At 60.6% G+C, this 113953-nt stretch carries 99 protein-coding genes and 5 tRNA genes (1 of these 104 running past the window's edge); 58 read left to right on the forward strand and 46 right to left on the reverse strand.

Features of this window, described 5'->3' with window-relative positions:
* Window positions 1-338 precede the first annotated feature (338 nt).
* From HX807_RS08890 to HX807_RS08900, 3 genes are read left to right on the forward strand one after another with little or no spacing between them, the layout of a single operon-like run.
* Window positions 339-1778 (forward strand): cytochrome ubiquinol oxidase subunit I, encoded by a 1440-nt coding sequence (locus HX807_RS08890; RefSeq protein WP_008432808.1) that lies wholly within the window; start codon window positions 339-341, stop codon window positions 1776-1778.
* A gap of 3 nt (window positions 1779-1781) precedes the next feature.
* Entirely contained in the window at window positions 1782-2789 is a 1008-nt protein-coding gene (gene cydB, locus HX807_RS08895; RefSeq protein ID WP_008432810.1) for a cytochrome d ubiquinol oxidase subunit II, read from the forward strand.
* A 12-nt stretch (window positions 2790-2801) separates the two neighbouring features.
* A complete protein-coding gene (locus HX807_RS08900) occupies window positions 2802-2969 on the forward strand; it encodes a DUF2474 domain-containing protein (protein WP_003215809.1) in 168 nt (55 codons plus the stop codon).
* 41 nt (window positions 2970-3010) lie between these two features.
* Here the strand turns inward: HX807_RS08900 and HX807_RS08905 are convergent, their stop codons facing one another.
* A complete protein-coding gene (locus HX807_RS08905; protein ID WP_003215811.1) occupies window positions 3011-4135 on the reverse strand; it encodes a methyltransferase in 1125 nt (374 codons plus the stop codon).
* Window positions 4136-4263: 128 nt separating this feature from the next.
* Window positions 4264-4974 (reverse strand): LuxR family transcriptional regulator, encoded by a 711-nt coding sequence (locus HX807_RS08910; RefSeq protein WP_003215813.1) that lies wholly within the window; start codon window positions 4972-4974, stop codon window positions 4264-4266.
* 404 nt (window positions 4975-5378) lie between these two features.
* Here HX807_RS08910 and HX807_RS08915 point away from each other — a divergent pair, with 404 nt between their 5' ends.
* The gene (locus HX807_RS08915; RefSeq protein ID WP_177049772.1) at window positions 5379-6155 is read left to right on the forward strand and encodes a ferredoxin--NADP reductase; all 777 of its coding nucleotides are present in this window, start codon (window positions 5379-5381) and stop codon (window positions 6153-6155) included.
* A gap of 40 nt (window positions 6156-6195) precedes the next feature.
* On the opposite strand, the gene mscL is transcribed toward HX807_RS08915, so the two are convergent.
* Window positions 6196-6612 (reverse strand): large-conductance mechanosensitive channel protein MscL, encoded by a 417-nt coding sequence (gene mscL, locus HX807_RS08920; RefSeq protein ID WP_003215816.1) that lies wholly within the window; start codon window positions 6610-6612, stop codon window positions 6196-6198.
* Window positions 6613-6898: 286 nt separating this feature from the next.
* Here mscL and katB point away from each other — a divergent pair, with 286 nt between their 5' ends.
* From katB to radA, 3 genes are all read left to right on the forward strand, one after another.
* Window positions 6899-8440, forward strand: coding sequence for a catalase KatB (katB, locus tag HX807_RS08925; protein WP_003215817.1), 1542 nt, complete (start codon window positions 6899-6901; stop codon window positions 8438-8440).
* Between the two features lie 105 nt (window positions 8441-8545).
* Window positions 8546-9085, forward strand: coding sequence for an ankyrin repeat domain-containing protein (locus tag HX807_RS08930; protein ID WP_177049774.1), 540 nt, complete (start codon window positions 8546-8548; stop codon window positions 9083-9085).
* Window positions 9086-9120: 35 nt separating this feature from the next.
* A complete protein-coding gene (gene radA / locus HX807_RS08935; RefSeq protein ID WP_003215821.1) occupies window positions 9121-10488 on the forward strand; it encodes a DNA repair protein RadA in 1368 nt (455 codons plus the stop codon).
* Window positions 10489-10603: 115 nt separating this feature from the next.
* Here the strand turns inward: radA and HX807_RS08940 are convergent, their stop codons facing one another.
* Window positions 10604-10972, reverse strand: coding sequence for a PilZ domain-containing protein (locus HX807_RS08940; RefSeq protein ID WP_008432822.1), 369 nt, complete (start codon window positions 10970-10972; stop codon window positions 10604-10606).
* Window positions 10973-11145: 173 nt separating this feature from the next.
* Between HX807_RS08940 and HX807_RS08945 the strand changes: the two genes are divergently transcribed.
* The 3 genes from HX807_RS08945 (at window position 11146) to yjiA (ending at window position 14532) form a co-directional block, all read left to right on the forward strand.
* Window positions 11146-13212 carry a carbon starvation CstA family protein gene (locus HX807_RS08945; RefSeq protein ID WP_003215826.1) on the forward strand — a complete coding sequence of 689 codons (2067 nt, stop codon included), beginning with the start codon at window positions 11146-11148 and terminating at the stop codon, window positions 13210-13212.
* Window positions 13213-13227: 15 nt separating this feature from the next.
* Window positions 13228-13425: a YbdD/YjiX family protein gene (locus tag HX807_RS08950; RefSeq protein ID WP_003176208.1), complete on the forward strand. Its 198-nt coding sequence runs from the start codon at window positions 13228-13230 to the stop codon at window positions 13423-13425.
* 147 nt (window positions 13426-13572) lie between these two features.
* Window positions 13573-14532 carry a GTPase gene (yjiA, locus tag HX807_RS08955; RefSeq protein ID WP_177049775.1) on the forward strand — a complete coding sequence of 320 codons (960 nt, stop codon included), beginning with the start codon at window positions 13573-13575 and terminating at the stop codon, window positions 14530-14532.
* 197 nt (window positions 14533-14729) lie between these two features.
* Here the strand turns inward: yjiA and glyA are convergent, their stop codons facing one another.
* Window positions 14730-15983 (reverse strand): serine hydroxymethyltransferase, encoded by a 1254-nt coding sequence (gene glyA, locus HX807_RS08960; RefSeq protein ID WP_008432824.1) that lies wholly within the window; start codon window positions 15981-15983, stop codon window positions 14730-14732.
* Window positions 15984-16224: 241 nt separating this feature from the next.
* Complete coding sequence (locus HX807_RS08965; RefSeq protein WP_023659180.1) at window positions 16225-20076, reverse strand: bifunctional diguanylate cyclase/phosphodiesterase; 3852 nt, start codon at window positions 20074-20076, stop codon at window positions 16225-16227.
* A 285-nt stretch (window positions 20077-20361) separates the two neighbouring features.
* Here HX807_RS08965 and ettA point away from each other — a divergent pair, with 285 nt between their 5' ends.
* Window positions 20362-22026, forward strand: a complete 1665-nt coding sequence (gene ettA, locus HX807_RS08970) for an energy-dependent translational throttle protein EttA (RefSeq protein ID WP_003215833.1) — start codon at window positions 20362-20364, stop codon at window positions 22024-22026.
* A gap of 349 nt (window positions 22027-22375) precedes the next feature.
* Entirely contained in the window at window positions 22376-23713 is a 1338-nt protein-coding gene (gene gdhA / locus HX807_RS08975; protein ID WP_177049776.1) for an NADP-specific glutamate dehydrogenase, read from the forward strand.
* Here gdhA and HX807_RS08980 read toward each other — a convergent pair.
* The 5 genes from HX807_RS08980 to HX807_RS09000 form a co-directional block, all read right to left on the reverse strand.
* Window positions 23710-24207, reverse strand: coding sequence for a GreA/GreB family elongation factor (locus HX807_RS08980; RefSeq protein ID WP_177049777.1), 498 nt, complete (start codon window positions 24205-24207; stop codon window positions 23710-23712). The genes gdhA and HX807_RS08980 overlap by 4 nt on opposite strands.
* A 70-nt stretch (window positions 24208-24277) precedes the next feature.
* The gene (locus HX807_RS08985; protein WP_102369931.1) at window positions 24278-24634 is read right to left on the reverse strand and encodes a hypothetical protein; all 357 of its coding nucleotides are present in this window, start codon (window positions 24632-24634) and stop codon (window positions 24278-24280) included.
* A 270-nt stretch (window positions 24635-24904) separates the two neighbouring features.
* Window positions 24905-25201: a chorismate mutase gene (locus tag HX807_RS08990; protein WP_003215840.1), complete on the reverse strand. Its 297-nt coding sequence runs from the start codon at window positions 25199-25201 to the stop codon at window positions 24905-24907.
* 149 nt (window positions 25202-25350) lie between these two features.
* A complete protein-coding gene (locus tag HX807_RS08995; RefSeq protein ID WP_177049778.1) occupies window positions 25351-27204 on the reverse strand; it encodes a DUF4105 domain-containing protein in 1854 nt (617 codons plus the stop codon).
* A gap of 94 nt (window positions 27205-27298) precedes the next feature.
* Window positions 27299-27787: a DUF3015 domain-containing protein gene (locus HX807_RS09000; protein WP_003215845.1), complete on the reverse strand. Its 489-nt coding sequence runs from the start codon at window positions 27785-27787 to the stop codon at window positions 27299-27301.
* A 267-nt stretch (window positions 27788-28054) separates the two neighbouring features.
* Between HX807_RS09000 and HX807_RS09005 the strand changes: the two genes are divergently transcribed.
* Both HX807_RS09005 and HX807_RS09010 read left to right on the forward strand, forming a co-directional pair.
* The gene (locus HX807_RS09005) at window positions 28055-30493 is read left to right on the forward strand and encodes a Lon protease family protein (RefSeq protein ID WP_003215847.1); all 2439 of its coding nucleotides are present in this window, start codon (window positions 28055-28057) and stop codon (window positions 30491-30493) included.
* Between the two features lie 200 nt (window positions 30494-30693).
* Entirely contained in the window at window positions 30694-31020 is a 327-nt protein-coding gene (locus HX807_RS09010) for a hypothetical protein (protein WP_003215849.1), read from the forward strand.
* Window positions 31021-31069: 49 nt separating this feature from the next.
* On the opposite strand, the gene HX807_RS09015 is transcribed toward HX807_RS09010, so the two are convergent.
* Window positions 31070-32902 carry a hypothetical protein gene (locus HX807_RS09015; protein WP_177049779.1) on the reverse strand — a complete coding sequence of 611 codons (1833 nt, stop codon included), beginning with the start codon at window positions 32900-32902 and terminating at the stop codon, window positions 31070-31072.
* A gap of 166 nt (window positions 32903-33068) precedes the next feature.
* Between HX807_RS09015 and HX807_RS09020 the strand changes: the two genes are divergently transcribed.
* Window positions 33069-33557, forward strand: a complete 489-nt coding sequence (locus HX807_RS09020; protein ID WP_003215853.1) for a TIGR00645 family protein — start codon at window positions 33069-33071, stop codon at window positions 33555-33557.
* A gap of 113 nt (window positions 33558-33670) precedes the next feature.
* Window positions 33671-34288: an FKBP-type peptidyl-prolyl cis-trans isomerase gene (locus tag HX807_RS09025; protein WP_034115957.1), complete on the forward strand. Its 618-nt coding sequence runs from the start codon at window positions 33671-33673 to the stop codon at window positions 34286-34288.
* A 54-nt stretch (window positions 34289-34342) separates the two neighbouring features.
* Here the strand turns inward: HX807_RS09025 and HX807_RS09030 are convergent, their stop codons facing one another.
* The 3 genes from HX807_RS09030 to HX807_RS09040 all read right to left on the reverse strand — a co-directional run bounded on the left by HX807_RS09030 (window position 34343) and on the right by HX807_RS09040 (window position 36296).
* A complete protein-coding gene (locus tag HX807_RS09030) occupies window positions 34343-34600 on the reverse strand; it encodes a hypothetical protein (protein ID WP_003215856.1) in 258 nt (85 codons plus the stop codon).
* A gap of 197 nt (window positions 34601-34797) precedes the next feature.
* Window positions 34798-35139 carry a zinc ribbon domain-containing protein YjdM gene (locus tag HX807_RS09035; protein WP_003215858.1) on the reverse strand — a complete coding sequence of 114 codons (342 nt, stop codon included), beginning with the start codon at window positions 35137-35139 and terminating at the stop codon, window positions 34798-34800.
* A 188-nt stretch (window positions 35140-35327) separates the two neighbouring features.
* Complete coding sequence (locus HX807_RS09040; protein ID WP_003215860.1) at window positions 35328-36296, reverse strand: polyprenyl synthetase family protein; 969 nt, start codon at window positions 36294-36296, stop codon at window positions 35328-35330.
* A gap of 239 nt (window positions 36297-36535) precedes the next feature.
* Between HX807_RS09040 and rplU the strand changes: the two genes are divergently transcribed.
* The 5 genes from rplU (at window position 36536) to HX807_RS09065 (ending at window position 40301) form a co-directional block, all read left to right on the forward strand.
* On the forward strand, window positions 36536-36850 hold the full coding sequence (gene rplU, locus HX807_RS09045) for a 50S ribosomal protein L21 (RefSeq protein ID WP_003176051.1): 315 nt from the start codon (window positions 36536-36538) through the stop codon (window positions 36848-36850).
* Between the two features lie 34 nt (window positions 36851-36884).
* Complete coding sequence (gene rpmA, locus HX807_RS09050; protein WP_003215862.1) at window positions 36885-37160, forward strand: 50S ribosomal protein L27; 276 nt, start codon at window positions 36885-36887, stop codon at window positions 37158-37160.
* 193 nt (window positions 37161-37353) lie between these two features.
* Window positions 37354-38577 carry an Obg family GTPase CgtA gene (gene cgtA / locus HX807_RS09055; RefSeq protein ID WP_003215864.1) on the forward strand — a complete coding sequence of 408 codons (1224 nt, stop codon included), beginning with the start codon at window positions 37354-37356 and terminating at the stop codon, window positions 38575-38577.
* 123 nt (window positions 38578-38700) lie between these two features.
* Window positions 38701-39819: a glutamate 5-kinase gene (gene proB / locus HX807_RS09060; RefSeq protein WP_003215866.1), complete on the forward strand. Its 1119-nt coding sequence runs from the start codon at window positions 38701-38703 to the stop codon at window positions 39817-39819.
* Between the two features lie 17 nt (window positions 39820-39836).
* Entirely contained in the window at window positions 39837-40301 is a 465-nt protein-coding gene (locus HX807_RS09065) for a CreA family protein (protein ID WP_008432835.1), read from the forward strand.
* Between the two features lie 100 nt (window positions 40302-40401).
* On the opposite strand, the gene rpsT is transcribed toward HX807_RS09065, so the two are convergent.
* Complete coding sequence (gene rpsT / locus HX807_RS09070; RefSeq protein ID WP_003215870.1) at window positions 40402-40680, reverse strand: 30S ribosomal protein S20; 279 nt, start codon at window positions 40678-40680, stop codon at window positions 40402-40404.
* A gap of 254 nt (window positions 40681-40934) precedes the next feature.
* Between rpsT and murJ the strand changes: the two genes are divergently transcribed.
* The 6 genes from murJ to ispH all read left to right on the forward strand — a co-directional run bounded on the left by murJ (window position 40935) and on the right by ispH (window position 48386).
* A complete protein-coding gene (murJ, locus tag HX807_RS09075) occupies window positions 40935-42473 on the forward strand; it encodes a murein biosynthesis integral membrane protein MurJ (protein ID WP_177049780.1) in 1539 nt (512 codons plus the stop codon).
* 118 nt (window positions 42474-42591) lie between these two features.
* Window positions 42592-43530 (forward strand): bifunctional riboflavin kinase/FAD synthetase, encoded by a 939-nt coding sequence (ribF, locus tag HX807_RS09080; RefSeq protein WP_003215874.1) that lies wholly within the window; start codon window positions 42592-42594, stop codon window positions 43528-43530.
* A 13-nt stretch (window positions 43531-43543) separates the two neighbouring features.
* On the forward strand, window positions 43544-46375 hold the full coding sequence (gene ileS / locus HX807_RS09085) for an isoleucine--tRNA ligase (protein WP_177049781.1): 2832 nt from the start codon (window positions 43544-43546) through the stop codon (window positions 46373-46375).
* A complete protein-coding gene (gene lspA, locus HX807_RS09090) occupies window positions 46368-46877 on the forward strand; it encodes a signal peptidase II (RefSeq protein ID WP_003215877.1) in 510 nt (169 codons plus the stop codon). The genes ileS and lspA overlap by 8 nt, the downstream gene beginning before the upstream one ends.
* A 7-nt stretch (window positions 46878-46884) precedes the next feature.
* Window positions 46885-47322 carry an FKBP-type peptidyl-prolyl cis-trans isomerase gene (fkpB, locus tag HX807_RS09095; protein WP_003215879.1) on the forward strand — a complete coding sequence of 146 codons (438 nt, stop codon included), beginning with the start codon at window positions 46885-46887 and terminating at the stop codon, window positions 47320-47322.
* A 116-nt stretch (window positions 47323-47438) separates the two neighbouring features.
* The gene (ispH, locus tag HX807_RS09100) at window positions 47439-48386 is read left to right on the forward strand and encodes a 4-hydroxy-3-methylbut-2-enyl diphosphate reductase (RefSeq protein ID WP_003215881.1); all 948 of its coding nucleotides are present in this window, start codon (window positions 47439-47441) and stop codon (window positions 48384-48386) included.
* Here the strand turns inward: ispH and HX807_RS09105 are convergent.
* Window positions 48340-48921, reverse strand: coding sequence for a GspH/FimT family pseudopilin (locus HX807_RS09105; RefSeq protein WP_177049782.1), 582 nt, complete (start codon window positions 48919-48921; stop codon window positions 48340-48342). The genes ispH and HX807_RS09105 overlap by 47 nt on opposite strands.
* 218 nt (window positions 48922-49139) lie before the next feature.
* Between HX807_RS09105 and pilV the strand changes: the two genes are divergently transcribed.
* The 5 genes from pilV (at window position 49140) to thiO (ending at window position 52441) form a co-directional block, all read left to right on the forward strand.
* The gene (pilV, locus tag HX807_RS09110) at window positions 49140-49616 is read left to right on the forward strand and encodes a type IV pilus modification protein PilV (protein ID WP_177027818.1); all 477 of its coding nucleotides are present in this window, start codon (window positions 49140-49142) and stop codon (window positions 49614-49616) included.
* The gene (locus tag HX807_RS09115) at window positions 49613-50320 is read left to right on the forward strand and encodes a PilW family protein (protein WP_177049784.1); all 708 of its coding nucleotides are present in this window, start codon (window positions 49613-49615) and stop codon (window positions 50318-50320) included. The genes pilV and HX807_RS09115 overlap by 4 nt, the downstream gene beginning before the upstream one ends.
* Window positions 50321-50327: 7 nt before the next feature.
* Window positions 50328-50855, forward strand: a complete 528-nt coding sequence (locus HX807_RS09120; RefSeq protein ID WP_177049786.1) for a PilX N-terminal domain-containing pilus assembly protein — start codon at window positions 50328-50330, stop codon at window positions 50853-50855.
* A 12-nt stretch (window positions 50856-50867) separates the two neighbouring features.
* Window positions 50868-51269, forward strand: a complete 402-nt coding sequence (locus tag HX807_RS09125; protein WP_177049788.1) for a type IV pilin protein — start codon at window positions 50868-50870, stop codon at window positions 51267-51269.
* A 62-nt stretch (window positions 51270-51331) separates the two neighbouring features.
* On the forward strand, window positions 51332-52441 hold the full coding sequence (thiO, locus tag HX807_RS09130; protein ID WP_003215894.1) for a glycine oxidase ThiO: 1110 nt from the start codon (window positions 51332-51334) through the stop codon (window positions 52439-52441).
* Here the strand turns inward: thiO and HX807_RS09135 are convergent.
* Complete coding sequence (locus HX807_RS09135) at window positions 52428-52661, reverse strand: PP0621 family protein (RefSeq protein WP_026078011.1); 234 nt, start codon at window positions 52659-52661, stop codon at window positions 52428-52430. The two genes, thiO and HX807_RS09135, sit on opposite strands and share 14 nt — an antisense overlap.
* A 126-nt stretch (window positions 52662-52787) precedes the next feature.
* Complete coding sequence (locus HX807_RS09140) at window positions 52788-53813, reverse strand: outer membrane protein assembly factor BamD (RefSeq protein ID WP_008432851.1); 1026 nt, start codon at window positions 53811-53813, stop codon at window positions 52788-52790.
* Between the two features lie 149 nt (window positions 53814-53962).
* Between HX807_RS09140 and rluD the strand changes: the two genes are divergently transcribed.
* The 7 genes from rluD to HX807_RS09175 all read left to right on the forward strand — a co-directional run bounded on the left by rluD (window position 53963) and on the right by HX807_RS09175 (window position 59078).
* Entirely contained in the window at window positions 53963-54925 is a 963-nt protein-coding gene (gene rluD, locus HX807_RS09145; protein ID WP_003215899.1) for a 23S rRNA pseudouridine(1911/1915/1917) synthase RluD, read from the forward strand.
* Window positions 54922-55647, forward strand: a complete 726-nt coding sequence (gene pgeF, locus HX807_RS09150; RefSeq protein ID WP_134327335.1) for a peptidoglycan editing factor PgeF — start codon at window positions 54922-54924, stop codon at window positions 55645-55647. Before rluD ends, pgeF begins: the two co-directional genes overlap by 4 nt.
* Window positions 55648-55798: 151 nt before the next feature.
* Window positions 55799-58363 (forward strand): ATP-dependent chaperone ClpB, encoded by a 2565-nt coding sequence (gene clpB / locus HX807_RS09155; protein WP_177027815.1) that lies wholly within the window; start codon window positions 55799-55801, stop codon window positions 58361-58363.
* 300 nt (window positions 58364-58663) lie between these two features.
* Window positions 58664-58739: transfer RNA gene (locus HX807_RS09160), tRNA-Asn, on the forward strand.
* A 10-nt stretch (window positions 58740-58749) separates the two neighbouring features.
* Window positions 58750-58826 (forward strand) — tRNA-Pro (locus tag HX807_RS09165).
* A gap of 5 nt (window positions 58827-58831) precedes the next feature.
* A tRNA-Lys gene (locus HX807_RS09170) sits at window positions 58832-58907 on the forward strand.
* Window positions 58908-59001: 94 nt separating this feature from the next.
* Window positions 59002-59078, forward strand: a tRNA-Pro gene (locus HX807_RS09175).
* Between the two features lie 192 nt (window positions 59079-59270).
* Here HX807_RS09175 and HX807_RS09180 read toward each other — a convergent pair.
* The 3 genes from HX807_RS09180 to HX807_RS09190 form a co-directional block, all read right to left on the reverse strand.
* Window positions 59271-60569 (reverse strand): NAD(P)/FAD-dependent oxidoreductase, encoded by a 1299-nt coding sequence (locus tag HX807_RS09180; RefSeq protein ID WP_134327334.1) that lies wholly within the window; start codon window positions 60567-60569, stop codon window positions 59271-59273.
* Between the two features lie 60 nt (window positions 60570-60629).
* Entirely contained in the window at window positions 60630-60803 is a 174-nt protein-coding gene (locus HX807_RS09185; RefSeq protein ID WP_010174986.1) for a DUF3094 family protein, read from the reverse strand.
* Window positions 60804-60892: 89 nt separating this feature from the next.
* Window positions 60893-61522 carry a DUF1780 domain-containing protein gene (locus HX807_RS09190; protein WP_008437312.1) on the reverse strand — a complete coding sequence of 210 codons (630 nt, stop codon included), beginning with the start codon at window positions 61520-61522 and terminating at the stop codon, window positions 60893-60895.
* Between the two features lie 102 nt (window positions 61523-61624).
* On the opposite strand from HX807_RS09190, the gene HX807_RS09195 reads away from it, so the two are divergent.
* From HX807_RS09195 to HX807_RS09205, 3 genes are all read left to right on the forward strand, one after another.
* The gene (locus HX807_RS09195; RefSeq protein WP_177049790.1) at window positions 61625-62092 is read left to right on the forward strand and encodes an FAD/FMN-containing dehydrogenase; all 468 of its coding nucleotides are present in this window, start codon (window positions 61625-61627) and stop codon (window positions 62090-62092) included.
* Window positions 62089-62778: an energy-coupling factor ABC transporter permease gene (locus HX807_RS09200; protein ID WP_003215915.1), complete on the forward strand. Its 690-nt coding sequence runs from the start codon at window positions 62089-62091 to the stop codon at window positions 62776-62778. Before HX807_RS09195 ends, HX807_RS09200 begins: the two co-directional genes overlap by 4 nt.
* Window positions 62779-62843: 65 nt before the next feature.
* A complete protein-coding gene (locus HX807_RS09205; protein WP_003215917.1) occupies window positions 62844-63059 on the forward strand; it encodes a hypothetical protein in 216 nt (71 codons plus the stop codon).
* On the opposite strand, the gene yacG is transcribed toward HX807_RS09205, so the two are convergent.
* The 4 genes from yacG to HX807_RS09225 are packed head-to-tail and all read right to left on the reverse strand — an operon-like array spanning window position 63056 to window position 65956.
* The gene (gene yacG / locus HX807_RS09210; protein WP_003215918.1) at window positions 63056-63256 is read right to left on the reverse strand and encodes a DNA gyrase inhibitor YacG; all 201 of its coding nucleotides are present in this window, start codon (window positions 63254-63256) and stop codon (window positions 63056-63058) included. The two genes, HX807_RS09205 and yacG, sit on opposite strands and share 4 nt — an antisense overlap.
* Window positions 63253-63876 carry a dephospho-CoA kinase gene (gene coaE / locus HX807_RS09215; protein WP_008437307.1) on the reverse strand — a complete coding sequence of 208 codons (624 nt, stop codon included), beginning with the start codon at window positions 63874-63876 and terminating at the stop codon, window positions 63253-63255. Before coaE ends, yacG begins: the two co-directional genes overlap by 4 nt.
* The gene (locus HX807_RS09220) at window positions 63873-64751 is read right to left on the reverse strand and encodes an A24 family peptidase (protein WP_371316463.1); all 879 of its coding nucleotides are present in this window, start codon (window positions 64749-64751) and stop codon (window positions 63873-63875) included. Before HX807_RS09220 ends, coaE begins: the two co-directional genes overlap by 4 nt.
* Complete coding sequence (locus tag HX807_RS09225) at window positions 64748-65956, reverse strand: type II secretion system F family protein (protein ID WP_218174056.1); 1209 nt, start codon at window positions 65954-65956, stop codon at window positions 64748-64750. Before HX807_RS09225 ends, HX807_RS09220 begins: the two co-directional genes overlap by 4 nt.
* Before the next feature lie 201 nt (window positions 65957-66157).
* Between HX807_RS09225 and HX807_RS09230 the strand changes: the two genes are divergently transcribed.
* From HX807_RS09230 to HX807_RS09245, 4 genes are all read left to right on the forward strand, one after another.
* Entirely contained in the window at window positions 66158-66571 is a 414-nt protein-coding gene (locus tag HX807_RS09230) for a pilin (protein WP_087694624.1), read from the forward strand.
* A gap of 86 nt (window positions 66572-66657) precedes the next feature.
* Window positions 66658-68067 carry an O-antigen ligase gene (locus HX807_RS09235; protein ID WP_177049792.1) on the forward strand — a complete coding sequence of 470 codons (1410 nt, stop codon included), beginning with the start codon at window positions 66658-66660 and terminating at the stop codon, window positions 68065-68067.
* A gap of 39 nt (window positions 68068-68106) precedes the next feature.
* Window positions 68107-68179, forward strand: a tRNA-Thr gene (locus HX807_RS09240).
* Between the two features lie 136 nt (window positions 68180-68315).
* On the forward strand, window positions 68316-68621 hold the full coding sequence (locus HX807_RS09245) for a DUF6388 family protein (RefSeq protein WP_008437299.1): 306 nt from the start codon (window positions 68316-68318) through the stop codon (window positions 68619-68621).
* A 134-nt stretch (window positions 68622-68755) separates the two neighbouring features.
* Here HX807_RS09245 and nadC read toward each other — a convergent pair whose 3' ends face one another.
* Window positions 68756-69604, reverse strand: a complete 849-nt coding sequence (gene nadC / locus HX807_RS09250; RefSeq protein ID WP_008437288.1) for a carboxylating nicotinate-nucleotide diphosphorylase — start codon at window positions 69602-69604, stop codon at window positions 68756-68758.
* A gap of 282 nt (window positions 69605-69886) precedes the next feature.
* On the opposite strand from nadC, the gene HX807_RS09255 reads away from it, so the two are divergent.
* From HX807_RS09255 to HX807_RS31935, 4 genes are all read left to right on the forward strand, one after another.
* Window positions 69887-72046, forward strand: a complete 2160-nt coding sequence (locus tag HX807_RS09255) for a DUF1631 domain-containing protein (RefSeq protein WP_177049794.1) — start codon at window positions 69887-69889, stop codon at window positions 72044-72046.
* A 61-nt stretch (window positions 72047-72107) separates the two neighbouring features.
* Window positions 72108-72671, forward strand: coding sequence for a 1,6-anhydro-N-acetylmuramyl-L-alanine amidase AmpD (gene ampD / locus HX807_RS09260; RefSeq protein ID WP_003215934.1), 564 nt, complete (start codon window positions 72108-72110; stop codon window positions 72669-72671).
* The gene (ampE, locus tag HX807_RS09265; protein ID WP_003215936.1) at window positions 72668-73504 is read left to right on the forward strand and encodes a regulatory signaling modulator protein AmpE; all 837 of its coding nucleotides are present in this window, start codon (window positions 72668-72670) and stop codon (window positions 73502-73504) included. Before ampD ends, ampE begins: the two co-directional genes overlap by 4 nt.
* Before the next feature lie 1485 nt (window positions 73505-74989).
* Window positions 74990-75694: a methyl-accepting chemotaxis protein gene (locus HX807_RS31935; protein ID WP_371316464.1), complete on the forward strand. Its 705-nt coding sequence runs from the start codon at window positions 74990-74992 to the stop codon at window positions 75692-75694.
* A 32-nt stretch (window positions 75695-75726) separates the two neighbouring features.
* Here HX807_RS31935 and HX807_RS09275 read toward each other — a convergent pair whose 3' ends face one another.
* Both HX807_RS09275 and cra read right to left on the reverse strand, forming a co-directional pair.
* On the reverse strand, window positions 75727-76503 hold the full coding sequence (locus tag HX807_RS09275) for a TatD family hydrolase (RefSeq protein ID WP_134327328.1): 777 nt from the start codon (window positions 76501-76503) through the stop codon (window positions 75727-75729).
* 5 nt (window positions 76504-76508) lie between these two features.
* Entirely contained in the window at window positions 76509-77504 is a 996-nt protein-coding gene (cra, locus tag HX807_RS09280) for a catabolite repressor/activator (RefSeq protein WP_003215943.1), read from the reverse strand.
* A 294-nt stretch (window positions 77505-77798) separates the two neighbouring features.
* Between cra and ptsP the strand changes: the two genes are divergently transcribed.
* From ptsP to HX807_RS09300, 4 genes are all read left to right on the forward strand, one after another.
* Window positions 77799-80657, forward strand: a complete 2859-nt coding sequence (gene ptsP / locus HX807_RS09285) for a phosphoenolpyruvate--protein phosphotransferase (protein WP_134327327.1) — start codon at window positions 77799-77801, stop codon at window positions 80655-80657.
* Window positions 80658-81578: a 1-phosphofructokinase gene (gene pfkB / locus HX807_RS09290; protein WP_003215949.1), complete on the forward strand. Its 921-nt coding sequence runs from the start codon at window positions 80658-80660 to the stop codon at window positions 81576-81578.
* Window positions 81579-81589: 11 nt separating this feature from the next.
* Window positions 81590-83302: a PTS fructose-like transporter subunit IIB gene (locus HX807_RS09295; protein ID WP_008437280.1), complete on the forward strand. Its 1713-nt coding sequence runs from the start codon at window positions 81590-81592 to the stop codon at window positions 83300-83302.
* A 186-nt stretch (window positions 83303-83488) separates the two neighbouring features.
* Window positions 83489-85030: an alkaline phosphatase gene (locus HX807_RS09300; protein WP_008437279.1), complete on the forward strand. Its 1542-nt coding sequence runs from the start codon at window positions 83489-83491 to the stop codon at window positions 85028-85030.
* A 149-nt stretch (window positions 85031-85179) separates the two neighbouring features.
* On the opposite strand, the gene HX807_RS09305 is transcribed toward HX807_RS09300, so the two are convergent.
* Together HX807_RS09305 and HX807_RS09310 are read right to left on the reverse strand one after the other, a co-directional pair.
* Entirely contained in the window at window positions 85180-87705 is a 2526-nt protein-coding gene (locus HX807_RS09305; RefSeq protein WP_177049805.1) for a sulfite reductase flavoprotein subunit alpha, read from the reverse strand.
* A 135-nt stretch (window positions 87706-87840) separates the two neighbouring features.
* Window positions 87841-90135 (reverse strand): TonB-dependent siderophore receptor, encoded by a 2295-nt coding sequence (locus tag HX807_RS09310; RefSeq protein WP_134327325.1) that lies wholly within the window; start codon window positions 90133-90135, stop codon window positions 87841-87843.
* A gap of 219 nt (window positions 90136-90354) precedes the next feature.
* Here HX807_RS09310 and HX807_RS09315 point away from each other — a divergent pair, with 219 nt between their 5' ends.
* Entirely contained in the window at window positions 90355-91035 is a 681-nt protein-coding gene (locus tag HX807_RS09315; RefSeq protein WP_003215964.1) for a Fe2+-dependent dioxygenase, read from the forward strand.
* Between the two features lie 2 nt (window positions 91036-91037).
* The gene (locus HX807_RS09320) at window positions 91038-91838 is read left to right on the forward strand and encodes a tetratricopeptide repeat protein (protein WP_134327324.1); all 801 of its coding nucleotides are present in this window, start codon (window positions 91038-91040) and stop codon (window positions 91836-91838) included.
* A gap of 66 nt (window positions 91839-91904) precedes the next feature.
* Here HX807_RS09320 and HX807_RS09325 read toward each other — a convergent pair whose 3' ends face one another.
* The 5 genes from HX807_RS09325 to HX807_RS09345 all read right to left on the reverse strand — a co-directional run bounded on the left by HX807_RS09325 (window position 91905) and on the right by HX807_RS09345 (window position 97010).
* Window positions 91905-93068 (reverse strand): type III PLP-dependent enzyme, encoded by a 1164-nt coding sequence (locus HX807_RS09325; protein WP_003215969.1) that lies wholly within the window; start codon window positions 93066-93068, stop codon window positions 91905-91907.
* Between the two features lie 474 nt (window positions 93069-93542).
* Window positions 93543-94700, reverse strand: a complete 1158-nt coding sequence (locus tag HX807_RS09330) for a betaine/proline/choline family ABC transporter ATP-binding protein (protein ID WP_008437274.1) — start codon at window positions 94698-94700, stop codon at window positions 93543-93545.
* Window positions 94697-95350 carry an ABC transporter permease gene (locus HX807_RS09335; RefSeq protein WP_003215973.1) on the reverse strand — a complete coding sequence of 218 codons (654 nt, stop codon included), beginning with the start codon at window positions 95348-95350 and terminating at the stop codon, window positions 94697-94699. The genes HX807_RS09330 and HX807_RS09335 overlap by 4 nt, the downstream gene beginning before the upstream one ends.
* Before the next feature lie 11 nt (window positions 95351-95361).
* Window positions 95362-96255 (reverse strand): glycine betaine ABC transporter substrate-binding protein, encoded by an 894-nt coding sequence (locus HX807_RS09340; RefSeq protein ID WP_003215975.1) that lies wholly within the window; start codon window positions 96253-96255, stop codon window positions 95362-95364.
* A 38-nt stretch (window positions 96256-96293) separates the two neighbouring features.
* Complete coding sequence (locus HX807_RS09345) at window positions 96294-97010, reverse strand: ABC transporter permease (RefSeq protein ID WP_003215977.1); 717 nt, start codon at window positions 97008-97010, stop codon at window positions 96294-96296.
* Window positions 97011-97341: 331 nt separating this feature from the next.
* On the opposite strand from HX807_RS09345, the gene HX807_RS09350 reads away from it, so the two are divergent.
* Together HX807_RS09350 and HX807_RS09355 are read left to right on the forward strand one after the other, a co-directional pair.
* Entirely contained in the window at window positions 97342-98925 is a 1584-nt protein-coding gene (locus HX807_RS09350; RefSeq protein WP_003215978.1) for a peptide chain release factor 3, read from the forward strand.
* 168 nt (window positions 98926-99093) lie between these two features.
* Window positions 99094-99369: a hypothetical protein gene (locus HX807_RS09355; RefSeq protein ID WP_003215984.1), complete on the forward strand. Its 276-nt coding sequence runs from the start codon at window positions 99094-99096 to the stop codon at window positions 99367-99369.
* Window positions 99370-99482: 113 nt separating this feature from the next.
* Here HX807_RS09355 and HX807_RS09360 read toward each other — a convergent pair whose 3' ends face one another.
* The 10 genes from HX807_RS09360 to HX807_RS09405 all read right to left on the reverse strand — a co-directional run.
* Window positions 99483-100454, reverse strand: coding sequence for a peptide ABC transporter ATP-binding protein (locus HX807_RS09360; RefSeq protein ID WP_003215987.1), 972 nt, complete (start codon window positions 100452-100454; stop codon window positions 99483-99485).
* Window positions 100454-101422, reverse strand: coding sequence for an ABC transporter ATP-binding protein (locus tag HX807_RS09365; RefSeq protein ID WP_003215989.1), 969 nt, complete (start codon window positions 101420-101422; stop codon window positions 100454-100456). Before HX807_RS09365 ends, HX807_RS09360 begins: the two co-directional genes overlap by 1 nt.
* A 10-nt stretch (window positions 101423-101432) precedes the next feature.
* Window positions 101433-102344, reverse strand: coding sequence for an ABC transporter permease subunit (locus HX807_RS09370; protein WP_003215991.1), 912 nt, complete (start codon window positions 102342-102344; stop codon window positions 101433-101435).
* A 10-nt stretch (window positions 102345-102354) separates the two neighbouring features.
* On the reverse strand, window positions 102355-103365 hold the full coding sequence (locus HX807_RS09375; protein WP_003215992.1) for an ABC transporter permease subunit: 1011 nt from the start codon (window positions 103363-103365) through the stop codon (window positions 102355-102357).
* A 74-nt stretch (window positions 103366-103439) separates the two neighbouring features.
* Window positions 103440-105038 carry an ABC transporter substrate-binding protein gene (locus HX807_RS09380; protein ID WP_003215993.1) on the reverse strand — a complete coding sequence of 533 codons (1599 nt, stop codon included), beginning with the start codon at window positions 105036-105038 and terminating at the stop codon, window positions 103440-103442.
* Between the two features lie 81 nt (window positions 105039-105119).
* Window positions 105120-106517, reverse strand: coding sequence for an OprD family porin (locus tag HX807_RS09385; RefSeq protein ID WP_003215995.1), 1398 nt, complete (start codon window positions 106515-106517; stop codon window positions 105120-105122).
* 171 nt (window positions 106518-106688) lie between these two features.
* The gene (locus HX807_RS09390) at window positions 106689-108233 is read right to left on the reverse strand and encodes an ABC transporter substrate-binding protein (RefSeq protein ID WP_371132335.1); all 1545 of its coding nucleotides are present in this window, start codon (window positions 108231-108233) and stop codon (window positions 106689-106691) included.
* 364 nt (window positions 108234-108597) lie between these two features.
* On the reverse strand, window positions 108598-110226 hold the full coding sequence (locus tag HX807_RS09395; protein WP_003216000.1) for an ABC transporter substrate-binding protein: 1629 nt from the start codon (window positions 110224-110226) through the stop codon (window positions 108598-108600).
* Window positions 110227-110484: 258 nt separating this feature from the next.
* Window positions 110485-112086: an ABC transporter substrate-binding protein gene (locus HX807_RS09400; RefSeq protein ID WP_177049798.1), complete on the reverse strand. Its 1602-nt coding sequence runs from the start codon at window positions 112084-112086 to the stop codon at window positions 110485-110487.
* 135 nt (window positions 112087-112221) lie between these two features.
* A protein-coding gene (locus HX807_RS09405) for a hypothetical protein (protein ID WP_218174058.1) crosses the window boundary here: on the reverse strand, window positions 112222-113953 show its 3' portion. 641 nt of this gene lie beyond the right edge of the window; 1732 of the gene's 2373 nt are visible here — the last part of the coding sequence; the start codon falls outside the window, past its right edge — the gene reads right to left on this strand; it ends in the stop codon at window positions 112222-112224.

Raw genomic sequence — 113953 nt, forward strand, 5'->3', positions numbered from 1 at the left:
CTGTAAGAGCGGAACCAATACCAGCCATCACCCAAATAACGGATATACACCCAAAACACGCCCAATCTCACCAAAGACAACACCCAGTGACCACTGAGGCAACCTGTCACGCGGCAAAAGACCACGCCTTGCTCTCGCGAAAATGGGACTACTCTTTCAGCAATGCTTGATCCAGATCAAAACCTTCGCCGGGATTGCTCTGGCGGTCGCAAGGCCAGAATCCCTGCGTGGTTGGTTATAAAAAGAAACGAATTTGAATTCGCCACACTCCATATCCGTGGGGGCAGTGGGTGCAGGCCTCCAGCCAGCATTCGGTATTACCTGACAGAGGAAGACTTATGTTCGGTTTGGAGGCGCTAGATCTCGCCCGAATTCAATTCGCGTTCACCATCTCATTCCATATCCTGTTCCCGGCCATCACCATCGGCCTGGCCAGTTACCTTGCGGTGCTGGAAGGCCTGTGGCTCAAGACCCACAACGACACCTACCGTGACCTCTACCATTTCTGGTCGAAGATCTTTGCCGTCAACTTCGGCATGGGCGTGGTCTCCGGCCTGGTCATGGCCTATCAGTTCGGCACCAACTGGAGCCGCTTCTCGGACTTCGCCGGTGCCGTCACCGGGCCGTTGCTGACTTATGAGGTGCTCACGGCGTTCTTCCTCGAAGCCGGCTTCCTTGGGGTCATGCTGTTCGGCTGGAACAAGGTCGGACGCAAGCTGCACTTCTTTGCCACGGTGATGGTGGCCGTCGGCACGCTGATCTCGACTTTCTGGATTCTTGCCTCCAACAGCTGGATGCAGACGCCACAGGGCTTTGAAATCATTGATGGCCGGGTGATTCCAACCGACTGGCTGGCCGTGATCTTCAACCCGTCGTTCCCCTACCGCCTGATGCACATGGCCACGGCCGCGTTCGTCGCTACCGCGTTCTTCGTCGGCTCCTCGGCGGCCTGGCACTTGCTGCGCGGCAAGGACAACCCGGCGATCCGCACCATGCTGTCGATGGCAATGTGGATGGCGCTGATCGTTGCACCGATCCAGGCGGTCATCGGTGACTTCCACGGCCTGAATACCCTCAAGCATCAGCCGGCGAAGATCGCCGCGATTGAAGGCCACTGGGAAAATATCGGCAACGAGCCCACGCCGCTGATCCTGTTCGGCTGGCCGGACATGAAGGCTGAAAAAACCAAGTTCGCAGTAGAAATTCCGTACCTGGGCAGCCTGATCCTGACCCACTCCCTGGACAAGCAGGTGCCGGCCCTCAAGGAGTTTCCGCCTGAGGACCGTCCCAACTCGACCATCGTGTTCTGGTCGTTCCGGGTCATGGTGGGCCTGGGCTTCCTGATGATCTTCACCGGCCTGTTCAGCCTCTGGCTGCGCCGTGGCGACAAAATGTACACATCCAAGCCGTTCCTGTACCTGGCGCTGTGGATGGGCCCGTCCGGCCTGATCGCGATTCTCGCCGGCTGGTTCACCACCGAAATCGGCCGGCAGCCGTGGGTGGTCTACGGGCTGATGCGCACGGCGGACGCTTCGTCCAATCACAGCTTTGCGCAGATGAGCATTACGTTGGTGTTGTTTGTGGTGGTGTACTTCGCGTTGTTCGGCGCGGGCCTGGGCTACATGATGCGCCTGGTGCGCAAAGGGCCTGTGACCCACGAAAGCACCGAGCCTACTCACGGTGGTCCTGGGCAGAAACGCACACCGGCCCGTCCGTTGTCGGCGGCTGATGACAGTGCCGATGCCGATCACGGCGACACCTTGAACAAGGGGAACTGAGCCATGGGTATTGATCTTCCGCTGATCTGGGCCGTGATCATCATCTTCGGCATCATGATGTACGTGGTCATGGATGGCTTCGACCTGGGGATCGGCATTCTCTTCCCGTTCATCCCGGGCAAGACCGACCGTGACGTGATGATGAACACCGTCGCCCCCGTGTGGGACGGCAACGAAACCTGGCTGGTACTCGGCGGCGCGGCGTTGTTTGGCGCGTTCCCGCTGGCCTATTCGGTGGTGCTCTCGGCGCTGTACCTGCCACTGATGCTGATGCTGATCGGGCTGATCTTTCGTGGCGTGGCGTTTGAATTCCGCTTCAAGGCCAAGGACGACAAGCGTCACTTGTGGGACAAGGCCTTCATCGGCGGCTCGCTGGCAGCGACGTTCTTCCAGGGCGTGGCGCTGGGGGCGTTCATTGATGGCATCCCGGTGGTCGACCGGCAGTTTGCCGGTGGCTCCCTGGACTGGCTGACGCCGTTCACGATGTTCTGCGGCGTGGCCTTGATCGTGGCGTATGCGCTGCTGGGCTGCACCTGGCTGATCATGAAGACCGAAGGCAGCTTGCAGGAGAAGATGCACAACCTGGCTCGGCCCCTGGCCTTCGTGGTGCTGGCGGTGATCGGTATCGTCAGCCTCTGGACGCCGCTGGCCCACCCGGAAATCGCCTCGCGCTGGTTCACCCTGCCGAACCTGTTCTGGTTCCTGCCGGTGCCGATCCTGGTGCTGGTGACCATGTACGGCCTGATTCGCGCCGTGGCCCGCAATGCGCACTACACGCCGTTCCTGCTGACACTGGTGCTGATCTTCCTTGGCTACAGTGGCTTGGGGATCAGCCTGTGGCCGAACATCATCCCGCCGTCAGTTTCGATCTGGGACGCCGCCGCACCGCCGCAAAGCCAGGGCTTCATGCTGGTGGGCACCTTGTTCATCATTCCGTTCATCCTGGGCTACACCTTCTGGAGCTACTACGTGTTCCGCGGCAAGGTCACCCACGAAGACGGTTATCACTAGGAGGATTGACTCATGTCCGGCAAACCTTCGTTGCACGACATCGAACAGGCCGAGAAAAAGCCGCTCTGGCAGCGCCTGGGCTGGCTGGCGATGATCTGGACCGGCAGCGTCCTGGCCCTGTTCGTGGTGGCCAGCCTGATGCGCATGTTCATGAATGCCGCGGGCCTGACCACCCACTGACATCCCGTTGTAACTATTGCCCTCCTTCATGGAGGGCTTTTTTATTTGCGCGCCTTGAGGACCACGAACTTCGGCGTGGTCGCCACTTGCTCGACGCCACGGAACAACCGCGCCAACTTGGTGTGATAACCCAAGTGACGGTTACCGACGATGTACAGGGCGCCGCCCACCACCAACGCTTCCCGCGCCTGCTGGAACATGCGCCAGGCGAGGAAGTCTCCCACCACTTGCTGCTGGTGGAACGGCGGGTTGCACAGCACCACATCCAGTGACTGCGCTTCCTGATCGGCCAGGCCGTCGCCGGGGCGAATCAGCACGTCACGTTCGCCCAGCGCCGCGCGCCAGTTCTCGGCCGCCGATTGCACCGCCATATAAGACTCGTCGACCAGCGTGTACTGCGCCTCGGGGTTTTGCAGCGCGCTGGCAATCGCCAGGACGCCATTACCGCAACCCAGGTCGGCTACGCGAGCGCCGCCCAGGTTTTGTGGCAGGTGCGGCAGGAAGGCCCGGGTGCCGATGTCCAGGCCTTCGCGGCAGAACACGTTGGCGTGGTTGAGCAGTTCGATGGCCGGGGTTTCCAGGCTGTAGCGCGTAGGGTAGGGCGATACGGCGTGTGGCCGATCGGCCAGGGTGGCGATCAGCAGTCGGGCCTTTTTTACCGCCAGTGAGGCGTGCATCGGGCCGATGTAGCGCTCCAGCAGTTCGCCGGCAGCCCGTGGCAGGTGCTTGACCATCGCCCCGGCAATCACTTCGGCGCCGGGTGCCAGTTGACCTTGCAGGCGAATCAATTGTTCTTCGAGCAGGGCCAGGGTTTTCGGCACGCGGATCAGTACGCGGTCGAACGGCCCGGCAGGTGTCTGGCTGGCGGGCAGGAACGTTACCGCGTCGAAAGCCTTGCCGTTGCGCGCCAGGTTTTTCTCCAGGCCCAGGGCGCCGAGGAACGAGTCACCACTGGAGGTGACCTGCACATGCCCTTCGAGGCTGGCCGCCAGCGCGCCGAAACTGTCGTTGAGCACGAGTACGCGGGTCGCCGTCGTCAGCTGTTGTTCCGCCAGGTAGCTGAGCAAATACTCATCGGCTGCATCAAACGCTTGCAGCGGGTCGTTGTGCTGTTCTGGCTGACGGATCAGGTCGAGTTGGGCGAAGGGGCTGTCGAGCAGGGGCATGGCGGGGGAGACTCTGGGTAAGCGAACCATCGGGGTGAGCGGCGACGCGAGGCGCATCAGGGGCTCGCGTCATCATCCGGAACTGGCCGCAAATGTTACGTTTTTTTCCCCTGGATTACATGCGGTGTTTAAAACAACCCGCATTTGACTGCCGTGATCACTGCGGCAATCTTGTTACTGACCCCCAGTTTCTTCATCGCACTGCTGATATGGAAGCCGACCGTGCGTTCGGACAGGCACAGGATGGTGGCGATGTCCGAGGCGGTCTTGCCCAAGGCCGACCATTGCAGGATTTCGGTTTCCCGCGGGGTCAATTTGCTGGGCGCTTGCGGGCTGGGATTGTCTGCGTATTTTTTGGCCACCACCGCGTGCATGGCGTGGCAAATCCAGAGCACTTGCCCGGCTTTTTCATAGAGTTCTTCAGGGCCCACTGGGCCGGTGGCACGCCCCAGGCTCAACATGCTGAAAACACCCTGGAAGTCATGAACCGATTGGGTCCATCCGAAATTCAGTCCGTTGGACTGGGCATGGGCCCATAAGTCCGGTACCGAAGAAAAGGTTTTCTCGTCCCATACGATCGGTAGAACCGAGCGTTTGCAATGCGCAACCACAGGGTCGAGATCAAAGTAGTGCTCTTGTCTGTACAGCGTATTCCATTCATTGGAATAGTTGTTGAGGTTGATAGTTTTCGTTTGGTTGTTGGGTAGATGGGAACTAAGGGTGAATGCGCAGTATTGGAAGCCAAGCTCGTAGGTAAGGTTGAGGGCAGCTTCGTACATACTGGTTATTTCGCTTTCCCCTTCGAGTTTGGGCAGGCGAGTGTTGTGCCAGTTGACCATCGGTAACTCTCCATGTGAACGGTTCTTACATGGGGTACTTCCAAGGCCCCCGTTTACAGCGTGAAAAATAGTGTAGGACAACGGCTACAGCTCGAAATGAAAATTTGGTTATGTTCAAGCGGGCGTTAGGCCAATAACATTTGTACAACCTGGCTACGGTGTACAGGTTTCAGGCGTTCGATAAGATTTTTTTCCATTAGTTTTAAGAACTTGCTCTAAATGCGCCTTGTTAGTATTTAGTTACACTCCCTCATCTAATGGCTTGTTGGAAGGCGACTAATAGCCAAATATTTAGTACCGCCCAGCGGTTGCCACAATGGGCAGCGGCAATGCCAGCACAAACCATCGGTGTTTCCAGGCGGCGCTTTGGGGGACACTAGGGGCCTCTGCAAATGGAGTTTCCCATGACGGCCAGTGCTGAAAAATACACCCGCCAGACCCTGCTCGACGTGAAATCGCTGACTCCCAGCCTGTTTACCCTGCGCACTACCCGAGACCCTGGTTTTCGCTTTCGCGCCGGGCAATTCGTGCGCCTGGGGGTAACCAAGGCCGATGGCAGCATTGTGTGGCGTGCTTATTCGGTGGTGTCCTCGCCCTTTGACGAGCACCTGGATTTCTTCTCTATCGTCGTGCCGGGTGGCGAGTTCACCAGTGAGCTGAGCCGCCTGCGCGAGGGCGATACCCTGCTGGTGGAACGTCAGGCCACGGGCTTTCTGACCCTGGACCGGTTTGTGGATGGTCGTGATCTGTGGCTGTTGGGCACCGGGACCGGTATTGCGCCGTTTCTCTCGATCCTGCAGGACTTCGAAGTGTGGGAGAAATTCGAGCGGATTATCCTCGTCTATAGTGCCCGCGAAGCAAGGGAGTTGGCTTACCAGTCGTTGATCCATGAACTGGGCGAACGTGAGTACCTGGCAGAATACGCCCACAAGCTCACCTACATTCCCATTGTCACCCGCGAGCAACATCCGGGCGCGCTGAACGGTCGGATTACCACCTTGATCGAGAACGGTGAATTGGAACGCGCCGCCGGTGTGGAGCTGACCCCCGAGCATTCCAGGGTGATGATTTGCGGTAACCCGCAGATGATCGACGACACGCGTCAGTTGCTGAAACAGCGCGACATGCAACTGAGCCTGACCCGCCGTCCGGGGCAGGTCGCGGTAGAAAACTACTGGTAAAACAAAGGCGCCCTGCAGGCGCCTTTACTTTTTGCCGAGCTTACTCGGGCTTGCTGTTCTGTGCCTTGAGCAGATCGCGGATCTCCCCCAGCAGCACTTCTTCCTTGGTCGGGACCGGCGGCAGGCTAGGTGCCACGGCCTCTTCACGCTTCAGGCGGTTGATGGCCTTCACGCCCATGAAGATCGCAAACGCAACGATCACAAAGTCGATCACGCTCTGGATGAACTTGCCGTACGCCAGTACGACCGCCGGCGCATCGCCCTGGGCGGCTTTAAGCGTTACGGCCAGGTCGCCGAAGTCGACACCCCCGATCAACAGGCCGATAGGTGGCATCACCACGTCGCCTACAAAGGATGAAACAATTTTGCCGAAGGCGGCGCCGATGATAATACCGACCGCCATGTCGACCACATTACCTTTGACCGCGAAGGCCTTGAACTCACTTAACACGCCCATAGGTTATTCCTTGTTACAGATGAGGAGGTAGAAGCCAGTGTAAGACAGTGTGGCGAGGCTTGCTCGACACAACTGCTAACAGTGTCCGTTTTTATCGACACATTAAATCGCAAATAGTTTGCAAAGTGCCACCAATCGCGCGCGGAATACCCGCTATTTCAGTGGGTTACCACACTATTTTCTTTATCTGGGTGGTACGGCTTTTCTATTTATCTTCTGACTCGCGGGTCACTAGCCTCTGGCAAGCACAACTCAATGTGCACTAAAAAAACCAGAGGATACCTCGATGAAAAACCCTATTAGCCGCGGGCCTATTTCTGCGCGACAGGTGCTGTTTGCAGTGAGCGCCAGTCTTCTTTCGCTGTCCGTACACGCCGCCAACCTCACGCGCGATAATGGCGCGGCGGTCGGTGACAATCAGAACTCTCAAACCGCCGGTGCGAATGGCCCGGTGCTGTTGCAAGACGTGCAACTGATCCAGAAGTTACAGCGCTTTGATCGCGAGCGTATTCCGGAGCGCGTTGTGCACGCCCGTGGCACCGGCGCTCACGGTACTTTCACCGTCACCGATAACCTCAGCGACCTGACCAAGGCCAAGGTGTTTGCCGCCGGCGAAGCCACGCCGGTATTTGTGCGCTTCTCTGCGGTCGTTCACGGCAACCATTCGCCGGAAACCCTGCGTGACCCGCGCGGCTTCGCCACCAAGTTCTACACCGCCGAAGGTAATTGGGACCTGGTCGGTAATAACTTCCCGACGTTTTTTATTCGCGATGCGATCAAGTTTCCGGACATGGTTCACGCCTTTAAACCAGATCCGCGCACTAACCTGGACGATGATTCCCGTCGCTTTGACTTCTTTTCCCATGTTCCGGAGTCCACTCGTACGTTGACCGAGTTGTACTCGGACTCCGGTACTCCAGCCAGTTACCGGGAAATGGACGGTAACGGTGTACATGCCTACAAGTTGATTAACGCCAAGGGCGAAGTGCACTACGTCAAGTTCCACTGGAAGAGCCTGCAAGGCATCAAGAACCTCGATCCTAAACAAGTGACTGAAGTACAGGGCCGTGACTACAGCCATATGACCAATGATTTGGTCACGCACATCAATAAGGGAGACTTCCCCAAGTGGGACCTGTATGTGCAAGTGCTGAAACCGGAAGACCTGGCCAAGTTTGATTTCGACCCGTTGGATGCCACCAAGATCTGGCCGGACGTGCCAGAGCGCAAAGTCGGGCAGATGGTGCTGAACCGCAACCCGGCCAACGTCTTCCAGGAAACCGAGCAAGTCGCCATGGCGCCGGCCAACCTGGTGCCGGGCATCGAGCCGTCGGAAGACCGCCTGCTGCAAGGCCGGGTGTTCTCCTATGCCGATACGCAAATGTACCGCCTGGGGCCAAACGCCCTGCAACTGCCGATCAACGCACCCCGGGTGACCGTCAACAACGGTAACCAGGACGGCGCGATGAATTTCGGCAAGACCACCACTGGCGTGAACTACCAGCCAAGCCGCCTGCTGCCACGGGAAGAGCCGCAAACCGCGCGGTACAGCCAGTCGGCCCTGTCGGGCAGTACCCAGCAGGCGAAGATCCAGCGTGAGCAGAACTTCAAGCAGGCCGGCGACCTGTACCGTTCGTTCAACAAGAAAGAGCGTCAGGACTTGATCGACAACTTCGGCGGCTCCCTGGCCACCACCGATGACGAGAGCAAGCACATCATCCTGTCGTTCCTCTACAAGGCGGATCCGGAGTACGGCACCGGCGTGACCAAAGTGGCCAAGGGCGACCTGGCCCGCGTCAAGGCACTGGCCGAAAAGCTGACCGACTAACCGCCCACGCTCCCTGTAGGAGCCGGCTTGCCGGCGATAGCGCCCACAAGTACGCCATCGCCGGCAAGCCGGCTCCTACAGGTGGCACATCACTGAGAATTTACCATGCGAATCTTTATAGGCGCTTTCCTTGCGTGTTTGTCGTTCAGCGTATTGGCCGAACAAGCTGACCCGGCCGCGCTTAAGGCACAACTGCAGGATTACTACTTCGACGCCGCCCGCCGTGGCGACGTGGAAATGCTCAACACCTTCATCGAATCCGGCTATTCGCTGAACACCCAGGATGAAAAAGGCTACACGGCGCTGATTCTCGCCGCCTATCACGGTGAAAGTGCCTACGTGGACCGATTGCTCGCCGCCGGCGCCGATGCCTGCGTGCAGGACAAACGCGGCAACACCGCGTTGATGGGCGCGATCTTCAAGGGTGAGCTGAAAATCGCCCAGCGCCTGCTCGCCACCGACTGCAACCCCGACCAGCGCAACGGCGCCGGACAAACGGCGGCCATGTATGCCGGGCTGTTCAAACGCGTGGAACTGCTGGATGAACTGAAAGCCAAGGGCGCCGATCTGAATGCCGAAGACCCGATCGGTAACAGCGCTTCACGTTTGGCCAGCGGTGAAATCCGTACCCCGGCGCCGCGCTGAGCTATCATCGCGGTTTTTCGGTTGGAGGTTCTCAAATGGCAAAGGCCAAGCGCATGTATGGCTGCACGGAGTGCGGCGCGACCTTTCCCAAGTGGGCCGGCCAGTGCACGGAATGCGGTGCGTGGAACACCCTGACCGAAACCATGATCGAAAGCGGCGGCGCCGTGGCCCCCAGCGGCCGTTCCGGCTGGACCGGGCAACAAACCCAGATCAAGACCCTGGCCGAAGTCAGCGTCGAAGAAATCCCGCGTTTCTCCACCGCTTCCGGTGAACTGGACCGGGTGCTGGGCGGCGGCCTGGTGGATGGTTCGGTGGTACTGATCGGCGGTGACCCGGGCATCGGTAAGTCCACGATCCTGCTGCAAACCCTGTGCAGCATCGCCAGCCGCATGCCGGCGCTGTATGTCACCGGCGAAGAATCCCAGCAGCAGGTGGCCATGCGTGCGCGCCGCCTGGGCTTGCCTCAGGACCAACTGCGGGTGATGACCGAAACCTGCATCGAAAGCATCATCGCCACCGCGCGCCTGGAAAAGCCCAAGGTGATGGTGATCGATTCGATCCAGACGATTTTCACCGAGCAACTGCAATCGGCACCGGGTGGCGTGTCCCAGGTGCGGGAAAGTGCCGCGCTGCTGGTGCGCTATGCGAAACAGAGCGGCACGGCGATTTTCCTGGTGGGCCACGTGACGAAAGAAGGCGCATTGGCCGGCCCACGGGTGCTGGAACACATGGTCGACACCGTGCTGTATTTCGAAGGCGAGTCCGATGGGCGGTTGCGTTTGTTGCGGGCGGTGAAGAACCGTTTTGGCGCAGTCAACGAGCTGGGTGTGTTCGCCATGACTGACCGGGGCTTGAAAGAGGTCTCCAACCCGTCAGCGATTTTTCTTACCCGTGCCCAGGAAGAAGTCCCGGGCAGCGTGGTGATGGCAACGTGGGAAGGCACCCGGCCGATGCTGGTGGAAGTCCAGGCGCTGGTGGACGACAGCCACTTGGCCAACCCGCGTCGTGTCACCCTGGGCCTGGACCAGAACCGGCTGGCGATGTTGCTGGCGGTATTGCACCGCCACGGCGGCATTCCCACCCATGACCAGGACGTGTTCCTCAACGTGGTGGGCGGGGTCAAGGTGCTGGAAACCGCGTCTGACCTGGCGTTGATGGCGGCGGTGATGTCCAGCCTGCGCAACCGGCCGTTGCCCCATGACTTGCTGGTGTTTGGCGAAGTGGGCCTGTCGGGTGAAGTGCGCCCGGTGCCCAGCGGCCAGGAGCGCCTGAAGGAAGCGGCCAAGCATGGCTTCAAGCGCGCCATCGTGCCCAAGGGCAATGCGCCGAAAGAAATGCCACCGGGGCTGCAAGTGATCGGGGTAACGCGCCTGGAGCAGGCGCTGGATGCCCTGTTCGAATAGTCGCCAGCCACACATCCCCCTTGTGGGAGCCGGGCTTGCCCGCGATGGCGGTGTATCAGCTGATTGATATGCAAACTGACACACCGCCATCACAGGCAAGCCAGCTCCCACATGCTCAGATCTCCAGCAAGGCGGCGAATTCCCGCTCCAGTTCTTCCTGATCGCCCAGGTTCAGCTCGATTATCCGCCGCAGGTGGCTTATGGAGTCGAGGTCGATGTGTTCGCACACAAAGCCGAGCTGCCCATGATCGTCGTGGGTCAGCCGCACCTGCATCTTCACGTCGGTCTCGGCGTCGAGATGAATGTCCACATCGAACGATTCGTAGCGATGGCCGTGCCATTCTTGCGGCCGTTGCACCAGCAAGCCCTTGAGCGACAAATCTACCAATTGCACCGGCCAGACACGGCCGTCTTGCGTGAGCTCGGTCCTGGCGTCGAAGGCAATGCGTCGGAAACGGCGTCGGTCTGAAGGCTGTTCGCTCATGGTGAAACCCTCTGTGGATAAAGGAATTGTAGCCGTGCGCCATCATGGGGCGGTTTTTTCTGCTTTTTTTGCCCCGGCAAGGCTCTAGACCAACGTAGGGGGGTGGCCTTTAAGGCCAGTAGCGCTAAACTCGGGATGGCTGTCTTTCTGTCCACCCTGGCTGGAATATAAAAATGAAAAATAATAATAGCCTGCTACGCCATCTACCCTGGCTGCTGCTGGCAATCGTAGGAGCGTGCGCCCTGGGCGTAGTAGCCTTGCGCCGCGGCGAGGCGATCAACGCCTTGTGGATCGTGGTCGCAGCAGTGGCCATTTATCTGGTTGCTTACCGTTACTACAGTCTGTTCATCGCTAACCATGTGATGCAGCTCGATCCACTGCGGGCTACCCCCGCTGTGCTGAACAACGACGGTCTGGACTATGTGCCGACCAACAAACACATCCTTTTTGGTCACCACTTCGCGGCAATCGCCGGCGCAGGGCCTTTGGTCGGCCCGGTACTGGCGGCGCAGATGGGCTACCTGCCCGGCACGTTGTGGCTGATCGCCGGCGTGGTGCTGGCCGGGGCGGTGCAGGACTTCATGGTCCTGTTCCTGTCCACTCGTCGCAACGGCCGTTCCCTGGGGGACATGGTCCGCGAAGAAATGGGCCGTGTGCCCGGGACCATCGCGCTGTTCGGCTGCTTCCTGATCATGATCATCATCCTCGCGGTGCTGGCGCTGATCGTGGTCAAGGCCCTGGCCGAAAGCCCGTGGGGCATCTTCACGGTGATGGCAACCATTCCGATCGCGATGTTCATGGGCATTTACATGCGCTACATCCGCCCGGGCCGCATCGGTGAAATCTCGATTGTCGGCGTGCTGTTGCTGCTGGGTTCGATCTGGCTGGGCGGGCAGATTGCCGCTGACCCGGTGTGGGCCAAGGCCTTCAGCTTCACCGGCATCCAGATCACCTGGATGCTGGTGGGTTATGGCTTCGTGGCTGCCGTGTTGCCGGTGTGGCTGATCCTCGCGCCACGGGACTACCTGTCTACGTTCCTGAAAATCGGCACCATCATCGCCCTGGCGATTGGCATCCTGGTGACCATGCCCGACCTGAAAATGCCGGCGCTGACCCAGTTCATCGATGGCACCGGCCCGGTGTGGAAGGGCGGCCTGTTCCCGTTCCTGTTCATCACCATCGCCTGTGGCGCGGTCTCGGGTTTCCACGCACTGATCTCCTCGGGCACCACGCCCAAGTTGCTGGCCAGTGAAGGGCACGCCCGTTACATCGGCTACGGCGGCATGTTGATGGAGTCGTTCGTGGCCATCATGGCGATGGTTGCCGCTTCGGTGATCGAGCCAGGGGTGTACTTCGCCATGAACAGCCCGGCCGCGATTGTCGGCGGTGACGTGGTGGCTGTGGCGCAAACCGTCAGCAGCTGGGGTTTTGCAATTACCCCGGAAGCGTTGCAGGCGGTGGCCCATGACATTGGTGAGTCCACCATCCTGGCCCGTGCCGGTGGTGCGCCGACCCTGGCGGTCGGTATCGCGCAGATCCTGCACAGCGTCCTGCCGGGTGAAAACACCATGGCGTTCTGGTACCACTTTGCGATCCTGTTCGAAGCGCTGTTCATCCTGACTGCGGTCGACGCCGGTACCCGTGCCGGTCGCTTCATGCTGCAGGATTTGCTCGGCTCCTTCGTGCCGGCGCTCAAGCGTACCGAGTCCTGGACGGCCAACCTGATCGCCACCGCAGGTTGCGTGGCGATGTGGGGTTACCTGCTGTACCAGGGCGTGATCGACCCACTGGGCGGCATCAACACCTTGTGGCCGCTGTTCGGTATCTCCAACCAGATGCTGGCCGGTATCGCGCTGATGCTCGCCACGGTTGTGCTGATCAAAATGAAACGCCAGCGCTACATCTGGGTGACCATGCTGCCAGCCGTATGGCTGCTGATCTGCACCGTGACCGCAGGCTTCATCAAGCTGTTCGACGCCAACCCGGCGATCGGCTTCCTGTCGCTGGCCAAGAAATACAGCGATGCCCTGGCCGGCGGCCAGATCCTCGCACCGGCCAAGAGCATCGACCAGATGCAACACGTGATCTGGAACGCCTACACCAACGCAACGCTGACGGCGCTGTTCCTGTTCGTGGTCTTCAGCATCCTGTTCTATGCGCTCAAGGTCGGCATTGCTGCCTGGGGCAAAAAGGAACGTACGGATAAAGAAGCGCCATACCAGGCCATCCCGGACGCTTGATAGAGGATTGCAATCATGTTCAATGACATCAGTCGCCTCGGTAAATACCTCGGTCAGGCCGCGCGCCTGATGGTCGGCATGCCCGACTACGACACCTACGTCGAGCATATGCAAACCAAACACCCGGACAAACCGATGATGGACTACAAGGCGTTCTTCCGGGAACGCCAGGAAGCCCGTTACGGCGGCAAGGGTGGGCCCAAGTGCTGCTAGCCCGGTAGTTCGGGCTGCGGTAATCCCTTGTGGGAGCGGGCTTGCTCGCGAAGGCGGTCTTTCAGTGATGCATGTGCTGACTGACACGCCGCCTTCGCGAGCAAGCCCGCTCCCACATTTGTTTTGTGTTTCTTCAAGGAGAATTCTTTGTCCTCTCCCATCCCCGTCACCGTCCTCAGCGGCTTCCTCGGCGCTGGCAAGACCACCTTGTTGCGTCACCTGCTCAAGGCCGAGCACGGCTTGAAAATCGCCGTGATCGAAAATGAATTCAGCGACGCCGGTATCGACACCCAACTGTTGGGCAGCGAGCCGGTGCAAGTCATGACCCTGTCCAATGGCTGCGTGTGCTGCACCATCCACACTGACCTGACCAAGGCCCTGTACCTGTTGCTGGAGCGCCTGGACAGCAGCGAGATCGCCTTCGACCGCCTGGTGATCGAGTGCACCGGCCTGGCCGACCCGGCCCCCGTGGCCCAGACCTTTTTCATCGATGAAGAACTGCGCGAGCGCTACATCCTCGACGGTATCATCACCCTGGTGGACGCGGCCCACGCGGAGCACCACCTGACCCAGACCATCGCCCAGGCGCAGATCGGGTTTGCCGACCGCCTGCTGGTGAGCAAGCGCGACCTGGTGGACGATGCCACCTTCGACGCCCTCAGCGAGCGCCTGACTCGTATCAACCGCCGGGCGCCGATTCGTGTGGTGGAACACGGCAAGATCGACCTCGCCGAACTGCTGGATGTGCGCGGCTTCAACCTCAACGCCGGCATGAGCCTGCGCCCGGTGAGCCAGGCGCCGTCCATCGACCGTATTTCCAGCCTGGTGCTGCGCACTGACCAGCCGCTGGATATCGACAAACTCAGCGAGTTCATGAACGAGCTGCTGGAAGACCACGGCAAGCAATTGCTGCGCTACAAAGGCGTGCTGAACATTGCCGGGGAAGACCGGCGCATGGTGTTCCAGGGCGTGCTGAAGCTCTACGGGTTCGATTGGGACACCGAATGGGCCGAAGGCGAAGCGCGGGAAAGTGTGATTGTGTTTATTGCTGACGAGTTGCCGGAAGAGAAGATTCGCGAAGGCTTTGCGCGGGTTTACCAATCCTGACTTGAAACGCAGTCAAAATGTGGGAGCGGGCTTGCTCGCGAAAGCGGTGTATCAGTCAGCCCATGCATCAACTGACACAGCGCTTTCGCGAGCAAGCCCGCTCCCACATTTGATGTCATTTCAAATTGAGAAAGCAGCGTTTTCAGGCATAAAAAAGCCCGGCTCAAGAGCCGGGCTTTTCATTCAAGCAACTGCAATCAAGCGCCGTATACCGGCAGCTTCTTGCAGATGGCCTTGACCTTCTCACGCACAGCGTCAATCACTGCTTCGTTGTTCAGGTCAGCCAGGATGTCGCAGATCCAGCCAGCCAGTTCCTTGCACTCTGCTTCCTTGAAGCCACGAGTGGTCACCGCCGGGGTGCCGAAGCGCAGGCCGGAGGTGACGAACGGCGAACGTGGGTCGTTCGGTACCGAGTTCTTGTTCACGGTGATGAAGGCTTTGCCCAGAGCGGCGTCAGCGTCTTTACCGGAGATGTCCTGCTTGATCAGCGACAGCAGGAACAGGTGGTTCTCAGTACCGCCGGACACCACGTCAAAACCACGCTCGATGAACACGCCGGCCATGGCCTTGGCGTTTTTCACCACTTGCTGCTGGTAGGTCTTGAACTCAGGCTGCAGCGCTTCCTTGAAGCAGATCGCTTTGGCGGCGATCACGTGCTCCAGCGGGCCACCCTGGCCGCCCGGGAATACGGCGGAGTTCAGCTTCTTCTCGATCTCGGCGTTGGCGCGAGCCAGGATCAGGCCGCCACGTGGACCGCGCAGGGTCTTGTGGGTGGTGGTGGTCACGACGTCAGCGAACGGAACCGGGTTCGGGTAGACGCCAGCGGCGACCAGACCGGCCACGTGGGCCATGTCGACGAACAGGTAGGCGCCGACCTTGTCAGCGATTTCGCGGAAGCGTGGGAAATCCAGGATCTGCGAGTAGGCAGAGAAACCGGCCACGATCATTTTTGGCTTGTGCTCAACGGCCAGGCGCTCGACTTCGTCGTAGTCGATCAGGCCGTTGCCGTCGATGCCGTACTGAACGGCGTTGTACAGCTTGCCGGAGGAGGAAACGCTGGCGCCGTGGGTCAGGTGACCGCCGTGGGCCAGGCTCATGCCCAGGATGGTGTCGCCCGCTTGCAGCAGGGCCAGGTACACGGCGCTGTTGGCTTGGGAGCCGGCGTGTGGCTGGACGTTGGCGTAATCGGCGCCGAACAGTTCCTTGGCGCGGTCGATGGCCAGTTGCTCAACGATGTCGACGAACTCGCAACCGCCGTAGTAGCGCTTGCCCGGGTAGCCTTCGGCGTACTTGTTGGTCAGAACCGAACCTTGAGCCTCCATCACGGCGGGGCTGGTGTAGTTTTCCGAAGCGATCAGCTCAATGTGCTCTTCCTGGCGCTGAGCTTCTTGCTCCATGGCGGCAAAGAGATCGGCGTCGTACTTGGCAATAGTCAAATCACGGCTGAACATGGCGGTCCTCAAGGATCGGGGGCAGAAAAGAAGCGCATTCTAACCCAATGGGTTTTAGATGGCATATGAAAGGACATCATGTCGCGGACAAGCGGGGCTCATCTGGGGATAGGTGGTGTTTGTTCGGGCCCCTTCGCGAGCAAGCCCGCTCCCACATTCAATCGGGTTCCTTCAGGTGGAATACGGTCGAATGTGGGAGCGGGCTTGCCCGCGAAGAGGCCATCAGCATCACCTGAGGATTTCAGTCGAACATGAACAGCGCATCATTGCTGAACTGCGCCTCAAACCGGTTCGCCGGCATCGGTCGCCCGAACAGGTAGCCCTGCACCTCATCGCAACCGTGCTCCCGCAGGAAGTCCAGCTGCTCATGGGTTTCCACACCCTCGGCGATCACCGCCAGGTTCAGGCTGTGGGCCATGGCGATAATCGCCCGGGCAATCTGCGCATCCTGCTCACCCGACGGCAGGCCGTCGACAAAGGTGCGGTCGATCTTCAGCACGTCGATGGGGAACTGCTTGAGGTAGTTCAGCGATGAATAACCGGTGCCGAAGTCATCTACCGCGATGCTCAGGCCGAGGTTTTTCAGGCTGGCGAGGATCTGCATCGCTTCGTTGACCTCGCGCATCAGGATACTTTCGGTCAGCTCCAGCTCCAGGCACGCCGGCGGCAGGCCGGTGTCCTTGAGGATGGTGGCGATGCGCTCGCCCAGTTGCCCGTCGGAGAACTGCCGGGCCGAAATGTTGACCGAGACCTTGGGTACCCGCACCTTGTTCTGGTGCCAGGTCTTGAGTTGGCGGCAGGCTTCGCTGATCACCCAGTCACCCACGTCCACCACCAGCCCCAACTCCTCCAACACCGGGATGAAGTCCCCCGGCGGCACCAGCCCGCGACGTGGATGGCGCCAGCGCAGCAGGGCTTCGGCGCCGGTCAAACGTTTGCCGTCGCCGCTGAACTGCGGCTGGTAATACAGCACGAATTCGTTCTGTTCCAGGGCGTGGCGCAGGTCGCTTTCCAGCTCCAGGCGTTCCAGGGCGCTGGCGTTCATGTCGGCCTGGTAGAACTGGAAGTTGTTCTTGCCCCGCTCCTTGGCGTGGTACATCGCCGTGTCGGCGTTTTTCATCAACTGGCTGAGTTCGTTGCCGTCCTGCGGGCTCAGGGCGATGCCGATACTGGCGGTGACGAAGAACTCGCGGCCCTCCAGCACAAACGGCTTCACCAGGCTGGCCAGAATCTGCTCGGCCACGTGAATCGCCCGGTTCAGCGCCATCTCACGGTTGACCCGCGGTTGCAGCAGCAAGGTGAACTCGTCGCCACCCATGCGCGCCACGGTGTCGTCTTCGGCGACGCAGCCCAGCAGGCGGGTGGCCATTTCCTTGAGCATGCGGTCGCCGGCGGCGTGGCCCAGGGAGTCGTTGATCGGCTTGAAGCGGTCTAGGTCGAGGAACATCAACACCACCCACGACTTCTGCCGTTCCGCCGATTGCAGCGCGGTGTGCAGGCGGTCCTGGAACAGCGTGCGGTTGGGCAGGTGGGTCAGGGCGTCGTAGTAGGCCAGGCGGTGGATGCGCTGCTCGCTGGCCTTGCGTTCGCTGATGTCGCTGAAGAAGCACACGTAGCTGGCCAGGTCGCCTTCGTCATCGAACACGGCAGTAATTCCGACCCAGGCCGGGTAGTGCTCGCCGTTGCGGCGCTTGAGCCACACTTCGCCTTCCCAGGTGCTGTGCTGGTGCAATTGCTTGAGCACGTACCGCAGGTGGGCTTCCTGCTGTTCGTCGACGGTGAGCATGTTCGGCAACTGGTCGAGCACGTCCGCCACCGCATAACCGCTGACCCGGCTGAACGCCTCGTTGGCCTGCACGATGTAGCCGGCCGGGTCGGTGATCAGGATCGCCGAGGTGGAGTGTTCGAATACCGTGGCCGCCATGCGCAGGTCTTTTTCCGCACGGCGCTGCTGGCTGATATCGCGACCCACGCCAAGGATGCCCTCGAACGCGCCATGTTCGTCCCACACCAGCACCAGGCGCAGTTCGATGGGGATCTTGCGCCCGTCGGCCCGCAGGCAGTCGAACAGGAACAGTTGGGTCTGCACGTCGTTGCGCAAGGCCGCGAGGGATTCGGGTTGGTCCAGGGCGCGGCTGACTTGCTCCACCAGGGAGTAGATACCGGTCAGTTGCTGCGGGTTGGCGATGGTCGATTGCCAGCCGTTTTCGAAGATCCAGTCGACGTCATAGCCCAGCACCGCGTTCACCGAAGGGCTGACGTAGTTGAGGGCCAGCTTGCTGTCGGTGGAGAAGATTACGTCGCTGATGCTTTCCGCCAGCATGCGGTAGCGCTGTTCGCTGTCACGCAGGGATTCACTGGCTTCGATCTGGTCGGTGATGTCCTTGGCGACGCCGATGATGCGCGTCACCTGGTCAGTCTTGTCACGGGCCAGGGCCTGTTCGCGGATGTCGAAGCGCCGCCATTGGTTGTTGCGGTGGCGAAAGCGCAACTGGCACTGCAACTGGCTCAGGTAGCCGGCCTGGCGCTGTTGCAGGCGCAGGTCGTGGTAGCGCTCGGCGTCTTCGGGGTGCAGCAGGATCTCCCAGAAGTACTCGCCCATCTGCTGCAGCTCGGGCTTGTTGTAGCCCAGGGTGTGGCCCAGGTGGTGGTTGCTGAAAATCATCCGCTGGCTGATCACGTCCTGCACATACAGGTGATCGGGCACGGTGCGCACCACGTCCGACCAGAAACTCTCGCGCTCCACCAGTGACAACTCGATCAGCTTGCGGCTGGTGATGTCGCTGATGCTCAGGATCACGGCCTTGAAGTCGTCCTGTTGTTCCGGCAGGCGCATCACCAGCCACAGGTATTGGTCGTTGCCTTCGATATCGCTGAGCTGGATTTCCAGTTCAAGCTGCTTCTGCTGGGTCAGCACCGCGTCGATCACCTGGTTGCCGATGGCGGTCGGGCTCGACGGGCAGGCGTCGATCAGGCGTTCCCAGGCCTGCTCGCAAGAGGCAACATTCAGCAAGCGCACCGCCACCTGGTTGACCTCGGTGATGCGCAGTTCCTTGAGCAGTTGCTGGCGCTGTTCCGGGTTGTCTTGCAGCAACTGTTGCAACTGCTCGCGGGTTTGCAGTCGGGCTCTATCGAAGAACGCACGCAGGCCCGACAGGTCGAGCACGCACAGCGCCACGCCGGTGCCTTCGAAAATATCCTGGTAGCGCCGGCGCCCCTCGTGCACCTGGCGCTGGCGGCGGCGCATGTTCAGCAGCACGATCACCGGGATCAGCGAGAAGGCCAGGCCCAACAGGCATTTGCCGATAAAGGCCGGCAGCAGTTGCTCCAGCACGGCGGCGCGGTCGAACAGGCCGCGCAGTTGCCAGTCGCTCTTGCTCAGGGGCGTGACCAGTACACTTTTGTTCAACTCGTCCGGGGTCAACGCGGTGGCCCATTGGGCCGGCATCCCGCTGTCACGGCTGACCACCCGGTGGTTGAGGCGGTTTTCGATGACCCACATCGGGCGCTGGCCCTGGCCATCCTGGCGGGTCAGGTTGGCCAGGTAATTGGGGGCCAGGCGCAAGGCCCAGTACATCTTGGTGCCGCCGCTGGGCTGGTGCAGCAGCAGGTAGATGACGGTGCCGTCGTTGTTGTTGCTCAGGTAATAGGACTGGGCGTGGCTGCGCTTGACCAGTTCTTCGAGCCAGGCGCTGTCCTGGCTGTCGCTGGCGCTGTCACTGATCATCGCGCCGCTGGGGGCGAGCAGGGCGACGCTGCGCAACTCCGGCAAGGAGCGTTGCAAGGTGCGCATCAGGATTTGTTGCTGTTCGGCGTCCCGCGGCGGTTCGACGATCGGCAGCAGGTTCAGCGCGATCTGCGCACTGAGGGCCATGTTCAGGCTGATCTGTTCGGCCAGGTCGGCGCTGTAGTCGATGGTGTATTGCTGCTGGTTTTTCTGGTTTTGCTGCAACTGGTCCAGCAGTTGCCAGAACAATAACGCGAGCAGCAACAGGACCAGCGTCGCCAATGCGCCCTTCAGGGTTCCGTGCAGGGGCGCTCCCGGCGCTATATGAGCGGCGCGCAGGGGAGTTGGCGGCGTTACGTTGGACAAACTGTGATCCTGCGGTTTGGCTGGACTGGCGCGCGACGTGCACTATAAGCCGGACGCCCGGAGGGCGGCTAGCATGCCTTGTGTTGTGGCAAAGTGCCAGCCCCGCCTGGCTGGACTGCCCACCCGCATTCAGGTAGCTTTGCCGGTTACGCGAGGGCGTTCCAGCCCCAGACAATCAGGCATCTACCGCACGCAGGCATTGATAGACATCAACGGCCCGCGCGGCGCATGGCCTGGCACGGGTTTCGCCCGCTTAATTCATCAGTCACTGACGCTAGGTTCACCATGGCTCAATACGTCTTCACCATGCATCGGCTGGGAAAAGTTGTTCCGCCGAAGCGGGAAATCCTGAAAAACATTTCTCTGTCCTTCTTCCCGGGCGCCAAGATCGGCGTGCTCGGCCTCAACGGTTCGGGTAAATCCACCCTGTTGAAAATCATGGCCGGCGTCGACACCGAGTTCGACGGCGAAGCCCGCCCGATGCCCGACCTGAACATCGGCTACCTGCCACAGGAACCTATCCTGGACCCGACCAAGACCGTGCGTGAAGTGGTCGAGGAAGCGGTCAGCGTGATCAAGAACGCCCAGGCCCGCCTGGACGAGGTCTACGCGGCCTACGCTGAAGAAGACGCCGACTTCGACAAACTGGCGGCAGAACAGGCCAAGCTCGAAGCCATCCTGCAAGCCGCCGACGGTCACAACCTGGACCGCCAGCTGGAAGTCGCCGCCGACGCGCTGCGCCTGCCGGCGTGGGACGCCAAGGTTGAACACCTGTCCGGTGGTGAAAAGCGTCGTGTGGCCCTGTGCCGCCTGCTGCTGTCGGCCCCCGACATGCTGCTGCTCGACGAACCGACCAACCACCTGGACGCCGATTCCGTCGCCTGGCTGGAGCATTTCCTGCACGACTTCCCGGGCACCGTGGTTGCGATCACGCACGACCGGTACTTCCTGGACAACGTTGCTGGCTGGATCCTCGAGCTCGACCGTGGCGCCGGTATCCCTTACGAGGGCAACTACTCCGGTTGGCTGGAAGCCAAGTCCGACCGTCTGGCCGCCGAATCCAAGCAGCAATCGGCCCATGAAAAGGCCATGAAAGACGAGCTGGAATGGGTGCGTAAAGGCGCCAAGGCGCGTCAGTCGAAATCCAAGGCCCGTCTGGCGCGTTTCGAAGAGATGCAGTCCCAGGAATTCCAGAAGCGTTCCGAGACCAACGAAATCTACATCCCGGCCGGTCCGCGCCTGGGTGACAAGGTCATCGAGTTCAAGAACGTCTGCAAGGGCTACGGCGACCGCGTGTTGATCGACAACCTGTCGTTCTCCATGCCAAAAGGCGCCATCGTTGGCGTGATCGGCGGTAACGGTGCGGGTAAATCCACACTGTTCCGCATGCTGATGGGCAAGGAACAACCGGACTCGGGCACCATCGAAGTCGGCGAAACCGTGCAGCTGGCTTGCGTTGACCAGAGCCGCGACGACCTCGACGGCAGCAAGACGGTGTTCCAGCAGATTTCCGACGGTTCCGACCAGATCCGTATCGGCAACTACGAAATCCCGTCGCGCACCTACGTGGGTCGCTTCAACTTCAAGGGCGGCGACCAGCAGAAGTTCGTCAAGGACCTGTCCGGTGGTGAGCGCGGTCGCTTGCACCTGGCCCTGACCCTGAAAGAAGGCGGCAACGTATTGCTGCTCGACGAACCGTCAAACGACCTCGACGTTGAAACCCTGCGTTCCCTGGAAGAAGCCCTGCTGGACTTCCCGGGCGCCGCCATTGTGATCTCTCACGATCGGTGGTTCCTTGACCGCGTGGCCACTCACATCCTGGCGTACGAAGACGACTCCCAGGCGGTGTTCTTCGAAGGCAACTACACCGAATACGAAGCCGATCGCAAGAAACGCCTCGGCGAAGCAGCTGCCCAGCCGCATCGTGTACGGCACAAGAAACTGGCCTGATTCGGGTTGGTGGTTTGAACAAGCGGGGCCTTCGGGTTCCGCTTTTTTTTGCGTGTTTTCATGTGCACCGCGTCGTCTGCATCGCAGGCAAGCCAGCTCCCACAGTTGACCGCATTGTCATGGATGTACTGGATCAAATGTAGGAGCTGGCTTGCCTGCGATAGCGGATTAACTCTTGGTGCAAGGCCTGGATTGAAATCCTCATTAAGGTGCAAAAAACGCCTGTATTTATATCTAATGCACCATTTAAATTCACAAAAGCGACATTTTGCCCTGTCGCGGTGCGACATGAATTGATAAAGTCCGGGACAAATCTCCTTTAACGACAATAAATTTGCCGAGACTTTTCATGATCGAATCCGTTGAATCCTTCCTTGCCCGCCTCAAGAAACGCGACCCCGACCAGCCGGAATTCCACCAGGCCGTGGAAGAAGTCCTGCGCAGTTTGTGGCCGTTTCTTGAAGCCAATCCCCACTACCTGAACTCGGGCATCCTGGAGCGCATCTGCGAGCCGGAGCGTGCGATTGTGTTCCGGGTGTCGTGGGAAGATGACCAAGGCAAAGTACGGGTCAACCGCGGGTTCCGGATCCAGATGAACAGCGCCATAGGCCCCTACAAAGGAGGCCTGCGCTTCCACCCGTCGGTGAACCTGGGCGTGCTGAAATTTCTCGCCTTCGAACAAACCTTCAAGAACTCCCTGACCTCGCTGCCCATGGGCGGCGGCAAGGGCGGCTCGGACTTCGATCCCAAAGGCAAGAGCGACGCCGAGGTGATGCGTTTCTGCCAGGCGTTCATGAGCGAGCTGTATCGCCATATCGGCTCGGACGTGGATGTGCCCGCCGGTGATATTGGCGTGGGCGCCCGGGAGATCGGCTTCCTGTTCGGCCAGTACAAGCGCCTGAGCAACCAGTTCACCTCGGTGCTGACCGGCAAGGGCATGAGCTACGGCGGCAGCCTGATTCGCCCGGAGGCCACCGGTTTTGGCTGCGTGTACTTCGCTGAAGAAATGCTCAAGCGCAACGGCGAGCGGGTCGAAGGCAAGCGCGTGGCCATCTCCGGCTCCGGCAACGTCGCCCAGTACGCGGCGCGCAAGGTCATGGACCTGGGCGGCAAGGTGATTTCCTTGTCCGACTCCGAAGGCACCCTGTACTGCGAAAGCGGTTTGACCGAAGAACAATGGTCGGCACTGCTTGAACTGAAAAACGTACAGCGCGGGCGCATCAGCGAGCTGGCATCGCGTTTTGGCCTGGAATTCCGCGCCGGCAAAGCACCATGGGAGCTGGCCTGCGACATCGCGTTGCCCTGCGCCACCCAGAATGAACTGGACGCCGAAGCGGCGCGCACCCTGTTGCGCAATGGCTGCGTCTGCGTGGCCGAAGGCGCCAACATGCCGACCACCCTGGAGGCGGTGGATATCTTTATCGAGGCCGGCATCCTGTTCGCGCCAGGCAAGGCGTCCAATGCCGGCGGGGTGGCGGTGAGCGGGCTGGAGATGTCGCAGAACGCCATGCGCCTGCTGTGGACCGCCGGTGAAGTGGACAGCAAGCTGCACAACATCATGCAGTCGATCCACCATGCGTGCGTGCACTACGGCGAAGAGAACGGCTGGGTCAACTACGTGAAGGGCGCCAACATTGCAGGCTTCGTGAAGGTTGCGGATGCAATGCTGGCCCAGGGCATCGTTTAACCCTCGGGTTCGATGCGCAGGATTTCGATCAACTGATCACCGACGGGGCGCCTCCACAGCACCTCGTCGCCCACCTGTGCACCCAGCAGAGCGCGGCCCAGTGGCGAACCCCAGTTGATCAGGCCCACCGTGGCGTCGGCCTGGTCTTCGCCCACTAACTGAATGCGCTGCTCTTCGTCCTGTTCGTTGGCAAAGGTCACCCAGCTGCCGATTTGCACCTTGTCGGTGGAGGTTGCCGGCGCCACCACCTGTGCGCTTTGCAGGCGCTGGTTGAAGTAACGCAAATCCCGCTCAAGGTCGGCCTGGCGCTGTTTATCGGCCTGCTCGCCCTTGGCGGATTCTTCGCTGTGTTCGTTTTGCAACTGCGCGACCCTGGCCTGCAATTGTGCAAGTCCGCGGGCAGTGAGGTGATTGGGTTGCGCGCTGACCTGGCGTTCCACCGGTTGGCTGGCCTGGGCAGCGGCGCTGTCTTCGTTGACGAAAGCTCGACTCATGACGTTCTCCTGCTATGGAGTTTGGGCCATGGTCGCAGGGGTTAAGTTTCGCTGGATGTCTGGAAGCGACCTATTGCGAGCGAAAGGCCCTGGCAGCGTCGCGGTCTTTTTCCTGTTGCCAGGCGCGTTCGCGGTCGTCCCAGTGGCGATTCTTGTAGTCGTTCAGGTCTTCGTTCTCGCGCATGGCCTTGCATTGGCGAAAGCCATCATCCCAGCCTTCGGCGTAGGTGCGGTCTTTCAGGTAGCGCGGGACGTTCTTGCGAAATTCCCCGGTGATCACCCCGGCAGCCTGGCGGCCGCTGCTACAACCGTCGTCATAGCCATCGGCGAAGGCGGGTGGATAACCCTTGGCCAGCAAATCCTCATGGGTTGATTGGCAACCCGACAGCAGGGCCAACAGGCCCAGCACTCCAGCGTACCGCCACATCGCTTGCTCCCTGGCCGTTGAACGGCTGATGGGGGAAGTGTAGGAGTGGATTCGTTCGGGGTATGTGAAACGGATGTGAGAAAACCGTGTGACGCTGCGGCTTCGGGCGATCACGCGCCCCCTGTGGCGAGGGAACTTGCTCCCGCTGGGGCGCGAAGCGGCCCCTGTTCAGGGTATTGAGATATTCCAGAGAGGGTGAGGTGTCTGGTTTTGGGGCTGCTGCGCAGCCCAGCGGGAGCAAGCTCCCTCGCCACAAGGTTATTGTGTGGTTCAGTCTGGTGTCAGCGCGGCGTGCTCTGCGAGTTCTTGCTGGATGAACGCTGCAATCATCGCCCGGTAGACGTGCTCTGTGACGTCCGGATTGGCGCCAGCGGTATCAGCGAGATCGCGAACCTTGGCAATTACCTGCTCAACCCGCTGCGGTGCCTTGACGCCATCGCTGTCTTTTTTGAACCGCGCAGCCTGGGAAACAAAGCCGCCCCGTTCGGCCAATAGTGCGACGATCTGGCGATCAAGACGGTCGATGTTTTCCCGGACTTGTTCAAGGCTGGTGCAATTAACGGCCATGTGGGTTGAAGCTCCTTTTAGTGATCGTTCCCACGCTCTGCGTGGGAATGCCGCTCTGGACGCTCTGCGTCCGCTTTTAAAGGTCGTGACGCAGAGCGTCACAGGATGCATTCCCACGCGGAGCGTGGGAACGATCTACGGCTCAGGGATTAATAGTGATACCACTTCACTTCCAGCATCACTTCGTTCACCGGTGTCGCGAGGTGGCTGTATTCCCGCTGCGCACTCAGTCTCAGCCCCAGGTTGCGCGACAATTCCCACTGTTGATTCAGGCTGATACTGCGCCGCACCTCGCCATTGGTGAAGAAGTCACCCTTGGCTTCCAGGCTCAGGTTGCCCAGCGGGTTGCGCCACAACACACCTGTATTGAACCCGGCAGCCGGGGAGATGGCTTCACCGAAGTCGCTGTTGTGCTCCACGCGCACGGTGCCGAGGGCGAAGCCAAGCATGTCGTCGCGCAGTTGCCAGGTGCCGCCCGCGCCACCGTTGACGTGGCTGACGAGTGTCTCGTCGTCATGCTTGCCCGGTACGCGCTCCAGGCCGCCGGTGACTTGCCACGACCACGGCTGCAGCAGCTCGTTGCGTGGGGTCAGTGAGCGGATGGTTGCCAGATCCAGTTGCTGCAATTGCCAGTGGTTGCCTTCGTACTGGCGCAGTTTCATTTGCAGGATTTCAATCTGCGCGCCCAAGGGGAAGCCTTCGGCGTTGTCGTTCAGGTCGTGGTAGGCCATGCGCAGGCCGTATTCGCCGAAAGCCTTGTCGCCCCGGGTGCCGATGCCGGCTTGCCAGGTGCGGGATTCGTGGCCGTCTTCGGGCAGGCCGGGGCGTTCGATCTTCAGGTCCGGCGCCGGGTTCTGGTTGATCGCCCGCAGCAGTTCGAAGCTGCGCTGGGAGCGTTCGGTGTCGCGCTCCAGGCCGTTGGCGCGGTAGCGGCCAAGGCGGTAGGCGGCGTCGATGATCAGGGCCTGGCGGTCTTTGGCGATGGCCTTGAACGCCGGGTCCTGCAGTTGTTTCTGGTCGTCGCTGATCTTCAGCACCCATTGCTGCTCGTCGCTGTCCAGCGGCTTGGCGCGTTCCAGCAGCTCCCGTTCACGGGAAGGGCGGTAATCGATTTTCTCCACCAGGCCGGCTTCTTTCACGGCTTTTACCGTGTCGGTAGGGATCGCGGTCAGCGGGAATTGTTCGGTTAACCGCAGGCTTGGGCGGGCCACTTGCAGCAGTTCCAGCAGGCGATAGGAGCAGTTTTCGTCGAAGAAGAAATAGTCGAATTGGATCTGCTTGAGTTCCCACACGTGCTCGACCATGCGCTCGGTCTCGACCTGGGTCAGGTTCAGGCGGTATTCCCACAGGTCGCGGTTCTCCAGGCTACGGTATTCCGAGAGTTTTTCCTGGTAGGGCACCAGCGCGAACAGGCCCGGGTAGCCGCCCATCAGGCCCTTCCAGGCGTAGAGGATGCTGTTGTCCGAGCCTTCGATATAGGCGCCAAAGTTGATCGCGTAGCTGAGCAGGGCGGTGTTGTTGCTCTGCACGTCAGCCTGGTCGATGCGCAGCAGGGTATGGCCGAACATTGATGACGGGCTGTTGAGGTAGGCCGCCGGGAAGATCATCACCGCGCTGTGGGGGGCGACGTCCTTGAACCATTGCTTGAACTCCTTGCAGTCCAGCGTCGGCAAGTCCGTCAGGCGCAACTGGTCCTTGAGCCAGCGTGTACGTGCCGGGTAAACACATTGGGCGTGCTTTTCGCCGAGGCTGGCCGGGGCATACAGCGCCTCGACAGTGGCCTTCAACTCCTGGTCCGGATGGTGGGCGCCATCGGGAGCGAGGAAGAATTTCTTGTCGCTGACATAGCTGCGCCAGCCTTTGAACTTGCCGGATTCGTAGTGCCCCAGCGAAAGCCAGAACGGGTCGTTGGCCAGTTGCTGCAAACGTTGATCATCAAGGTGCGGCGCCGCATACAGCGGGGCGCAGGCGAAGAGTGCCAGGTAGGCAAGGCGTTTGAGCATGTGGGCAACTTAAGTCGAGATAAAAAGACCCAAAGGGGAGGCAGGTCCAAAAATAATAAAAACCCGTGCCTCGAAAGGCACGGGCGGGTCGAGCTTAAGCCTGGGTAGCGTATTTCGCCAGACGGGTGTCGCTTTTCAGTACAGCCAGGGTGTTGTTGTGCACGTCATCAGCGGTTACGTCAGCCTTGCTGAAGATTTGCTGGAAGTGCTCGTGAGTCACAGCGGCAAAGTGCTCGCGGTCTTCAGGAGCAACGCCCAGTACTACAGCGTAGGTAGTCAGCGCTTCGCCGTTACCCTTGGCCATGTCTTCGGACAGCTCGTTCATCATGCCATTCATGGCAATCCACGATTTGCCACCGTAGGTCAGTGCGCTGTTGGTGCTGCAGCCGTTGGTGCCCGAGGTCATGCCGAACGTGGCGTTACCCGAGGTACCGTTGGTGGTGGAGGCCAGGAAGTGAGCCGGAGTGCCGCGTTGGCCTTCGAACAACATGTTGCCCCAACCGCAGTTCGGGCCACCTGGCGCTTCTGCCATTGCATTGAGGGAGACGACGGTGAAGAGAGTACCGAGAAGGATCCGTTTCATAGCTTTGTTCTCTTTGTGTGCAAACCAATGGACAAGGGTTCAGGTGCCTGACAGCACCCTAGGGGTCGGTTATTAGTCCAACCCGCAGCAGGTTGGAGTTTAGGCATGATCCAAGGGTTCCGTGACTTTTTATGAAACAAGCCGGAAACACTCGGTTTTTTTACAGCCCCGAACACGGGTCTATGCTTTCCCCAAGCCGTCCTTGCCAGCCGGCCCAACCCGGCGCCAGAATGCCGTCATCTGCCCCGCCTGATGTAAGGAAGCCCGATGCCTGATCCTGTTGCTGCCAGCTTGCGTCTAGCGCCCGAAGCGCTGACCCGTCCTTTTTCCGCTGAACAGTTCAGCTTCTCGACCACCAATGATTTGGAGCCCTTTCGCGGTGTGCTTGGCCAGGAACGTGCGGTCGAAGCCTTGCAGTTTGGTGTGGCCATGCCACGCCCCGGTTACAACGTATTTGTGATGGGCGAGCCCGGTACCGGGCGCTTTTCGTTCGTCAAACGCTACCTCAAGGCCGAAGGCAAGCGCCTGCAGACCCCGGCCGACTGGGTCTACGTCAATAATTTCGATGAGCCTCGCGAACCCCGCGCGCTGGAACTGCCTGCGGGCGGTGCTGCCGCGTTCATCTCCGATATCAACGGCCTGATCGACAACCTGGTCGCGACCTTCCCGGCGGTGTTTGAACACCCGACGTATCAACAGCGCAAAAGCGCCATCGACCGTGCCTTCAACCAGCGTTACGACCGTGCCCTGGACGTCATCGAGCGCCTGGCCCTGGAAAAAGACGTGGCGCTGTACCGTGACAGCACCAACATTGCGTTTACCCCGATGCTCGACGGCAAGGCCCTGGACGAGGCCGAGTTCTCGCAGTTGCCCGAAGCCGACCGCGAGCGTTTCCACACCGATATTTCCGAACTGGAAGAACGCCTCAACGAAGAACTCGCCAGCCTGCCCCAGTGGAAGCGCGAGTCCAATAACCAGATGCGCCAGTTCAACGAAGAAACCATCACGCTGGCCTTGCAGCCACTGCTGGCGCCGTTGTCCGAAAAATATGCGGAGAACGCGGCCGTCTGCGGCTACTTGCAGGCGATGCAGGTCTACCTGCTGAAAACCGTGGTCGAGCAGTTGGTGGACGACGCGAAAACCGACGCCCAGGCCCGCAAGTTGCTGGAAGAACAGTACTGCCCGAGCCTGGTGGTGGGGCATCCGATCAACGGTGGCGCGCCGGTGGTCTTCGAGCCGCATCCGACCTACGACAACCTGTTCGGTCGTATTGAATACAGCACCGACCAGGGCGCGCTCTACACCACCTATCGCCAATTGCGCCCGGGTGCGCTGCACCGTGCCAACGGTGGTTTCCTGATCCTTGAAGCCGAGAAGATGCTCAGCGAGCCGTTTGTATGGGACGCCCTCAAGCGTGCCTTGCAATCGCGCAAGCTGAAGATGGAATCACCGCTGGGCGAACTGGGCCGCCTGGCCACGGTGACCCTCAACCCGCAAGTGATCCCGTTGCAGCTCAAGGTGATCATCATCGGCTCCCGCCAGTTGTACTACGCGTTGCAGGACGCGGATCCGGACTTCCAGGAGATGTTCCGGGTACTGGTGGATTTTGACGAAGACATCCCGATGGTGGATGAAAGCCTGGAGCAGTTCGCCCAGTTGCTGAAAACCCGCACCTCGGAAGAAGGCATGGCGCCGTTGACCTCCGATGCGGTGGCGCGGCTGGCGACCTACAGCGCGCGGTTGGCGGAGAACCAGGGCCGCTTGTCGGCGCGTATCGGTGATTTGTTCCAGCTGGTCAGCGAGGCGGACTTCATTCGTCACCTGGCCGGTGATGAGCGCACCGACTCCGGGCACATCGAGCGCGCACTCAAGGCCAAGGCCACGCGCACCGGGCGGGTGTCGGCGCGGATTCTCGACGACATGCTCGCCGGGGTGATCCTGATCGACACCGCCGGCGCGGCGGTGGGCAAGTGCAACGGGCTGACGGTGCTGGAGGTGGGGGACTCGGCGTTTGGTGTGCCGGCGCGGATTTCTGCCACGGTGTACCCGGGCGGCAGCGGTATCGTCGATATCGAGCGTGAAGTTAACCTCGGCCAGCCGATTCACTCCAAGGGCGTGATGATCCTCACCGGTTACCTGGGCAGCCGTTATGCCCAGGAATTCCCGTTGGCGATCTCGGCGAGTATCGCCCTTGAGCAGTCCTACGGCTATGTCGACGGCGACAGCGCGTCCCTGGGCGAAGCCTGCACATTGATCTCGGCCCTGTCGAAGACGCCGCTCAAGCAGTGCTTTGCCATCACCGGCTCGATCAACCAGTTTGGTGAGGTGCAGGCGGTCGGCGGGGTCAACGAGAAGATCGAAGGTTTCTTCCGTCTTTGCGAGGCCCGCGGGCTGACCGGCGAGCAGGGGGCGATCATTCCCCAGGCCAACGTCGCGACACTGATGCTCGATGAGAAGGTGTTGCAGGCCGTGCGGCAGGGGCAATTCCACGTCTATGCCGTGCGTCAGGCCGACGAGGCCTTGAGCCTGCTGGTGGGTGAGCCTGCGGGTTCGCCCGACGAGGAGGGGCAGTTCCCCGAAGGCAGCGTCAATGCGCGGGTGGTGGAGCGTCTGCGGGCAATCGCCGAGATGATCAGTGAAGATGACCTGAAGGAAGCCGAGAAGGAGTTGGCGCAGGAAGCACTGGCTGAGACCAAGCCGGTGTAATCAATGCCGAAGGGGCCTGGTTCCAGGTCCCTTCGGCATATTTTTGACGCCGTCGTGACGGCAGTCATCCGTTGGTCCCCCAGCCTTGGTTTGTACCGGGTTTCTTCTATTCTCAGCTCAAGGGATAGCCACAGGAGTCGCTGGATAGAAACAGTCTTGCCTTGCGAGGCTGAATACCGGATCTACCGAGGGTCGCCGCCATGTCGCGCAACCTCTGCCTCACCCGCCAGTGCCTGGGCCTGGTCACCCGTATCGAATGTTCCATTCGCCCTCTCGCGGGGGATACCGGGATGTGGACCTTGTTGTTTGCCGCCGGAATGACCGGCGAACAACCCTCCACCATCAAGTCCCAAGGCCCGTTCCACGGACCTTTCGTGGCACAAACCATCCTCGATTCGATTGTTGAAAGCCTGACCCTGCACGGGTACGAGCTGGCTGACGACCCGCAGATCTGGTGCCTGCACCTGCAGGCGCACTTGCGACAACTCAACGGTGGGCGGCAGACGGTGCTAAGCGATATCCGCTGACCGCACTCCCCGTAGCAGCTGGCGCTCGACAGCTGCTACGCGGGAGGGGCTATGGCTTGGCAGGGGCCGCCTCGGGTTTGTCCAGCTTCACCTCAAACCCATACTGCACCGTGTCCAGGCCGGTGCGCTGGTAGGTTTCCAATGTCGTCGGCTGGCCGTAGAAGTAATGCACGTCGAACAGCGCCGTGCCGTATTCCTCGGCGCGGTGGCTGACGCCGAGAATTTCCTTCAGGTAGTTGCCGCTGGCGTCCTTGGCATAGAACCGCCAGCTGTCAGAGGGGAACAGCTTCTGGTCGACAATCAGCGCGTTGTCCTTCAGCTCCAGGCCCTTGGGCAGTTGCCCGGCAGTGAGGCTGCCTTTCTCGATGGTCGCCAGGAACAGCGGCATTGATCCGACGGCAAACCCCGGGTTTTCAGGGAACAGGTTCAGGTCATAGGTGATGGTGCCGCGCCCCGGGTCGACCTCGTAGGCTTCGGCGGGCAGTTCGATCGGCTCGCCAAGCTTGCCTTCGTCGTTGGCGGTGAGGAACGTCACCGGGGCATCGCCGCCGCCGCGGTCCTCGCCCAGCAGGTCGTCGTTGAAGGTGTAGGGGTGATCGAACTCAACGTGCGCCGCACTGGCGTCATCCACCGACTGGTTGATGGTGACGCTTTTCTTCAGTTGGTCTTCGGACAGGGTGGCGTCCTTGAGCCAATCCGCGGCCTGGTCGTCATACACGGTGACGGGCATCGGCAACGGCTGTACGGTTTTTTCCAGGCTGTTCTTGTCGAAGCGCCGTACGGGCAGGTCCAGGTCCTTGCGGGTCACCGTGGCCTGGGAAAAGTCGAGTACGCTGACTTGCACATTGTCGATCAGGCCATTGAAGTACACCTTGGTGTAGTGGCTGTTCTGCTTGAGCTCGAAGGCTTTCTGCTCGTCTTCCAGCTGTTTCTCGAAGGCGTCGGACCAGGCCTTCTGCTTCTGCATTTCGGCCAGTTGCTTCTCGTAGAACGCCAGTTGCGCGGCGTTTTCGTTGATCGAGCCCGAGCGCGAGAGAAATTGCCCGGTGGTGTCACGAGCCTGCACCAGCAACGGGTTCGGCGATTCGTCCGCGACTTCCGGCGCCAGCGGGGCGCTGTTGGTCAGTTCGATCTCGGCGTAGTTCTTTTCCAGGGCCAGCAGGGTGACGGTGACGTTTTCTTCGGTGCGCTTGCGGCCCACGTCCTTTTTCGACAAGTCGAAGGTGAAGACTTTACGCGGGGCAATCACTTCCACCTTGCCCTTGAGGGTGACGGGCTGCGGCTGGCTTTTGTTCTCCGTCTCGACGCCTTCGACGAACGGGTAGGTCACCGTCAGGTCATCGGGGTTGGTCAGGTTGGAACTGGTGGGGCTCAACTGGATGCCCGGGTCGGTTTCCGACCATTCCGGCTGGAACGGGATGACCTTGTTGTTACTCAGGGTCACCGACTGCCATTCCAGGCCGTGTGGGAAGGGGAACTGGTCGGGCATGTTGAAGTTGAACGGGAAGATCGGCTGCAGGTCCGTCAGGTAGTCCGAATGGGACGCCTTGCGCAGGACAAACAGGCCATTGATGTAGGTATCGACCAGGGCCTGCGGCGTAGGGTAATGCTTGAGCAGCGCCAGGGCGTCTTCGCTGTACTCGGCCTCGATGGGCTTGGTGGCGAGCTTGGCGCGCGCCCGTTCCAGCAACAGCAGCGAGCCTCCGAGCTCGGACACGGCGTCCTTGAGCTTGGGGTCCTGGATGGCGTCCAGGGATTGTTCGAACTTGGCGGTTTTCTCTTCGAGACTGGCTTGCTTGTGTTCATCGCTTGGGGAACAACCGCTGCCCATCAGCAACGCCGCACACAGGCCAAGGCTGGCCAAAGGGGATCGCACATCCATTATCTGAGTTTTCCTGTCCGACATCATCGAGCCGAGTTGATGAGCTCGACACTAGCAGAAAAATTCCTTAACAGATGCCGTACAGATCAGTTTTCTCGACGGTTTCTGGGGTTTGGGTGCGGCTGGTATACTCGCCGCCATTTTTAGCCAAGCTGTGTGAGATTCAATGGAACGCTTTATCGAAAATGCAATGTATGCCTCACGCTGGCTGTTGGCGCCGATCTATTTCGGGCTGTCCCTGGGGCTGCTGGCGCTGGGCCTGAAGTTCTTCCAGGAAGTGTTTCATGTGATTCCCATCGTGTTCACCATGAGCGAGTCGGATGTGATCCTGGTGCTGCTGTCGTTGATCGACATGGCCCTGGTGGGCGGCCTGCTGGTGATGGTGATGATCAGCGGCTACGAGAACTTCGTCTCCCAGCTGGACATCGACGAAAGCAAGGAGAAGCTCAACTGGCTGGGGACCATGGACTCCTCGTCGCTGAAGATGAAGGTCGCGGCGTCCATCGTAGCGATTTCGTCGATCCATCTGCTGCGGGTGTTCATGGACGCCAAGAACGTCGATCCCGAGCACCTGAAATGGTACGTGATCATTCACATGACCTTCGTGGTGTCGGCGTTTGCCATGGGCTACCTGGACAAGGTTACCAAGCATTAATCAGCCCCTGGCGCTCTCCTGCGCGGGGCTCATCAAGGGCGTGGCTTGTGTGCTAGTCTGCTCGCCCTTTTAGTTTGGACGGCACCTGTGTCGTCCTACAGCGGAGCCTTTCCATGTCCGAAGTTAATCTGTCCACCGACGAAACCCGCGTGAGCTACGGCATTGGCCGTCAGTTGGGCGACCAGCTGCGCGACAACCCGCCACCGGGCGTGAGCCTGGACGCGATCCTGGCTGGCCTGACCGACGCTTTTGCCGGCAAGCCTAGCCGTGTGGACCAGGAGCAAATGGCCGCCAGCTTCAAGGTCATCCGCGAAATCATGCAAGCCGAAGCCGCTGCAAAGGCTGAAGCTGCTGCTGGCGAAGGCCTGGCTTTCCTGGCTGAAAACGCCAAGCGTGACGGCATCACCACCCTGGCTTCCGGCCTGCAATTTGAAGTGCTGACTGCCGGTACCGGCGCCAAGCCGACCCGCGAAGACCAGGTGCGTACTCACTACCACGGCACCCTGATCGACGGCACTGTGTTCGACAGCTCCTACGAGCGCGGCCAGCCTGCGGAATTCCCGGTTGGCGGCGTGATCGCCGGCTGGACCGAAGCCCTGCAACTGATGAATGCCGGCAGCAAATGGCGCCTGTACGTGCCGAGCGAACTGGCTTACGGCGCTCAAGGCGTTGGCAGCATCCCGCCGCACAGCGTTCTGGTGTTTGACGTCGAGCTGCTCGACGTTCTGTAAGACCTTACCTGCAGGAGCGAGCCTGCTCGCTCCTGCAGTGTTTTGCGCGGTTGCTCATGGATGAAACTTGCCATTGAGATCCGTCACCGGGCGCAACGCTCGGGCATAGCAGAACAGAAACAGATTTCTCACCACTTCCTTCAGCACCCCGGGCTCACTGGAACTCAGGCCATTGACGTCCAGGTCGCCCTGATCCTGCAGTTCGCTTAACGCCTCTTCTTCCAGCACCGCGCAGACTTCCCCGGTTTCCCGATGGAGGATTCGCAGGTAAGGGTGTGGACGGTCCAGCCAGGCATCGATCAAATAAGTCATGGGAAGTATCTCCTTGATGGGTTTCAATGAGAATAATTCTTATTCGTAGAATAGCAAGTCCCTATTGGCGATTTCCGGACTTTTCTGTGTGGATATTGTTTTTGATCAAAAGGCCTGGCCTTTTGCCGCCAGTGCGGAACTGACGCGGGGAGGGTGAAGCGCCATCCCGTGCAGGGCACGGGATGGAGGCAGCATATTCAGACCTTGCGGACGAACTCGGACTTGAGTTTCATCGGGCCGATACCGTCGATTTTGCAGTCGATATCGTGGTCGCCATCGCACAGGCGGATGTTCTTGACCTTGGTGCCGACCTTGACCACCAGGGACGTGCCCTTGACCTTGAGGTCCTTGATCACGGTGATGGTGTCGCCGTCCTGCAGGACGTTGCCCACAGAGTCTTTCTTCACGGATTCATCGCTGGCCGCCTCGGCTTCGCCGCCGACGGCCCACTCATGGGCGCATTCCGGGCAAATCAGCTGGGCGCCATCTTCGTAGGTGTATTCGGAATTGCATTTCGGGCAGGGTGGCAACGTGCTCACTAAAGCTCCTTTGGTTTCAGGATGGCTAAAAAGCGCACATTGTATAGGGTTTTAGCCGGGCAGGGGGCAGCAACGCCAGAGAACGCTGTGGGAGCTGGCTTGCCTGCGATGCAGGCACCTCGGTTTGTCTGTTACACCGCGGTGATGCAATCGCAGGCAAGCCAGCTCCTGCATGGAGCAGAGCAGAATCAGTGAGTACGGGCGACCGCGAACTCACTCAGCTCAACCAGGGCGTCCCGGTATTCGCTGGCTGGAAGGGCTTCCAGGCATTGGATCGCGCGAGCCACGTAGTCACGGGCCAGTTGCGCGGTGTATTCAAGGGAACCCGAGGCTTCCACGGCTTCGCGGATGCTTTCCAGGTCTTCGATCCCGCCTTTCTGGATCGCCTTGCGCACCAGGGCGGCCTGTTCCGGCGTGCCTTCGCGCATGGTGTAGATCAGTGGCAAGGTCGGCTTGCCCTCGGCCAGGTCGTCACCGACGTTCTTGCCCAGGGTTTCGGCGTCGCCGCGATAGTCCAGCAGGTCGTCCACGAGCTGGAAGGCCACGCCCAGGTGATCGCCGAACGTGCGCAGGGCTTCGCTCTGCTCGGGCGTCGCTTCGCACAGGGCGGCGGCGCTGTGGGTCGAGGCTTCGAAGAGCATCGCGGTTTTGCCGCGAATCACTTCCATGTAGGTTTCTTCGGTGGTGCTGGCGTCGCGAACCTTCGACAGCTGCAACACTTCGCCTTCGGCGATGATGCGCGTGGCCTGTGAAAGAATCTTCATCACCGGCATCGAGCCCAGCTCGACCATCATTTCGAACGAGCGCGAGTACAGGAAGTCGCCCACCAGCACGCTCGGCGCGTTGCCCCACATCGCGTTGGCCGTCTCGCGACCACGGCGCATGCCGGACATGTCGACCACGTCGTCGTGCAGCAGGGTGGCGGTGTGCAGGAACTCGATGGTCGCGGCCAGCAGGCGCAGGTCATCGCCTTCACGGCCCAGGGCCTTGCCACACAGCAACACTAATAAAGGACGCAGGCGTTTACCGCCGGCCGACGTAATGTAGTCGCCAATTTTGGAGACCAGCGGCACTTTAGAAGTCAGCTGCTTCTTGATGATGCCGTCGACGGCGCTAAAATCGTCCGCCACCGCGCGGTAGAAAGCTTGGGGTTGCATCAGCGACAGTCGCTCCAGAAGGGTTGCGCGGCATGCTAGGACCCGCGTCCCGTAGTGTCAAGGCGCGATAGACGGCTACTTGCAACACCTCCATAGCTTGCGTACAATCGCGCACCCTGAACTTCCTGGGCAGCACCTGCCTTACGCAATTGCATTCGGGACGTCCATCCCATGCAGCCATGCCAGCCAATACCTCTTCTTATAAAGCGCTGGGTGAGCAGGATTATCGGAGAAATACCATGTCGTACGCAGTAATTGTTACTGGTGGCAAGCAATACAAGGTCGCCCCAGGTGAATACCTGAAGATCGAGAAGCTGGAAATCGCTACTGGCGAATCCGTTACTTTTGATCGCGTTCTGTTGGTCGCCAATGGCGATGACGTGAACATCGGCGCTCCAGTTGTTGCAGGCGCTACCGTTGTGGCTGAAGTGATCTCCCAAGGTCGTCACGATAAAGTCCGCATCATCAAGTTCCGTCGTCGTAAGCACCACATGAAGCGTATGGGCCACCGCCAGTGGTACACCGAGATCAAAATCACCGGTATTCAGGCTTAATTTCAGCCTAATTCCTCACTAGGAGAATTGACTCATGGCACACAAAAAAGCTGGTGGTAGTACCCGTAACGGTCGCGACTCAGAAGCCAAACGCCTTGGCGTGAAGATGTATGGCGGCCAGGTTATCATTCCGGGCAACATCATCGTGCGTCAGCGCGGCACCCAATTCCACGCCGGTTACGGTGTTGGCATGGGTAAAGATCACACTCTGTTCGCTAAAATCGACGGCGTGATCAAGTTTGAAGTAAAAGGCGCTTTCAACCGCCGTTACGTGAGCATTGTCCCGAAGACTGAAGTCGTCGCGGCATAATTACGTAGTTGCTGGAAAAGCCCTGTCTCGCGACGGGGCTTTTTCGTTTGTGGGGTGAGTCTCTTGCAAAGCTGTTTGTGATGGGCGAAAGCAGTGGATTTGCGGTCGTTGCTTGAGGTCGCTGCGCTCATTTTTGCAAGAGTCTTATGTCTTGGTTTCTTAAGCTCGTCCGTGTGGCGAGAGGCGTTTTGTTATGAAGTTCGTTGATGAAGTTTCGATCCGAGTAAAAGCTGGCGACGGCGGTAACGGTTGCATGAGTTTCCGTCGGGAAAAATTCATCGAAAACGGTGGTCCTAACGGTGGTGATGGTGGTGATGGCGGCTCGGTCTACATGATCGCCGACGAAAACCTCAACACCCTGGTGGACTACCGTTACACCCGGCACTTTGATGCCGAGCGTGGCTCCAACGGCGGCAGCACCGACTGCACCGGTAAAAAAGGCGAAGAGCTGGTACTGCGGGTTCCGGTCGGCACCACCGTGATCGACTCCGCAACCCAGGAAGTCATTGGTGACCTGACCAAAGCCGGTCAGCGCCTGCTGGTGGCTCATGGCGGCTGGCACGGTCTGGGTAACACTCGTTTCAAGTCCAGTACCAACCGTGCGCCACGCCAGACCACGCCGGGCAAGCCAGGCGAGCAGCGTGACCTGAAGCTGGAAATGAAGGTACTGGCTGATGTGGGCCTGCTGGGCTTGCCGAACGCCGGCAAAAGTACGTTCATTCGCTCGGTGTCTGCTGCCAAGCCGAAAGTCGCCGATTACCCGTTCACTACCCTGGTGCCGAACCTGGGTGTGGTCAGCGTCGACCGCTGGAAAAGCTTCGTGGTTGCGGACATTCCGGGCCTGATCGAAGGCGCTTCCGACGGCGCAGGCCTGGGGATCCGTTTCCTCAAGCACTTGTCCCGCACCCGTTTGCTGCTGCACCTCGTCGACATGGCGCCGCTGGATGACACCAGTGCACCGGACGCTGCTGAAGTGATCGTCAGCGAGCTGACCAAGTTCAGCCCTTCCCTGGCTGAGCGTGACCGCTGGTTGGTGTTGAACAAGTGCGACCAGATCCTCGAGGAAGAGCACGAAGAGCGCGTCAAGGAGATCGTTGATCGCCTGGAATGGACCGGTCCGGTCTACGTGATCTCGGCCATTGCCAAAGAAGGCACTGAGCGCCTGACTCGCGACATCATGCGTTACCTCGAAGACCGTGCCGATCGCCTGGCCGCCGACCCTGTCTACAAGGCCGAGCTGGCTGAACTGGATCAGCGCATCGAAGACGAGGCTCGTGCCCAGTTGCAGGCGCTGGATGATCAGCGTGCCCTGCGTCGCAGTGGCGTCAAGTCGGTCCATGATATCGGTGACGATGATTGGGACGAGGAAGACGTGGATGATGAAGATGGTCCGGAAATCATTTACGTGCGCGACTGATTCGTTGCAGTAAACTTAAGCGCCGCTCAATCGAGCGGCGTTTTGGTATCTGGAAATCGGTAGTCACGAATAACGTTATGGGCGGCGCTGGGTCGCGCGGCCCTCTATCTAAGGTTGAAGATGATGCGGAGCAAGGTGACAGGTGCGCAGCGTTGGGTCGTTAAGATCGGTAGCGCGCTGCTGACGGCGGATGGCAAGGGGCTGGATCGTGCGGCCATGAGTGTCTGGGTGGACCAGATGGTGGCCTTGCATGAGGCCGGCGTCGAGTTGGTGTTGGTGTCGTCCGGGGCGGTTGCCGCCGGCATGAGCCGCCTCGGCTGGACCGCGCGACCCAGCGCGATGCATGAGCTGCAGGCTGCCGCCGCCATTGGTCAGATGGGCCTGGTACAGGCCTGGGAGTCCAGCTTTGCCGAGCACGGGCGCCACACGGCGCAGATTCTGCTGACCCATGACGACTTGTCCGACCGCAAGCGCTACCTGAACGCCCGCAGCACCCTGCGTGCCCTGGTTGAACTCAAGGTGATCCCGGTGATCAACGAGAATGACACCGTGGTGACCGACGAGATTCGCTTCGGTGACAACGACACCCTGGCAGCGCTGGTGGCCAACCTGGTTGAGGCTGATTTGCTGGTGATCCTCACGGATCGCGACGGCATGTTCGACGCTGACCCGCGCAATAACCCTGAGGCTCAGCTGATTTACGAAGCGCGTGCCGATGATCCGGCGCTGGATGCGGTGGCTGGCAGTGTCGGCGGTGCCCTGGGGCGTGGCGGCATGCAGACCAAGCTGCGTGCGGCACGTCTGGCGGCGCGTTCCGGCGCACATACCATCATCGTTGGCGGTCGGATTGAGCGGGTGCTGGATCGCCTCAAGGCGGGCGAGCGCATCGGTACGCTGCTGTCGCCTGAGCGTGGCATGCTGGCGGCGCGCAAGCAGTGGCTGGCGGGGCATCTTCAGACGCGCGGTACCCTGGTGTTGGATGCTGGTGCGGTTTCAGCGTTGTCCCAAGGCAACAAAAGCTTGCTGCCGGTGGGTGTAAAACTGGTCCAGGGCAGCTTCCGCCGTGGCGAAATGGTGGTGTGTGTGGCGCCGGACGGTCGTGAGATTGCCCGTGGCCTTGCCAACTACAGCGCCCTTGAGGCGCAGAAAATCATCGGGCAGTCGTCTGAGGCGATTGTCGGTCTGTTGGGTTACATGGCTGAGCCGGAGCTGGTTCACCGGGATAACCTGATTCTGGTTTAAGTAAAAAGGAAGTCTCGATGCGCGTAATGAAGGGATTGCTCGGTTTGCTGCTGGCGATGCCGTTGCTGGCGTCAGCCGAAGAGATTGGCCAGGTGTCGACAGTGTTCAAGTTTGTCGGCCCCAATGACCGGATCGTGGTCGAGGCCTTTGATGACCCGAAGGTGGATGGCGTGACCTGCTACCTGTCTCGCGCCAAGACGGGTGGGGTAAAGGGTGGGTTGGGTCTGGCGGAGGATCGCGCCGAGGCGTCGATTGCCTGTCGCCAGGTGGGCGCGATTCGCTTCAAGGGCGAGCTGAAGGATGGGGATGAGGTGTTCAAGGAGCGCACGTCCCTGGTCTTCAAGACCATGCAGGTGGTGCGTTTCCTCGACAAGAAGCGCAATACCCTGGTGTATCTGGTCTACAGCGACCGCCTGATCGAAGGCAGCCCGCAGAATGCGGTGACGGCGATTCCGATCCTGCCGTGGCCTACAGCGCAATAAATCTGAAGCAGAGCCGGCATGCCGGCTCTTTTTTTGGCTTTCCCAAATCGCAGGCAATAAAAAACCGACCCTGGGGTCGGTTTTTTAACAAGCTTATCGCTTAGGCTGCAGCAGCAAGGTTCAGAGCCTTGATGTGGCCATTCAGACGACCTTTATGGCGAGCAGCTTTGTTCTTGTGGATGATGCCTTTATCGGCCATACGGTCGATAACTGGCACGGCCAGAACGTAAGCAGCTTGAGCTTTTTCAGCGTCTTTTGCGTCAATGGCTTTAACTACATTCTTGATGTAGGTACGAACCATGGAACGCAGGCTGGCGTTGTGGCTGCGACGCTTCTCAGCCTGTTTTGCACGTTTTTTGGCGGAAGGTGTGTTGGCCACCGTCGAGCTCCTCGAAAGACTTTTTAGGAAATAGCAAACAAAATAGGCCGCGAATCATGCCGATGAGTTGAAGTCTTGTCAAGGGCGTGTGATGCGAACTGCTGAGTGGTCGATCTTAAGAGGCGGGTGATTTATTTCCGGCGCTTGACCTGTAAACTCGCGAGCTTTGGCTCTGTGCTTGTTGCAGGCGCGGAGTATCGCATATGTGGGCCGTTTGTTCGCCTGCTCTTTATCTATAGGCAAAAACTCTTTCAATGAATCTGCTCAAATCGTTGGCCGCTGTCAGCTCTATCACTATGATTTCCCGGGTTCTGGGGTTTGTGCGTGACACGCTGCTGGCGCGTATTTTTGGCGCCAGCATGGCCACGGATGCCTTCTTCATTGCCTTTAAACTGCCCAACCTGCTGCGGCGGATCTTCGCCGAGGGGGCTTTTTCCCAGGCATTCGTGCCGATTCTGGCGGAGTACAAGGCCCAGCAAGGCGAGGAGGCGACCCGCACCTTCATTGCCTATGTTTCGGGTTTGCTGACGTTGGTGCTGACGCTGGTGACGATCGCCGGGATGCTCGCCGCGCCCTGGGTGATCTGGGCCACGGCCCCCGGTTTTGCCAATACACCGGAAAAATTCGCCCTGACCACTGATCTGTTGCGGGTGACCTTTCCTTATATATTGCTGATTTCCCTGTCGTCCCTGGCCGGGGCGATCCTCAATACCTGGAACCGTTTCTCGGTGCCGGCCTTCGTGCCGACCCTGCTTAACGTCGGCATGATTATTTTTGCGCTGTTCCTGACACCGTATTTCGATCCGCCTGTGATGGCCCTCGGCTGGGCGGTCCTGGCTGGTGGCCTGGCACAACTGCTGTACCAGCTGCCGCACCTGAAGAAAATCGGCATGCTCGTGCTGCCGCGTTTGAATCTCAAGGACACCGGCGTCTGGCGGGTGATGCGCAACATGCTGCCGGCCATCCTCGGGGTTTCCGTCAGCCAGATTTCCTTGATCATCAACACCGCCTTCGCCTCGCTGCTGGTCTCGGGTTCGGTGTCGTGGATGTACTACGCCGACCGTCTGATGGAATTGCCGTCCGGCGTGCTCGGCGTGGCACTCGGCACCATCCTGCTGCCAACGCTGTCGCGCACCTATGCCAGCAAAGACCGCCACGAATATTCGCGGATTCTCGACTGGGGCCTGCGCCTGTGCTTCGTGCTGGTGCTGCCGTGTGCCGTGGCCCTGGGGTTGCTCGCCGAGCCGCTGACGGTCGCGCTGTTCCAGTACGGCCAGTTCACTGCGTTTGACGCCTCGATGACCCAGCGTGCGCTGATCGCTTATTCCGTTGGGCTGCTGGGCATTATCGTGATCAAGGTGCTGGCTCCCGGCTTTTATGCTCAACAAAACATCCGTACCCCGGTAAAGATCGCGATCTTCACCCTGGTGGTTACCCAGCTGCTCAATCTGGCGTTCATCGGTCCGCTGAAGCATGCCGGGCTGGCGCTGGCGATCAGTGTGGGGGCCTGCATCAACGCCGGGCTGCTGTTTTATCAGCTGCGTAAACAGAAAATGTTCCAGCCTCAGGCGGGCTGGGGCTCGTTTGCGCTCAAGTTGGTGGTGGCAGTGGGGACGATGGCCGCAGTACTGCTGGGCCTGATGCACTTCATGCCGGCCTGGGAGCAGGGCCATATGCTCGAGCGCTTCATGCGCCTGGGAGCGTTGGTGGCGGCTGGTGTGCTGGTGTACTTCGGCATGTTGCTGCTGATGGGCTTCCGCTTGCGGGATTTCAATCGCAAGTCGCTGAGCTAGAGACTTTTCGTCGATAAGACGGTTGTTTTATCGATTCGCGCAAATGGCCTGCGCTGTTGCCTGTCGTCCGGGGCCGGGTGTGGTTATAATCGACCACTTTATGAGCAAGAAGCGCGTTATGCAGCTGGTTCGAGGTCTCCACAACCTGCGCCCCCAGCATCGGGGCTGCGTCGCCACTATTGGCAACTTTGACGGTGTTCACCGTGGCCACCAGGCTATCCTGGCCCGCCTGCGTGAGCGTGCGGTTGAGTTGGGCGTGCCCAGCTGCGTGGTGATTTTTGAACCACAGCCGCGCGAATTCTTTACCCCGCAGACGGCGCCGGCGCGTCTGGCCCGTCTGCGGGACAAGCTGCAACTGCTGGCTGAAGAAGGTGTGGACCGCGTCCTCTGCCTGGCTTTCAACCAGCGCTTGCGCAGCCTCAGCGCCGCCGAGTTCGTCGACCGTATCCTGGTGGACGGCCTTGGCGTGCAGCATCTGGAGGTCGGCGACGACTTCCGTTTCGGTTGCGACCGGGTAGGGGATTTCGATTTCCTGCAGCAGGCCGGCGTCACCCAGGGTTTTACCGTCGAAGCCGCGCAAACCGTCGAACTGGACGGCCTGCGCGTGAGCAGTACCCAGGTGCGTAACGCCCTGGCCGCTGCCGACTTCGCCTTGGCCGAGCGTTTGCTCGGTCGCCCGTTCCGGATTGCCGGGCGGGTGCTGCACGGCCAGAAGCTGGCGCGCCAACTGGGCACGCCAACCGCCAACGTGCAGCTCAAGCGCCGTCGTGTGCCACTGACCGGGGTTTACCTGGTGAGTGTCGACATCGACGGCCAATCGTGGCCCGGAGTCGCCAACATAGGCGTCAGGCCCACGGTTGCAGGTGATGGCAAAGCCCACCTGGAAGTTCACCTTTTGGATTTTGCCGGTGATTTGTATGACCGGCGTTTGACGGTGGCTTTCCACCAAAAGCTGCGTGAAGAGCAGCGTTTCGCCTCCCTGGAGGCGTTGAAAACGGCGATCAATGCGGATGTCGCCGCCGCCCGTGCACTAGCCGCACCTAGCGCCCATCGCTAATGAAGAGCCTTAAATGACCGACTATAAAGCCACGCTAAACCTTCCGGACACCGCCTTCCCAATGAAGGCCGGCCTGCCACAGCGCGAACCGCAGATCCTGCAGCGCTGGGACAGTATTGGCCTGTACGGAAAGTTGCGCGAGATTGGCAAGGATCGTCCGAAATTCGTCCTGCACGACGGCCCTCCTTATGCCAACGGCACGATTCACATCGGTCATGCGCTGAACAAGATTCTCAAGGACATGATCATCCGCTCGAAAACCCTTTCGGGTTTCGACGCGCCTTATGTCCCGGGCTGGGACTGCCACGGCCTGCCGATTGAACACAAGGTCGAAGTGACCTACGGCAAGAACCTGGGCGCGGATAAAACCCGCGAACTGTGCCGTGCCTACGCCACCGAGCAGATCGAAGGGCAGAAGTCCGAATTCATCCGCCTGGGTGTGTTGGGCGACTGGGCCAACCCGTACAAGACCATGAACTTCAAGAACGAGGCCGGTGAAATCCGTGCCTTGGCCGAAATCGTCAAGGGCGGTTTCGTGTTCAAGGGCCTCAAGCCCGTGAACTGGTGCTTCGATTGCGGCTCGGCCCTGGCTGAAGCCGAAGTCGAGTACGAAGACAAGAAGTCCTCGACCATCGACGTGGCCTTCCCGATCGCCGACGAAGCCAAACTGGCGCAAGCCTTCGGTCTGGCGAGCCTGGCCAAGCCAGCCTCCATCGTGATCTGGACCACCACCCCGTGGACCATCCCGGCCAACCAGGCGCTGAACGTGCACCCGGAATTCACCTACGCCCTGGTGGACGTCGGTGACAAACTGCTGGTGCTGGCTGAAGAGCTGGTGGAGGCGTGCCTGGCCCGCTACAACCTGCAAGGCTCGGTGATCGCGACCACTACCGGGTCCGCGCTGGAACTGATCAACTTCCGTCACCCGTTCTACGACCGCCTGTCGCCAATCTACCTGGCCGAGTACGTTGAACTGGGCGCCGGCACCGGCGTGGTTCACTGCTCGCCTGCCTATGGCGTAGACGACTTCGTGATCTGCAAGCAGTACGGCCTGGTCAACGACGACATCATCAATCCCGTGCAAAGCAACGGCGTGTACGTGCCGTCCCTGGAATTCTTCGGTGGCCAGTTCATCTTCAAGGCCAACCCGGCGATCGTCGACAAGCTGGCGGAAGTCGGTGCGCTGCTGCACACCGAAACCATCACCCACAGCTACATGCACTGCTGGCGTCACAAGACCCCGCTGATCTACCGCGCCACTGCGCAGTGGTTTATCGGCATGGACAAAGAGCCTACCCGCGGCGAAGCCCTGCGCAAGCGTGCGATCAAGGCGATCGAAGACACCAAGTTCGTTCCGGCCTGGGGCCAGGCGCGCCTGCACTCGATGATCGCCAACCGTCCGGACTGGTGCATCTCCCGCCAGCGCAACTGGGGCGTGCCGATTCCGTTCTTCCTGAACAAGGAAAGCGGCGAGTTGCACCCACGTACCGTCGAGCTGATGGAAGAGGTTGCCCAGCGCGTTGAACAAGAGGGCATCGAAGCCTGGTTCAAGCTGGACGCCGCCGAGCTGCTGGGCGACGAAGCGCCGCTGTACGACAAGATCAGCGACACCCTCGACGTCTGGTTCGACTCGGGTACCACCCACTGGCACGTACTGCGCGGCTCGCACCCGATGGGCCACGAGACCGGCCCGCGTGCCGACCTGTACCTGGAAGGTTCGGACCAACACCGTGGCTGGTTCCACTCCTCGTTGCTGACCGGTTGCGCGATCGACGATCACGCCCCGTACCGCGAGCTGCTGACCCACGGTTTCACCGTCGACGAGAACGGTCGCAAGATGTCCAAGTCCCTGGGCAACGTGATCGCGCCGCAAAAGGTCAACGACACCCTGGGCGCCGACATCATGCGCCTGTGGGTTGCCTCTACCGATTACTCGGGCGAGATGGCCGTTTCCGAGCAGATCCTGCAGCGCAGCGCCGATGCCTACCGCCGGATCCGTAATACCGCACGCTTCATGCTGTCGAACCTGACCGGTTTCAACCCGGCCACCGACATCCTGCCGGCCGAGGAAATGCTCGCCCTGGACCGTTGGGCCGTGGACCGTACCCTGTTGCTGCAGCGCGAGCTGCAAGAGCACTACGGCGAATACCGCTTCTGGAACGTCTACTCGAAGATCCACAACTTCTGCGTGCAGGAGCTGGGTGGTTTCTACCTCGACATCATCAAGGACCGCCAGTACACCACCGGCGCCAACAGCAAGGCCCGCCGTTCGGCGCAGACCGCGCTGTACCATATCTCTGAAGCGCTGGTGCGCTGGATCGCCCCGATCCTGGCATTCACCGCCGACGAACTGTGGGAATACCTGCCGGGCGAGCGTAACGAGTCCGTGATGCTCAACACCTGGTACGAAGGCCTGACCGAATTGCCGGCCGACTTCGAGCTGGGCCGCGAGTACTGGGAAGGCGTAATGGCCGTCAAGGTTGCCGTGAACAAGGAACTGGAAGTGCAGCGCGCGGCGAAGGCCGTTGGCGGCAACCTGCAGGCCGAGGTCACGCTGTTTGCCGAGGAAGGCCTGACCGCTGACCTGGCCAAGCTGAGCAACGAACTGCGCTTCGTCCTGATCACCTCGACCGCCAGCCTGGCGCCGTTTGCCCAGGCGCCTGCAGATGCCGTTGCGACCGAAGTCCCGGGTCTCAAGCTCAAGGTGGTCAAGTCCTCCTTCGCCAAGTGCGCCCGTTGCTGGCACTGCCGTGAAGATGTCGGCGTGAACCCCGAGCATCCGGAAATCTGCGGTCGTTGCGTCGACAACATCTCTGGCGCTGGCGAGGTTCGTCACTATGCCTGAAGCCAGTCGTTTTGGACGCCTGGGCTTGCTCGTGTTGAGCGTGCTGGTGCTGGTCATTGACCAGCTCAGCAAGGCTCACTTCGAAGGCGCCCTGGAGATGTACCAGCAGATCGTGGTGATTCCCGACTACTTCAGCTGGACCCTGGCCTACAACACCGGCGCTGCGTTCAGCTTCCTGGCTGACAGCTCCGGCTGGCAGCGCTGGCTGTTTGCCCTGATCGCCGTGGTGGTCAGTGCCGTGCTGGTAGTCTGGCTCAAGCGCCTGGGGCGTAACGACACCTGGCTGGCCGTTGCGTTGGCGCTGGTGCTGGGTGGCGCATTGGGCAACCTCTACGACCGCATTGCCCTGGGCCATGTGATCGACTTTATTCTGGTGCATTGGCAGAACCGCTGGTACTTCCCGGCGTTCAACTTTGCCGACAGCGCCATCACCGTCGGTGCAATCATGCTGGCGTTGGATATGTTCAAAAGCAAGAAAACCGGAGAGACCGTTCATGACTGAACAGGTATTGGCTGAGCAACGCATTGGCCAGAACACGGAAGTCACCTTGCATTTCGCATTGCGCCTGGAGAATGGCGACACGGTCGACAGCACGTTCGACAAGGCCCCGGCGACCTTCAAGGTCGGCGACGGCAACCTGCTGCCGGGTTTCGAAGCGGCACTGTTCGGTTTCAAGGCCGGCGACAAGCGCAACCTGCAGATCCTGCCGGAAAACGCCTTTGGCCAGCCCAACCCGCAAAACGTGCAGATCATCCCGCGTTCGCAGTTCCAGGACATGGAGTTGTCGGAAGGCTTGCTGGTGATCTTCAACGATGCGGCGAATACCGAGCTGCCGGGTGTGGTGAAAGCCTTTGATGACGCGCAAGTGACCATCGACTTCAACCACCCGTTGGCCGGGAAAACCTTGACCTTTGATGTTGAAATCATCGACGTTAAAGCGCTGTAACTAACGAAATCGGCCTACTGCAGGGGCGAGCTTGTTGGGGCTGCTTCGCAGCCCAGCGGGAGCAAGCGCCCTCGCCACACAAGCTCGATCCTACAGGGCAAGACACGAGGCACAGCATGCAAATCAAACTCGCCAACCCCCGTGGCTTCTGCGCCGGCGTGGACCGGGCGATTGAAATCGTCAACCGCGCCCTGGAAGTTTTCGGGCCGCCGATTTACGTGCGCCATGAAGTCGTCCACAACAAGTTTGTGGTCGAAGACCTGCGCAGCCGCGGGGCCATCTTCGTTGAAGAACTGGACCAGGTGCCGGACGACGTTATCGTCATCTTCAGCGCTCACGGCGTTTCCCAGGCGGTACGCACCGAAGCAGCAGGCCGTGGCCTGAAAGTGTTCGACGCCACCTGCCCGCTGGTGACCAAGGTGCACATCGAGGTCGCGCGCTACAGCCGTGATGGTCGTGAATGCATCCTGATCGGCCACGCCGGTCACCCGGAAGTCGAAGGCACCATGGGCCAGTACGATGGCAGCAATGGTGGGGCGATCTACCTGGTGGAAGACGAAAAAGACGTCGCTGCATTGCAGGTGCACAACCCTGAAAAGCTGGCTTTCGTTACCCAGACCACCTTGTCCATGGACGACACCAGCCGCGTCATCGATGCCTTGCGCTCGCGCTTCCCGGCCATCGGCGGTCCACGCAAGGATGACATCTGCTACGCCACCCAGAACCGCCAGGATGCGGTCAAGCAATTGGCCGACGAATGCGATGTTGTGCTGGTGGTGGGGAGCCCCAACAGCTCCAACTCCAACCGCCTGCGCGAACTGGCCGAGCGCATGGCCACCCCGGCCTACCTGATCGATGGTGCCGAAGACATGCAGCGCAGCTGGTTCGACGGTGTCGAACGCATTGGCATCACTGCCGGAGCCTCGGCCCCGGAAGTCCTGGTGCGTGGCGTTATTCAGCAACTGCAGGCCTGGGGCGCCACGGGCGCTGATGAACTGGCTGGCCGTGAAGAGAACATCACTTTCTCCATGCCCAAGGAGCTGCGGGTTCGTTCGCTGCTCTGAGGCCCGGAGTACCGGCATAGCCCCGGCACAAAGCCTGCTCGGTCTTGTTACTGCGCAGGCTGATACGCCCGCTGGCGGCCAGCACTATTTGATACAGGCTCAGTTGCTGGTCCGTCGCACACACGTGGACGGTGCCGGCGCTGAATGCCCCTGCTGACAGCAGCGGTTCACCCAGGCTGCTGAAGCGTATCTGGGTTCTCACCGGCGTATTCCCCACAATCGGTATCTGCCCACTGTCCTGGCGCTCCAGCAGCACCGGGTTTTTGTCGTCCAGATGGCCGCGACCGTTCAGGTCCAGTATCACCCTCCAACCCCGGCTCCAGTCATCGTCCAATGCATGGATAACCACCGTGCGATTGCGTGCGATGGCTTCTGTGCGGGCATAACGCAGTCCGCCGGCAAGGGATTCGGCGGCGCTCTGGCGTCGTTGCGACTCGAGCAGCCCCTTGAGGCTCGGCACTGCCAGATTGGCCAGGATGCCGCCCAGGAACAGGCCGAGTATCAGTTCAATCAGCGAGAAACCTCGTTGTTTCATGGGCCGTCCCTCCGTGGACGCGGTGTGCTTTTTCAGTCGGTGCCGGATGGCAGACATAGTTATAGCGCCCAGTCCGGCGGGTCGAATGGTGGCCATTCTGTCCAAAGTATTTCGCTTTGTTCCGGGGGGCAGCGCTCAGGCAATACCGGCGCTAGTCTTGCGTCGCACAGCAGGTTTGCGCTGCTTTCTGATGACCTTCGACATGGATGGCGATGGTAATGAACGCTTTCCCCGTAACGCCCCACCCGCAACCGACCCAGGCCGGAATGACGCTGATCGAGGTCCTGGTATCTGTGCTGATCCTCGCTGTCGGCCTGCTAGGGGCGGCAGTCATTCAGCTCAATGCATTGAAATATACCGACAGTTCCAGGATGACCAGTCAGGCCAGTTTCATTGCCTACGACATGCTCGACCGGATCCGCGCCAATTCGGGTGCTGATTACTCCTGGGGCCAGGGTGAACGCGCGCCCTCCAGCACCTCGGTCGCGAGTGTGCGTGATCTGGACCTGCACGACTTTGAAGCGAATATCGCCGGGTTCGCCGGGGAAAGCGCCAAGGGGTCGGTTGCGGTCAATCAGCGAGAAGTGACCATCAGCATCAGTTGGGACGACTCCCGTGGAGCGAAGGCTCAAGGCACCCGGGAAACATTCACCCTGACCAGCCGGGTTGCAGTCGACCCGAGGGTGTTGCCATGAGAGGTCCAGTGTGCGGTTTCAGTCTGGTGGAGATGCTGCTGGCATTGGCCCTCGGCCTGATGTTGATCCTGGGGGTGACCCAGATTGCACTCAGCTCCCGAACCACTTATGCCAGCCAGAGTGCGGCTTCGCTGTTGCAGGATGATGCACGGTTCGCCCTTGGCAAGCTGATTCAGGAAATACGCCAGGCGGGCATGTTTGGCTGCTTGTCCGCTGCATCAATCAGCAACGCTCCCGCAGGTTTTGATCGTCCCATTGGATGGAGTACCACCGGCAGTTCCCGGTCCCTGACGCTGGTGACCGCCGACGTCGGGGAGGGTGGCAGCAAGCCGGACTGGACGGTGCTTTCCGATTGCACCGGCTCTGCCCACGCCTATGTTGGAAGCCCGCCGGCAGCGACGCCCGGGCAAATCCACTTCCCACTGCGCAAGCTGACCTACACCTTTGAGGGCGGGCAGCTGAAGTTCAGTACGCTGGCGGCCCCGAGCAAAGCGGTGCTGGTGGATAACGTGGGTGCATTCGATATCAGTTTCGGCGTGGCCGACAAGCCTGGCTCAACGGTTGTCAGCCGATATGACGCCAACCCCGGCGATGAGTCGCTCATCCGCAGCGTGCGGATTCTGCTGACACTTCAGGATCCAAATGGGTTGGTGAAAGACCAGGCCTACAGCGTGGTCGCGGCACTACGTAATCGCCTGGAGTAGCGTGCCCATGGGTTATTACCTCTCCCGTTCGAGGCAGGCAGGCATGGTTTTGCTGATCAGCCTGGTATTCCTGCTGCTGTTGGCACTCCTCGGAGTGTCTTCGATGCAGGGAGCAATCTCGCAAGAAAAAATTACCGGCAGCCTTCGGCAGCGCAACCAGTCGTTTCAGCAGGCCGAAAGCGGCCTCAGGCTTGGCGAGTCTTTGGTGCAGGCGTCAAGTTTCGCCCTGCGCCCTTGCCACTCGACGGCTGCGTGCGCGCCACCTGCCGAATCGGTTTCGGTAGTGGGGCCGGGGACGAATCCCGTATCGACTGTGACCTGGATAGGGATGAAAGATGGCGTCTACGGTATTCAAAACCTGGGGCCGGGAACGGGTTTGGCTCAGCTCCCGGCAGAGGCCCAGGCCACGGTCTATCGCGTGACATCAGTGGGCGTCAGTGGGCACTCACGCTCCGTCCTGGAGTCTGTGTATGCCCGTGTGGGCAGCGGGCCCGGCGAGCGTTTTCGACGAATCATGTGGCGACAACTTCAATAGGTGAGCAGCACGATGGGCAAGGATTGCACAGGCTTCACCCTGATCGAATTACTGATCGCCGTGGCGATCGTCGGACTCCTGGCGGGCGTCGCCTATCCCGGGTATCTCAGCCATATGAAAAAGGTCTATCGCGCGGAAATTGCCGGGTTGCTGAGTGAGCAGGCACAGTACCTTGAGCGCTATTACGCGAGGAACGGCACTTTTATTGATGCGACTGGCGTCATCGCCGGCAATGATCGCTATAGAATCACCCCTGCATTGAACCCTCAGGATTTCGTTCTGCTTGCCACGCCGGCAATTGACTCGGTGATGGCGGGCGATCCCTGTGCCGCCTTCAGCCTGAGCAGTACCGGTGCGCGAACCAATCCGGGAGCCGCGCCTGATATGACGCGCAAGGCGTGCTGGGGGCAATGATGAGGAAGCTGGACGATTGGGCGCCGGGCGTGCCTTTTTCTTTTTATCGGCTGGATCGAACAATGGCTAAGCAACAGCAAGTAGTGGTTGTGGGTGGTGGGGTAATCGGGTTGTTGACGGCGTTCAACCTGGCGACCCAAGGGCAAGCGGTTGTGTTGCTGGATCGTTCGGCGGTCGGTCAGGAGTCTTCCTGGGCCGGCGGCGGCATTGTCTCCCCGCTCTACCCGTGGCGCTACAGCCCGGCCGTGACGGCCCTGGCGCACTGGTCCCAGGATTTTTACCCGCAACTGGCAGAGCGTCTGTTCGCGGCTACTGGCATTGACCCGGAAGTTCACACCACCGGCCTGTATTGGCTGGACCTGGATGATGAAACCGAGGCGCTTGCCTGGGCAGCCCGCGAAGGGCGCCCGCTGAGCAAGGTGGATGTTTCAGCTGCCCATGACGCTGTGCCGGTGCTGGGTGCCGGGTTTTCCCAGGCGATCTATATGGCGGATGTGGCCAATGTGCGTAATCCGCGGTTGGTCAAATCCCTCAAGGCGGCCTTGTTGGCCCTGCCGGGCGTGACGATTCACGAGCAGTGTGCGGTTGATGGGTTTATTCAGCAGGGCGGCAAGGTTGTTGGGGTGAATACGGCGCTCGGGCCGATCCATGGCGATCAGGTAGTGCTGGCCGCCGGCGCCTGGAGCGGTGAGTTGCTGGGCCGCCTGGGGCTTGAGTTGCCCGTGGAGCCGGTCAAGGGGCAGATGATCTTGTACAAGTGTGCGTCGGACTTCTTGTCGTGCATGGTCCTGGCCAAGGGGCGTTATGCGATTCCTCGGCGGGATGGGCACATTCTGATTGGTAGCACGCTGGAGCACGAGGGGTTCGACAAGACGCCCACCGACTCTGCACTGGAAAGCCTGAAAGCCTCTGCCGTCGAGTTGATTCCGGCCCTGGCCGATGCCGAAGTGGTGGGGCATTGGGCCGGCTTGCGACCTGGGTCGCCGGAGGGCATTCCGTATATTGGCAAGGTGCCAGGTTTCGACGGGCTGTGGCTCAACTGCGGGCACTACCGCAACGGCCTGGTGCTGGCGCCGGCGTCCTGCCAACTGTTTGCCGATTTGTTGCTGGGACATGAGCCGATCATTGATCCGGCCCCGTATGCGCCGGCAGGCCGAATCAACGCTGGATAGATTTCGGCCCTTGCTCCAGATGCGCCTGGGTGCAATACCATTCCTGGCGCAGGCTCAAGGCTCGATCCTGTGGCAGGTGAAGGCCACAGTGGGCGCAACGAACCATCTGGATCGGGCCCTGTTCGCTGGGCCGCTGCTGTTTGGCGGCCGGGCTTTTGAATTTGCGCCAAAACCATACCGCGGCAGCAATAACGGCGATCCAGAACAGTAGACGAACCATGGTGGGCAGCTTCTCGACAAGGAATCCCGCAGTTTAGCCAAGGACGTGATGGGCGCACAGCGCAATTATGCAGCGCAATAAAAAAGGGAGCTCCGAAGAGCTCCCTTTTTGCATCGCGGCGAACAATCAGTCAAAGATACCGAAAGTCATGTAGCTGAACCACGAGCGATCTTCGTTATTGCCCAGGGCTTGAGGCCCTTGCTCTTCGATGATGTCGCCGTTTTCGTCACGCGGCTTGAGGTCCGATGGAATCGAATCCTTGGCGTCCTGGTATTGCTTGATGATGTCCTGGTTGGCGCGGGTTTCGCCCGGCGGCAGCGGTGGACGGGACTCGATCAGGCCCAGGGTGTACTTGCTCAACCACGAACGGTTGTCCGCTTCGGCAACCTGCGGTACGAACTGGCCGTCCTTCAGGCTTGGGTGGTCCGGGTAGTTGAGCTTCAGGGTTTCCAGGCTGGTGGCCGCCAGGGCGTCCAGGTGCAGGCGCTGGTAAGCCTCGGTCATCACGGCCAGGCCGTCACCCACCGATGGGGTTTCCTGGAAGTTTTCCACTACGTAACGGCCACGGTTCGCGGCAGCAACGTACGCCTGACGGGTCAGGTAGTAGTGGGCTACGTGGATTTCGTAGGAAGCCAGCAGGTTGCGCAGGTAGATCATGCGCTGCTTGGCGTCCGGCGCGTAGCGGCTGTTGGGGTAGCGGCTGGTGAGCTGGGCGAACTCGTTGTAGGAGTCGCGGGCAGCGCCCGGGTCACGCTTGGTCATGTCCAGCGGCAGGAAGCGCGCCAGCAGGCCAACGTCCTGGTCAAACGAGGTCAGGCCCTTGAGGTAGTAGGCGTAGTCCACGTTCGGATGCTGCGGGTGCAGGCGGATAAAACGCTCGGCGGCGGACTTGGCAGCTTCCGGCTCGGCGTTCTTGTAGTTGGCGTAGATCAGCTCGAGCTGGGCCTGGTCGGCGTAACGCCCGAACGGATACCGCGACTCCAGTGCCTTCAGTTTTGCCGTGGCGCTGGTGTAGCTGTGGTTGTTCAGGTCGGTCTGAGCTTGTTGGTACAGCTCGACCTCGCTCAGGTTTTCGTCGACGACTTCCTTTGTTGACGAGCAAGCAGCAGTCATGGCGAGGATGGCGATCAGCAGCAGGTGTTTCACTTGCATGGCGGCTTGCGTCCCTATGACGGCCGCTGTCTTGGGCGGGGCCGTCCTGTTATGATGAGCGCCCCTTGGAAAGCCTCGGGGCAAAAGACGCCGTATTTAACCACAAGCGCGCAGCCGAAACCAAAGGCTGTGCCACGCCTAGTCTGAGCATGTCCGATAAAATTGAACTTCGCGCAGAGGTGCCGTCCGAATTGGGCGGCCAACGCCTCGATCAAGTCGCCGCACAATTATTCGCTGAGCACTCGCGCTCGCGCCTTTCCGCCTGGATCAAAGACGGCCGCCTGACTGTGGATGGAGCGGTTATCCGCCCGCGAGACATAGTCCATGGTGGTGCGATTCTTGAGCTGACTGCCGAGCAGGAAGCCCAGGGAGAATGGATCGCCCAGGACATTGAACTGGACATCGTCTATGAAGACGACGACATCCTGGTGATCAACAAACCTGCCGGCCTGGTGGTTCACCCGGCCGCCGGGCACGCTGATGGCACGCTGCTCAATGCCTTGTTGCACCACGTGCCGGACATCATCAATGTCCCGCGCTGCGGCATCGTGCACCGCCTGGACAAGGACACCACCGGCCTCATGGTGGTAGCCAAGACCATTCAGGCGCAGACGCAGCTGGTCACACAACTGCAGAGCCGCAGCGTCAGCCGGATCTACGAATGCATCGTGATCGGCGTGGTAACCGCCGGTGGCAAAATCAATGCCCCGATCGGCCGCCACGGCCAGCAGCGCCAGCGCATGGCGGTGATGGAAGGCGGCAAGCAAGCCGTCAGCCACTACCGCGTGCTTGAGCGTTTCCGCTCCCACACTCACGTGCGGGTAAAGCTGGAAACCGGTCGTACCCACCAGATTCGGGTGCACATGGCGCACATCAACTTCCCGTTGGTCGGAGATCCGGCCTACGGTGGCCGCTTCCGCATTCCGCCGGCGGCCAGTGCAACCATGGTTGATTCGCTGAAAACCTTCCCGCGCCAGGCGCTGCATGCACGCTTCCTGGAGCTGGATCATCCGACGAGCGGTAAACGGATGAGCTGGGAATCGCCACTCCCAGACGATTTTGTCTGGTTGTTGTCGCTGCTCAAGCAGGATCGCGAGGCGTTTATCGGATGAGTGACTGGCTGATTCCTGACTGGCCCGCGCCGGCCGGGGTGAAAGCCTGCGTTACCACCCGTGCGGGCGGCGTCAGCGTGGCGCCGTTCGACAGCCTAAATCTCGGCGATCATGTCGAGGACAGCCTCGAAGCCGTGCTCGAAAATCGCCGTCGTCTCTGCGCTGCCTTCAATATCCAGCCCGCCTGGTTGCGCCAGGTTCACGGTGTGGTTGTCGTCGAGGCGGATCCCGGCCGGACTGCCGAAGCCGATGGCAGTTGGACCAGCACTCCGGGCATCGCCTGCACTTCGATGACGGCTGATTGCCTGCCTGCCTTGTTTTGCAATCGCGCCGGTACCCGCGTCGCGGCAGCCCATGCCGGCTGGCGTGGCCTGGCCGCTGGCGTATTGGAAGCGACCGTTGAAAGCCTGGATACCGAGCCTGCCGACGTACTGGTGTGGCTGGGGCCGGCCATCGGTCCGCAAGCCTTTGAAGTCGGCCCGGAAGTGCGTGAAGCCTTTATGCAGCAACTTCCGGAAACGATTGAGGCGTTCGTGCCCAGTCAGAACCCGGGCAAGTTCATGGCCGACATTTACCAACTGGCTCGCCTGCGGCTTGCCGCCCGCGGCGTCACTGCCGTGTACGGTGGTGGCTTGTGCACCGTGACGGATCCCCGCTTCTATTCCTACCGTCGCAGCCCGCGCACCGGTCGGTTTGCCTCCCTTGTCTGGCTTGAACGCTAGACTCCTTTGACTTGGGTCAATCCTGACGCAAGTCAGCGGTCGCCCGCTTGAATCTTCCAGAATCCACCCCATCTATAAGGGTATCTGGCAGGTTTCTTCATTCAGGATGTGTTTGTTCATAGCTCCGGCCTGCTCAAAAGGAAGGTGACTAATGCGTATTGATCGTTTAACCAGCAAATTGCAGTTGGCTTTATCCGATGCCCAATCTCTGGCGGTTGGCCTGGATCATCCGGCCATCGAGCCTGCGCACTTGATGCAAGCGCTCCTGGAGCAGCAAGGCGGTTCCATCAAACCCTTGCTGATGCAGGTGGGCTTCGACGTCAACAGCCTGCGCAAGGAGTTGAGCAAAGAGCTCGACCAACTGCCGAAAATCCAAAACCCGACTGGCGACGTGAACATGTCCCAGGATCTGGCGCGTCTGCTTAACCAGGCGGATCGACTGGCGCAGCAAAAGGGTGACCAGTTCATCTCCAGTGAAGTAGTGCTGCTCGCCGCGATGGACGACAACAGCAAACTCGGCAAATTGTTGCTGGGCCAGGGCGTGAGCAAAAAAGCCCTGGAAAACGCCATCAACAACCTGCGCGGCGGCGAGGCGGTAAATGACCCTAACCACGAGGAGTCCCGCCAGGCCCTGGACAAATACACCGTCGACCTGACCAAGCGCGCCGAAGAAGGCAAGCTTGACCCGGTGATCGGCCGTGACGACGAAATTCGTCGCACCATCCAGGTCCTGCAGCGTCGCACCAAGAACAACCCGGTGCTGATCGGCGAACCTGGCGTGGGTAAAACCGCGATTGCCGAAGGCCTGGCCCAGCGCATCATCAATGGTGAAGTGCCGGACGGCCTTAAAGGCAAGCGCCTGCTGTCCCTGGACATGGGGTCGCTGATTGCCGGCGCCAAGTTCCGTGGCGAGTTCGAAGAGCGCCTCAAATCCCTGCTGAACGAACTGTCGAAGCAGGAAGGGCAGATCATTCTGTTTATCGACGAACTGCACACCATGGTCGGCGCCGGTAAAGGTGAAGGCTCGATGGACGCGGGCAACATGCTCAAGCCGGCACTGGCGCGGGGCGAGTTGCATTGCGTGGGTGCGACCACGCTGAACGAATACCGTCAGTACATCGAGAAGGACGCGGCCCTTGAGCGTCGCTTCCAGAAAGTATTGGTGGAAGAACCGAGCGAAGAAGACACCATCGCGATCCTGCGTGGCTTGAAAGAGCGGTATGAGGTCCACCATAAAGTCGCGATCACCGACGGTGCGATCATCGCGGCGGCGAAACTGAGCCATCGCTACATCACTGATCGGCAGTTGCCGGACAAGGCCATCGACTTGATCGACGAAGCGGCCAGCCGCATTCGGATGGAGATCGATTCGAAGCCCGAAGTGCTGGACCGTCTGGATCGGCGCCTGATTCAGCTGAAAGTTGAATCCCAGGCCCTGAAGAAAGAAGAAGACGAGCCGGCGAAGAAACGCCTGGAAAAACTCCAGGAAGAAATTGTTCGCCTGGAACGCGAGTATTCGGACCTCGAAGAAATCTGGACCTCGGAAAAAGCCGAAGTGCAGGGTTCTGCGCAGATCCAGCAAAAGATCGAGCAGTCCCGTCAGGAACTGGAAGCAGCCCGCCGTAAAGGCGACCTGAACCGCATGGCCGAGTTGCAGTACGGGGTGATACCGGACCTGGAGCGTAGCCTGCAGATGGTCGACCAGCACGGCAAGCCTGAGAACCAGCTGCTGCGCAGTAAGGTGACCGAGGAAGAAATCGCCGAAGTCGTCTCGAAGTGGACCGGTATCCCGGTGTCGAAAATGCTCGAAGGCGAGCGCGACAAGCTGCTGAAGATGGAAAGCCTGTTGCACCAGCGCGTCATCGGCCAGGAAGAGGCGGTGGTCGCGGTGTCCAACGCGGTGCGGCGTTCGCGGGCCGGGTTGTCCGACCCGAACCGTCCGAGCGGCTCGTTCATGTTCCTCGGCCCGACCGGCGTGGGCAAGACCGAGTTGTGCAAGGCCCTGGCCGAATTCCTCTTCGATACCGAAGAGGCGATGGTGCGGATCGATATGTCCGAGTTCATGGAGAAACATTCCGTGGCTCGCCTGATCGGGGCGCCACCAGGCTATGTAGGGTACGAGGAAGGCGGTTACCTGACTGAAGCGGTACGGCGCAAGCCTTACTCGGTGATCCTCCTGGACGAGGTCGAGAAGGCCCACCCGGATGTGTTCAACGTGTTGCTGCAAGTGCTGGAAGATGGTCGCCTGACGGACAGTCACGGGCGTACCGTGGACTTCCGCAATACGGTGATCGTGATGACCTCCAACCTGGGCTCGGTACAGATCCAGGAGCTGGTGGGTGACCGTGAAGCCCAGCGTGCAGCGGTAATGGACGCGCTGACCAGCCACTTCCGGCCGGAGTTCATCAACCGGGTCGATGAAGTGGTGATCTTCGAGCCTCTGGCGCGGGATCAGATCGCGGGCATTACCGAGATCCAGTTGGGCCGCCTGCGCAGCCGTCTGGCGGAGCGCGAGTTGTCCCTGGTGCTGAGCCGCGAGGCGTTGGACAAGCTGATCGCGGTTGGTTACGACCCGGTTTATGGCGCACGGCCGTTGAAACGTGCGATCCAGCGCTGGATCGAGAACCCGTTGGCGCAGCTGATCCTGTCGGGCAGCTTTATGCCGGGCTCCAGCGTCGAGGCGACGGTGGAGAACGACGAAATCGTCTTCCACTAAGCCCAAGCGGTACTGCTATAAGAAGAGGCCCCGCATTGCGGGGCCTTTTTTTTCGATAGGGCGTTGAACTGTAAGGCAAAGGCTTGTAAAGTGCGCCCCGCAGCAACGTCAGCCCAACGGTTTCTTCTCCCCAAGGAGAAATCAGAAAGAAGCGCAAATCATTGTCTTAAAAGCAATTTAAAGGGTTGACAGGGGTTTTTAAGATTGTAGAATAGCGCGCCTCAGAGACACTAACGTAGCGATACGGAAGCGTCGAAGAGAAGGTAACATGCAACAACGTAACACTTTGAAATATGTAGTTCCGTGATAGCTCAGTCGGTAGAGCAAATGACTGTTAATCATTGGGTCCCAGGTTCGAGTCCTGGTCACGGAGCCAATTTCAAAACCGGGGTATAGCGCAGTCCGGTAGCGCGCCTGCTTTGGGAGCAGGATGTCAGGAGTTCGAATCCCCTTACCCCGACCATATTTGGGTCGTTAGCTCAGTTGGTAGAGCAGTTGGCTTTTAACCAATTGGTCGTAGGTTCGAATCCCACACGACCCACCATTTTTGAGACCAGTTAACGCTGGAATCGAATCTTAAGATCAGAGGCCAAAAGCGCTGATCGAAGAAGGCGACTGAGAGGTCGCCTTTTTTTTACCGGGGTATAGCGCAGTCCGGTAGCGCGCCTGCTTTGGGAGCAGGATGTCAGGAGTTCGAATCCCCTTACCCCGACCATATTAAAAATCCTCGTATCGAAAGATACGGGGATTTTTTTTGTGCGCGGAATCCTGTCCGCACCACAAAACAAATGTGGGAGCGGGCTTGCTCGCTAAAGCGGTGTGTCAGTCAGTGCATCTGGCACTGAACCACCGCTTTCGCGAGCAAGCCCGCTCCCACACTCACCGAGTCCTATCCCGGAACGTGCTGTCAGTGCAGTTTCAGGCGCGGCTCGGTCCCTCGCCCGATCTTGCTCCCCAGCATCAGCATCGCCGTGCGGAAGAAGCCATACAGCGCCATCTGGTGCATGCGATACAGCGACACATAGAACATCCGCGCCAGCCAGCCTTCCAGCATCACGCTGCCCGTCAGGTTGCCCATCAAGTTACCCACCGCCGAGAAGCGCGACAGCGAGATCAGCGAGCCGTAGTCGGTGTACTTGTACGACGGCAGGTCCTTGCCCTCGATTCGCAGTTTCAGCGACTTGGCCAGCAACGATGCCTGCTGGTGAGCTGCCTGGGCCCGTGGCGGCACATTGCGATCGGTGCCGGGTTGCGGGCAGGCCGCGCAGTCACCAAAGGCGAAGATGTTCTCGTCACGGGTGGTTTGCAGGGTCGGCAGCACTTGCAGTTGGTTGATACGGTTGGTTTCCAGGCCGTCGATGTCCTTGAGGAAGCCTGGCGCACGAATCCCGGCGGCCCAGACCTTGAGACTGGCCGGGATTACCTGGCCGCTGCTGGTGATCAGGGCGTCGGCCGTCACCTCACTCACGGCGGAGTTGGTCAGGACGGTCACCCCGAGTTTCTCCAGGGTTTTGTGCACAGGCCCGCCGATCCGCTCCGGCAGGGCAGGCAGCACCCGTGGGCCGGCTTCGATCAGGGTGATGTGCATGTTTTCCGGCTTGATCTTGTCCAGGCCATAGGCGGCCAGTTCATGTGCGGCGTTATGCAGCTCGGCGGCCAGCTCGACGCCGGTGGCACCGGCGCCGACGATGGCGACGCTGATCTGCTCTATCACGTCCGTCTGCCCGGCATGGGCGCGCAGATAGTGATTGAGCAATTGCTGGTGGAAACGCTCAGCCTGCTTGCGGGTGTCGAGGAACAGGCAGTGTTGTGCCGCGCCTTCGGTGCCGAAGTCATTGGTGGTGCTGCCGACGGCGATCACCAGGCTGTCGTAGCCCAGCACGCGCGCGGGCACCAGTTCCCGGCCTTCCTCGTCGAGGGTGGCGGCCAGCTGGATTTTTTTCTGCTCGCGATCAAGCCCGCTCATGCGCCCCAGCTGGAACTCGAAGTGGTTCCATTTTGCTTGGGCAACATAATTGAGTTCGTCTTCCGAAGAGTTCAGCGAGCCGGCCGCCACCTCGTGGAGCAAGGGTTTCCAGATGTGGGTGAGGTTGGCATCCACCAGGGTGACGCTGGCGATGCCGCGCTTGCCCAGAGTCTTACCCAGGCGGGTAGCCAACTCCAGGCCGCCGGCGCCGCCGCCGACGATAATAATACGATGAGTCATGGGGATATCTCGCAAGGCTAAAGGAAATCGGTGCAGTTACCCGAACGAGCGCCAGGCAGCTCATAGCGTCAGGTAACTCAAAAGGCGGCTCAGCAAACCCAGGCCGATCACTGCAACCAGCACCACGGCAAGGAGCAGCCAGGGCCGGAAAGGCTTGCGCTCGACTTGGTTCTGGGACAGTTGCAGGTACTCTTCGACATGCTGTTGGTCGTCGGGGTTCAGGCGGCTGGTCATAAAGGCCTCGTCAGGTAGACGTTGCTGAAGGGCGCCACGTTACAGTCGGGTGATTGGCGGCATTGCCTGAAGCATAGTCGCCAACCCGATCACAGGCTGATGCCCACATCGAACACTATGCTGCGCCCCAGATTGTTGCGCAAGAAGTCCGGCGCGTCCGGGTGCGCGAACAGTACGCGGGCGAAGGTCGGCCCCACGAGGGACAGCGAGCGCCAGCCCTGGCGCAGGTACTCGGTGGGAGGAGGGAAGTGACTGTTGAGGTCCAGTACTTCGCGCTTGAGGCTGGCGAAGGCGATGAGGTCCAGCTCCCCCAGGTCCATCCCGCGCTCTTTATAGTTGTGGGCCTTCTTGCGCAGGGTGGGCGCCAGGCGCAACAGGAATTCGTGGGCGGGAATGCGCCGGGGCTTGGCTTCTCGCCGAACCAGTTGGCTCAGGGAAAACGCGCTGCGCCGCCGCAGCAGTTCGTCACGCCATTCATCGTTCAGGCGCCGGCCTTCATCGAGTACGAAAAACACTTCGAAACTGGCGTCGCGAAACAGCACGTCCGGCGGCTCTTGCCCGGCGGCGTGGAATTCTTCGGCGCGGTAGGGCACGTTCAAGCCTTGCAACAGGCGCTGGCAGACCCAACGCTCACGCTCCCATTTGCGGGCATTGGACAGGAAAGCATTGGCTTGTTCGGCCGCTACGGTGAGCAGGCGCAAATAATCTGAGTCATCCATGTCACCAGCTTAGCGTCCAAATGATGACCGCAGGAAGTCCCGCGTCAAAAGGTCGGTGTAGACTGGCCACTCGACAGTTTCCCGTGGCATGAGGAGTATGCAGTGAAGGGTTTTGTGGTGCTGTTCTTGAGTCTTTTGCCCGTGTGGGCCCAAGCCGTCGAAGTGGGTGAGCGCGTTGCACCCTGGACGTTGCTTGATCAGTTCGACCAGGCCTACACCCTGGATGACCAGGCGCAAACCTTGCTCGTAGCGCGCAGCATGGACGCCGCCAAAATCGTCGACGCAGCTTTGCAAGGCCAGCCCAAGGGTTACCTGGAGGCTCGGCATGCGGTGTTTCTCGCCGATATCCAGCGCATGCCCCGGCTGATCGCGAAGATGTTCGCGGTGCCGGCGATGCAGGCCTACAACTATCGCGTCATGCTCGACCGCGATGCCCGTGTAAGCCCGCGCTATCCCGCACCTGTGGATAAAGTGCTGTGGCTGCAACTGGATCACGGAACGCTGGTGGCGCAGCACGAATACGATTCCGCCGCTGAACTGCGCGAGGCCCTGGAGCAGGTGCAGCCGTGATCAGCGCAGCGGTGTTGGCGCCGGAAACCCTCAGCATCGGCTGGCTGCTGTATGCGCCGGTGGTGATGTGGGCGCTCCTGCGTTCGCCGTGGGTCGAGCTGTTTGCCGACCGCCGACGCCAGCACTTGCTGTTCGGCACCGTATTCGCACTGTTCATGTTGTGGTTGGTGCGCCGGGATTTCGACACTGGGGTGTCCTACCACTTCATCGGCATGACCGCCGTGACCTTGTTGCTCGATTGGCCCCTGGCGATCGTCGGAGGCTTTGCCGCGCAAATCGGCCTGGTGTTGCTCGGCCGCCAGGACCTGGCCGCCGTGGGGATCAATGGCATGCTGCTGATCCTGTTGCCGGTGCTGGTCACCGAAGGATGTGCGCTGCTGGTGGAGCGGGCGAAGCCACGCAATCCCTTTGTGTATATCTTCTGTTCGGGCTTTTTCGCCGCCGCACTGTCGGCCTTGCTGTGCCTGCTGGCAGGCCTGGGGCTGCTGTGGTTCGATGGCCGTTTTGCGATGCCGGAATGGATCGAGGATTTTGTCGGCTACTTGTGGCTGATCATTTTCCCCGAGGCCTTTATCAACGGCATGGTGATCAGCGCCCTGGTGGTGTTCTGCCCCGAGTGGCTGGAGACATTCAACCGCACTCGCTACCTCTCGGCGCCCTGGAAGGATGACGATCCGCGGCCTTGATCCAGGTCAAATGCCGCACACGCAAGTGGTCGCATGCTCTGCAAAATTTCCAGGAGCACGGAATCATGAGTGTGTACGAGTGGGCACGGCAGGAGTTACGCAGAAGCCAGGACGCGGCGCAGGAAATCGGCTTTGACCCGGGCTTGACCCTGCGCGCCATGCTCAGTGCGGTGGTGCAGCAGAGCAAGGGCGTGCGCAGTTTTGAAGACCTGGCCGACGAGCTGCAGTACCTTGCAGAGAATCTCGACGACCAGCAGGACTATGGCTTTATGCGGCCTTAGTGTTTGGGCTGAAAGTCTTCGGAGAACAGGTCGTCCTCGGCGTCCGGACTGACCGGGATCTTGTGTTCCTCGGACGCCCAGGCGCCCAGGTCGATCAGTTTGCAACGGTCCGAACAGAAGGGACGGTTGACGTTTTCTGCTTTCCATTCCACAGGTGCGCCGCAGGTTGGGCATTCGACGTTCAAGGGTTGGCTCATGATCGGCCTCCACGCAAAGTAAGGTAAAAGTGGTGCAGTCGCTCGACCTCGGCGTGCAGCCGGGCCAGGTCCTGGTCATTGACCAGCACGTCATCGGCATGGCGCAGGCGGTCTTCACGGGTGGCCTGGGCCTTGAGAATCGCCTGCACCTGCGCTTCGCTGATGCCATCGCGTTGCAGGGTACGCTGTATCTGCAACGATTGCGGCACGTCGATCACCAGCACCCGCTGGGTCATGGTGTACTGGCCGGACTCGATCAGCAGTGGTGACACCAGGATCGCGTAAGGCGATTGTGCACGCGCCAGGTGGCTGCGAATCTCCTCGGCGATCAGCGGGTGCAGCAACGCCTCCAGCCAGCGGCGCTCGTCGGGCACTTCGAAGATCAGCTTGCGCAACGCGCCGCGGTCCAGTTGCCCGTCAGGCTGCAGCACACCCGCACCGAAATGCCCGGCAATCTGCGCCAGGGCAGGGCGCCCGGGTTCGACTACCCAGCGCGCGGCGTGGTCGGCGTCAATCAAGTCCACGCCAAGCCGGACGAAGTGTTCGGCGGCCGCGCTTTTGCCACTGCCGATGCCGCCAGTGAGGCCAAGAATCCAGGGTGTTGCGACAGAAGTGGTCATCTGAAACCGACAGACTGCAAATAGAAGTCGGTTATTTGACCACCCCAGAGCAATGCAATCCAGCCGGCAATTGCCAGATACGGACCAAAAGGCATTGGAGTGGATGCGTGGGCTTTGCGCAGGCGCAATAGAATCAGGCCTCCCATCACACCCACCAGGGAAGACAGCAACAGCGTCATCGGCAGGATCTGCCAGCCGCCCCAGGCCCCGAGCATGGCCAGCAGCTTGAAATCCCCGTGCCCCATCCCGTCCTTGCCGGTAATCAGCTTGAACACCCAGAACACCGACCACAGGCTCATGTAACCGGCTACCGCGCCCCACAGCGCATCGTGCAATGACACAAAAACGCCAAAGCTGTTGAGGATCAGGCCCAGCCACAGCAACGGCAGCACCAGCACATCCGGCAGCAGTTGGTGGTCTGCATCGATCAGGCTCATCGCCAGCAAGCCCCAACTCAACAACAACACCGCCCCGGCTGCCCAGCCAAAACCGAAATGCCAGGCGACAACCGCCGAGATCAGCCCGCACGCCAGTTCAGTGATGGGATAACGCGCGCCAATAGATTGATGGCAACTTGAGCAACGTCCCTTGAGCAGTACATAACTGAGCAGCGGAATATTCTCCCAGGGGCGAATCGGGTGGCTGCAGTGTGGGCAACAGGAGTTGGGGCGCATCAGGTTATAGGGAGCCGCGATGGGCTCGGCGGGAAGGCCCAGTACTTCATGGGCCTGGGCTCGCCATTCACGTTCCAGCATCTTCGGCAGGCGCCATACCAGCACGTTGATAAAACTGCCGACAATCAAGCCCAGCAGCAACGCGCCTGACACAAACACCCACGGCTGATAAACGAGGATCTCAGTCAGTGGCGTGCTCAAAAGGCTGTACCGAGTTGAAAGATCGGCAGGTACATGGCCAGCACCAATGCCCCGACGATGCCGCCGAGTACCACCATGATCAGCGGCTCCATGAGGCTGGTAAGGTTGTCCACCAGGTTATCGACGTCAGCCTCGTAGTGGCAGGCGACTTTTTCCAGCATGTTATCGAGGGTGCCCGACTCCTCGCCGATAGCCGTCATCTGGATCGCCATGCCTGGAAACAGGCCGCTTATGGCCATGGATTCATTCAGCTGGATTCCGGTTGCAACGTCGTGCCGCATACGATTGATTGCCTGTTTGAACTGCCCGTTACCCGTGGCGCCGGCCACGGAATCCAATGCCTGCACTAATGGAACGCCCGCCGCAAAGGTGGTCGAGAGCGTGCGAGCATAGCGGGCGACCGCCGATTTTTTCAGCAGTGTGCCTGCCACGGGAGCTTTCAACAAACTGGCATCGAGCCAGTGGCGAAAGCCTGTGGACGAGCGATAGGCTTTGCGCAGTCCTGCGAAACCGGCACCCGCGGCCAGGATCAGCATCCACCAGCTTTGCTGCATGAACTCCGACAGGCTGATGACGCCCAGGGTAAAGCCCGGCAGTTGTGCATCGACGCCGGCAAACAACCCCTGGAACTGCGGCACCACATGAATCAGCAGGATTGCGCTGACAGCGGTGGCGACTGCCAGTACCGTCACGGGATAGGTCATGGCCTTCTTGATTCTGGCTTTCAGCTGTTCGCTTTTTTCCAGGTGAATGGCCACCCTTTCCAGCAGCGCTTCGAGTGCGCCCGCCTGTTCACCCGCCGCAACCAGGTTGCAGTACAGATCATCGAAGTAGCGTGGGTATTTCTGCAAGGCGACAGCCAGGCTGCTGCCGGCGGCGATCTCCTGCTTCAAGCCTTGTACCAGCACCCCCATATGCCGGTTGTCGAAGCCCTCGGCGATGATATCCAGCGCCTGTAAAAGTGCGATACCAGCCTTCAGCAGCGTCGCCAATTGGCGGGTGAAGAGGGCGATCTCTGCCGGTTTGACCGGCAGGGAGAGGCTCGGCCAACTGGCGAATTTCTTGCGTACGCGCCCAGGATTGATACCTTGCTGGCGCAGCAGTGCCTTGATCAGGGCGGGATTGTGACCGCGGATTTCTCCGGATACCTTGCGCCCTTTGCGGTTGACGCCTTCCCAGGCATAGATCGCTGAAACATCATTCATTTCACGGTTCCGCACACAGACAGTGGAAGATTTATAGCCTAGTCAGGTGACGGATTCGGGCAGGCTCGCCGTGAGCGAAAAAATGTCAGTTTGTGCGTCTTGTTCAGCATTGGTTGCGCGGGGGTGAGTACACTGGAGCGGTTGCCGAGACGGGGTGCAGGATGCGCCTCGCGAAAGGTTTTATTCTGGAGAGTGAATGTGATGCGTCAGAAAGGTTTTACCTTGATCGAATTGTTGATCGTCGTGGCAATCATCGGCATTTTGGCCACCATCGGCCTGCCCATGTACACCAAGCACCAGGCCAAGGCCAAGTTCACCGCAGGGCTGGCCGAAGTCTCCGCGTTGAAGGCGGGCTTTGAAGACACGCTGAACCAGGGGACGCCACCGACCCTGGCGTTGATTGGCGGGACCAGCCCAACGGCCAACTGCAAGATTGACGTGACCGGCGACATCGCCACCGGTGCTGGCACGATTGCCTGTGAAATCCTCGACGCACCCGCGCCGGTCCTGGGCAAGATCATCACCTTGACCCGTAGCGCCACAACCGGCTGGAAGTGCACCACCACGGCAGAAGACCAATACGCCGCTAAAGGTTGTGCTTCCGGCGGCGCGTGATCATCAGGTCGTCTACTGTTTACGCAGCAAGGAAGAGCGTGTGTGTAAACCGCTCTACGCCCATCACAAGGAAGTAGAGGTTGCCGATGACGTCGTCTGTCCAGCAGCGGGGGAACATATTCCTCATCGTGGTTATGTGTCTGCTGATGCTGGCGATCTGCGCGCCTTTCAGTAGTCATGACTGGCAACGTGCGGTGCAGATATCGGTGGGGCTGTGTGCAGTGGTGTATGGGCTGTGCTTGCCGCGGGCAGAGCGATGCGTCGACAGGTCGACAGCGCTCGGGGTGTCGCTGATTGGGGGCGCTGGGCTGGTTTCGGCCCTGTTGGCCCACCAGCCACTCTGGGCGTTGACCGAGCTGGCGCTGCTCATCAGTTGTTGCGCCACTGCTGTGGCTTTCAGCCGGGCCAGGCGCAATGGGGATGAGTCCCTGGATCGTGTATTGGTCCTGTTCGTATTGCTGCTGTGCACGGTTAAAAGTATTCAATATCTGCACGCCGGGGTCCTCGCCTTCACCAGCGGCGAAGCAATCGTGAATACCGATTTGCTGTTGTCCGGGTTCTCCAATAAACGTTTCTACGGTCAGTTCCAGACCTTCACCCTGCCGCTGCTGGCGCTTCCCTTGCTGGTTTCAAACGTCGCTCGTCCAGCGCGGGGCGCAGTGTTCGCCCTGCTGTGTGTCTGGTGGCTGATCGCGATCGGTGGCGGTACCCGCGGCACCTGGCTCGGTATGGGCGCTGCCGGCTGCGTGCTGATGTTCCTGGGGCCGCAGGGGCGCCGTTGGCTCGGCTGGCAGTTGGCGGCACTGGCCTGTGGGTTAGTGTTGTATTGGTTGGTCTTCACGGTGCTGGCAGGGTACTTGGGGATTGTAATTTCCAATGGTGCCGTAGACCGACTGACCACCAGCCTCTCGGGGCGTGGGCCGATATGGTGGCAGGCCTGGAGCATGATTATCGAGCGGCCCTGGCTGGGTTTCGGGCCGATGCATTTTGCCGACATCGCCAATGACATTGCCGCTCACCCTCACCAGGCGATTCTGCAGTGGGCCAGCGAATGGGGCGTACCGTCGACGCTGTGCGTGATCGCGTTGGTTGCGTGGGCGGGTTGGTCAACCTTGGGCGTGTTGCGTGAGCGTGCGTTGTCATTGGCGCCCGTGGACCTGCTGCGCCTGTGCCTGTTTGCCTCGCTGATCGGTGCACTGACCCAGGCACAGGTGGATGGGGTAATCGTGATGCCGGTGTCGCAACTCTGGCTGGCGCTGGTGGTTGGCTGGCTGATGGGATTGTATGTGTGGCGCGTTCCATCGGTCGCCCCGGTACCGGCGTTGTACAGGGTGTGGATGGCCGCGAGCGTCGTGGCCGTCGGCTTGCTGGTGTTCGTCGCGATTCGTGATGTGCCCCGACTCAAGGAGCGCAGCGAGCACTACATGGGCCTGAGTAACGGTCACCTGCAGCCACGCTTTTGGGTGCAAGGCGTGATTGCCCTCGAAATGCAGTGAGTTGCCGGACGTCCAAGGCAGTGCTAGCTTTAGCCCACCGCCCGTGTAGCTCAGCCGGTAGAGCAGCGCACTCGTAACGCGAAGGTCGCAGGTTCGATTCCTGTCTCGGGCACAAAGGCAACACAGTTTTCAGATGATCCCAGAATGGTTCTGAAGGCCAGACGAACCGGTATTCATGCCTGTTCTTTTGTATCTGCGCGACCTTGATGACCCAGATGCATCCCCATTCCTCGATCTAAGAGAACGACATGACCACACAAGAAATGACCCAGGAAGCGCGGCACGAAGCAGCCCTCAAAAAGTACGTCGCGGAGTCGCCGGAACTGCTGGATGAGATCAAGGACCTGAGCGCCGATGATCAAAGGGACCAGATCCAATGGGCGTTTGAGGATGAGGCCGAGGCCCAGGGCCTGCAGCCATGGGAACTGACCCTGAAGTACACCTCCACCCCCGAAGCGTTCGAGGCGGCGCGCCTGGCTTTGCACAAGGAAGCGGCCGAGGTGTTGGGTGTCGACTGGAACGAGTATTGCGGGATGAACAATCTCGCGATCTGACACAAGTTTGATGTGGTGAGGGAGCTTGCTCCCGCTGGGTTGCCAAGCGACCCCAAAAACCTTGGGAGCGCTGCGCACTCCAGCGGGAGCAAGCTCCCTCGCCACAAAAGCAGGCGCTTACATTCAAGGGCGTTTCAGAGACTAAGCCGCATCGACAAATCCACCGCCTTCACATCCTTGGTCATCGCCCCGATGGAGATGTAGTCCACGCCGGTTTCAGCGATGGGCAGCAGGGTGCTTTCGTTGATCCCGCCACTGGCCTCCAGCTTGGCTTTGCCGTTGTTCAGGCGCACCGCTTCGCGCATGTCATCCAGGCTCAGCTCATCCAGCATGATGATGTCGGCGCCCGCCGCCAGTGCCTCACGCAGTTCCTCCAGGCTTTCTACTTCGATTTCCACCGGCTTGCCCGGGGCGATCTTGTGGGCGGCGCTGATGGCCTGGGCAATGCCGCCGCAGGCTGCGATATGGTTTTCCTTGATCAGGAACGCGTCATACAGGCCGATGCGGTGGTTGTGGCAACCACCGCAGGTCACTGCATATTTTTGCGCCAGGCGCAGGCCGGGCAGTGTCTTGCGGGTATCCAGCAGCTTGACCTGGGTGGACGCGACAAAGTCCGCCAGGTATTGGGCGCGGGTGGCAACGCCTGACAACAGTTGCAGGAAATTCAGCGCGCAACGCTCGCCACTGAGCAGCGAGCGGGCCGGGCCTTCAAGGTGAAACAGCGCCTGGTTGGGGCTGACACGTTCGCCGTCGCGCACCTGCCAATGCACCGCGACGCGTGGGTCCAATTGGCGAAACACCGCTTCCACCCAGGCCGTGCCGCTGATGACGGCGGCGTCGCGCGTGATGATCGTGGCCTTGGCCAGGCGTTCGGCGGGGATCAGTTGTGCGGTGATATCCCCGCTGCCGATGTCTTCCAGCAGTGCGCGACGCACGTTGGCTTCGATTTCGGCGGTCAGGTCGGCTAGACGAAGATTGGGCATAACAGGCTCCACAAACAAAGTGCCTGGATTATAGGGGCAGGGCGGGCCTGAACCCAAGGCAACTGGCACCACGGGTGCGGTGCGCGATGTTCATTTACACGGCAATCACAGAGTTCGCTGGCGCAACAACCCTCATTTGCAAGATAATCTCGCGCCTTGCAATTGGCGTCATAGCTTTGACGTCACGGTGATAGCCCGATTTTCGCAGTGCCCCGGCGTGCTTCGCGCCGTTGCTGCACCGATCTTTCACACAATCGAATACCGCCGTTTCAGGAGGCCAGGATGCACAATGACGGGAAGGTGGTGCCGATCAATAAGGCACGGGCGACGCCATCGCCGCTCGCCCGCCTGCCGGTGGTGTTGCTCCAGGTCCGTGACAAGGCGGCGCAGCAACTCAGGCAGGGACTGCAGGAGCTGTTTGATAACGCCGACGACACCCTGTTCGAAATGGCCGACAAGACCCGCAGTAACGTCGACCACGGTATTTTCTTTGAAGCCATGCGCGACCTGCGCCTCAAGCGCAAGAATTTCGAGCGTGGCTTCATGGAGCAACTCTACGAAGCGTTTGCCAATCTTGGCAACGTGGAGCGCGGTGAGCTGCAACTGATTCCGGTGGTGTCCTACACCGCGGCGCCCGGGGTCTCGGGCGATGAGCTGGAAAAAGCCGTCGCGCTCGAGGCCATGCTGGGCAAGGTGCTGCGCCGTGACGGGCTCGCCCTTGGGCAATTGACAGCCCGGCTGAATGCCTTGCTCGACAAACGCCTGGATGATCGGGACAACCCCCTGGGCCCGGCAATGCTGTGCGCGTTTTTTCTGCAGGCAGGACGCAGCCTTGGCGTGGAAATCCGGGTCAAGCTGATCATTCTCAAGCTGTTTGAGAAATACGTGCTCAGTGACGCTGATCTGTTGTACGGCGAAGCCAATCAGTTGCTGATCGCCACCGGCGTATTGCCCGAACTCAAGGCCGTGCCATCGCGGCGCGCCGTCGCCACGGCCGAGTTGCCTGAAGACACCCCGCCGATTGCCGGCCACCCGGCAGACGACAGCGGCGAGGAAGTTTTCGCGGCGTTGCAGGAATTGCTGTCGGCAGTGCGCGGCAGCGTGGCACCCACGCTGGAAGCCAGCGCCGAGACCCAGCCCATCTCCACCCGTGACTTGCTGCGCCTGCTCTCCCATTTGCAGCAATATGTGCCTGAGCCTGAGGTCGAGGATGATTTCGACCTGCGCAACCAGCTTGAACAATTGCTGACCCGGGTCAGCGTCAAGAGCGGCAAGTCTCGGGTGGTGGAGGATGCGGACGAGGATGTGATCAACCTGATCGCCATGCTGTTCGAGTTCATCCTCAATGACGGTACGGTGCCCGAATCCCTCAAGGCGCTGATCGCGCGCCTGCAGATCCCGATGCTGAAAGTGGCGGTGCTGGACAAGAGTTTTTTCAGCCGCACCAATCACCCGGCGCGACGCTTGCTCAATGAAATCGCTTCGGCGGCCATGGGCTGGAGCCAGCGCGACGATTATCAGCGCGACAGCCTGTACCTGCACATCGAGCAGGTGGTGCAGCGGTTGTTGAACGATTTTGTGGATGATCCGGCGATCTTTTCCCAGCTCCTGACCGAGTTCACCGCGTTTACCCATGACGAGCGACGCCGCAGCGAATTGCTGGAGCAACGTACCCGCGATGCGGAAGAAGGGCGCGCCCGTACCGAAATCGCTCGTCAGCGTGTAGCCGAAGCCCTCAATCTGCGGTTGCTGGGCAAAGTACTGCCCGAGGTCGTGGTGCAGTTCCTGCAACAGGCCTGGAGCCAGGTGCTGTTGCTGGCGTGCCTGAAGCATGGCGAGCACTCGCCACAATGGCTGGCCGGGTTGCGCACCATGGACGAGTTGATCTGGAGTGTCGGCCTCAGCGAAGACACCGAAGCCGGCCGGCACCTGCTGGAGCAGTTGCCAGGCTTGCTGAAAGCCTTGCGCGATGGGTTGAGCGGCGCGGCATTCGATCCCTTCATTACCCGGGAATTTTTCACCCGCTTGCAAACCCTGCATGTCCAGTCGTTCCGGGGCAGTGCCGAGGAACAACCGTCGCTGTCGCAAGTCGAGGTGCGCGAGGCATTCGTCCTCAGTCCCGCGGCACCGGCCATCGAGGCGAGCCTGCCGGAAGATGATCCCGACCTGCTCAAGGTTCGCCAACTGCGGATCGGTTGCTGGGTGGAATTTCAGGAAGACGCCGAAAACACCCTGCGTTGCAAGCTGACGGCGATTATTGCGCCGGGCAATACCTGTATTTTCGTCAATCGAACCGGCCTCAAGGTATTGGAAAAAAATCCGCTTGAACTGGCCCTGGAGTTCAAGCGCGGCGCGGTGCGAACCCTGGATGATGCGCTGTTGTTCGACCGCGCCCTGGCTTCGGTGATTGGCAACCTGCGCCAACTTCATCGCGCCAAGTGATCGCAACCAGACAGCGGAACGCGGCATACTGAGTCACCCCAGCCTCGTTCAAGGAACCAGTATGCAGTTGGACCCCGCCAGCGGTTGGTGCCAGGGCATTCGTCATTGCCCCTCGCCCAACTTCAACGAGCGCCCCGGTGGCGAGATTTCCCTGTTGGTGGTGCACAACATCAGCCTGCCACCGGCGCAATTCGCCACCGGCAAGGTGCACGAGTTTTTCCAGAATCGCCTGGATGTCACGGAACATCCCTACTTTGAAGGTATTGCCGACCTACGGGTTTCTGCGCATTTTCTGATTGAGCGTGATGGCGCGGTGACGCAGTTTGTCTCGTGCCGGGACCGGGCCTGGCATGCCGGGGTATCGAGCTTCGAGGGGCGTGAGACGTGTAACGACTTTTCCCTGGGGATCGAGCTGGAGGGCACTGATGACCTGCCCTTCACCGATGCCCAGTATCAATCCCTGATCGCCCTGACGCGCCAGTTGCTGGCGGCGTACACGGGCATTACCCGCCAGCGCATTTGTGGCCATAGCGATATCGCCCCGGGACGCAAGACCGACCCCGGACCCGAATTTGATTGGGCGCGCTTTCGCAGCGCCTTGCAGGATGGAGGACACGCACAATGAGTTTTCTGGTGTTGGTGCTGGCGGTATGGATCGAGAAGTTCTCGGCCCTGCGTCACCGAATACAACGTGATGGCGGTTGGTTGCGGGAACTGGCCAAGCTGGAGTCGAGCGCCAGCCTGGGCAAGCAGCCGTGGCTGATCCTCACATTGCTGGTGCTGCTGCCGGTGGCCTTGCTTGCGTTGTTGTTGCTGGTGCTGGAGCCAGTGGCCTATGGCCTGTTGGCGCTGCCGGTGCACCTGCTGGTGGTGATCTACAGCCTGGGCCGTGGCGATCTCCTGGCCGGATTGGGCCCGTTCCGTGATGCCTGGCGCCGGGGTGACCTGCAAGCGGCCGAACATGTGGCCGAACGTGACTTGAGCATCAGTGCCGACAGTGGTGAGCAGTTGCTGGAGCGGGTCCAGGGCCATCTGTTGTGGCAGGCCTACCAAAGCTTCTTCGCGGTGATTTTCTGGTACTTCCTCCTCGGGCCGGTGGCCGCCCTGGCCTACCGTCTGCTGGCGCTGGCGACCGAGAACAGCAAGAACCCACTGGTGGCCGAGCGTGCCGGGCAATTGCGCCATGCCTTCGACTGGTTGCCGGTACGTTTGCTGGCGGCGAGTTTCGCCCTGGTCGGCAACTTTGTGGCGGTCGGCCGGGTGATGCTGCATGAGCTGCTGAGCTGGGACATCAGTGCTGCGCAACTGGTGGAGAAGGTGGGCCTGGTGGCCGCGGAGATCCCGCCACCGGTGGTAGGCGCCGAGGGCATCAACAGCCTTGATCGTATCTGGGAGTTGCTGCTGCGTGCCGCCGTGCTGTGGTACGCCGGCTTTGCCATCTGGACCGTGCTGCCCTGATTTGCCTCCCTGTAGGAGCGGGCAAGCTCGCTCCTACCTCGTTAACCTTAAGTTACAAACCTCCTTTTCGAATTGAGCTATACAGACAGAGCGCCAAATAGTGGCTATCTGCCGCCGCCCTGCGCCCTCAATAAAAATAAAAGAAAAGGGAGTTCACCTGTGAAGAGCTTGCTCTATCCCGCCGTCGCGTTCATGAACCGCCTGACCTTCGGCATGAAGTTCAGCCTTATCAGCGTGCTGTTCCTGTTGCCGATGCTGGCCACCAACTACTACCTGGTGCGCGATTCCTGGCGAGAATTCCAGGGCACTCGCATCGAGCTGCAAAGCCTCGACCTGCTGGGCAGCAGCCTGGCCCTGCGCCGCGACCTGGAAACCCTGAACAACCAGGTACAGATCAACGCAACCCTCGGCCAATCAGGCAAGGCCGGTGATATCGAAAACAAAATCACCGCCCTCGAAGACAGCCTGCTGCAGCGCCTGCAAAGCTTCCACGCCCTGTCCGCCGACCCTGAGCAGGCCGCCGCCTTCGAAGCCAAGCGCGATGAAATGATCGCCGCCTTCAAGGCCCAGCAACAGGAAACTTCACTGCTCAGCAAAAGCGCGCTGATCGGCAAACTCCTCAACAAGGCGCAGATGCTCAGCCAGATCATCGCCAGCCAGTCGGGTTTGAGCCGTGACCCCCAGGGCGACCTGCGCCAACTCAGTGAACTGATCACCAGCGTCACCCCGCAAGTCACCCAGACCCTGGGGGAAGGCCGGGCCATGGGGGCTTATTCGTTGGGCCAGGGTTTTCTCAATTCGTCGTCCAGCACTCGTTTTGACGAGCTGCTGCAGCAACTGGAAAAGCTCCAGGCGGAATACGGCCTGAAACTGCAGGATGCCCTCGGCTCCAGCAAGCCCGCCCACGCAGCGTTGGCGAGCCTGGCGGACGCGAGCAAGGCCAGCCTCAAGCAAGGCAGTGAGTTGTTCGAAGAGCAGGTCGTCATGGCCGAAACCCTCGACGCCCCATGGCAAGGCTTCTACGACGACGTCAGCACGTTGATGGCCAAGACCTATCAGCTCGACGAAGCCACCCTGACCTTTCTCGAGCAGCAACTGGAGCAACGTCTGTCAGAAAACCGCACGCACATGATCGGATTGGTGGCGGCACTGGCGTCGGTGTTTTTGCTGATCTTCTATTTGTATGCCGGTTTCTACGCCTCCACCCGCACCACCTTGCGCCGCCTGGGGGCGACGATGGACAAGGTGGCGGCCGGTGACATGACCGTCACCTTCGTCGCCCACAGCCGCGACGAACTGGGGGATTTGGGCCAGGTGTTCAACGCCACCGTGGCCAAAATCCATGACCTGATCGAGCGGGTAGGGCACACCGTCAACCAGGTCGAACACCAGGCCGGGCAAGTGGAGTCGGTCTCGGCCAGCAGCAACCAGGCCGTGTCCGGCCAACGCAGCCAGATCGAGCAGGTGGCGACCGCCATGAACCAGATGTCCTCCACTGCCCTGGAAGTGGCGCGCAGTGCAGCGGCGGCGGTCAGCAGCGCCCACAGCGTCAACGATGAAACCGTCAGCGGACGCGGCCTGGTGCAGTCCCAGCAAGGCAGTATCGCGGCGTTGGCTTCGGAGATCGATCAATCGGTACGGGTCATCAACCAGTTGGCCATCGACAGCCAATCCATCAGTCGCGTGCTGGAAGTGATCAAGAGCATTGCCGAACAGACCAATCTGCTGGCGTTGAATGCCGCCATCGAGGCCGCGCGCGCGGGTGAGCAAGGACGCGGTTTCGCCGTGGTGGCCGATGAAGTGCGCACTTTGGCCCGGCGCACCCAGCACTCCACCGAAGAGATCGAGCAGATGATTGCCAAGCTCCACAGCGGTGTCGGCGCTGCGGTGAAGGCCATGGGCACCAGCCACGAGATGGCCAATGGCACGGTGGGGCAGTCGGAAAAAGTCCAGCAGGCCCTCGAAAACATCCTCGGCGCGGTAGGCATGATCGTCGACCAGAACCAGCAGATTGCCGCCGCCGTCGAACAGCAGACTGCCGTGGCCCATGACATCGATCAGAACATCGTCGAGATCAATCGCGCCGGTGAACATGCAGCGCAGGGCGCGCACCAGACTGAAGAGGCCAGCCGGCAGTTGTCCTTGCAAGTGATCGGGCTGAAGCAGTTGATCGGGGCCTTTCGAGTGTGAGGCATGGCCAGGCATGCATCAGGGATGGGCGCCTACCAGTTGAACAGCTCGCAGGCATTGCGGGTGCTCGCCTCGGCCAGCGCTGAGGAGCTGATGCCCATGCGCTCCGCCAGGGCGGCACAGATGTCTGGCAGGTGTTCGGGGCTGTTGCGCTGGCCGGGGTACATCACGGGGGCCATGTCCGGTGAGTCGGTTTCCAGTACCACGCTTTCCAGCGGCAGCCGGGCGATCACCTTGTGCATGCGCAGGGCTTGCGGCCACGTGGCCGCGCCGCCCAGGCCCAGTTTGAAGCCGAGCTTGATGTACTCGCGGGCCTCTTCCTGGCTGCCGGCAAACGCGTGGATGATTCCGCCCCGTGGCAGCCGAATGCGCTTGAGGGTGGCGATCACGGCAGCGTGGCTGCGGCGCACATGCAGCAGCGCCGGCAGTTGGAAATCCACCGCCAGCTTCAGTTGCGCTTCAAACAGGCTTTGCTGGCGTTCGCGGTCCAGCTGTTCGAGGAAATAATCCAGGCCGATTTCGCCCACCGCGCACAGTTGCCGGTGGCCGTTCAGGCGGGTCAGCCAGTCGCCCAGTTCCGTCAGGTCGGCGGGGCGATGGTCGTCGAGGTACACCGGGTGCAGGCCGAAGGCGGCGAATAAATCCGCGTCGGTTTGCACCAGGTCCCACAACCGTTGCCAATTCTGCTGATAGACCCCGAGCACCACCATCCTGCGCACGCCCAGGCGGCGACTGCGGCTCAGGACTTCGCGGCGGTCCGTATCGAAGTCCGGAAAATCCAGATGGGTGTGGCTGTCGATCAGCTCCACACCGCTTACTCCGAGTGAATCCGCTGCTTGAACGTACGGCCGATGGCATGCACGCCGGGTTCGTAGTGCTGTTCTTCAATGGCCGCCAGCGCCAGGCGCAGCGCGGTGTCGGCAATCAACTGATGCTGCTGGGCCATGGCATTCACCGGCAGCGGCAGGAAATCCAGCAGTTGGGTGTCGCCAAACGTCCCCAGTCGCAGTGGCCGGGATTTGAGCGGGAAGTCATGCAGCGCGTCAAACACCCCTTGCAGCAGGACGTAGGACGTAGTCACCAGTGCGTCAGGCAAATGCCCCAGGCTTTGCAGTAACTGCTCCATCAGCTGTCGGCCACAGTCGCGGCTGAACGACTCGCCTTGTTCGATCAGCACTTCGCCGCTGAAGTCTTTCAGCGCTTGCTTGAAACCGGCGGTACGTTCCTGGCTGATGCTCAGCTCTGGCCGCGCGCCGATCAACACGATCTGCTTGGGCAGCGGGTGCAGCAGGCTGCTGGTCAATTGCTGGCAGGCCTGGCGATCATCGCTGACCACCGAGCAAAACTGCGTAGACTCCATCACCCGGTCGATGGCGATCACCGGCAAACCCTTGGCTTGCAGTTCGCGGTAGCTGTCGTCGGTGGCCGGCAGGCAGCTGGCGACAAACAGCGCATCGCAACGGCGGGCGCGGAACAGTTGCAGCAGTTGCCGCTCACTGTTGGCGTCGTCGTCGGAGCTGGCGATCAGCAATTGATAGCCGCGGGCACGGGCGCCTTGTTCGAGCAGCTTGGCGATGCGTGCGTAACTGGGGTTTTCCAGGTCCGGCAGGATAAAACCCAGGGTACGGGTGTGCCGGCTGCGCAGCCCGGCGGCCTGGGGGTTGGGCGTAAAGCCATGTTCTTCAACCACGGCGCGCACCCGTTCGACGGTTGCGCTGCTGATCCGTTGCTGTTCGGCCTTGCCATTGATGACGTAGCTGGCGGTGGTCACAGACACACCGGCAATGCGCGCGATATCACTGAGTTTCAAACCGGGATTTCCTTGTTTTTTAGAGCTTGCCCCGACATTTTGTCCAATCGTAACCGATTACTGCAGGCGACCATTGTCGCAACTCAACAGCCGAGTGGCTCTTCAATCATGGGAAATTAACGCGTAATCTGCCATAAATTCTAGATTAAACGTTTCAGCAAGCGTATTTTTACGATTATCGCGACGAGTGTGGTCCTGCCAACTGACCACTCAGTCAATTTTATTCGAACGCTTTTGCACTGATTTATTCAAAATAATACCTAGTGCGCCCGCCGCACTAACTAGGAGAACGGCATGCTTGAGCTCACCCACGAGCAGATATCCATGGGCCAGACGGCTGTGGATAAGTCTGCTGCCTTGCAACTGCTCGCTGAAAAACTGGTGGCCGATGGCCTGGTCGCCGAGGGTTACCTCAGTGGCTTGCAAGCGCGTGAAGCCCAAGGCTCGACCTTTCTCGGCCAGGGTATCGCCATCCCCCACGGCACCCCCGAAACACGCGACCAGGTGTTCGCCACCGGCGTGCGCCTGCTGCAATTTCCCGACGGCGTGGATTGGGGCGATGGCCAGATCGTTTACCTGGCGATCGGCATTGCCGCCAAATCCGACGAACACCTGCGCCTGCTGCAACTGCTGACCCGTGCCCTTGGCGAGACCGACCTGGGCCAGGCCCTGCGCCGCGCCAGTTCTGCCGAGGCCTTGCTGAAACTGCTGCAAGGCGCGCCGCAGGAGCTGGCGCTGGACGCACAGATGATTGGCCTGGGCGTGTCGGCTGATGATTTCGAAGAACTGGTGTGGAGAGGCGCACGCCTGCTGCGCCAGGCCGATTGCGTGAGCAATGGCTTTGCCGCCGTGCTGCAACAAGTCGACGCGCTGCCCCTGGGCGATGGCCTGTGGTGGCTGCACAGCGAGCAGACAGTGAAGCGTCCCGGCCTGGCCTTCGTCACCCCGGACAAACCCATGCGTTACCTGGGCCAGCCCTTGAGCGGCCTGTTCTGCCTGGCCAGCCTCGGCGAGGCCCACCAGACCTTGCTCGAACGCCTGTGTGCCTTGCTGATCGAAGGCCGTGGCCAGGAACTCGGCCGCGCCACCAGCAGCCGCGCCGTACTGGAAGTGCTCGGCGGTGAACTGCCAGCCGACTGGCCAAGCGTGCGCATTGCCCTGGCCAACGCCCACGGGCTGCATGCGCGCCCGGCGAAGATCCTCGCGCAATTGGCGAAAAGTTTTGCCGGTGAAATCCGTGTGCGCATCGTCGATGTAGACGTCGGCGCGGTATCGGTAAAAAGCCTGAGCAAGTTGCTCAGCCTCGGTGCGCGTCGCGGCCAGGTACTGGAGTTTGTCGCCGAGCCAACCATTGCCGGTGACGCCTTGCCCGCCTTGCTGGCGGCAGTGGAAGACGGCCTCGGCGAAGAAGTCGAGCCGCTGCCGGCAGTCAGCGCCCAACAAGCCGTGGTCGAGATCGAACCGGTGATCAGCGCGCCAGTGTCCGGCAGCCTGATCCAGGCCATCGCCGCCGCCCCCGGCATTGCGATTGGCCCGGCGCATATCCAGGTGCTGCAACCTTTCGAATACCCGCTGCGCGGCGAGTCGCCGGTGATCGAGCGCCAGCGCCTGCACGCGGCGTTGACCGACGTGCGCCGGGACATCCAGGGCCTGATCGAGCGCAGCAAGTCCAAGGCCATCCGCGAGATCTTCATCACCCACCAGGAGATGCTCGACGACCCGGAACTGACCGACGAAGTCGAGACGCGCCTCAAGCAGGGCGAAAGCGCCGAAGCCGCGTGGATGAGCGTGATCGAAGCCGCCGCCAAACAGCAGGAGTCGCTGCAGGACGCCTTGCTCGCCGAGCGCGCTGCCGATCTGCGTGACATTGGCCGCCGCGTGCTGGCGCAACTGTGCGGCGTCGAAACCGCCCAGGAGCCCGACGAACCCTACATCCTGGTGATGGACGAAGTGGGTCCCTCGGACGTGGCGCGCCTGGACCCGGTGCGTGTCGCCGGCATCCTCACTGCCCGTGGCGGCGCCACCGCCCACAGCGCCATCGTCGCCCGCGCGTTGGGCATTCCCGCGCTGGTGGGTGCAGGCCCTGCTGTATTGCTGTTGGCTTCGGGCACGCCGTTGTTGCTGGATGGCCAGCGCGGTCGCCTGCATGTGGACGCCGACGCCGCCACCTTGCAGCGCGCCACCGTCGAACGCGACACCCGCGAACAACGTCTGCAAGCCGCCGCCGCGCAACGCCATGAACCGGCCCTGACCCGCGATGGCCATGCCGTCGAAGTATTCGCCAATATCGGCGAAAGCGCCGGGGTTGCCGGCGCGGTGGAGCAGGGCGCCGAAGGCATCGGTCTGCTGCGCACCGAACTGATTTTCATGGCCCACAAACAAGCGCCCGACGAAGCCACCCAGGAAGCCGAATACCGCCGCGTGCTCGACGGCCTCGGCGGCCGGCCGCTGGTGGTGCGCACCCTTGATGTGGGCGGCGACAAACCGCTGCCGTACTGGCCGATCGCCAAGGAAGAAAACCCCTTCCTCGGCGTGCGCGGCATTCGCCTGACCCTGCAACGCCCGCAGATCATGGAAGCGCAATTGCGCGCACTGTTGCGTTCGGCAGACAACCGTCCACTGCGCATCATGTTCCCGATGGTTGGCAGTGTTGACGAGTGGCGCCAGGCCCGGGACATGACCGAGCGCCTGCGCCTGGAAATCCCGGTGGCCGACCTGCAACTGGGGATCATGATCGAAGTGCCGTCGGCCGCGTTGCTGGCGCCGGTACTGGCCAAGGAAGTGGACTTCTTCAGCGTCGGCACCAACGACCTGACCCAATACACCTTGGCCATCGACCGTGGCCATCCGACGCTGTCGGCCCAGGCTGACGGCCTGCATCCGGCGGTGTTGCAACTGATCGACATCACCGTGCGCGCCGCCCATGCCCATGGCAAATGGGTCGGCGTGTGCGGCGAGCTGGCAGCCGACCCGTTGGCAGTTCCGGTGCTGATCGGCCTGGGAGTGGATGAGCTGAGCGTCTCGGCGCGCAGCATTCCCGAGGTCAAGGCACGGGTGCGTGAATTCAGTCTGAGCGAGGCCCAGGGCCTGGCACAAAAAGCCCTGGCGGTGGGTTCTCCCGCCGAAGTGCGTGCGCTTGTGGAGGCCGTGTAAATGGCAAGGATTTTAAGCCTGACGCTGAACCCGGCATTGGACCTGACGGTGCGCCTGGCGCGCCTGGAACCGGGCGAGGTCAATCGCAGCGAAGCGATGATCACCCACGCTGCCGGCAAGGGCGTGAACGTCGCCCAGGTGCTGGCCGACCTTGGTCATCAGGTGACCGTGGGCGGCTTTCTTGGTGAGGACAATCCCCAGGCATTCGAGATGCTGATTGCCCGTCGCGGTTTTACCGATGCCTTTATTCGCGTGCCGGGCGAAACCCGCAGCAATATCAAGATCGCCGAGCAGGACGGGCGGGTCACGGATGTCAATGCGCCGGGCCCGTTGGTCAGCGAGCAGGCGCAACACGCACTGCTTGAGCAACTGGCGCGGATTGCTCCCGGCTACGACGCCGTCGTCGTGGCCGGCAGCCTGCCACGCGGCATCACCCCTCAGTGGTTCCAGGGCCTGTTGCAGCAACTGAAAAACCTCGGCTTGAAAGTCGCCCTGGACACCAGCGGCGAAGCGCTGCGCGCCGGATTGAACGCCGGCCCGTGGTTGGTCAAACCCAATACCGAAGAACTGGCCGATGCCCTTGGTCATTCCACAGATGCCATCCGCCAACTGCATCGGCAAGGCGTTGAGCATGTGGTGGTCTCCGACGGTGCCGCGGGTGTGAGCTGGTACAGCCCGGAAACGGCGCTGCACGCTACCCCGCCCAAGGTAACCGTGGCCAGTACCGTAGGTGCCGGCGACTCGCTGCTGGCCGGGATGCTTCACGGTTTGCTCAGTGGCGACACGCCGGAGCAGACCCTGGGCCGCGCCACCGCCATTGCCGCGATGGCGGTCACGCAGATCGGCTTTGGCATCACCGACGAAGCGCAGCTTGAGACTTTGCAGAGCGGCGTCCACGTGCGCCCGCTGACAGAACAATAAGAGGGTTGGTCATGAAGTTAGCCATTGTTACTGCCTGCCCGAACGGCATGGTCACCAGTGTGCTGTGCGCCCGCTTGCTGGATGCCGCCGCGCAACGCCAGGGCTGGAGCACCAGCGTCGAAGTGGTCGACGTGCAGCATCCGGAACGCCAATTGTCGGCGGCCACCATTGAAGCCGCCGAGTGGGTATTGCTGGTCAGCAGCACGCCGGTGGACATGCAGCGTTTTGTCGGCAAACGCGTATTCCGCAGCACGCCGGCCCAGGCGTTGCAGGATGTGGACGCGGTGTTGCGTCGCGGAGCCGAGGAGGCCCAGGTGCAGGTAGCTGACGCGGCACCGGCGAAAAGCACGCCGCGTATCGTCGCGATCACCGCGTGCCCGACCGGCGTCGCCCACACCTTCATGGCTGCCGAAGCGTTGCAGCAAACCGCCAAGCGCCTCGGGTATGACTTGCAGGTGGAAACCCAGGGCTCCGTGGGCGCCCGCACGCCGCTGAGTCCCGAGGCGATTCGTGACGCCGACGTTGTGCTGCTCGCCGCCGACATCGAAGTCGCCACCGAGCGCTTTGCCGGCAAGAAAATCTATCGCTGCGGCACCGGGATCGCGCTCAAGCAATCCGAGGCGACCCTCAACAAGGCGCTGGCCGAAGGCAAGCAGGAATCCGCTGCCAGTGGTGCCGCTGCCAAACCGGAGAAGACCGGTGTCTACAAACACTTGCTCACCGGCGTGTCGTTCATGCTGCCGATGGTGGTGGCGGGCGGTCTGCTGATCGCCCTGTCATTCGTGTTCGGCATTCATGCCTTTGAAGAAAAAGGCACTCTTGCCGCAGCGCTGAAAACCGTCGGCGACCAGGCGTTCATGCTGATGGTGCCGCTGCTGGCGGGTTACATCGCCTACTCGATTGCCGACCGTCCTGGATTGGCCCCCGGCATGATCGGTGGCCTGCTGGCCAGCACCTTGGGCGCGGGGTTTATCGGCGGGATCTTCGCCGGCTTTCTCGCCGGCTACTGCGTCAAATTCATCAGCCGCGCGATCCGTTTGCCCCAGAGCCTGGAAGCCCTCAAGCCGATCCTGATCATCCCGTTGCTGGCGAGCCTGTTCACGGGTCTTGCGATGATTTACCTGGTAGGGCCGCCGGTGGCGAAGATGCTCACCGGCCTCACGGATTTTCTCAGCACCATGGGCACCACCAACGCCGTGCTGCTGGGCATCTTGCTGGGCGGCATGATGTGCGTCGATCTCGGTGGCCCGATCAACAAGGCAGCCTACGCGTTTTCCGTCGGCCTGCTGGCAGCGCAAAGCGGTGCACCCATGGCCGCGACCATGGCTGCCGGCATGGTGCCGCCGATTGGCATGGGCATCGCCACCTTCCTGGCGCGGCGCAAGTTTGCCCAGACCGAGCGTGAAGCCGGCAAGGCCGCGCTGATCCTCGGCATGTGCTTTATCTCTGAAGGCGCGATTCCGTTTGCTGCCAAGGACCCGCTGCGGGTAATCCCGGCAAGCATCGCCGGCGGTGCGCTGACCGGTGCGCTGTCGATGTATTTCGGCTGCAAGCTGATGGCGCCCCATGGTGGATTGTTTGTGATGCTGATCCCGAATGCGATCAACCATGCGCTGCTGTACCTGCTGGCGATCGTGGCGGGCAGTTTGTTGACTGCCGTGGTGTATGCATTCCTCAAGCGCCCTGAGACCGTAGAACTTTCTGTCGCACCCGCCCAGGCATAACGCGGTTCATGTAGGAGCTGGCTTGCCTGCGATGCAGGCACCTCGGTGTATCAGCGCAACCGAGTTGAGGCTATCGCAGGCAAGCCAGCTCCCACATTTGACCTCCGTGAGCAATAAGGCCGGTGTCATAACTCGTTCATCCCGTCATGCTTAAGTTTCCCTTTTGCCGTTCGAGAGGGAACCCGCATGAGCCACTTCAATCTCGGCCGCCGCCGCGTGATGCAAGCCGTCGGCGCCGGCCTGTTGCTGCCGGGCCTCGCGCCTGCGGTGATCGCCTCGGTCAAGGATCGCCCGCAACTCACCGACGGCGTGCAGTCCGGCGACCTGCTGGGCGACCGCGCGATGATCTGGAGCCGCAGCGACCGCCCGGCCCGGATGGTGGTGGAGTGGGACACCCGCAGCGTATTCAGCAACCCGCGCAAATTCGTCTCGCCCCTGGCCGACAGCCGCACCGATTTCACCGCCCGTGTCGAACTCACCGGCCTGCCCGTCGACCAGGCGATTTTCTACCGTGTGCACTTTGAAGATGCCCAGACCGGCGTGGCCAGCGAGCCCTGGTTCGGTCACCTGCGCAGCGTGCCGCAGCAGCGCCGGGATATCCGCTTTGTGTGGAGCGGCGACACCGTCGGCCAGGGCTTCGGCATCAACCCGGACATCGGCGGCATGCGCATCTACGAAGCCATGCGCCTGCGCCTGCCGGACTTCTTCATTCACAGCGGCGACACCATCTATGCCGACGGCCCGGTGCCCGCGCAACTGACCACCGAGGACGGACGCATCTGGCGCAACATCACCACCGAAGCCAAAAGCAAAGTCGCTGAAACCCTGAATGAATACCGGGGCAACTACCGCTACAACCTGATGGACGAGAACGTACGTCGCTTCAACGCCGAAGTGCCGCAGATCTGGCAGTGGGACGACCACGAGGTGATCAACAACTGGTCGCCGAGCAAGCAACTGGATGAACGCTACAAGACTCGCGACATCAATACCCTGGTGGGCCGTGCGCGCCAGGCCTGGCTGGAATATTCACCGATGCGCCGGCAAAGCGCCGACCAGGGCGGGCGGATTTATCGCAAGCTCGGCTACGGCCCGTTGCTGGATGTGTTTGTGCTGGACATGCGCAGCTATCGCGGGCCGAACGATGACAACCTTGGCGGTGAAAAACCGTTCCTTGGGCGTGAGCAACTGGACTGGCTCAAGCGCGAATTGAAGGCCTCCCAGGCGCAGTGGAAAGTCATCGCCGCCGACATGCCCATTGGCCTGGGAGTGCCCGACGGTGAGGTCAGCCCCGGCGTGCCGCGTTGGGAAGCGATCGCCAACGGCGACCCGGGCCCGGCCCAGGGGCGCGAGTTGGAAATTGCCGAATTGCTCGCGTTTCTGCGGGCGCAGCAGGTGCGTAATCACGTGTGGCTGACGGCGGATGTGCATTACTGCGCGGCCCATCATTACCATCCGGATCGGGCGGCGTTTCAGGATTTTGAGCCGTTCTGGGAGTTTGTCGCCGGGCCGTTGAATGCCGGGAGTTTCGGGCCTAATCCGCTGGATAAAACCTTTGGCCCGGAAGTGGTGTTCGAGAAGGCGCCGACGGTGCAGAACAGCTCGCCGTTTGCCGGGTTCCAGTTTTTTGGCGAGGTGCAGATTGACGGGCAGACGGCGGAGCTGACGGTGATTTTGCGGGACCTGGATGGGGTTTCGGTGTTTGAACAGAAACTGGCGCCAGTGTGATTGCAATGCAATCTAGCTACTGAAGAAGAGCCAATGTGGGAGCGGGCTTGCTCGCGAAGGCGGTGTGTCAGTCAACAGATGTATCGACTGATCCACTGCCTTCGCGAGCAAGCCCGCTCCCACATTTTGATCGGTGTATCTTCAGGGGGTCAGTAAACATCCCGGCGGTAGCGGCCCTGCTCGATCAAACGTTCGACGGCTTCACTGCCCAGCACCTCATGCAGCACCTGATCCACACCCGCCGCCATCCCCTGCAAACTGCCGCAGACGTAAATCGCGGCGCCATCGGCCACCCATTTACGCAGCACATCCGCTGATTCGCGCAGGCGATCCTGCACGTAGATTTTCTCTGCCTGGTCCCGGGAAAAGGCCAGGTCCAGTAGCGCCAGGTCACCGCTGGCCAGCCAGCCTTGCAGCTCGTCCTGGCAGTGGTAGTCATGGGCGATATTGCGTTCGCCAAACAGCAGCCAGTTGCGCTGCTGGCCGTCGGCAACCCGCGCCTTGAGCAGGCTGCGCAACCCGGCAAGGCCGGTGCCGTTGCCCAGCAGGATCATCGGGAGCGGCTCGGTCGGCAGATGGAAACCACTGTTGCGCCGCACTCGCAGGCTGATGGTCGAACCCAGCGGTGCATGTTCGGTCAACCAGCCGGAACCCACGCCCACGCTGCCATCGGGGTGACGCTCCTGGCGCACGATCAGCTCCAGCACACCGTCGCTGGCAATCGAGGCGATGGAGTATTCGCGCATGCCCAGCGGCACCAGTGCATTGACCAGCGCCTGGGCATGCAGGCCCACCAGGTGTGCGCGATTGTCCGGCAGTTGGTGGCCGGCCATGGCCTGGTCGAGGGTGTGTGCAAGGCCGTCGACTACCACACCTTCGCTGCCGGCCAGTCCCAGGCCTTCCAGGAAGTGTTCGATGGCCCATGGGCAATTGCGTGGCAGCACTTCCACCAGGTCGCCGGCCAGCCAGTCCCGGGGGGCTGGCGGGGTGAGCCCGAGCAAATAGACGCCGGAGCCACTGCTGTGCGGGTTGAGCAGGGTGCGTTGCTTCAGGGTCCAGTTTTCATAGGTCGCGCTGGCCCATGCCGCAGCGGGTGCATGGCCGGTCAGTTGGCCCAGTTGTTGTTGCCAGTGCAGCAACGCATCGGTGTCGCCGCTGTCGACTTCCACCGGGGCGAACAGCGGGTTGCCACCCTGGTTGGTCAGCCAGAAATGCAGGCGCCGGGCGAAGCCGCAGAAGTGTTGGTACTGGCGATCACCCAGGGCCAACACCGAGTAGTTCAGGCCCTTGAGGGACAGGTCCTGGCCGAGCACGCTGCGCTCGAAACCGCGGGCGCTGTCCGGTGCCTCGCCGTCGCCGAAGGTGCTGACCACGAACAGCGCATGGCTCGATTGGCGCAAATCCTCTTCGCTGACGCTGCCCAGCGACTGCACGTTCACCGGCACGCCGGCGGCCTGCAACTGCCCGGCGGTCTGCCAGGCCAGTTGCTCGGCAAAGCCGCTCTGGCTGGCAAAGCCGATCAGCCAGGCCGGCGCGTCGCTGTGGTTGCCGGTCAGGCCTTTGCGGGCATCGCGCACCTGGCGTTTCTTGCGGCGGCGGTCCAGGTACAACAGCCAGCCGGTGATGAAGAACAGCGGCATCAGCAGCGCGCTGAACGTCAGGATGATCCGGCCGGGCAGGCCGAAGTAGCTGCCGGTGTGCAGCGCATAGATACTGGTCAGGATCTGCGCCTTGAAGCTTTTGCCGGCGTAGGTGTCATGGGATTTGACTTCGCCGGTGGCCGGGTCGAGGTTGATCTGGTTCAGCGCGCGATCGTGGGGCGAGGTCTTCAGCAGGTAGTAGACGGTGGCGGGTTGGCCGGCGACCGCGGGCATGCGGATGTTGTAGCCGCTCAAGCCGGGGCCGGCGTTGCTGTAGATGCTGCTCCAGATCGCGGCGTAATTGGCCACCGGCGCAGGCCCTTCGGGGGCCGGGCCGCGCTTGCGTACGCGTTCGTTCTGCGGCGCGTCGGACAGCAGTCTGGTCATGCCGTTGCTGTACCACTCGTAGGACCAGAACAGTCCGGTGAGTGCCGCCAGAAGATAGAACAGCAGGCACCAGGTGCCGAACACCGAGTGCAGGTCCCAGTTGAAACTACGGCCTTTCTTGCGCCAGTCCACCGCCAGCCATGCACGCCAGCTTGCCACTTGGCGCGGCCAGCGCAGGTACAGGCCCGAGAGGCAGAAGAACACCAGGATCAGCGTGCAGGCGCCGGTGATTTGCCGGCCGGTGTCGCCGATGGCGAGGAAACGGTGCAGTTGCAGCACGAAGCCGAAGAAGTCCTGGCCGACGGCATCGCCCAGGTAATCGCCGGTGTACGGGTCGAAGTAGCGCATCTGCCCGCGACGTTCACCGGGCGGTGGGGTGAACCAGACCTTGGCCGCGTTGGTGCTGTCGGGCTGCACCGTGAGCATCGACACGACTTTGCCTTCACGGGCTTCCAGCAGGTGCACCAGTTCAGCGGGCGGCAGTACCCCGGCCGGACGCTTTTCCACCGTCAACACCGTCGGGTTCAGCAACTCGATGAGTTCATCCTGGAACGACACCGTTGCGCCGGTGATCCCCATCAAGGCCAACACCAGCCCGGCGGTAATGCCGAAGAACCAATGCAACTGGAACAGGGTTTTCTTCAACACGTCGTACGGCCTCGTCATCAGGTTAGGTGTTTCACGGCGCGCATTATGCCGCGAGTTGTCGAGAAACATTCTTTTTTACACGCAAAAACCCCACGCATCCGATGCGTGGGGTTTCGTGCAGTCATTTGTATCGGTTTAGAAATGGAAACTGGTGGTCAGCAGGGCCGTACGACCGGCTGCCTGGTTGGCAAAATGCGAGGCATAGGCCTTGTCGTAGTAGGTCTTGTCGGTGAGGTTCTGCACGTTCAACTGCAGGTCGACGTTCTTGGTCAGCTTGTAGCTGGCCATGGCGTCGTAGCGGGTGTAGGACGGCACGTAGACGGTGTTGCCCGCATCGCCGTAGACCTCGTCGACATAGAACGCGCCGCCGCCGATGGTGAGCTTGGGTGTCACGTCATACGTCGTCCACAGGCTGAAGGTGTTCTTCGGCGTGTTGGGCATCTGGTTGCCTTTGTTCGAGCCGGCACTGACGACACCGTTACGACCGTTCAGGCCCGGGTCCACCAGTTCGCTTTTCAGGTAGCTGTAGCCGGCGAACACTTGCCATTGATCGGTCAGCTTGCCGCTGGCGGAAAGCTCCAGGCCGTCGACGCGGGATTCGCCACCGTTTTCATAGGTCAGCGCGTCCACCAGGATCCGCGTGTTTTTCTTCTCGGTGCGGAACACCGCGGCGGTCAGGGACAGGCGGTCGTGGAACATGTCCCACTTGGTGCCCAGCTCGTAGTTGACGGTCTCTTCCGGTTTCAGGTCGCTGGTGGCGGCGCCGGCAGACAGCGGGTTGCCGTCGGCGCCTTCACCTACCAGGCCGCCGGCCGGTGAGGCTGAGGTGGCGTAGGAGGCATAGATGCTGCCGTTTTCAACCGGCTTCCAGACCAGGCCCGCCTGCCAGTTGAAGAACTGGCTGTCGTTCTTGATCTTGCTGCGGGCCTTGACGGTGGCGGTCGGCACCGCATTGGTGTTGGCCACGGTGTCGAAGGTGTCGTAGCGCAGGCCGACGTTCAGCAGCCATTTCGGGTCCAGCTCGATGGTGTCGAACACATAGGCGGCACGGCTGGTGGCCTTGGTGTTGGTGCCGTTGTAGTTGCGCGCAATGCTGCCGGTCCAGGCATCGTCCGGGTTCGGGTTGCCCAGCGAGGTGCACTGGCCGCCTTTGCCGGGCGCCGGGCAACCGGGGTTGCTGTTCGGGCTGACGGTGTAGCCGCTGTAGCGGGTTTCTTCGCCGGTGAATTCCAGCCCGGTGGAGTAGGTGTTCTTGAAGCCCAGCGCCTGGAAGCTGCCAAACAGATCGGTCTGGTTGGTGGTGGTCTCGGTGGTGGACACGCGGGTGTTCGCGCGGCGCCACACGGTGCCGAACTGGTTGACGTTGTGCTGGCTGTCGTCGGGTTGCGTGACGATATAGTCCTGGCCGGTGTTGCCGTGGCGCAGGGTGTTTTTCAGCGTCATGTTGTCGTTCAGGTCGTGCTCGATGGAGAACGTGCTGATGTCGGCGCGGGTCTTGCGGAAGTCGCGATCCTTGAGGCCGTAGAAGTTGTTGCTGTCGCCGCCGTCGGTTGGCTTGTCATGCACGTGGGCGGCTCTTGCGCCGCTGTTGCTGTAGCCATACGGAATGCCCGAATCCGGCAGGTCGTTGCTTTCCATGTGGTAGTAGCTGAGGTTGACCCGAGTCGGGGTGCCCAGGCCGAAGGTCAGCGACGGCGCCACGCCCCAGCGGTCGTAGTTGACGGCATCACGCCCGGCGACGTTCTGTTCGTGGCTCATCAGGTTCAGGCGGAAGGCCGCGCTGTCGAGGAACTGACGGTTGACGTCGAGCACATAGCGGCGGGTCTGGTCGGAGCCGTAGGTGAAGCCACCGTTGGTGAAGTCCCGCGCCTGTGGCGTCTTGCTCACCAGGTTGAGACTGCCGCCGGCCGAGCCGCGGCCGCCGAATGACGAGTTGGGGCCTTTGCTGACTTCGATGGATTCGATGTCGAAGATCTCGCGGCTCTGGCCGCCGGTGTCGCGTACGCCGTCGAGGTAGGTGTCGCCCTGGGCGTCAAAGCCGCGAATGAATGGGCGGTCGCCCTGCGGGTTGCCGCCTTCACCGGCGCCGAAGGTAATCCCCGGCACGGTGCGCAGGGCGTCCTGCAACGAAGTGGCGGCGGTGTCCTTGAGCACTTGCTGCGGCACCACGGTGACCGAGCGCGGAGTATCTACCAGCGGCGCGGTGTACTTCTGCGAGGAGGCTTTTTCGACCTGGTAGGACGTGCTGTCCTGTTCCTGGCCGGTGATGCTGGTGGCTCCCAGGGAAATGCTGTTGCGCTCGCCTTTCTGCTCGGTGTCTTCAGCAGCTTGCGCCATTTGGGCGGCAGCGCTGGCGCTGATGGCAACGCCGATGGCCGAGGCCAGCAAACGTGGTGAACTGGCAGGTGTTTTTATCGAAGTGCGCGGCATGAGTGTGTCCTTTCCCCAAGGAGGTGAGGCCGCGGAATATAGGGAGAACAAGACTTCATATCAATTGCGATACATTACTATTCGCACTGAATTTACGTTCTTTACACTTTTTGCTTACGGTTTTGACGATCTCGTTCGTCCTTTGGGCGGGAGTAGGGTTGTACACAGTCAATAAGAATCACTATCATTGGCGCCTCACTGTTTTCAGGTAATGCCTCCATGTTGCTGCACATTCCCGGCCTGTTCTCTCGCGAGGAAGTGCTGCGCATCCGCGAAGCCCTGGCGCACACCGAGTGGGCCGACGGCAAAATCACTGCCGGGCACCAATCGGCCAAGGCCAAACACAACCTGCAACTGCCGGAAGGCCACCCGCTGGCAAAGGAAATCGGCGCGGCGATCCTCGATCGACTGTGGAAAAATCCGCTGTTCATGTCAGCGGCGTTACCGCACAAGGTCTTCCCGCCATTGGTCAACTGTTACACCGCCGGCGGCAGTTTCGACTTCCATATCGACAACGCCGTGCGCCAGTCCAAGGGCAGCCACGAGCGGGTGCGCACTGACCTTTCCTCCACCGTATTTTTCAGCGACCCCGACGACTACGACGGCGGCGAGCTGGAAATCCAGGACACCTTCGGCCTGCAGCGGGTCAAGTTGCCGGCGGGCGACATGGTGCTGTACCCCGGCTCCAGCCTGCACAAGGTCAACGCCGTTACCCGTGGCGCGCGCTACGCCTCGTTTTTCTGGACCCAAAGCCTGGTGCGCGAGGACAGCCAGCGCACCTTGCTGTTCGAGATGGACGGGGCGATCCAGCAACTGAGCCGCGACGTGCCCGACCACCCCGCGCTGATCCAGCTCACCGGCACCTATCACAACCTGCTGCGCCGCTGGGTTGAGGTCTGACCGTGGGCTTTTTATTGCGCCGTGAAGAAGTACTCAACGTTGAGCAATTGCAGAGCATGCTCGACGACTCCCCGGTGCGCGCCGCCCAGGCGATTTTGATCGCCGCGAAAGAGGGCGTGGTGGATGCCCAGGCGCTGCTCGGGCAAATCCTGCTGGAAGGGCGCGGCATCGAGCGCGATGAAGCACTGGCAATGCGCTGGTTCCGCATCGCCGCCAAGGGCGGGCATTTGATGGCGCGCAATATGCTCGGGCGTTGCCTGGAGCATGGCTGGGGTTGCGAGGCGGATGCCGTGGCGGCGGCCCGGGAATATCGTCGGGCGGCCGAGGCCGGGCTGGATTGGGGCTTGTACAACTACGCCAACCTGCTGGCGACCGGGCGCGGGGTTGCCGAGGATCAAGCCCAGGCGCTGGCGTGTTATCGACAGGCGGCGGAACTGGGCCATGCCAAGTCGATGAACCTGGTGGGGCGTTATCTGGAAGAAGGGCAGTACTGCCCGAGGGATCTGGAGGCGGCGGTGGCGTGGTATCGCCAGTCAGCAGAAGGCGGGGATTTTCGCGGGCAGTTCAGTTATGCGGCGGTGTTGGCGGACCGGGGCGAGATAGAAACGGCACTGGAATGGTTGCGCAAGGCACTGGCGGGCGGGAATTTGAGGTTCTTGCGGGTGGCGCACAAGGCGTTGTGTGCCGCCAATGAGCCGCAGATACGGGCAATGGCCGAGATCTATCAAGAGCATGCGATTGAACTTGATCGTTCCCACGCGCTGCGTGGAAATGCCGCCCTGGACGCTCTGCGTCCGCTCTAACGGCGTGACGCAGAGCGTCACCGGATGCGTTCCCACGCAGAGCGTGGGAACGATCAGGGCGTGCGTTTACAGGTAGAACGATTTCAATGGCGGGAAGCCATTGAATTCAACTGCGCTGTAGCTGGTGGTGTACGCACCGGTGGACAACCAGTACATCCGGTCACCAATCGCCAGGTTCAGCGGCAGGCCGTACTTGTAGTTCTCGTACATGATGTCGGCGCTGTCGCAGGTCGGGCCGGCGATGACCACTTCTTCCATCTCGCCTTTCTTCTCGGTCCAGATCGGGAACTTGATGGCTTCGTCCATGGTTTCGATCAGGCCGGAGAATTTGCCCACGTCGGTGTATACCCAGCGCTCGACGGCGGTGCGGGATTTACGCGCAACCAGTACCACTTCGCTGACCAGGATCCCGGCGTTGGCGATCAACGAACGGCCCGGCTCCAGGATGATTTCCGGCAGATCGTCACCGAAGTCTTCCTTGAGGAAGCGGATGATTTCCTCGGCGTAGGTTTCCAGACTGTTGGTGCGGGTGATGTAGTTGGCCGGGAAGCCGCCGCCCATGTTGATCAGCTTCAGGTGGATGCCGTCTTCTTCCTTCAGGCGCTCGAAGATCACTTTGACCTTGGCAATCGCCGCGTCCCACACGCTGATGTCACGCTGCTGCGAGCCGACGTGGAAGGAGATGCCGTAAGGCACCAGGCCCAGGTCGCGAGCGAGAATCAGCAGGTCCATGGCCATGTCGGTCTGGCAGCCGAATTTGCGCGACAGCGGCCAGTCGGCCGTGGTCGAGCCTTCGGTGAGGATACGCACATACACTTTCGAACCCGGGGCGGCCTTGGCGATGTTGCGCAGGTCGGCTTCGGAGTCGGTGGAGAACAGGCGCACGCCCTTCTCGTAGAAGTAACGGATGTCCTTGGATTTCTTGATGGTGTTGCCGTAGCTGATACGGTCGGGGCTGACGCCGCGGTCCATGACCTTGTCCAGCTCGTAGATCGACGCGATGTCGAAGCTCGAACCCTTGTCCTTGAGCAGGTCGATGATCTCGACGGCCGGGTTGGCCTTGACGGCGTAATACACCTTGGCGAATTCGAAACCGGCGCGCAGGTCATCGTAGGCCTGGCTGATCATCGCGGTGTCGATCACCACGAACGGGGTTTCCTGGGTGTCGGCGAACGCCTTCATTTTGTCAAAAGTGGCGCGCGCGAAATAGTCTTCGACCTGGATCGACATGCTGGGAACTCCTACTGGCAAACTAGATTGATCAATGGGTGCAAATGAACGTCCTCCGTATCCCCACTTTGGTTCGCCTACTTCCCAAGGCATGTCGCCGAAAGCAAAAAGGCCATGGGATCAACCGCTTCCCTTGGCCTTGCTGTCTCGTCGTCAGTACTTGAGCCGGATGGATCGTTTCCAGCATGGACGTTCGGCGCGAACTTTAGGACGTGAGGGGCTATAGATCAACTAAAAATGTCGCGTTTTTGCACGCGTTCGTCGTGCGGCCGCGTGCAGCTACTTATGTAACCGACCGGTATGACGGATTGATGTTCCCCGGTAGGGGCAATTTGAGGTGTTGCGGGTACAGTGAAGATCCAATGTGGGAGCGGGCTTGCTCGCGAATGCGGTGTATCAGCCAATGCATCCGGTGACTGACACTCCGCCTTCGCGAGCAAGCCCGCTCCCACATTTTGACCGCTGTGTGTCAGGTCAGGCCAGTGCTGTCTCGGCAGGCGACACAATGCTGGTCTTGCCCCCACGGGACTTACCGGAACTCAGATACTCGGCAATCGACTCCTGGGTCACTTCCCCCAGGAACACCCGCTCCGCATCCATCACCGGCAACCACGAGCGGTTGAACTCGTACATGCGCGACAACAGGATGCGCAAATGCTCGTCGTACGCCGCCGTGGCGTTGAATTCCCGCAGGTACTGGCCGCAGGTACCGGTCTGACGATGCAGGTCGCGACGTCGCACATAACCCAGGGCCTTGTTCTCGGCATCGGTGACCACCACGTAGCGACGGTCCAGCTCATCCATCTGCTCCAGGGCATCCGCCACCGGGGTTTCCGGGCTGACCGACGGCGCGTTGTCCGCCGCATCTTCAGCCTTCACCAGCAGCAGGCGCTTGAGGGTGCTGTCCTGGCCAACGAAGTTGCTGACGAACTCGTCGGCAGGGTGGGCCAGCAGGGTGTCCGGGTGGTCGATCTGCAGCAGCTTGCCGGCGCGGAAGATCGCGATCTTGTCACCCAGCTTGATGGCTTCGTCGATGTCGTGGCTGACCATGATCACGGTCTTGTTCAGCGCGCGCTGCATCTCGAAAAACTCGTTCTGGATCATCTCGCGGTTGATCGGGTCGACCGCGCCGAACGGCTCATCCATCAGCAGCAACGGTGCATCCGCCGCCAGGGCGCGGATCACGCCGATCCGCTGTTGCTGGCCGCCGGACAGCTCACGCGGGTAGCGATGCAGGTACTGCTTGGGTTCGAGCTTGATCATGCTCATCAACTCGCGGGCGCGGTCGTGGCATTTCTGCTTGTCCCAGCCCAGCAGCTTGGGCACCACCACGATGTTCTCTTCGATGGTCATGTTCGGGAACAGACCGATCTGCTGGATCACGTAGCCGATGTTGCGACGCAGGGTCACTTCGTCGAGGTCGGTGGTGTCTTCGCCGTTGATCAGGATCTTGCCGGAGGTCGGCTTGATCAGGCGGTTGATCATCTTCAGCGTGGTGCTCTTGCCGCAGCCCGAGGGGCCGAGGAATACGCAAATTTCGCCTTCGTTGACGGTCAGGCTTACGGAATCAACGGCGGTGATGGTCTTGCCGTTGCTTTGGAAGGTCTTGGTCAGGTTTTGAAGTTCGATCATTTGAGCAGTCCTTTTGGAGTCAGCGTGCGTTGCAGCCATTGCAGAAGCAGGTCGGCGAAGATGGCCAGGAGACTGACCAGCACGGCGCCAACGATCAGCATCGACATGTCGCTGCGGCTGATGGAAGCCAGAATAAGTACACCCAGGCCACCGGCGCCGATGGTGGCGGCGATGGTCATCACACCAATGTTCATGACGACGGCGGTGCGCACACCGGCGAGGATCACCGGTACGGCAATCGGCAGCTCGACCATGCGCAAGCGCTGGCCGAAGGTCATGCCGATGCCTTTGGCGGCCTCGCGAATGCCTGGCTCAACGCCGGTGAGGGCGAGGTAGGTGTTACGCATGATGGGCAACAGGGAATAGAGGAACACGGCGGTGATCGCCGGCATCGGCCCCAGGCCCTGGCCGAACTTGGAGTAGAACGGCAGCAGCAGGCCGAACAGCGCGATCGACGGCACGGTCAGCAACACCGTGGCACTGGCTTGCAATGGGCCGGCGAGCGTCGGGAAGCGGGTCATCAGCACGCCCAGGGGCACGCCGACGACGATTGCGAGGATCACTGCAATGCCGACCAGGGTGATGTGCTGCCAGGTCAGGTGCAGGACTTGGGCCCAATCAAGATGGGAAAAGGCGTTCAGGAATTCCATGTCTTCTCCTCTTAGTTGATCGGATGCTGGCGCAGGAAATCTGCGGCCACGGCGGACGGGCTTTCGTGGTCGACGTCGACCCGCGCGTTCAGCTGGCGCATGGTTTCGTCGTCGAACAGCGCAGCCAGTGGCTTGAGATCAGCGGCCAGTTGCGGATGGGCATCGAGGTAAACCTGACGCACCACCGGCGCGGCGGTGTAGTCCGGGAAGTAGTGCTTGTCGTCTTCCAGCAGCTTCAATTTGAAGGCGTTCAGGCGACCGTCGGTGGTGTAGACCAAGCCGGCAAACACCTGGCCATTACGCAGCGCGGTGTACACCAGGCCGGCGTCCATCTGCCGGGTGTTCTTGCGGGTCAGGTTCATGTCGTACAGCTTGACCATGCCGGCCATGCCGTCGGAACGGTTGGCGAACTCGGTGTCCAGGGCCACCAGGCGGTTTTCCTTGGTTTTCTCGGCCAGTGCCGCGGTCAGGTCGCTGATGCTGTTGATCTGCGGGAATTCCTTGGCCACGTTCTCTGGCAGGGCCAGGGCGTAGGTGTTGCTGAATTTCGACGGGGAGAGCCAGACCAGGCCTTTTTTCGCGTCGAGTTCTTTCACTCGGGCGTAGGACTGTTCGCTGTCGAGCTTCTCGTCGACGTGGTTGTAGGCCACCAGCGACACGCCGGTGTATTCCCAGATCAGGTCCAGTTGCCCGCTTTCCTGGGCACTGCGTGCCAGGTTGCTGCCCAGGCCGCCGGTCACACGGGTGTCGTAACCCTTGGTGCGCAGGTACTGGGAGGTGATTTCGGCGAGCAGGGTCTGTTCAGTGAACACCCGGGCGCCGATGCGGATGACCGGTTTTTCAGCGGCTTGCGCAAACCCTGCGAACAGCAGGACGCAGCTCAATATCAATGTCAGTTTTTTCATGTGAATTCCTGTTTCAGGCCCAAGACGGGGCCAAAGCCTTAAGACGGACGCAACCCGCGTTCCAGCCAAAGGCGGCTGGCCATGGTCACCAGACCGTCGAGCAGCAAGGCCAGCAGCGCGGTGCATGCGGCGCCGAGCAGCAGTTGCGGCTGATTGTTCAGGGCGATGCCGGGGAAGATCAGGCTGCCCAGGCTGTTGGCGCCAATCAGGAACGCCAGGGGCGCGGTACCGACGTTGATCGCCAGGGCCACGCGCACACCGCCGATGATGATCGGCACGGCGTTGGGCAATTCCACGCGAAACAGCACCTGGCGCGGCGTCATGCCGATGCCGACGGCGGCTTCTTTCAGGGAACCTTGAACGTTTTTCAGGCCTTCATAGGTGTTGCGCACGATGGGCAGCAACGAGGCGAGGAACAGCGCGAAGATCGCGGGGCCGCTGCCGATGCCAAGGACACCGAGGGCGATGGCCAGTACGGCCAGGGGAGGGACGGTATTGCCGATGTTGAAGATCTGCATGAAGCGTTCTGCGCGCCCGACCATGTTGGGTCGGCTCAGCAGGATACCGGCGGGAATCCCTACGATCAGGGCGGCCAGCATCGAAACAAGGACGAGGATCAAGTGAGCTTGCAGGTAAAACAACAAATCGTCGCGGTACAGTTCGATCGTGTTGATGCCGATCCAGTGGACCAGCAGGGCCAGGAGAGCGACGACAACCGCTCCTCCTATCAGCCCTTTGCCATAGCGAATAGCCACAGGCGGACTCCTTTTTTCTTTTGTCGGCGAACACATTTCCGAGCGGCAATGCCATTCCTGGCTGTCGGCGAATGTGGTCGCGAATAGCAGCTCGCCCCTACCGGCAACGCGGTATGCGGTCGAGCCATGAGCGCAGCCTCGTCAGGCTAACTTGCTGATTTTTCAGCCCCTGTTACGAGTGCGATAGCAGGGGAGTGGACGTCTCTACCTTTTAAAAGGTTCCATACTTGGCAGCAATTAGCCACCCCCAATGGGGTGAACGGTGGTCCGTCACCCCGGGTTTGCGCTATACTCGCCGCCCTTTTTTGACTCACCTGCCAGGCGATTTCCCATGACCCACCAGGCCGCCGAAGTCGCGAAACGCCGCACTTTCGCCATTATTTCCCACCCCGATGCCGGTAAAACCACCATCACCGAAAAGCTGTTGCTGATGGGCAAGGCGATCGCGGTGGCCGGCACGGTGAAATCCCGTAAATCCGACCGCCATGCCACCTCCGACTGGATGGAAATGGAAAAGCAGCGTGGTATTTCCATTACCACGTCGGTCATGCAGTTCCCGTATCGCGACCACATGATCAACCTGCTCGACACCCCGGGCCACGAAGACTTCTCCGAAGACACCTACCGCACCCTGACGGCGGTGGACTCGGCGCTGATGGTCCTCGACGGCGGTAAAGGCGTCGAGCCCCGCACCATCGCGCTGATGGACGTGTGCCGCCTGCGGGATACGCCGATTGTCAGCTTTATCAACAAACTCGACCGTGACATCCGCGACCCGATCGAACTGCTGGACGAAATCGAAGCCGTCCTGAAGATCAAGGCCGCGCCGATCACCTGGCCGATTGGTTGCTACCGCGACTTCAAGGGCGTGTACCACCTGGCCGACGACTACATCATTGTGTACACCGCCGGCCACGGCCACGAACGTACCGATGTGAAAATCATCGAGAAGCTCGACTCCGACGAAGCCCGCGCCCACCTGGGTGACGAGTACGACCGGTTTGTCGACCAGCTGGAACTGGTGCAGGGCGCCTGCCACGAGTTCAACCAGCAGGAATTCCTCGACGGCCAGCTGACGCCGGTGTTCTTCGGTACCGCCCTGGGCAACTTTGGTGTCGATCACGTGCTGGACGCCGTGGTCAATTGGGCACCCAAGCCGCTGGCCCGGGTTGCCAACGAGCGTACCGTGGAGCCTGTGGAAGAGAAATTCGCCGGCTTCGTGTTCAAGATCCAGGCGAACATGGACCCCAAGCACCGCGACCGTATCGCCTTCATGCGTATCTGCTCCGGCAAATACGAAAAAGGCATGAAGATGCGCCACGTGCGTACCGGCAAGGACGTGCGCATCGGCGACGCCCTGACCTTTTTCTCCTCCGAGCGTGAGCAACTGGAAGAAGCGTATGCCGGCGACATCATCGGCTTGCACAACCACGGCACCATCCAGATCGGTGACACCTTCACCGAAGGCGAAGTGCTGGGCTTCACCGGTATCCCGCACTTCGCCCCGGAACTGTTCCGCCGCGTACGCCTGCGTGACCCGCTGAAATCCAAGCAACTGCGCCAAGGTTTGCAGCAGTTGGCGGAAGAGGGTGCCACCCAGGTGTTCTTCCCGGAACGCAGCAACGACATCATCCTCGGCGCCGTCGGTGTGCTGCAGTTCGATGTAGTGGCCAGTCGCCTGAAAGAGGAATACAAGGTGGAATGCTCCTATGAGCCGATCACCGTGTACTCCGCGCGCTGGATCGACTGCAGCGATAAGAAGAAGCTGGAAGAGTTCAAGATCAAGGCCGTGGAAAACCTCGCGATCGACGGCGGTGGTCACCTGACCTACCTGGCCCCGACTCGGGTCAACCTGGCGCTGATGGAAGAGCGCTGGCCGGATGTGAAATTCCGCGCGACCCGTGAGCATCACTAAGGGTTAGCGATATAAGAGAGGGCGAAGCTGTGATGGCTTCGCCTTTTTCTTTGGCTGCTATTCAGGTTGTTTCATTGGCGAAAACTTCAGTTCGGGACTAGTTTGAAGCAAGGCGACGGCGGACAGCTGTCGTACGCAGTTCAACTCCTGACTGGGCGGAATTCGACCATGAGTATCTTTCAACGTGTGGTGCTGTTGCTCAAAGTGCTGGTGATGATGTCATTGGGCATGTCTGCCGCGTGGGCCAATACGGCTGTGCAAAGCCATGGCACGGGGTTTGTGGCGGCGAAGACGGTGCAGGCGGGTGGCTTGCAGTTGGCCAAGAGTGAATCCGAGCCCGGTGACGAAAACCAGGGCGGTTCCAAGGACGATGACGATGCCGAGAACCCGGACAATGATGGCGAAGACAGCGACACCTACAACGATGGCGACAGCGATACATAAGTAACGCAGGCAAAAGAAAGCCCCGCTTGCCGAACAGATGCGCTATCCGACAAGCAGGGCTGTAGAACACTGGAATGCTCTGGACTCACCCTCCAGAGCATTTTTTTTGCACGTCAGACCACAAATTGCTCCGCGTAGTGGCAAGCCACCTGGCGGTTGTCCAGAGGTCGCAGCACCGGTTCATCGGTGCTGCACAGCTGGGTCGCGTACGGGCAGCGCTTGTGGAAGGCGCAGCCGGATGGCGGGTTCAACGGGTTGGGCAGCTCGCCGACGATTTTGATCTTCGGTTTGTTCGGGTCCGGATGAATGGTCGGGGTCGCCGACAGCAGCGCCTGGGTGTACGGGTGCAGCGGGCGTGCGTAGATGTCTTCCTTTGGACCGACTTCAACCGGGCGGCCGAGGTACATCACCATTACGTCGTCGGCGACGTGCTGCACCACCGCGAGGTTGTGGGAGATGAACACGTAGGCGGTGTTGAATTCCTGCTGCAAATCCATGAACAGGTTCAGCACCTGGGCCTGGATCGATACGTCCAGCGCCGAGGTCGGTTCATCCGCCACCAGCACCTTGGGTTGCAGCATCATCGCCCGCGCCAGTGCGATTCGCTGGCGCTGGCCGCCGGAGAACATGTGCGGGTAGCGCTGATAATGCTCAGGGCGCAGGCCCACTTGCTTCATCATCGCCTGGACCTTTTCCCGGCGCTCGGCGGCAGACAGGTTGGTGTTGATCAGCAGCGGCTCGCCCAGTTGGTCGCCGACCTTCTGGCGCGGGTTCAGCGAGGCGTAAGGGCTCTGGAACACCATCTGCACGTCTTTGCGCAGTTGCTTGCGCTGGGCCTTGTCGGCACCGGCGACTTCTTGCCCGGCGATTTTCAGCGAGCCGGAAGACGGCTCTTCAATCAAGGTCAGGGCGCGGGCCAGGGTGGATTTGCCGCAACCGGACTCGCCCACGACCGCGAGGGTCTTGCCGGCTTCGAGCTCGAACGACACACCGTTGAGTGCGCGCACCAGGGCATGGCCCTTGAACAGGCCACGGGACACTTCGTAGTGACGGGTCAGGTCGCGGGCGGTAAGTACGACGGCCATTACGCCACCTCCTGGTTCAGCGGGTAGAAGCAGCGGGCAAGGCTGTGGCTTTTCGGGTCAAGGCCCGGGCGTTGGGCGCGGCAGGACTCCTGCACATACGGGCACCGCGGCGACAGCAGGCAACCCTGCGGGCGGTCATAACGGCCGGGAACGATACCCGGCAGCGTGGCCAGGCGCGTGGCGCCGAGGCTGTGCTCGGGGATCGCCTTGAGCAACGCTTCGCTGTACGGGTGCGCCGGGATGTCGAACAACTGCGGCACCTGGCCAACTTCCACGGCTTGGCCTGCGTACATCACGCACACGCGCTGGGCGGTTTCGGCCACTACCGCGAGGTCGTGGGTGATCAGCACCAGGCCCATGTTCTGCTCTTTCTGCAAGGCCAGCAGCAGGTCCATGATCTGGGCCTGGATGGTCACGTCGAGCGCAGTAGTCGGTTCATCGGCGATCAGCAGTTTCGGCTCGCCGGCAATCGCCATGGCGATGGCCACACGTTGGCTCATACCACCGGACAGCTGGTGCGGGTAGGCATCCATACGGCTGGCTGCGCCCGGGATTTCCACCTTTTCGAGCAGTTCGATGGCACGCTTGCGCGCTTGCTTGCCGGACATTTTCAAATGCAGGCGCAGCACTTCTTCGATCTGGAAACCCACGGTGTAGCTGGGGTTCAGGGCGGTCATCGGGTCCTGGAACACCATCGCCAGGTCTTTGCCGACGATCTGCCGACGCTGGCGGTTGCTCAGCTTGAGCATGTCCTTGCCGTCGAAGTTCAGGGCGTCGGCGGTGACGATACCGGGGTGCTCGATCAGGCCCATCAGCGCCATCATGGTCACGGATTTACCCGAACCCGACTCGCCAACGATTGCCAGTACTTCGCCTTTGTCGACGGAGATGTCGAGGCCATCGACCACCGGTACGGCGGTCTTGTCGCCGAAGCGGACATTGAGATTCTTGATTTCTAGCAGTGACATGGGAATCTCCTCAGGCGGCATTCTTGAGTTTCGGGTCCAGCGCATCGCGCAGGCCGTCGCCCATCAGGTTGATTGCCAGCACGCTGAGCAAAATGGTCAAACCAGGCAGGCTCACGACCCACCAGGCGCGTTCGATGTAGTCGCGGGCCGAAGCCAGCATGGTGCCCCACTCAGGGGTTGGCGGTTGTACGCCAAGGCCCAGGAAGCCCAGGGCAGCAGCATCGAGAATTGCCGAGGAGAAACTCAGGGTGGCCTGAACGATCAGCGGCGCCATGCAGTTCGGCAGCACGGTGACGAACATCAGGCGTGGCAGGCCGGCGCCGGCGAGGCGGGCGGCAGTCACGTAGTCACGGTTCAGTTCGCCCATCACCGCAGCGCGGGTCAGACGGACATAGGACGGCAGCGACACGATCGCGATCGCAATCACGGTGTTGATCAGGCCAGGGCCGAGGATCGCGACAATCGCCACAGCCAGCAGCAGCGACGGCAGGGCCAGCATGATGTCCATCAGGCGCATGATGGTCGGGCCGAGCAGGCGCGGGAAGAAACCGGCGAACAGGCCCAGCAGGATCCCCGGGATCAGCGACATCACCACCGACGATAAGCCGATCAGCAACGACAGGCGCGAACCCTGGATCAGGCGCGACAGCAGGTCACGACCGAGTTCATCGGTGCCCAGCAGGAACTGGATCTGCCCACCTTCCAGCCAGGCCGGAGGGGTCAGCAGGAAGTCACGGTATTGCTCGCTCGGGTTATGCGGGGCCACCCAAGGGGCGAAGAGCGCGCAAAACACCACCAGCAACATGAACAGCAGGCCGGCAACGGCGCCCTTGTTCTTGGAAAAGGCTTGCCAGAATTCTTTGTACGGGGACGGGTACAGCAGGCTTTGATCGACTGCTACCGCGGGAGTAGGTGTGGTCATGGTCATGATCTCAGCGCTGGTGACGGATGCGTGGGTTGGCGAAGCCGTAGAGGATATCCACCACGAAGTTCACCAGAATCACCAGGCAGGCGATTAACAGGATGCCGTTTTGCACCACGGGATAATCCCGTGCGCCAATGGCTTCGATCAGCCATTTGCCGATGCCGGGCCACGAGAAGATGGTTTCGGTCAGGACCGCACCGGCCAGCAATGTGCCGACTTGCAGGCCGACCACGGTGAGTACCGGGATCAAGGCGTTACGCAGGCCGTGGACGAACACCACGCGCGCCGGCGACAGGCCCTTGGCCTTGGCGGTGCGGATGTAATCTTCGCGCAGTACTTCGAGCATCGACGAACGGGTCATCCGCGCGATAACAGCCAGCGGGATGGTACCGAGCACGATGGCTGGCAGGATCAGGTGGTGTAGGGCATCCCAGAATGCGTCCGGCTCGTCGGCCAGCAGGGTGTCGATCAGCATGAAGCCGGTGCGCGGCTCGATGTCGTAGAGCAGGTCGATCCGTCCGGAGACTGGCGTCCAGCCCAGGCTGACGGAGAAGAACATGATCAGGATCAGGCCCCACCAGAAGATCGGCATCGAATATCCCGCCAGGGAGATGCCCATCACCCCATGGTCGAACAGGGATCCTCGCTTCAAGGCCGCGATCACCCCGGCTAACAGCCCCAGGATGCCGGCGAACAACAGGGCGGCCATGGACAGTTCCAGGGTCGCAGGGAAAAGGGCGGTGAATTCAGTCCACACGCTGGTACGGGTGCGCAGGGATTCGCCGAGGTCGCCGTGGGCGAGCTTGCCGACATAATCCAGGTATTGCGCGTAGAGCGGTTTATTCAGACCAAGGCGTTCCATTGCCTGAGCGTGCATCTCGGGGTCGACTCGTCGTTCGCCCATCATGACTTCGACGGGGTCGCCAGGGATCATGCGAATCAACGCGAAGGTCAGCAAGGTGATGCCGAAAAACGTGGGGATCAATAACCCCAATCGGCGGGCAATAAAACTAAACATCTTGTTGTGTACCTCAATCAGCCGGTTAGGCAGGTTCGGCACCGTCAATGTCGACGGTGCCGAGCGTCTCTTATCTACTTCACCTGGGTGGTGGCGAAGTTATTTGTGGTCAGAGGGCTTTGGGTATAACCCTCGACGTTTTTACGCATGGCGGTGAACATTTTCGGGTAAGCCATGGGAATCCATGGTTGGTCCTTGTCGAAAACGTCCATTGCTTGTTCATAGAGTGCAGCGCGCTGGGTGGGTTCAGCGATGGCGCGCGCCTTGTCGATCAAGTCTTGAAACTCCTTGTTACACCAGCGGGCGTAGTTTTCGCCGTTTTTGGCTGCATCGCAACTCAAGTTCGGGGTGAGGAAGTTATCCGGGTCCCCGTTATCCCCCGCCCAGCCGGCGGAGACCATGTCATGTTCGCCATTCTTGGCGCGCTTGAGCATTTCGCCCCATTCCATGACCTTGATGTTCACTTTCAGGCCGATCTGCGCCAGATCCGCCTGCATGCGCTGGGCGCCGAGCATTGGGTTGGGGTTGGTCGGGCCGCCGCCGTTGCGGGTGAACAGGGTGAACTCGGTGCCTTCCGGTACGCCGGCTTCCTTGAGCAGGGCGCGGGCCTTGTCGAGGTCGCGGGGCGGGTTTTTCAGCTTGTCGCTGAAACCCAGCAGGGTTGGCGGGTACGGGCCGGTGGCGTCGACCGCGTTGCCTTTGCCGTACAGGGATTCGTTGTAGCCCTTCTTGTCGAACGCGATGTTGATCGCGTGACGCACCCGCGCGTCGCTCATGTACTTGTGGGTGGTGTTCATGGCGGTGTAGGCGGTGGTCATCGCCGCCAGTTCCGCCACCTTCAGGTTCGGGTCGGCCTTCATGCTCGGCACGTCATCCGGTTTCGGATACAGCGCGATCTGGCATTCGTTGGCCTTGAGCTTTTGCAGGCGCACGTTGTTGTCGGTGGTGATGGCCAGGATCAGCGGGTCAGCCGGCGGCTTGCCACGGAAGTAGTCCGGGTTGGCCTTGAAGCGCACTTGGGCGTCTTTGGCGTAGCGGGTGAAGATGAACGGGCCGGTGCCGATGGGCTTGGCGTTCAGGTCGTCGGTCTTGCCGGACTTGAGCAATTGGTCGGCGTATTCGGCGGAGTGAATCGAGGAAAACGCCATGGCCAGGTCGGCCAGGAACGGTGCTTCAGGGCGGGTCAGGGTGAAGACCACGGTGTGGTCATCGGTCTTCTCTACGCTCTTGAGCAGTTCCTTGAAGCCCATGCTTTCAAAGTATGGGTAGCCCACGTTGGACTTTTTGTGCCACGGGTGATTCGGGTCCAGCTGGCGCTGGAAGCTCCAAAGCACGTCGTCGGCGTTCATGTTGCGCGTGGGTTTGAAGTAGTCGGTGGTGTGGAACTTGATGTCGTCACGCAGGTGAAAGGTGTAGGTCAGGCCATCGGCGCTGATCTCGGGCAGGTCTTTGGCCAGTGCCGGGATCACTTCGGTGGTGCCGGGCTTGAAGTCCACCAGGCGGTTGAAGATGGTTTCGGCCGCGGCGTCGGCGGTGACAGCCGTGGTGTACAGGACCGGATCGAAGCCTTCCGGGCTGGCTTCGGTGCAGACGACCAACGGTTTGGCCGAGATGCCGACAGCAACGCTCAACAGCGCAGCGGCAATGGCGGCTTGTAACGGGAGCATTTTCATCTAAGAGCCCTCTGCAATCGATTGGACCAGACAAGCGTAGGCGGCGGGCTCGTCCTGAGCCCGCCGCCGACCTGGCGCTGATTAAAGAATGTTGAACGGGATGGTGGTCACCAGGCGGAACTCACGCAGGTTGCCGTCAGCCTGGTTGGCGCTGGCACGGTGAGTCACGTAGGTACCACGAATGGTGGTGGCCTTGAGTGCGCCGCTCTGGATCGCGTAAGCCGCGCCTACACCGTATTCCTGGTGCTTCTCGCCGTCCTGGGCCTGAATGCCGTTGTAGGCAAAGCCAGCGCGGCCGCCGTCGCCGGTGTAGTGAGTACCGTCGATACCCCAGCCACGTGCCGAGTAGACGTTGAACTTCAGGCCCGGCACGCCGTATTCGGCCATGTTGATGCCGTAGGCGATCTGGAAGGACTTCTCGTTCGGACCGTTGAAGTCGGACGTCAGGGAGTTGGCCAGGTAGATGCCGTTGGTTTCGTGCAGGTAGTCGAAGTACTCGTCGCCGTTCACGGCCTGGTAGGAGAAGGTCAGGCTGTGAGCCTGGTGGGTCAGGCCGAACGACAGCGAGTAGGTGTCGTTGTCGATCTTGCCCATCAACTTTTTGCCTTCGTCGACGGTCTTGTAGTAGTTCAGGCCCGTGGTCAGGGACAGGGTCTGGCTGTCACCCAGCTCGTGGGTAGCACCGAAGTAGTACTGGTTCCAGAAGTCTTCCACGTTAGCGGCGAACAGGCTGGTCTTCAGGCTCTTGAACGGCTGGTAGTTGACGCCCAGGGTGTTGACCTTGTCGGTTTCCTGGCGACCATTGCCGTATTCAGTACGGAATTTCGACAGGCTCTGCTCGGTCCGTGGCGAAACGCGGTCGAACACGCCGCCCTGGAAGGACAGGTTGCTGAACTCTTCGCTGTTGAAGCTCACACCTTCGAAGCTCGAAGGCAGCGCACGGTTACCGATGGTGTCGATGATGCCGCTGCTGAAGTTCTGGCGACCGGCGGTCAAGGTGGTGTTCGAGACACGGAACTTGACGTTGGCCAGGCCCAGTTTGCTCCACTGGTCTACAGCGTCGCCGTCGGAGTCGGCCAGGGTACGGTTGGAGCCGCCCTTGATGTCGCGCTTGCTGCGGTCCAGGACCAGAGCGTTGTAGACCGCCACTTCAGTGCTCACGCCAACGGTGCCTTGGGTGAAACCCGAGGTAGCGTTGAGGATGGTGCCTTGCACCCAGTTGGTACGGTAGTTGTCAGTACGGGCTTCGCCGTGCTTCTGGTAAGTGAACTTGCTGCCACGGAAGCGTTGTTCGTTGGAGAACCAGTTACGGGTTGTACCGCCCAGGCTTGCGCCATCGATAAAACCTTTGGCCTCGCTTTGGGCGCTGGTGCCGGCCAGTGTGGTTGGAACGAAGTCCTGGCTTGCAGGATCAGCGTAGGCGTTAGCCGTGATGCTGCTGATGGCCAGGGCCAGTAGCGCGGTGCTGCTCAGTTTCATGGGTGAAGCTCCTTTGGTTCTCTTTTTAATGCCGGTCTTTTTAGGTGAACCGGCTATTGGGTGTGTAACTCGTTCAAGCCTTTGCAAACGTTTGCCCATGGGTAAAACCCGAAATAAGGCTGCACGTTTGCAGCAAGGCGAATGCTCGCCCTGCGCAATCCGGTTATCTTTTTATGGGTTGATGCTGACGCCCGAGAACACGTTGCGGCCGAAGGGGCTCACTTTGAAACCTTCGACTTTGGCGCTTAACGGCTGGTTGACCGTCGAGTGGGCGACTGGCGTGATCGGCACCTGCTGCTTGAGCAGTTGCTGCGCCTGTTTGTATAGAACAGTCCTTTGTTCGCGGTCGGTGACGACCTTGGCTTGCTTGATCAGCTTGTCGTACGCCGGGTCACACCACATGGAGTAGTTGTTCCCGCCGATGGCGTCGCAGCTGTAGAGGGTGCCCAGCCAGTTGTCCGGGTCACCGTTGTCGCCGGTCCAGCCGATCAGGCTGATGTCATGCTCGCCATTCTTGGTGCGCTTGATGTACTCGCCCCATTCATAGCTGACGATCTTGACCTTGAGGCCAATCTTTGCCCAATCGCTTTGCAGCATTTCGGCCATCAGCTTGGCGTTGGGGTTGTACGGCCGTTGTACCGGCATCGCCCACAGGGTGATCTCGGTACCTTCCTTCACGCCGGCAGCCTTGAGCAGTTCCTTGGCTTTTTCCGGGTTGTAGGCGGCGTCCTTGATGGTGTCGTCGTAAGACCACTGGGTCGGCGGCATGGCGTTGACCGCCAGTTGCCCCGCGCCCTGGTACACGGCGTTGAGGATGCTCTGCTTGTTCACCGCCATGTCCAGGGCCTGGCGCACTTCGAGCTGGTCGAAGGGCTTGTGCCGCACGTTATAGGCGATGTAGCCGAGGTTAAAGCCTGGCTTGGTCAGCAGTTGCAGCTTCGGATCGGCCTTCAGGGCTTCGACGTCGGCCGGGCGCGGGTGCAGGGTGATCTGGCATTCGCCTGCCTTGAGCTTTTGTACCCGTACCGAGGCGTCGGTGTTGATCGCAAAGATCAGCTGGTCGAGCTTCACGCGGCTCGGGTCCCAGTACTGTTTGTTGCCGGTGTAGCGAATCTGCGAGTCTTTCTGGTAGCGCTGGAACACGAACGGCCCGGTGCCGATCGGCTTCTGGTTGATGTCGCTGGGCTTGCCGACCTTGAGCAAATGGTCGGCGTATTCAGCCGACAGGATCGAGGCGAAGCTCATGGCGATGTTCTGGATAAACGCGGCGTCGACCGTGTTCAGGGTCATCACCACGGTGTGCGGGTCGGTTTTCTCGACCTTGGCGATATTCTTGTTCAGGCTCATCCCGTTGAAGTACGGAAACTCGGTGGGGTAGGCCTTGCGGAACGGGTGTTCGGGGTCAAGCATGCGATTGAAGGTGAACAGCACGTCGTCGGCGTTGAAGTCGCGCGTCGGCTTGAAGTCCTTGTTGCCGTGGAATTTCACCCCTTCACGCAGGTGGAAGGTATAGGTCAGGCCGTCTTCGGAAATATCCCAACGGGTTGCCAGGCCCGGTACGACATTGGTCGCGCCTTTTTCAAACTCGGCCAAGCGGTTGTAGATAGGCTCGGCGGCGTCGTTATCGGTGGCCGTCGTGTATTGCGCGGTGTCGAAGCCCGCCGGGCTGCCTTCGGAGCAAAACACCAGGCTCTTTTTCTCGGCAGCCTGGCCCATCGAGGCCACAGCCAGCAGGCTGGTGCCAAATATCGCGGATAGAACGGTGGTATGGCGCATAACAATCCCGATCCTTGTTTGTTGTTTTCGTCAGTGAGCAATCGCAAGGTCATTCACGACCTTGCGACAACACTGATCCCACAACGGCAGTTGCCCTACAGAGACGATGCGTCTGCCGTACCACGACGTTATGGGTCGGGAGCCAGGCAGTAAATGCAACGAATCTGACAGACCTTGTAGGTAACGGAGCCGCGATTCGCAGTTAGCTGCCGTAGGACGGCAGCGTGTGCGGAGGTGGTCTGTTTCCTACGGTCTTGGCGGATGCAATAACGGCGACGTTATGAAACGTCGCCGCCAGAGATCCTTACTTGCCGCTTACGCTCACGCCGTAGAAGGAGTTCAAGCCAAATGGGCTGATCTTGAAGTCCTGCACGTTGTTGCGCATGGGTTGATACACCGTCGAGTGCGCGATAGGTGTCATCGGGACTGCATCTTTGAGGATATGTTGCGCCTGCTTGTACAGCTCGGTGCGTTTGGCTACGTCGGAAGTCGCCTTGGCTTCTTTCACGATGCCGTCGAATTTCTTGTCGCACCACTTGGAGAAGTTGTTGCCGGCCAGGGAATCGCAGCCGAACAGCACGTTCAGCCAGTTGTCCGGGTCACCATTGTCGCCGCTCCAGCCAATGATCATGGCCTGGTTCTCGCCGCCTTTGGAACGCTTGATGTACTCGCCCCACTCATAGCTGACGATGTTCACTTTCAGGCCGATCTGTTTCCAGTCGTTCTGCAGCATCTCGGCCATCAGCTTGGCGTTCGGGTTGTACGGACGCTGGACCGGCATCGCCCACAGGGTGATCTCGGTGCCTTCCTTGACGCCGGCTTCCTTGAGCAGAGCCTTGGCTTTGGTCACATCAAACGGCGCATCCTTGATGGTGGTGTCATAGGACCACTGGGTTGGCGGCATGGCGTTGACAGCCAGTTGGCCTGCGCCCTGGTACACCGAGTCGATGATCTGCTGCTTGTTCACCGACATGTCCAGGGCCTCACGCACGCGCAGGTCGGACAGCGGGTTAGGCGCGGTCTGGCCCTTGAGGACCGGCATTACGTTGTAGGCGATGTAGCCCAGGTTGAAACCGGCCTGGTGCGGCAGTTTCAGGTCCTTGTCTTCACCCAGCGCCTTGAGGTCGGCCGGACGTGGGAACAGGGTCACCTGGCATTCGTTTTTCTTCAGCTTCTGGATACGCACCGACGGGTCGGTAGTGATGGCGAAGATCAGGTTGTCGATCTTCACGTCTTCAGGTTTCCAGTAATCCTTGTTGCCGGTGTAACGGATGTTGGAGTCTTTCTGGTAGCTCTTGAACACGAACGGACCAGTGCCGATTGGCTTCTGGTTGATGTCCTGTGCCTTGCCTTCCTTCAACAGCTGGGCGGCGTATTCAGCCGACTGGATGGAGGCGAAGCTCATTGCCAGGTTCTGGATGAAGGCGGCGTCCACGGTGCCAAGGGTGAACTTGACGGTGTGGTCATCGACTTTCTCAATGTTCTTGATGTTGGTGTCCATACCCATGTCCGTGAAGTACGGGAACTCGGTCGGGTAGGCTTTACGGAACGGATCGTCTTTATTGATCATCCGGTTGAAGGTGAACAGTACGTCGTCAGCCGTGAATTCACGAGTTGGCTTGAAGTACGGGGTGGTGTGGAACTTGACGCCTTCACGCAGGTGGAAGGTGTACGTCAGGCCATCCGGGGAAACGTCCCAGGTCGTGGCGAGCCCAGGAACAACAGCGGTGCCGCCGCGCTCGAACTGGGTCAGACGGTTGAACATGGTTTCGGCCGAAGCATCGAAGTCTGTTCCGGTGGTGTACTGGCCTGGATCAAAACCGGCCGGGCTCCCTTCGGAGCAGAACACCAGGTTGCTCGCCGCTTGGGCGAAAGGTGCAGCAGCCATTAAACCGGCGCTGACTAATAACGGAATGACTGCGTGTTTAAGCATGTTGGCCTCATGATTTGTTGTCATTTTTGGTAGTGAGGGCGACCTCGTGAGTCGACCTGCGGATACTTATGCAGGGCCCATACCCAATGCAAGATGTTGAGAGCCTACAACGGCTAAACAGTGGTACGAACGTACACGAATGTCGCATATGTGTAAGTTCAGACACATTTACGCACTTTTGAGGGTTTTTTTCGGTGCGAGGGCTGCACCAGGAATGCCCAACCGAGGCGTCTGGCGCACTCGGTTGGGGCGCGGCTGTTACTTATTCAGACTGACGCCGTAGAAGGGAGTGAGTCCAAAAGGACTGATCTTGAAGTCCTGCACTTCCTTTCGCAGGGGCTGGAAAACCGTCGAGTTTGCGATAGGCGTTATAGGTACTTGTTCCTTAAGGATTTTTTGTGCCTGTTGATACCACTTGATGCGTTGCTCGCGGTCGCTGCTGACCTTGGCCTGCTGCACCAGTTTGTCGTAGGCCGGGTTACACCATTTTGCATAGTTGCTGCCCTTCACCGCGGCACAACTGTAGAGCACGCCCAGCCAGTTATCCGGGTCGCCGTTGTCGCCGGTCCAGCCGTAGATCATCACGTCGTGCTCGCCGGCTTTGGCGCGTTTGATGTACTCGCCCCACTCATAGCTGACGATATTGGCCTTGATGCCAATCTTTTCCCAATCCTGCTGGATCATCTGCGCCGACATCCGGGCATTGGGATTCGACGCGCGTTGTACGGTCATCGCCCACAGGTTGAGGGTGGTACCTGGTGCAACCCCTGCTTCTTTTAGTAGCGCCCGCGCCTTGGCCGGATCGTAGGGCGCGTCCTTGATTGTCGGGTCATAAGACCACTGGGCCGGAGGCAGGGCGTTCTGCGCCAATTGTCCGGCGCTCTGGTACACCGCCTTGATAATTGCCGGCTTGTCGATGGCCATGTCCAGCGCCTGGCGCACCTTGAGCTGGTCCAGGGGCGGGTGGGTCACGTTGTAGGCGAGAAAGCCCAGGTTGAAGCCGGCTTGCTGAAGAACCCGCAGGTTGGGGTCTTGCTTCATCACTTCGATGTCGGAAGGGCGCGGGTAACCGCTGACCTGGCACTCGCCGGCCTTGAGCTTTTGCAGGCGCACGGCGGCGTCCGGGGTGATCGAGAACACCAGGTTGTCCAGCTTCACATCTTCGGGCTTCCAATACTGTTTATTGGCGCTGTAGCGAATCTGTGAATCCTTCTGGTAACGCTTGAACACAAATGGCCCGGTGCCCACCGGCTTCTGATTGATGTCCGCGGCCTTGCCTTCCTTGAGCAATTGCGCGGCATATTCGGCGGACTGCACCGAGGCGAAGCTCATGGCCAGGTTCTGCACGAAGGAGGCGTCAACGTTGTTCAGGTTGAAGCGCACGGTGTGCTCGTCGAGTTTTACGACGCTCTTGATCGTGGTGTTCAAGCCCATGTCGGTGAAGTAGGGCGACTCCGATGGATAAGCCTTGCGGAACGGGGTCTCGGGATCCAGCAGGCGCTGGAAGGTGAAGAGCACGTCGTCGGCGTTGAAATCACGGGTCGGGGTGAAATAGTCGGTGGTGTGGAACTTGACGCCATCGCGCAGGTGGAAGGTATACATCAGGCCGTCTTTGGACACGTCCCAATTGGTTGCCAGGCCGGGTTCGACTTCAGTGCCGCCACGCTTGAACTGGGTCAGGCGGTTGAACACGGTTTCGGCGGAGGCATCGAAATCGGTGCCGCTGGTGTACTGGCTGGGGTCGAAGCCGGCAGGGCTGGCTTCGGAGCAGTAGACCAGGGTGCTGGCTGCCTGGGCCATGGGCATGAATGCCAGCAGGCCGGCAGCAAGGAGCAGCGGTTTTAAGGTGATTCTTTCCATGGAGACCCCTGAAGTGGCAGGCAAATAGTGCCCGAACGAAAACGGCAGTCACCGAGGTTACCGCCGTTCTTGTCACTCAGGTAGAGATAAGCATGCGAGGCCCCAGTGTCTCCGGGATTCGGCTATTCCAGGTCGCTACGATTTAGCCGGAAAGTGTTCGGGTTTATAAGTGAACGCCCACCACTTGAGCGGATTCCAGTACGGGTTGCTCTTTGACGGCTTGAATTTCTTGATCCGCGCCATTTCTTCGCTGACATACTGTTCAGCCTCAGCTCTTACTGCGGTACGGACGTTATCGGTGATCTGAATATTTTGTGCGGATAAGTTCTCCAGGTAGATTTTTTCTACCTTGTCAATGGCAGCTTTTATCTCTTCAGGGGCCAGGTTGGCACTCAAGGTGCCGCTATAACCTTTGACAGGGCGGCCAATCAACTTTTGGAATTGAGCGGCAAACGAAGCATCCCCACCGGTTGCGGAATCACATGACAGCAGGCGCACGTTGTCGAACTCTTCCGGATGGATCCCTTTGCTGTGAAGCGTATCCAGCAATTCTTCCGGACTATTGAGCTTTCCATCATAAGAAACTTTTGCGACCCCGGTAGTCTCATCGACTTTACCGTGTACCAGTATGTTCAATCGCTGGGCCGAACCTTGTTTGTTCACATCCACGAACGTGTAAAGTTTATCGTTGATAGTGTTCAGGCTATCTATTTCTCCACTGAGAATACTGGTTTTTTCAGCAGTAGAAAAAAGGGCCTCGCCGACCGGCAGATTTTTAACCGTTTTCAGGGGCGGCAGTTCGACGCCGTCTACGTTGATAGATGCCGGGGGGACCTCTGGTCCACTCGACTCAATTTCATTTAACGACGGGTCCGGATGACTATCGCCGGATACTTTCGAAACGCGTGTCAGCTCAAATTCGCTCTTCTGCGAATTATAGTTCCAGCGGTAGTCTTCAGTAACGGTGGAGTTGAACGTGATCGGAGTTTCACCCAGGCTCGCCTCGACCAAACCGGGTGCAACTTCGTGTGCCAGCATCAGGCTTGAGATGACGGCCGCAGCAGTTCCCCCTGTGCGCTCGCCTGCGGTCTTGCCATAGAGGCTGTCATGCACGCCAAACACGATATTGCCTATATTGCCAACAATGGGCAGATTACCAAAGGTTTTGCCCCAGGTGTCTTTCACCGACTTCCAGGCTTGCTGCGAGGCACCAAACACATCCGTCTGGTCGGCCCACACCGCATTGTTGGCGTTCTGCTCCTGGTAGTGGGGGGCGATACCTTTGTTCAGATCGCCAAATTGCAGCCCATAACCTGCTTTTCGCGATTCGGTGTAGTTGAATAGCTCTCGTACCGGCACGGATTTATCTTTGTACCAGTGTTCGTACCCCGGATATCGCGACCGATTATCCTGGATGAGGCTGTCGAGCACCGCCCCGGCCGGTGGCCAGTGGGCATTGTGTCGCCCTTGCATATCACCGGTATTGAAACGGCGCATCAATTCATCACGATTGTCTTTGGCCCAGTTCGCAAATTCGTCATCGCCTTTTATCTCGCGGACAGCGCCGTTCTTCAAGTCGATCATGACTCCCTGATTGGGGCGATTGGCGGTATTGCCATCGTAAGGCGTGTAGGGGATAAAGGCATACCCGCTCATGGGGTAGCCGTAAATATTGGGGATAATCACTTGCCCATTCTTGTCCAGCGTGCGATTCACCGCTTCCTGGCCGGCAGGGCTTAACCTTGCGAAATTTTCCGTGTCACTACGAAGGCTCAGCAACGTGCCCCGTGTTACATAGGCGTCTGCTTTTCCCGATCGCTCTGCTATTGTTCCGGAGCCCTCGCGCATCGGCGCGGCTATGTCTTTC

Source organism: Pseudomonas sp. D8002 (genome assembly GCF_013385695.1).
In the GTDB taxonomy this organism is placed as follows: domain Bacteria; phylum Pseudomonadota; class Gammaproteobacteria; order Pseudomonadales; family Pseudomonadaceae; genus Aquipseudomonas.

Bases quoted from the DNA above. Each gene is read 5' to 3' on its own strand.
- HX807_RS08890 (WP_008432808.1), top strand. From the start codon at position 339: ATGTTCGGTTTGGAGGCGCTAGATCTCGCCCGAATTCAATTCGCGTTC.
- cydB (WP_008432810.1), top strand. From the start codon at position 1,782: ATGGGTATTGATCTTCCGCTGATCTGGGCCGTGATCATCATCTTCGGC.
- HX807_RS08900 (WP_003215809.1), top strand. From the start codon at position 2,802: ATGTCCGGCAAACCTTCGTTGCACGACATCGAACAGGCCGAGAAAAAG.
- HX807_RS08905 (WP_003215811.1), bottom strand. From the start codon at position 4,135: ATGCCCCTGCTCGACAGCCCCTTCGCCCAACTCGACCTGATCCGTCAG.
- HX807_RS08910 (WP_003215813.1), bottom strand. From the start codon at position 4,974: ATGGTCAACTGGCACAACACTCGCCTGCCCAAACTCGAAGGGGAAAGC.
- HX807_RS08915 (WP_177049772.1), top strand. From the start codon at position 5,379: ATGACGGCCAGTGCTGAAAAATACACCCGCCAGACCCTGCTCGACGTG.
- mscL (WP_003215816.1), bottom strand. From the start codon at position 6,612: ATGGGCGTGTTAAGTGAGTTCAAGGCCTTCGCGGTCAAAGGTAATGTG.
- katB (WP_003215817.1), top strand. From the start codon at position 6,899: ATGAAAAACCCTATTAGCCGCGGGCCTATTTCTGCGCGACAGGTGCTG.
- HX807_RS08930 (WP_177049774.1), top strand. From the start codon at position 8,546: ATGCGAATCTTTATAGGCGCTTTCCTTGCGTGTTTGTCGTTCAGCGTA.
- radA (WP_003215821.1), top strand. From the start codon at position 9,121: ATGGCAAAGGCCAAGCGCATGTATGGCTGCACGGAGTGCGGCGCGACC.
- HX807_RS08940 (WP_008432822.1), bottom strand. From the start codon at position 10,972: ATGAGCGAACAGCCTTCAGACCGACGCCGTTTCCGACGCATTGCCTTC.
- HX807_RS08945 (WP_003215826.1), top strand. From the start codon at position 11,146: ATGAAAAATAATAATAGCCTGCTACGCCATCTACCCTGGCTGCTGCTG.
- HX807_RS08950 (WP_003176208.1), top strand. From the start codon at position 13,228: ATGTTCAATGACATCAGTCGCCTCGGTAAATACCTCGGTCAGGCCGCG.
- glyA (WP_008432824.1), bottom strand. From the start codon at position 15,983: ATGTTCAGCCGTGATTTGACTATTGCCAAGTACGACGCCGATCTCTTT.
- ettA (WP_003215833.1), top strand. From the start codon at position 20,362: ATGGCTCAATACGTCTTCACCATGCATCGGCTGGGAAAAGTTGTTCCG.
- gdhA (WP_177049776.1), top strand. From the start codon at position 22,376: ATGATCGAATCCGTTGAATCCTTCCTTGCCCGCCTCAAGAAACGCGAC.
- HX807_RS08980 (WP_177049777.1), bottom strand. From the start codon at position 24,207: ATGAGTCGAGCTTTCGTCAACGAAGACAGCGCCGCTGCCCAGGCCAGC.
- HX807_RS08985 (WP_102369931.1), bottom strand. From the start codon at position 24,634: ATGTGGCGGTACGCTGGAGTGCTGGGCCTGTTGGCCCTGCTGTCGGGT.
- HX807_RS08990 (WP_003215840.1), bottom strand. From the start codon at position 25,201: ATGGCCGTTAATTGCACCAGCCTTGAACAAGTCCGGGAAAACATCGAC.
- HX807_RS08995 (WP_177049778.1), bottom strand. From the start codon at position 27,204: ATGCTCAAACGCCTTGCCTACCTGGCACTCTTCGCCTGCGCCCCGCTG.
- HX807_RS09000 (WP_003215845.1), bottom strand. From the start codon at position 27,787: ATGAAACGGATCCTTCTCGGTACTCTCTTCACCGTCGTCTCCCTCAAT.
- HX807_RS09005 (WP_003215847.1), top strand. From the start codon at position 28,055: ATGCCTGATCCTGTTGCTGCCAGCTTGCGTCTAGCGCCCGAAGCGCTG.
- HX807_RS09010 (WP_003215849.1), top strand. From the start codon at position 30,694: ATGTCGCGCAACCTCTGCCTCACCCGCCAGTGCCTGGGCCTGGTCACC.
- HX807_RS09015 (WP_177049779.1), bottom strand. From the start codon at position 32,902: ATGGATGTGCGATCCCCTTTGGCCAGCCTTGGCCTGTGTGCGGCGTTG.
- HX807_RS09020 (WP_003215853.1), top strand. From the start codon at position 33,069: ATGGAACGCTTTATCGAAAATGCAATGTATGCCTCACGCTGGCTGTTG.
- HX807_RS09025 (WP_034115957.1), top strand. From the start codon at position 33,671: ATGTCCGAAGTTAATCTGTCCACCGACGAAACCCGCGTGAGCTACGGC.
- HX807_RS09030 (WP_003215856.1), bottom strand. From the start codon at position 34,600: ATGACTTATTTGATCGATGCCTGGCTGGACCGTCCACACCCTTACCTG.
- HX807_RS09040 (WP_003215860.1), bottom strand. From the start codon at position 36,296: ATGCAACCCCAAGCTTTCTACCGCGCGGTGGCGGACGATTTTAGCGCC.
- rplU (WP_003176051.1), top strand. From the start codon at position 36,536: ATGTCGTACGCAGTAATTGTTACTGGTGGCAAGCAATACAAGGTCGCC.
- rpmA (WP_003215862.1), top strand. From the start codon at position 36,885: ATGGCACACAAAAAAGCTGGTGGTAGTACCCGTAACGGTCGCGACTCA.
- cgtA (WP_003215864.1), top strand. From the start codon at position 37,354: ATGAAGTTCGTTGATGAAGTTTCGATCCGAGTAAAAGCTGGCGACGGC.
- proB (WP_003215866.1), top strand. From the start codon at position 38,701: ATGCGGAGCAAGGTGACAGGTGCGCAGCGTTGGGTCGTTAAGATCGGT.
- HX807_RS09065 (WP_008432835.1), top strand. From the start codon at position 39,837: ATGCGCGTAATGAAGGGATTGCTCGGTTTGCTGCTGGCGATGCCGTTG.
- murJ (WP_177049780.1), top strand. From the start codon at position 40,935: ATGAATCTGCTCAAATCGTTGGCCGCTGTCAGCTCTATCACTATGATT.
- ribF (WP_003215874.1), top strand. From the start codon at position 42,592: ATGCAGCTGGTTCGAGGTCTCCACAACCTGCGCCCCCAGCATCGGGGC.
- ileS (WP_177049781.1), top strand. From the start codon at position 43,544: ATGACCGACTATAAAGCCACGCTAAACCTTCCGGACACCGCCTTCCCA.
- lspA (WP_003215877.1), top strand. From the start codon at position 46,368: ATGCCTGAAGCCAGTCGTTTTGGACGCCTGGGCTTGCTCGTGTTGAGC.
- ispH (WP_003215881.1), top strand. From the start codon at position 47,439: ATGCAAATCAAACTCGCCAACCCCCGTGGCTTCTGCGCCGGCGTGGAC.
- HX807_RS09105 (WP_177049782.1), bottom strand. From the start codon at position 48,921: ATGAAACAACGAGGTTTCTCGCTGATTGAACTGATACTCGGCCTGTTC.
- pilV (WP_177027818.1), top strand. From the start codon at position 49,140: ATGAACGCTTTCCCCGTAACGCCCCACCCGCAACCGACCCAGGCCGGA.
- HX807_RS09115 (WP_177049784.1), top strand. From the start codon at position 49,613: ATGAGAGGTCCAGTGTGCGGTTTCAGTCTGGTGGAGATGCTGCTGGCA.
- HX807_RS09120 (WP_177049786.1), top strand. From the start codon at position 50,328: ATGGGTTATTACCTCTCCCGTTCGAGGCAGGCAGGCATGGTTTTGCTG.
- HX807_RS09125 (WP_177049788.1), top strand. From the start codon at position 50,868: ATGGGCAAGGATTGCACAGGCTTCACCCTGATCGAATTACTGATCGCC.
- thiO (WP_003215894.1), top strand. From the start codon at position 51,332: ATGGCTAAGCAACAGCAAGTAGTGGTTGTGGGTGGTGGGGTAATCGGG.
- HX807_RS09135 (WP_026078011.1), bottom strand. From the start codon at position 52,661: ATGGTTCGTCTACTGTTCTGGATCGCCGTTATTGCTGCCGCGGTATGG.
- HX807_RS09140 (WP_008432851.1), bottom strand. From the start codon at position 53,813: ATGCAAGTGAAACACCTGCTGCTGATCGCCATCCTCGCCATGACTGCT.
- rluD (WP_003215899.1), top strand. From the start codon at position 53,963: ATGTCCGATAAAATTGAACTTCGCGCAGAGGTGCCGTCCGAATTGGGC.
- pgeF (WP_134327335.1), top strand. From the start codon at position 54,922: ATGAGTGACTGGCTGATTCCTGACTGGCCCGCGCCGGCCGGGGTGAAA.
- clpB (WP_177027815.1), top strand. From the start codon at position 55,799: ATGCGTATTGATCGTTTAACCAGCAAATTGCAGTTGGCTTTATCCGAT.
- HX807_RS09180 (WP_134327334.1), bottom strand. From the start codon at position 60,569: ATGACTCATCGTATTATTATCGTCGGCGGCGGCGCCGGCGGCCTGGAG.
- HX807_RS09185 (WP_010174986.1), bottom strand. From the start codon at position 60,803: ATGACCAGCCGCCTGAACCCCGACGACCAACAGCATGTCGAAGAGTAC.
- HX807_RS09190 (WP_008437312.1), bottom strand. From the start codon at position 61,522: ATGGATGACTCAGATTATTTGCGCCTGCTCACCGTAGCGGCCGAACAA.
- HX807_RS09205 (WP_003215917.1), top strand. From the start codon at position 62,844: ATGAGTGTGTACGAGTGGGCACGGCAGGAGTTACGCAGAAGCCAGGAC.
- yacG (WP_003215918.1), bottom strand. From the start codon at position 63,256: ATGAGCCAACCCTTGAACGTCGAATGCCCAACCTGCGGCGCACCTGTG.
- coaE (WP_008437307.1), bottom strand. From the start codon at position 63,876: ATGACCACTTCTGTCGCAACACCCTGGATTCTTGGCCTCACTGGCGGC.
- HX807_RS09225 (WP_218174056.1), bottom strand. From the start codon at position 65,956: ATGAATGATGTTTCAGCGATCTATGCCTGGGAAGGCGTCAACCGCAAA.
- HX807_RS09230 (WP_087694624.1), top strand. From the start codon at position 66,158: ATGCGTCAGAAAGGTTTTACCTTGATCGAATTGTTGATCGTCGTGGCA.
- HX807_RS09235 (WP_177049792.1), top strand. From the start codon at position 66,658: ATGACGTCGTCTGTCCAGCAGCGGGGGAACATATTCCTCATCGTGGTT.
- HX807_RS09245 (WP_008437299.1), top strand. From the start codon at position 68,316: ATGACCACACAAGAAATGACCCAGGAAGCGCGGCACGAAGCAGCCCTC.
- nadC (WP_008437288.1), bottom strand. From the start codon at position 69,604: ATGCCCAATCTTCGTCTAGCCGACCTGACCGCCGAAATCGAAGCCAAC.
- HX807_RS09255 (WP_177049794.1), top strand. From the start codon at position 69,887: ATGCACAATGACGGGAAGGTGGTGCCGATCAATAAGGCACGGGCGACG.
- ampD (WP_003215934.1), top strand. From the start codon at position 72,108: ATGCAGTTGGACCCCGCCAGCGGTTGGTGCCAGGGCATTCGTCATTGC.
- ampE (WP_003215936.1), top strand. From the start codon at position 72,668: ATGAGTTTTCTGGTGTTGGTGCTGGCGGTATGGATCGAGAAGTTCTCG.
- HX807_RS31935 (WP_371316464.1), top strand. From the start codon at position 74,990: ATGTCCTCCACTGCCCTGGAAGTGGCGCGCAGTGCAGCGGCGGCGGTC.
- ptsP (WP_134327327.1), top strand. From the start codon at position 77,799: ATGCTTGAGCTCACCCACGAGCAGATATCCATGGGCCAGACGGCTGTG.
- pfkB (WP_003215949.1), top strand. From the start codon at position 80,658: ATGGCAAGGATTTTAAGCCTGACGCTGAACCCGGCATTGGACCTGACG.
- HX807_RS09295 (WP_008437280.1), top strand. From the start codon at position 81,590: ATGAAGTTAGCCATTGTTACTGCCTGCCCGAACGGCATGGTCACCAGT.
- HX807_RS09300 (WP_008437279.1), top strand. From the start codon at position 83,489: ATGAGCCACTTCAATCTCGGCCGCCGCCGCGTGATGCAAGCCGTCGGC.
- HX807_RS09310 (WP_134327325.1), bottom strand. From the start codon at position 90,135: ATGCCGCGCACTTCGATAAAAACACCTGCCAGTTCACCACGTTTGCTG.
- HX807_RS09315 (WP_003215964.1), top strand. From the start codon at position 90,355: ATGTTGCTGCACATTCCCGGCCTGTTCTCTCGCGAGGAAGTGCTGCGC.
- HX807_RS09325 (WP_003215969.1), bottom strand. From the start codon at position 93,068: ATGTCGATCCAGGTCGAAGACTATTTCGCGCGCGCCACTTTTGACAAA.
- HX807_RS09330 (WP_008437274.1), bottom strand. From the start codon at position 94,700: ATGATCGAACTTCAAAACCTGACCAAGACCTTCCAAAGCAACGGCAAG.
- HX807_RS09335 (WP_003215973.1), bottom strand. From the start codon at position 95,350: ATGGAATTCCTGAACGCCTTTTCCCATCTTGATTGGGCCCAAGTCCTG.
- HX807_RS09340 (WP_003215975.1), bottom strand. From the start codon at position 96,255: ATGAAAAAACTGACATTGATATTGAGCTGCGTCCTGCTGTTCGCAGGG.
- HX807_RS09350 (WP_003215978.1), top strand. From the start codon at position 97,342: ATGACCCACCAGGCCGCCGAAGTCGCGAAACGCCGCACTTTCGCCATT.
- HX807_RS09355 (WP_003215984.1), top strand. From the start codon at position 99,094: ATGAGTATCTTTCAACGTGTGGTGCTGTTGCTCAAAGTGCTGGTGATG.
- HX807_RS09360 (WP_003215987.1), bottom strand. From the start codon at position 100,454: ATGGCCGTCGTACTTACCGCCCGCGACCTGACCCGTCACTACGAAGTG.
- HX807_RS09365 (WP_003215989.1), bottom strand. From the start codon at position 101,422: ATGTCACTGCTAGAAATCAAGAATCTCAATGTCCGCTTCGGCGACAAG.
- HX807_RS09370 (WP_003215991.1), bottom strand. From the start codon at position 102,344: ATGACCACACCTACTCCCGCGGTAGCAGTCGATCAAAGCCTGCTGTAC.
- HX807_RS09375 (WP_003215992.1), bottom strand. From the start codon at position 103,365: ATGTTTAGTTTTATTGCCCGCCGATTGGGGTTATTGATCCCCACGTTT.
- HX807_RS09380 (WP_003215993.1), bottom strand. From the start codon at position 105,038: ATGAAAATGCTCCCGTTACAAGCCGCCATTGCCGCTGCGCTGTTGAGC.
- HX807_RS09385 (WP_003215995.1), bottom strand. From the start codon at position 106,517: ATGAAACTGAGCAGCACCGCGCTACTGGCCCTGGCCATCAGCAGCATC.
- HX807_RS09390 (WP_371132335.1), bottom strand. From the start codon at position 108,233: ATGGGCCAGGCTGCCGAGAAAAAGAGCCTGGTGTTTTGCTCCGAAGGC.
- HX807_RS09395 (WP_003216000.1), bottom strand. From the start codon at position 110,226: ATGCTTAAACACGCAGTCATTCCGTTATTAGTCAGCGCCGGTTTAATG.
- HX807_RS09400 (WP_177049798.1), bottom strand. From the start codon at position 112,086: ATGGAAAGAATCACCTTAAAACCGCTGCTCCTTGCTGCCGGCCTGCTG.